Raw genomic sequence first — 86,407 nt, forward strand, 5'->3', positions numbered from 1 at the left:
TCAGTTTTGAAAACTGCTCTGCGGAGCTGGGTTTGCAAAAAAGACGCCTTGTCTAAACCTGCTCTGCTGACGGAGCCGGATATTCACGACCTGGCCGTGGCGACAAAAGCAGGCATGGTGCCTCCGCCATGTCCGGAGGGCGTACGGGAATGGGGAAATCTGCGGGAGTTAACGAAAGGCTGGATTGTGCAGCAAGAACCGGACGCTATTCCGGAGCCGTTGCAGAACCACGACTTCGAATATCTTGCGACTCTGATTGCCCCGGCATGTTCAGATGCGCAATCGTGTCATGAAGACGAAAAACTCGTCTTTGCTCGGGAGCATCTCGGACGCTGCCTCTGAACGTCAGAACGCCCTGCAGGAAGCCTGCAGGGCGTTCTTCATTTTTCGGCGAAACCGTTCGGATCAGCCGCGGCTGCCCTTGTGGTCGCCATCACGCATCTGGCCTGTCGGCTCCTGAACATGGGCCTCAAGGAACCACAGATGCTTGTCGAGGCCGCGGGACACTTCCGTGAAGATATCGGCCGTGTCGTCATCGCCTGCTTCGTCCGTCGTCTTGATGGACTCACGCACGTTGTTCGCCACGGTCGCATAGCGATCGATCAGCGCTGCGAGGTGGTCCGCAACGCGATAGATGTTGTTCGGATAAGGCGTGCAGGCACTGTTTTTGGAAACGTCCTGCACGGTTCCGAGTGCTGTTCCACCAAGCTGTACGGCACGTTCTGCAACGGTGTCGGAATAACCGTCAATGCTTGTGCGGAAGCCATCAAGCATTTCATGGACGCCGATAAACTGCGGGCCCTTGAGGTTCCAGTGAGCCTGCTTGGTGATCAGCGCCAGATCGATCAGGTCCGACAGGCGGGCGTTCAGCGTTTCGATGGAAACATTCTTGGTGTTGTCTGCAGTGTTGTTCTGCGTCACGTGACGGTCTGTTCTGGAAACCATGAGAATACTCCTGAGCATTGGCTCACGGCCCGTTTCAGGGGGCCGTCAGAGCCGCTGAGATGTCTTGGCACTCCGCTTGATGCGGGGCTGTCAGTGTCCCAAACGTGTTATCCTTAGGGAGGTTCCGTTGAAGGTGTTCCCATTTCTGACCTGATGGTTTTCTGTTTTGGAACAGGCCCTCATCCCCGGCTTTTTCCAAGGTTTGCCAAGGCCTGTTTCAGGCATCTGGTGCGGTGATGACATAAATCTTTCATCCGGTGTCGTTCCTGTTCCGGTTGTTCTTCCCTGACAGGAGGGCTAATGCACTGATGTGGTGGCTTCGGTCGCCGGATAATGCCCGTTTTTCAAGTCAGAGCTTCTCACGCATGACCCTTGCCACAGCCACGCCGTCCGAAGAGGCCCGCGACACGGCCGGTGCTTCCAGAAGTGGAAGCCGCCGCAGCGGTCCTGATACCGCCTTCCATTTTCTGGTGGCGGCATCGGCGCTGCTGGTTCTCGTGGTGCTGGGCGGCCTTGTGGTCCTCATGGGCATTGGGGGAAGTCAGGCGTTTCGGACGTTTGGTCTGGGCTTTGCCTTCAGTGATGTCTGGAATCCGGTTGCGGATCTCTATGGTGCCTGGGCACCGTTGTTCGGAACGATTGTCAGTACGCTGATCGGTGTGGCGATTGCACTGCCGCTGGCCTTTGGCACGGCATTCTGGCTGACGGCGATGGCGCCGCCCCGGATTGCCGCCATCGTGGGGACTGCGGTTCAGCTTCTGGCTGCCGTGCCGTCGATCATTTTTGGTATGTGGGGCTTTTTCACGATCGTCCCCTTCATGGCGCGGACGGTCCAGCCTTTCCTGACCCATCATTTCAAGCATGTTCCGGGCATCAGATTCATCATTCATGGTGCGCCGTTCGGAACGGGCCTGATGACGGCCGGTCTGGTTCTGGCTGTCATGATTGCGCCTTTCATGACGGCAGTGATGCGCGATGTTTTTGCCGCGATGCCCAACATGTTGCGTGAAAGCGCCTATGGCCTTGGGGCCACGCGCTGGGACGTGATGTGGAAGGTTGTGGTGCCATGGTCCCGCTCTGGTATGATCGGTGCGATCGTGCTGGGCATGGGGCGCGCGCTGGGCGAGACCATGGCTGTAACCTTCGTAATTGGAAACGTGACGGCTGTAGGCTGGTCGCTGTTTGCGCCGCGTAGCACGGTCGCGTCCCTGATCGCCCTTCAGTTCCCGGAAAGTCCGGCTGGATCTCTTCGGCTTTCGGCGCTTCTGGCGCTGGGCTTCATCCTGATGCTGCTGTCATTCGCCAGTCTGGCGCTGGCGCGGATGCTGCGGGGGAATACGAAATGAGCGATACCGTCGTCTCCACAAACGGCTGGAAGCCCAACCCTCGTGCGGCCCGTCGTCGGAGCGCCGATCATGTGGCGACCGCTTTCGGGATGGTCATGGCGGGCATCCTTGTGCTGGTGCTGGCGTCCATTCTGTGGACCCTTCTGTCCCGTGGTCTTGCCGGACTGTCTGCCGCCGCGATCATGAAACCGATGGGGCCGCCGGGCTCGTCTTCCGGTCTGGCGAATGCCATCGTGGGCAGTCTGATCCAGACGTTTCTGGCCCTGCTGCTCGCGACGCCGCTCGGGCTCGGATGCGGGATCTATCTTTCGGAATATGGGACGGACACCAATAAATTCGCATCCTGCGTCCGGTTCGTCTCAGACGTGCTGATGTCGGTGCCGTCCATTCTGGTTGGTCTGTTCGTCTATCAGGTCATGGTTGCCCCGTTCGGACATTTCTCTGCGCTGGCCGGTTCCGTTGCTCTGGCCATTCTGGCTGTTCCGATCATTGTTCGCACGACCGAGGATATGCTGCGCCTTGTTCCGACCGCCATGCGCGAGGCGGGTGCGGCTCTGGGGGCAACGCGCTGGAGGGTCACGCTCTCGCTATGCCTGCGTTCCGCCAAGACGGGTGTGCTGACGGGTATTCTTCTGGCGTTGGCCCGCGTAAGCGGTGAGACAGCCCCGCTGCTGTTTACGTCGCTGGGCAACCAGAACTGGTCTTTCAGCCTCACCCGTCCGATGGCGAGCCTGCCGGTGACGATCTACCAGTATGCCGGTGCGTCCTATGAAGACTGGGTGCAGCTTGCCTGGGCCGGTGCGCTTCTGGTGACGATGGGTGTGCTGGCCATCAATATTGCCGTCCGCGTATCGGCGCGACGCGGATGACCCCGGGAACACTGCGGGGGATGACACAGGATTCCATGATGACCAAGACTGATCCGCAGGCGGCGAAGAGCCCTGAAGTGGCGCTGGCTGTCCGCAACCTGAATTTCTATTACGGCGAAAACCACGCCCTGCATGACATTTCGGTGGATTTTCAGGCCCGTCGGGTAACGGCCATGATCGGGCCGAGCGGCTGTGGTAAATCCACTCTGTTGCGGATTTTCAACCGCATGTATGACCTGTATCCCGGCCAGCGCGCGACCGGCGAAGTAATGTTCGACGGGCGCAATATTCTGGATCACGATCTGGACCTGAATATCCTGCGCGCGCGCGTGGGCATGGTGTTCCAGAAGCCGACGCCGTTTCCGATGTCGATCTATGACAATATCGCATTCGGCGTGCGTCTGCATGAAAAGCTGAATAAGGCGGACATGGATGCGCGCGTTCAGGACGTCCTGACGCGTGTGGCGCTGTGGAACGAAGTCCGGGACCGTCTGAACGCTCCTGCTTCCGGTCTTTCCGGCGGTCAGCAGCAGCGTCTGTGCATTGCGCGTTCCATTGCGACGCGGCCTGAAGTCCTGCTGCTTGACGAACCGACTTCGGCGCTCGACCCGATTTCCACAGCGCGTATCGAAGAACTGCTTGACGAGCTTAAGGAAGAATTCACGATTGCGATCGTGACCCACAACATGCAGCAGGCTGCACGCTGTGCGGATCAGGTGGCGTTCTTCTACATGGGGCGTCTGATCGAAGTGGACAGCGCGGACCGGATGTTCACCAATCCGAAGCAGCAGCAGACCCAGGACTACATCACCGGCAGGTTTGGATAACGCGTCATGGCTGACAGATCCCACATCGTCAAAAGCTACGAACAGGAGCTGGGTCAGCTCCGCTCCATGATGGCGCAGATGGGCGGCATCGTGGAAAATCAGGTTGCTCTCGCGCTGTCCGCCATTGCGGACCGTAACGAGGAAGCCGCCGATGCGGCGGCGCGTCAGGACCCGGAAGTGGACCAGCTCGAACGTGAGGTCGAAGGTCTTTCCATCCGTCTTCTTGCGCTGCGAAGCCCGATGGCGGGCGATCTTCGTGAGATCGTGGCGGCTCTGAAAATTACGGGCGATCTGGAGCGGATTGGCGATTATGCGTCTTCCATCGCGCGCCGTTCGCTGCGGATCCGGATGCCGGAAAACCAGATTTCGCTCTCGGGGCTGCGCAGCATGGGACGCCTCGTACAGGAAAACCTGCGCCGTTCGATTGATGCGATCACGCAGCAGGATTCCAACCGGGCCATGGAAGTCTGGCACTCGGACCGTGCGGTGGATGAATATTACACAGCCCTGTTCCGTGAGCTCGTGACCTACATGATGGAAGATGCGCGCAATATCCGCGCCTGCACGGAACTGCTGTTCATCGCCAAGAACCTTGAGCGGATCGGCGATCATGCGACCAATATCGCCGAACGCGTTTTCTACGCCGTGACGGGCGATAATCTGCCGTCCCTGCGCCCGCGCGGTGGCCCGGCTTCCGCCCTGACGGTGACGGAAACGATGCAGGAGCCGGACGTTCGGTGAAGAGCCCATCCCCCGCACGTGCCAAGGGGCTCGTTCTTCTCGTCGAGGACGATCCTGCCCTGCTGCTGATGACCTGCTACAATCTCGAACAGCGCGGCTATCGCGTCGAGACGGCGGAAGACGGAGAAGCGGCGCTTCTGGCACTTGAGACGTCCCGCCCTGACGCGGTTGTTCTGGACTGGATGCTTCCGGGCCTGTCCGGACTGGATGTGTGCCGTCGCATCCGGGCCAATCCTGCGCTGCGGGACGTGCCGGTGCTGCTACTGACGGCGCGTTCGGCCGAGCAGGATGCGATCCGTGGGCTGGACACGGGTGCGGACGATTATCTAATGAAGCCGTGCAGTGTCGATACGCTTGATGCGCGTCTGCGCGCTCTGCTGCGGCGGCACCAGTCTTCTTATGACCGTCTGTCCTTCGCCGATATCACGCTCGACCCCGAAACGCACCGCGTGGAGCGTGGCGGGCGGATGCTGTCTCTGGGGCCGACGGAATATCGCCTGCTGGACCTGCTGATCCGCAATCCGCGCAAGGTGTTCTCCCGCGAGGATCTGCTGCGCCGGATCTGGGGGCAGAACATTCATGTCGAGATCCGGACGATCGACGTTCATATCCGGCGTCTGCGCAAGGCCATCAACGGGCCGGGCGAGATGGATCTGGTGCGGACCGTGCGTGCGGCTGGTTATGCGCTGGATGACGGCCCGACGACGGACGGCGCCTGACGAGTGTCGTCGGGAGCACTTTCCGGAGCGCTGCCGGGAGGGGGACTTCCGCCTGTAGCGGACACGCTGCCTTTGCAGGTGGGCATGGTTCTCGTCTGTGTGGCGCTCGCGGGATGGGTGCTGGCGGTCTGGCTCCTGCTGCGGCAGCCGCGCGTTCCGACGTCGCCTCCTGACGATTATCTGAAACCTGTCTCTCCGGCCGATCTGCCGGTCGATCCGTTGCCCGCGTGTGCCGTGGTTCTGGATGGGCTGGGGGCGATCGTGCAGGTCAATGAAGAGGCGGCGTCCCAGTTCGGGGAAACGGTGGGCGCGATCCTGCGTCATCCGGCGGCTCGTTCGGCCCTGTCTGCGGCGCTGCGCGTTCCGGCACCATCCGGGATAGGGGAGAGTAGCAGCCGGAGTGACCTGCCGCCTGTCTGCTCGACGACCTTCACGCTTGATGTCCCGGTTCCGCGAACGCTTCATCTGATGCTGCGCCGTCTGCCGGGCGGCAAGGGGCAGGACAAGCGAGTTCTGGTCGTGCTGAACGATCATAGTGAGGCGCGGGCTGCGGACCGGATGCGGACGGACTTTGTGGCGCATGCCAGCCACGAACTGCGTACGCCGCTGGCGTCGCTGAGCGGATTCATCGACGCATTGCAGGGCGCGGCCGGGGAAAATCCGGTCATGCGACAGCAGTTTCTCGATATCATGCGTCAGCAATCCGAGCGGTTGAAGCGGCTGATCGACCGCCTTCTGTATCTGTCGCGCGTTCAGGCGCACGAGCATCAGCGCCCGCGCGATCTGGTGGATGTGGCGGATCTGATGGCGGTTGTGCTCGGGGAGGTCGCGCCGCGTTTCGAGCGGGAAGGACGCACGCTGACTCTCGAAATCGAAGACGACCTCATGGTGCGGGCCGACGAGGACGAAATGGTCCAGGTGCTGCTCAACCTGATCGAAAATGCCCTGCGCTATGGTGCAAAGGAAGACGAGCCCCTGACCATCACATTGTCGGCCCGGCGTGCTGTCATTCCCGATGATCGGTGGCCTGCGGATGGGGGCGTCATTCTCGGGATCGAGGACAATGGCTGTGGGATGGAGGCCCATCATCTGCCGCGCCTGACCGAGCGTTTTTATCGTGTCGGTGCGCCCACCGATGGAGCCGGGCAGGGGACGGGCCTGGGTCTGTCCATCGTGCGGCATATTCTGGACCGGCATGGTGGGCGTCTGCGGATTGCGAGCGCGCCGGGCAAGGGTACGACCTGTCTGGTCTGGCTGCCCGCTGCGGGGGCGACACTTGCGGTTTCGCTGGTGGAATGACAGTTTCTTTCTGAAACAATCAGAAGGTATTGTGACTGTGACAGTTTTCCGCAGTTTTCGCCGGGCCGGTCTGGCCGCTCTGCTGACGGGCAGCATGTTCACGCCGCTTCATGCGGCGGATGTTCCCGACACTATTCCCGCCTGGCTGAGCGACATCAATGGCGCGCAGGCGATGGCCTGGGTGAAGGATCAGAACGATCGTACCCTGCGCCTTCTGGGGCATGGTCCGCTTTACCAGAGCCTGTATGCGACGTCCCTGAAACTGCTTCAGACGCATGACCGTCTCGCCTCTCCCATCCAGATCGACGGGATGATCTATAATTTCTGGCGGGATGACCGACATCTGCGGGGTGTCCTGCGCCGGACGACGCCGGATTCCTATGCGACCGATCATCCGGAATGGACTGTCGCGCTGGATCTGGATGCGCTGGCGGCGAAGGAAAAGCGTAACTGGGTCTATGGCGGGGTGGACTGCCTGCACAGCCAGCAGAATCTCTGCCTGCTTCATCTTTCCGACGGTGGCGAGGATGCCAAGACCGTGCGGGAATTCGATTTGCGGACTGGAAAATTCGTCGAGGGCGGCTTCAATCTTCCGCATGCCAAGCAGGATTCGAGCTGGCTGGACCGTGACACGCTTCTGGTCAGCTATCCCTGGACGTCTGCAGATGTGACGGAATCGTCCTACCCGTACATCGTGAAGCTTCTCAAGCGCGGCCAGTCTCTCGATCAGGCGCAGACGGTCTTCACCGGCAGCCGGAAGGACGTCGAAGTCGGGCCGGAAGTGCTGCATGACGGCGCAGGACACCAGGTCACGCTGATCCGCGAAGGGCTGGATGCGTTTTCGTCGAAGCTGTTCCTGTATCGGGGCGGTCAGGTGACGCAGGTCGCCATTCCCCTGAAGGCGGATGTTGCCGGGCTGTTCAATGGTCGTCTGGTGGTTCAGCTCAAGGAAGACTGGAAGGTTGGGGCGCAGTCCTTCCCGCAGGGCAGCGTGGTGCTGGTCGATCCGGCTGCGGCAACGGTCGCGCCCCAGCTTCTGGTGGCACCGACGGGTCGTCAGATGATCGAGGGGGCGTCCACGAGTCATGGTCATCTGATCGTCACGCTCTATGACAATGTGCGGGGCAAGATTTCGATCTATACGCCCACAGGCGCGGCCTTCACGCACCGGGATCTGCCTCTGCCGGAGAATATGTCGGTCGATCTGGCCAGCGTCGATGAAGACAGTCCGGTGGCTTATGCGGTTTCGAGCGGTTTCCTGAGCCCGACCACGCTGTGGGAGATCAACAGCGATACGGCATCGGTCCAGAAACTCCATACGCTGCCAGCGCAGTTCGACGCCTCGAAGATGGCAGTGGAGCAGCAGGAGGTTCGCTCGAAAGACGGCACCAGCATCCCGTATTTCATCGTCCATCCCCGGGACATGGCGCTGGATGGAACCAACCCGACACTGCTTTATGCTTATGGCGGGTTTGAAGTGCCGCTTTTCCCGTTCTATTCAGCCGGGATCGGTAATAACTGGCTGGCGCGCGGCGGGGTTTATGTTCTGGCGAATATCCGCGGCGGTGGAGAATTTGGACCGGCCTGGCACGATGCGGGTCTGAAGACCAATCGCCAGCGGATTTATGACGACTTTGCTGCCGTGGCGAAGGACCTGATGGACCGCAAAGTGACGTCGCCGCAGCATCTGGCGATTCAGGGCGGTTCCAATGGCGGTCTGCTGATGGGCGTGGAGTTCACGCAGCATCCGGATTTTTGGAAGGCCGTCGATATTGAAGTGCCGCTGCTGGATATGATGAACTACGAACACATGTCCGCTGGGGCGTCGTGGGTCGGGGAATATGGAACGGTCTCCATCCCCGAACAGAAGGCGTTCCTGCGCGGAATTTCGCCGCTTCAGAACCTCAGGCCCGATGTGAAATATCCCGTACCGTTCATTGAGACGACGACCAAGGATGATCGCGTCGGCCCGGTTCATGCACGGCGTTTCGCCTGGCGGATGAGCGAACTCAAACTGCCCTATTATTACTGGGAGCAGGTTGCGGGTGGTCATGGTTTCGGGGCCAGCCAGAAGGAAATCGCCCAGACGCAGGCACTCAGCTATGCGTATCTGTGGTCCGAACTGGGGCAGGCGAAATAAGGCTTCGCATCATGCGGACATAAAAAAGGGCGCTCAACAGAGCGCCCTTTTTTAATGCCAAAAGCCGGAGGAACGGAATCAGCCGTGGCGGCGGCTGCGATCCAGCAGGCACCAGCCCCCGATCAGCACGGCGCCGATCAGCGGGATGGCGCCGATCGTGATCGTACCGTCCGGGTAGTCGAAGGCCATCATGACCAAGACGAAGCCCAGAAAACCCAGCGTCGCCCATGTCGTATAAGGAGCGCCGGGCATGTTGAAGCCCGTTGGCATGATATCCCCGCGATTGATCGCGGCCCGCAGACGAAGCTGGCACAGTAGGATAAAGCCCCATGTGCTGATGATGCCCAGCGCCGAGAAGTTCAGGACGATTTCAAAGACGCGGGACGGGATGAGGTAGTTCAGTATCACACCCACCAGATATACGGCCAGTGTGGTGAGAATGCCGACATAGGGCACGGAGCTTTTGTTCAGCTTGCTCAGGGCACGGGGGCCGGAGCCACCGAGAGACAGGGCGCGCAGCACCCGTCCCGTGGAGTACAGGCCGGAATTGAGGCTGGAAAGCGCGGCCGTTAGCACCACGATGTTCATGATGGTGCCGATGCCCGGAATGCCAAGCGCCTGAAAGAACGTCACGAACGGGCTGGTGCCAGCATGATATTCGGTCCAGGGCAGCAGGCAGACTAGCAGAATGACCGAGCCGACATAGAACAGGGCAATGCGCCAGATCACACTGTTGACGGCGCGCGGAAGGATTTCACGGGCATCCTCGCATTCGCCTGCGGCGGTGCCCAGCAGTTCGATGCCGGAATAGGCGAACACCACTCCCTGAAGCAGCATGAGGGCCGAAAACAGTCCATGCGGGAAGATACCGCCGTTTTCGGTAATCAGGTGAAAGCCTGTCGTGTGGCCGGCCACAGGCATGCGCGTGCCGAGAATGAGGGCGCCTGCAATCAGGAAAAGCGTTAGTGCTACGACTTTGATGAGGGAGAACCAGAACTCCATCTCGCCGAAGTAGCGCACACCGATCATGTTCATGGTGCCGACGATCGTCAGTGCTACAAGAGCGAAAACCCATTGCGGAATCGGCAGGAAAACCGCCCAGTAATGCATATAGAGGGCAACGGCCGTGATATCGACGATGCCGGTCATCGCCCAGTTCAGGAAGGATAGCCAGCCCGCCATATAGGCCGCGCGCTCACCGAGGAATTCGCGCGCATAGGTCACGAAGCTGCCGCTGGTCGGCCGATACATGACCAGCTCGCCCAGTGCGCGCAGGATCAGGAACGAAAAAACGCCGCAGACTGCGTAGATGATGGCAAGAGAGGGGCCAGCCATCTGAAGGCGTGAGCCTGCTCCAAGGAACAGCCCTGTACCAATGGCACCCCCGATAGCGATCATCTGGACATGACGGCGTCCGAGATCCTTGTGATAGCCTTCCTCGCTGATGGCCCCTGTGTGATGGGTCGGGGTGTGATCGGGAGCCGGGCTTGTCGTCATCTGCGCGTCCTGAGAAGTCGTCTGGAAGGGTGTTCGGTGAAGCTGAAAGGGCGTGACGAGAGGCGGAGGCCGGGTGGGCCTACGCTTCATGCGCGGCAGCTATGTGTCTCATGCATGGAAACATAGGCGAAAGTCGCCACATTGCCAACGCGGATTGATTGTATGGGTGAAACTGGGCTGCTGACTGTGCCTTCAATGCCCCGGCGGAACGGCCATGCAGGCCATTCCCTGTCCGGAAAGAGTTGAGCAGGCTTCGGCGGCTCCAATGCGGCTGATCCCTGTCAGGCGCGCGCGCCAGATAGTGGTGCCATGACTTGGTGTAGGGTGGACTTCGATTCGAGCAGACTGAAGCGGTGTGAAAGCTGCCTGCCGTGCCATGGTCGCGGCGAATTTCGCCTGTCCGATACTGCCAAAGGCCCCTACCTGAACGGCCCAGGACCCATAGCTTCCTGGCCGGTGATAGCCCACGACCACTGTGGTCGATTCCGTAGGTTGAACCGGAAGCGTATGCGGCGTCTGCATGACGGGAGGCGCAGGGAGAGGACGGGACGCGACCGTGGCAGAGGGCGGAGGGAGCTGAGAGGCCCCAACAGGCTGGATGGCACAGGGGACGTTCGGATCGTAGGCGTCGTCCGGATTGCAGGGCACGGCACTGGGAGCGGCGATCGGTTCTGCAATCGGTGTCTGGGCCGCAGCGCTCGTGACATGTCGGCTTGCCCAGACCTGCTCGACACTGCGCGAGGCCGTCATGACAGGCGCAGGAGTGCTCCGGACCGCTGGCAGTCCGGCATAGGAGGCTCCGGACTGGGAGGCGTTCAACTGATCGGCGCTGGCATAGGCGGCCAAGGGGCCTGTCATGGCAATCTGCGTACCCAGATGAGGTGTGATGTTTGCAACGTAATTGACGGTTTCGTTAGGCAACTGGCGTCCCTCGGAAAGGTACTCCTCAAGTCGCTGCGGCCCTGCATTGTAGGCCGCAAGAAAGGCCGGGGCTCCGTATTTTCGGGCGAGAATGCTGATATAGCCGGTGCCGGCCATGATGTTGTCATGGGGTTCGTAAGGGTCCGACCTCAAACCATAGCGCGAGCGCATGTCGGCGTAGGTCTGAGGCATGAGCTGCATCAGTCCCATGGCCCCGGAATGGGAGGTGATGGGCCGTCCGTCCAGAAACTGGTGGCCTCCCGATTCCTGATGGATGACGGCCCGGATCCAGTCCTGCGGAATCGAGAAGCGGCTGGCGGCCTGTAGGATGTAAGGCCGCCAGGGATCTCCGGCCGGTCCCGGTGCGCGGTAGGCCCCGCTTGAAGAATAATAGCGGTTATAAGGAGAACGCTGGGACGCGCAGCCTGCAAGGGCCGTGAGGCTCAGGATCATGGTTCCCGTCTGAAGGAAGACTTGCCTTTTCCTGAGCATCATAAACCCACTGTTAATCTTTTACGCAGATGATGAGCACTGTCCGAAAGAGAAGGCAGGCAAACGGTGACGACGGAGACTCCGGAAAACGAAACCCCGGTCAAGAAGGGGGGTAAGCGCAAGATCATCATCCTTGCAGTGCTCGCATGCCTGCTTCTGACGGGTGGTGGAGCCTTTGCATGGAAGCATTTTCATCACGCGGCAACCCCGGCCGCCAAGACTGCTGCCCAGCCTGTGAAATGGACGACCATTACCATCCCGACCATTCTCTCCAATCTCGACTCCGGATCTGATCGGACACGATATGTCCGGATCGGCGCGCGGCTGGAGGTTGAAGACGGGAAGAATGCCGAAAATGTCGCCGCCCTGATGCCTCAGATTCAGGATGCTTTCCAGACCTGCCTGCATGGGATGCAGCCCTCGGAGCTTTCCGGAAGCGGCATTTACCGCCTGCGGGAAACTATGCTGGCCCAGATCACCAATATCGTGGCGCCTCTTCGGGTCAGAGATCTCTTTTTCGTAGAGGTGCTGGTTCAGTGAACGACGACCGACAGGCGGACACCACGTTTGCAGATCAGGATGCCGGGATACCCGCTGCGGCTTTCCCGCTTGCCGGAAACGGATTTTCTGCTTTTGAACAAGGCAACGATCAGGTTCTCAGCCAAGCCGAAATCGACAGCTTTTTTGACAAGGATTCGGCAGTCAGCGGCCCTTCGCACAGCAGCGGAATCGAACGTGTTGTCAGTACGTCTGGCATATCGTCCGAGCGCCTGCCCATGCTCGAAGTTGTTTTTGACCGTTTCACGCGGATCCTGACCACCAGCCTGCGGAATTTCACAAGCGACAATGTTGAAGCGTCCATGGACCGGCTGGGTTCCCAACGTTTTGGAGACTATCTCGAAAATGTTCCGGGGCAGGCCATGTTCGCAGTCTTCAAGGCAGAAGAATGGGACAACTACGGTATCATCGTACTGAGCTCTTCTCTGATCTACAGCATTGTCGATGCACTGCTCGGCGGCCATGTCCGAAACGATGGTCCGGCGATCGCCCGACAGACGGGCCGACATCACACAGCCATTGAACGCGCCCTGATCGAGCCTATGGTCAGAATTATTCTTGATGATCTGGAAACAAGTTTCAGCCCGCTCTGTGCGGTCAATTTTCATTTCGAGCGTCTCGAAATGAACTCACGTTTCGCAATGATCTGCCGGGCCGGGAACGGTGTGATTACCGCACGGTTCGGCATTGATATGGAAGGGCGCGGCGGGGACGTGGACGTTGTTCTGCCGCACGCCACACTCGAGCCGGTTCGGGACATTCTGCTTCAGCAGTTCATGGGGGAGAAATTCGGCCATGACGGGATGTGGGAGAGCCATCTGGCGCAGGAGCTCTGGCAAACGGATCTGACCCTTGATGCCGTTCTGGAGGAGCAAACCGTGGGTCTGAAAGAAATCATGAAGCTCGCCCCGGGAGATCAACTGGTTCTCCGCCGAAAACCTGACGCTCCCGTCACTCTGCGGTGTGGCGAACATGTTCTTTTTAAGGGGCGTGTCGGGCGAAAGCAGGGACAGGTGGCTGTCAAGATTGAAGAAGTCCTTAACCAGAAACCCGGTACTGATCGTGCCGCATCCTATAGCTGATCGGAGCATATTTCATGGACAGATTTCAGCTTGGGATCGAAATTGCCCTTTCAGTGCTGCTTCTGGTGACTATTTTTTACAGCCTTTATCTGGGGCGGGCCCTGTCCGTGCTGCGGCGTGACCGGGGCCAGCTCGACGCCCTGATTTCCAGCCTTCAGTCCAGCAGTGCTCAGGCTCAGTCCGGCATTGATCATCTGCGCCAGACCACGGAACTCGTAGGTCGTGCTCTGGGCAAGACGGTTGAGTCCGGCAAGAGCCTGAAACGGGACCTGGCTATGCTCTGTGACCGCTCGGAAACTCTTGCCCAGCAGTTGGAATCCCTGCTGCCCGCCGGGCGTGTCGCAGCTAAAGCCGCGCCTCGTGTTGAAGAAATGCCTGAGGAAACGTCGTTTCGTTCAGCGCTCCGTCTGAAGCCGGAGGAGGTGCGGACGATGAAGCCCAGTGGCAGCAAGAGTGCGGCCGAGCGTGAGCTTCTGCGCGCTCTGCGTCAGAAGCAGGGATAACCAGGGCATGTTTTTCCGTATTCTGCATCTCGCCTGCGGCCTGATGATTGTTCTTCTCGGGGTTAAGGTTTACGCGATTGCGGGCGATCTGATGGGCGATACAGACACCCCGTCGTCCGCCCTGGCCACTGTCGCCATGGCTCAACCTCAACCTGTTGTGCCTGTAGGGACGCCTCCTCAGGTTCAGCCTCCCAAGCCTGCTGAAACCGTTCCTTCTGCCACTGTGGCTTCTCCGAAAACCGATGATCTGTGTGCCAAAGGGGGATGCAAGGGGCCTGCACCCGCAGATGTGCCTTCTTTGGTCCAGCCAGCTGATCCTGCTCTTGCTGAGCAACTTGCTTCACGGGAGAAAGAACTGGATCGCAGGGATGCGGCTCTGAATGACCGTCAACGTCTTGTTGATGCTGCTGAGGAAGAACTCCAGCGCCGCATGACTGCGCTGGAAAATTCCCGAACTGCGCTTGAAAGCAGCGAGCAACATACGGACCAGTTGCGGAACGATGACGCGGATCGGCTCGTCAAAATCTATCAGACGATGAGGCCGGAAGATGCTGCTGCGATCTTCAACATTCTTGATTTACGCGTTGGTGTGGCGCTCCTCAACAGGATGAACCCTCGCAAGGCTTCAGCCATCATGGAAGCAATGTCGCCTCAGCGCGCCATTCTGGCGACGCAGCTCTTGGCAAATTCCCACGCACGACCTGTCTCCCGGATGGGTGGCAACGGATGAAAAGGGCGATCTTGGCCGCAGTTCTGGGTTTTTCTTCCTTTGGAGGAGAAGTCGCCGCGCAGACCAGAACGTCCAGTGTAAAATCCGGACCAGAGAAAGGCCATGTCAGTCCTGCAACAGATGAGAAGCTGTTGCCTGCTGGATGGTCGTTTCTGAACGATCCTGCACCGCTTTTCCCGCACCCGGAAAAAGCGATGCAGGAGAAACGGATTTCGGCCGATTCTGCTCCGCTATCCGAACCTCGGCCTCAAGTTGTGAATGCGCCTCCCGTAGCGTCCATGCAGATTCCCGACGCGACCGGGCTCTGGCTGCCGCTTGGAGAACTGACGCCTGTCGCAGCCTTTCGGAACGGCCAGAATATCGTCCTTGTGGCGGCCGGACGGCATGCTCTTGATACGGCAGGCCTGTCTGGCGTCGGGCCTTTCACGTCCGTCTCCAGCAGACTTCTCCCTGATGTAACGGTTATCACCATCGGAGTGTCTGATGATCGTGATCCGGTTTTGCGTCCTGTGGGGGCGGGGTGGACGGTTTCGATCGCTTCTGACGTAAAGCCTCAGGCTGATATGCTGCTGGGGCAGGACGGAAACGCATTGACGTTCACATCGCCTGTTCAGGATGGGTTGCCACAGGTCGTGGCACTGGATGATCCGGCTTCGGGTCGGAGGCTGCTGCTGGGAATGACGCGATCGGGACGTATCGAACAGCCCATGCGCCGTCAGGGAAGCGGCTTTGCAGTTCGAAGCAGTCTGATGGGTGTGGTGGTTGCGGCTGATTCTGACGAGATCGAATTGCGTCAGGCGGCAGGAAAGCTGGTTCTGGATACGATGGGGCCGGGCAGTTTTCCTTTGATGGCGTCCAACCGGCTTCAACCCTATGGCTCCTCCCTGAGTGGCGTCAGTCTGGGATCCGGAGCACCAGAAGAACTGCGCGAGGCGCTTAGAAGGAGTGTGAATGCTGCCGCTCTGGCTTCGTCGGCTGACCGGTTTGAGGCTCGTATGCGGGTTGCTCAGGCGGCAGCGCGCGCGGGGAATGGACCGCTTCTGGGTGAAGTCATGCAGGTGGCATTACAGGACTGGCCTGAAGGCGCGGAAAAACCTGAGGCGCGCCGGTTGCAACAGATTTCGGCCGTGCTTAACCAGCGCGAAGTTTCATCCTATCTGACTGAAGATGGAGGGAGTACTCCTGAGGATCAGCTCTGGCGCGGGATGATGCGCATGCTTATGCCGCCTACCAGTCGGGCTGGGCAGACTGCATCAGGGACGCTGGAAAGCGACCATAGCCATACGGCAGACCTGATTGCGACTGGCTTGCCTGTTCTTCAGGCATATGCGGCCCCTTTGCGAGACCGTCTCATGCCGTCTGCCGCCCAGTGGGTGGCGCGATATGGCAATGAAAACGCGACGAAAATTCTTGAGCAGTTTCCAGATGATCCGCAGGTGGCTCTCGCGAAAGCGCTTCTGGCGGCTCGCCGGAATGCACCGGATGCAGAAGAGAGGCTGAAGGCGCTGTCACATGAAACGTCGCCGCTGGTCTGGCCGGTGGCGCGAGAAGCGCTGCTTCGACAGGCATTAGACAGAAAAACCCTGCCGTCGCAGGCTGTGGCCGATCAGGTTGATGGCATTCTGCCGGCACTTCGGATCGCGGGTCGGGAAAAGAATGCCCGGCTTTTGCAGATTGAGGCTCTGATGAACGGTGGCAATCTCGCAGGTGCTGCGGCAGCGATTCAGGAATGGGACCGCCTCTATCCTGACGATATGGCTGAAGTGGAGCTCCAGAAGACGGATATCATCCGCCGTATGGCGCAGGCTGCCCCTTCAGGCGGGAGGCAGAATATGGATGAAGTCGTTTTTCTGAAGGATGCGCTGAACGGAGCTTCAGAGAACGTTCCCTTACTGCGGGATATTCTCGATGGTTTGGCGCGTCGTTATGAGGCCATGGGGCTGCCGGATCAGGAACGGGATGCTCTGAGGAAGCTTGCGGATCTCCAAAGTGGGGCGCAGGGCATGGCCGTCCGGATCCGGCTAGCCAAGCTGGAGCTGGATATGGGAGATGCCAAGGCAGCGCGGCAGGATCTCTCGGCGTTTGCCGAAGGCTCTCCTGATGCGGCGCTGGCTCTGCCGGGAGGGAGCAGCAGTCAGTCCGTGGAGGTTGCGCTTTTGCGTGCGCAGATTGCGCTGGCCGATCATCGTTCGGATGAAGCAGCGGGCGAGCTTGCCACCATTCGGGATCCGCGGGCCTGGACGCTGCGGGCCCAGATGGCTGAAAAAGCGGGGGAGTGGCCCCGGGCGGTGGAGGCCCTGACGCCTATGCTGGACGCGCTGCCGGGAGCTGGCGAGGCGGCGAAGGTGCCGCTTTCTCCTGACCAGCAGGCTCTCATTCTTCGGATTGGCGGCGATGCGTCCAGAGCGCAGGATCAGCAGACGCTCAGAAATCTTCAGACCCGGTTTGGTCCGTCGATGAAAGGGACAGCCTCTGAAGGTGTTTTCAGTCTGTTGACGGGGAGCAAGGATGGCGCCGCGCCGCCACCCGTCTCGGCTGGTGGTTAATGCCCTTTCGAGGGAGGGCTGACAGGACGATGTCCTTCGAGAAAAACTCTGATGCCGTAAGCCATGAATTCCTCGAGCTTTTCTTTTGAACGGCTTGGTTTGCAATGTGTGAGGCGTCCCAGTGTCGGGCCGCCGAGTGTCATGCCGAAAAGGAGGTCCGAGGCTTCCGTGATGTCGGGAATGTCCAGTCTGCCTGCTTCGGACTGAATGGTCATCCAGTTCTGAATGGGAAGAACGCGCCCCGAGAGCTGAAACAGATCTGCGACCAGTTGCCGGACAGCGGGATTACGGCTCGTTTCCGTAATGACGGAGCGCAGCAGGCTCAGACGCTCATCACAGAACATGCAGGCAGCAATACTGGTCATGAGGCCCAGAAGCTGTTTTTCCATGGAGTCCGTTGGAACGGGTGTGTAGTTTATGGGAGCGAACAGCCGCTCGAGGATCAGCGTTTCGAACAGGACCTGTTTGGAGTCGAAAAACTGGTAGAGAGTTTTTTTGGACATTCCCGAGCAGGACGCGATGCTGTCCATCGACGTGGCGTGATAGCCATGGGTGATCAGGACCGAACTGGCGGCGTCGAGAATCCGGTTGCGTCTTTCCGCTTCGTCGAGCTGCGCTGGGCGGCCACAGCAGGACTGTTTCCGGTCTTCGGACTGGCTGCTCGACTGACTGGGCAAGATGAACTCCGATATTATTTCACAGACCGAATTGACGTCTGTCAAAGAAACCCGCTAGTTTCCGTCCTCGCGGGAAACTAGCGGGTTTCTGTATCACAGGATAGCGGCCGTATCATGCCTTCTTTTCAGAAAATGTCTTTGAATTGTTCTGCTGCCCTGTCTCCGGTCGGTTCGTGGGGTGGGAGGGGCAGTTTTCTGGTGCCGCTTCTGGCGCTCCCGCTGCTGGTGGCAGGGTGTCAGAAAAAAACGCCTCCTCCCCAGATGCCGCCCCAGCCTGTCGATGTGGTCACGCTCAAGACCCAGCCGGTTACGCTTGAGACGTCCCTGCCGGGACGGACGGATGCTTACGAACAGGCGCAGATCCGTCCGCAGGTGAATGGTGTCATTGTCTCGCGTGATTTCGAGCAGGGTGCGGACGTCAAGGCCGGGCAGCAGCTTTTCCAGATCTATATCGCGCCGTATCAGGCCGCTTACGATCAGGCAAAGGCGCAGCTGCTGAACGCACAGGCCGTGTCGGCGCGGGCAGACGGGCAGCTCAAGCGCTATCGTCCGCTGGTGGCGGCTCATGCCGTGAGTTCGCAGGACTATGATAATACGCTGGCAACGGCGCGTGAGGCCGAAGCACAGGTGGCACAGGCGAAAGCAGCGCTGGAAGCAGCAGCCGTCAACCTGAATTACACCCATGTTCGTGCGCCCATCAGTGGGCGTATTGGTCGTACGCTTTATACGGCGGGTGCGCTTCTGACGGCCGGGCAGACCCAGCCGGTTGCGGTTGTGACACGGCTCGATCCGATTTACGTGGACGTCAATCTGGCCGCCACCGACATGTTGCGCCTGAAGCGTGAACTGGCGGATGGGCAGCTGGAGCGGAATGGCACGGATGCGGCGGTCGGTCTGCGGCTGGAAGACAACACCGAATATCCAGTGCGTGGAAAGCTCCAGCTTTCCGAAGTCACGGTGGATCCGGCGACTGGAACGCTCGTCATGCGTGCCGTTTTCCCGAACCCCGATCATCTGCTTCTGCCGGGCATGTTCGTGAATGCCCATATTCAGGAAGGCATTGATCCGCACGGTATGCTGGTGCCGCAGGTTGCGGTGGCACGGGATGCCAAGGGCAATCCTTATGTCATGGTCGTGGACGGCGAGAACAAGGTCAGCCAGCGTTCCATTCAGGTCCTGCGGACGGTCGGCGAGTCCTGGCTCGTTTCGGACGGTCTGAAGGCAGGCGAGAAGGTGATTGTGAGCGGCCTGCAGAAAGTGCAGCCGGGTGCAAAGGTGGCACCGCATGAAGCGCCTTCTGCACCGCCTGCGGGAAAGGCGGAGTAACCCCGCATGTCATTGTCCCGCTTCTTCATTGACCGGCCCATCTTTGCGTGGGTAATCGGTCTGATCATCATGCTCGTCGGTGGTGTCGCGATCACGCGCATGCCGATTGCGCAGTATCCGAACATTGCCCCCCCCCAGATTGCCATTTCGGTCATGTATCCGGGTGCATCTGCCGAGACGGTGAACAACACGGTTGTCCGCCCGATCCTTCAGCAGATGTATGGTCTGGATCATCTCGAATACCTGTCGGCCTCGTCTTATGCGAGCGGACAGATGGAGATTGACCTGACGTTCGAGCAGGGGACGAACCCTGACATCGCGCAGGTTCAGGTCCAGAACAAGCTTCAGCTGGCCCAGCCGCGTCTGCCGGCGGAAGTGACGGCACAGGGTCTGAGCATCACGAAGGCGACCAAGAACTTCATGATGGTCGTGGCCTTCATTTCCGAAGATGGCAGCATGTCCGGGCAGGACATCTCGGATTATGTCGCGTCCAATATTTCCGATCCGCTGTCGCGTGTTTCGGGGGTGGGCGATCATACGCTGTTTGGTTCCGAATATGCGATGCGCGTCTGGCTGGACCCGTCGAAGCTCTACAATTTCGGCCTGACGGTCGGCGATGTCCAGTCCGCCATTCAGGCGCAGAACATCCAGGTTTCTTCGGGTGAACTTGGCGGTCTTCCGGCCAAGAAGGGCATCGGATTCGATGCCACGATCATTGGTCCGACCCGTCTGAGCACGCCTGACCAATTCAAGGAAATCCTGCTCAAGGTGCAGCAGGATGGCAGTCAGGTGCGTCTGAAGGACGTGGCGCGGGTCGAGCTTGGGGCGCAGAGCTATGCTCTGGGATCGTCTTACAACAACCATCCGGCCGCCGCGATGGCACTCAAGCTTGCGCCAGGGGCGAACCAGCTCAAGACTGAGGCTGCCGTTCGGGCACGTCTGGGTGAACTGAGCCGTTATTTCCCGCAGGGTCTGAAGCTCGTCTATCCGCTGGATACCGAGCCGTTCATCACGCTCTCTATCCATGAAGTGGTCGAGACGCTGATCGAGGCGATTGTCCTCGTGTTCATCGTGATGCTGATCTTCCTGCAGAACTTCCGCGCCACGCTGATCCCGACGATTGCCGTGCCGGTCGTTCTTCTGGGAACGTTCGGGCTGATGTCCATCGTGGGCTACAGCATCAACACGCTGACCATGCTGGCCATGGTGCTGGCGGTCGGTCTGCTGGTCGATGACGCGATCGTGGTGGTCGAGAACGTCGAACGTGTGATGACGGACAAGGGGCTGTCACCGAAGGAAGCGGCCCGTGTCTCCATGGACGAGATTTCGGGCGCGCTTGTGGGCATCGTGCTGGTGCTGACGGCGGTGTTCCTTCCGATGGCGGCCTTTGGCGGTTCCACGGGTGTGATCTATCGTCAGTTCTCCATCACGATCGTCGCGGCCATGTGGCTGTCGGTTCTGGTGGCAATGGTCATGACGCCGGCCCTCTGTGCGTCCATGCTCAAGCCGACCCACAAAGGGCATGATCGTGGGCCCGCAGCCTGGTTCAACCGGACGTTCGATCGCATGACGAACGGTTATATCGGCGGCGTGAAATGGCTGATCCGCGTGCCGGTGGTCAGTATGATCGGGTTCGTTCTTCTGACGGCGCTCGTCGGGTTCCTGTTCATGCGCGTGCCGGGCGGGTTCCTGCCGGACGAGGATCAGGGAATCATCTTCGGGCAGGTCACAATGCGCAACGGGGCGACCGAAGCACAGACGGCGGCCGTCAACCGCAAGATTACCGACTACGTTCTCAAGACCTACGGTCCGTATGTTGAATCCGTCTTCACCATGACGGGCTTCAGCTTCGCGGGGCAGGGGCAGAGTGCGGGTGCGTTCTTCATCCGTATGAAACCCTGGGACCAGCGTCCGGGCACTGCGCACACCACCATGACCGTGTCGCGCGAGATCATGATGCATTTCTGGATGGATCCGGAAGCGCAGATCTTTGCCGTCAATCCGCCTGCTGTGATGGAACTGGGCAATGCGACCGGTTTTGATCTGGAGCTGGAAGACACCGGGCATCTGGGTCATGAAGCGCTGCTGGCCGCGCGAAACCAGATCCTGAGCGAAGCAGCGAAAAATCCGCTTCTGATGGCTGTTCGCCCGCTGGGTATGGAGGATGCGCCGCAGTTCAAGCTTGATATCGACCGTGAGCGCGCCAACGCTTTCGGCCTGACGAATGCGGATATCAACACGACGATTGAAGGGGCGTTTGGCTCCATCTACGTCAACCAGTTCATGCGCAATGACCGCGTCAAGCAGGTCTATATTCAGGGCGAGCCCTGGGCGCGCATGACGCCGGAGGATCTGAACCGCTGGTATGTCCGCAATGCGACGGGAACGATGGTGCCGTTCAATGCCTTTGCTTCGGGGGTCTGGGTTAACGGTCCGCAGAAGGTCGAGGACTATAACGGTCTGAACTCCTACGAAATCCAGGGACAGCCGGCCGTGGGCGCAAGCTCGGGTCAGGCGATGACGGAAATGGAGAAACTTCTGGCCAAACTGCCGCGCGGCATCGGTTATGAGTGGACGGGTCTGTCGTTCGAGCAGCTTGCTTCGGGTGGATCGACCGGGCCGCTTTATGCTCTGGCCGTTGTGGTCATCATGTTCTGTCTGGCGGCGCTTTATGAGAGCTGGGCCATTCCGTTCGCGGTGCTGCTCGTGCTTCCGCTCGGCGTGCTGGGTGCCATTGCGGCAACGCTGGGACGCGGGTTGGCCAACGACGTCTATTTCCAGGTCGGGCTGCTCACGACGGTGGGTCTGTCGGTGAAGAACGCGATCCTGATTGTGGAATTCGCCAAAGCCTTCTTTGAAAGTGGCGAAAGTCTGGAAGATTCGGTTTTGGAAGCCGGACGCGAGCGTCTGCGTCCGATCCTCATGACGTCCATCGCCTTTGTCTGCGGTGTGTTTCCGCTGGCGATCGCGACCGGGGCCGGATCGGCGGCGCGTGTGGCGATCGGCACCTGTGTCGTGGGTGGCATGCTCTCGGCAACGCTGCTGGCGGTCTATTTCGTCCCGGTCTTCTTCGTGGTGGTGCTGCGTCTGTTCCGGGTCAGCCGGATCAAGGACCGGAAAGACCCGTACGCCCATCTGGACAACAAGGCGGCACCTGTCGCCGAAGGGGAGCACGGCGCATGAAGGCCCGTCTCGGACTGACTTCCGGATTTGCCGGGATGCTGATGCTCTCGGCCTGTAACATGGCGCCGGTTTACCACCGGCCCACGCAGGCCATCCAGAACAGTTATCCCGCGGATACGGCATCGAAGAACACACCTGCGGCTCAGGCTGCCTCCAATCTCGGGTGGGAGGATTTCTTCACCGACCCGCGGTTGAAGGCGCTCGTGGCGCTGGCGTTGAAAAACAACCGTGACATCGCAGCGCAGCTTGATGCTGTGGGCGTTGCGCGCGGCCAGTACGAGATCCAGAATGCCTCGCTGTTTCCGATCATCTCGGCCGGCGGGCAGGGGATGTTCATGGCGCCATCTGACACGGCAGGTTTCTCGTTTGCGCCTGGCGTTGGCGAGCATATCTCGACCCTGCGTCTGTATCAGACGTCGATCGGGTTCTCGTCTTATGAAATCGATCTTTGGGGTCGCATCCGCAACCTGACGCGTCAGCAGAAGGAAACGGTGCTGAACAACGTCGAGAACGCGCGGAACGTTCTCATCACGACGGTCTCGCAGATCGGGACGACCTACATCCAGTGGTTGGCTGATCGCGAGCAGCTTCGGGTAACGCGTGCCACGCTGGCGTCCGAGCGCGATACGCTGCGGCTGACACAGCTTTCCTATGACAATGGCGAAACGGATGCGCTGACGCTGGCGCAGGTCAAGACACAGGTCGAGCAGGCTTCCGCCTACGAGGCGCAATATACGCGCGCTCTGGCGGATGACGAGCATGCGCTTCAGCTTCTCGTCGGCTCGCCGCTGCCCTCGACCTTGCCGGAACCGGCGCCTTTCGGATCGCAGACCATGATCACGGATCTGCCGGAGGGCCTGCCTTCGGATCTGCTGGAGCAGCGGCCGGACGTCCGTGCGGCAGAGCATACCCTGCTGGGGGCCAATGCCAATGTGGGTGCAGCGCGCGCGGCGTTCTTCCCCCGCTTTACGCTGACGGCTTCGGAAGGCACCAGTTCGCTTCAGTTCCGCAAGCTGTTCACGCCGGGTGCCGAAACCTGGAGCATCTCCCCGTCCATCAGCATTCCGCTGCTGACATGGGGGCAGAGCGAAGGGAACCTGATGATGGCCAAGGCGCAGTCCCGTCAGAATGCAGCGCAGTATGAAAAAACCGTACAGTCGGCGTTCCGGGAAGTTTCGGATGCGTTGACGGCACGGGAAACCTATACGACCCAGCAGCGCCACATGGACGAGCTGGTGGCGCAGTCGCAGCAGGCATTCGATCTGGCCAACATGCGCTACAAGGCCGGTATCGACAGCTATCTGACCACCCTGACGCAGCAGCGCACCCTTTATCAGGCGCAGCAGAACGACATCATGGTCAAGGCCGCGCGGTTCCAGAATATTGTGACATTGTATCGCGCGCTCGGTGGTGGGTGGAGCCAGAAGACGGTTTCGCCTAAGGTGCCCGCACAAACGCACTGACCGGAGAGCATCATGCGCAGGTTGATTGTCCCAGTACTGGCCGTTCTTGCCGTGTCAGGCGTGGCCCTTGGTACGGCCGTGGCGCAGGATGCGGATGACGGTCCTAAAAAGCCGAGCATGCACGACCTGTATCACAACTCGTCGCTGCCCAAGAGCCATGCCGATTTCAGCCGGTATCGGTATCGCCCGCCGGGGGACAAGGTGATCGAGCAGCCGGATGCCTTCCGGCTGCTGTTCCAGACGAAGGACGGTCAGCCGGACGGTTATGCCGAACGGCGGGGAACGTCGGTCTTTTATTACGACCGCTACGGCAAGCTGCGTCAGATCCAGCCTCTGCCGGAGGATGAACCGGTCGACTGAATGCTGTCTTGATAAGAGCCGCTCTGAAAATTCAGGGCGGCTTTTTTTCATTCAGGAGTGCGGACCGGATGCCGCCCCGGCAGAAATTTCGGGTTTCCAGAGTCGGTACCCGTTTGCTGCCAGCACGACAAAACCGGCATAGAGCAGGGCTGTCGGATAAAGGCCGCGGCTGATGAACAGGGCGACATAGGCGCTGTCTACCACGATCCATAACAGCCAGGTTTCACGATAGCGCATGGTGTCCCAGTACTGGGCGAGAATGCTGTAGGCTGTGAGGGTGGCGTCCATGATGGGCGTGGGATCGTTGGTGAAGCGGGCAAGGACGAACGCCCAGACAGCACTTCCCGCCGCACCGCAGAGTAGCCCTTTCAGAAGCGTGGGGCGTGTCGGGCGGCGGACGTGGATGCGGCCATCCGGTTTCGCCATCTGGCGCCAGTGCTGCCAGCCGTAGACGACATACAGACAGAATGCGATCTGAAGCCCGGCATCGGCGTACAGCCTAGCGTGAAGGAAAATCCAGGAATACAGCCCTGCCGCGGCCAGAGACACGGGCCAGCAGATCATGCTGCGCTGCGATGTCAGCCAGACGGCCAGCGCGCTGAGGACGGCGCCCAGAATTTCGATCAGGGACATGGCGCCGTCTGGAGAAGATGCGTCAGCTTGTACAGGAACTGCTGGCCTGTGGGGGACGAGAACCAGTGGGCGTGGCCCAGAAGATAGTCCGTATAGGCGGCTTTTACCCCGGCTCTGTCGTGAACGAGTGTTTCGTAATACGCGACTTCGGACAGGGCATATTCGACGTGAACGAGCGGCAGGAAAAGCGGCACCAGGCGGCGCTCTTCTGCCGAAAGGGCGTAGCGTGTCCGATAGCCTGACAGGAAGGCTTCGAGGCAGTCGGGACTGACAGGACAGTTGTTTTCGGGATCGAGCCACGCGATGGCGGTACGCTCGATGGCGACAGCGAGATCGTAGGCGGCACAGGTGCGGTCCGACATGCCAAAATCAAGAATGCCGCAGACCTGCGCTTCCGGTCCGGTGCCGGTCCAAAACAGGTTTGAGGGGTGCCAGTCGCCATGACCCCAGCGGGGCTGGATTGTGCCGAGATGCGGTTTCAGCTTTTCATGAAAGGGCAGGAGGGCCTGCGGGAGATCGTCGCGCCAGCGGTGGTGTGTCAGGGCTTCGGCAAGCCCGGCCTGATGGGGGAGCCAGCGGTCCAGCCCGGTCATGAGGTCGGGGGATGTGATGACCTCGAAGGTGGAGAGAAGCGGGCGGCGGGAAGGGCGCGCAGGGGCGTCGAAGCTTCTGGAAGCCGCGTGAAGCTGGCCCAGACGCTGCCCGCCGGAAAAGGCGTGTCGGGCGTTGTGGAACGGTTCCCAGGATTGCACGGTCTCGTACAGATCATGGCCGGGCATAATGGAAAAGACTTCGTAGGCCGATCCGTTGAGATCGAGTGCGGCATCCCCGCTTTTGGTGCGCCATGTCTGGCCGACCGGCACGCCCTGTTCAGCCAGATGTGTGATGAAGCGGTGTTCTTCCGCAAGGGCTGTTGCATCGCGCAGGCAATGGTCGTGGCGTTTGAGGAAAACGCGGCTTCCATCCTCCAGCAAAACAACGCCGGTGGAGGAAAAGGGGCGTCGTCCGTGCCAAATGACCTGTCTTGCGGGTGAAGGAAGCGGAAAACGGGACAGGACATCGCGGGCTTCGGCGTCCGACAGGGCGGGCCAGTCCCGTCTGCTTTCGGGACCATTGACGCCGAACTGTCCGGAAGCCTCCGCCATGCTCAGAACCCCGTCGAAGCGGTGAACAGGGCCGCAAACCCGCCACCGATGAAGTAGCTCGGGGCACTTCCGGCAATGGTGGTACCATACACGCCGGTCGTGTCTTTCGCATTCATGGTCGGGCTTGCCACGCCGGAAAGATAGTGTTCGTTCGTGATGTTGATGAAGTTCATCCGCAGGGTCGGTTGATGCAGATGGATATGGTCCGAAAAGCGGTAGCCGATGGCGAGATCGCCGGTCGTGTGATCCGAGACGCGCTCGTCATTCATGAAGGTTGCGTACTGGTGGCCGGTGTAATGCACGGTGGCGACACCGAAGATATGCCCGTCATCGTAGCTCAGCCCGGCCGCGGCCTGAAGCGTCGGGCTGCGCACGGCGATGCGGCCACGAGTGCGCAGCAGGTCGCCGCCCGACATTAGGTCGTTGTCGATCGTGGCATGCAGGTACTCGCCCGAGACATAGGGGCTGAAATGATGCCAGGGGCGCAGACCGATTTCCACGTCCACGCCGCGTGATGTCTGGCCACCCGCATTCATCGTCGTACTGACGACGGAGCCGTTCTGGACAGCCTGTGTGGAGATCTGGCGGTTGGTGAAGTTGTAGTTGAACAGCGTCAGGCTGCCGATGATCCAGCGTCCCGTGCGGCGGTATCCCAGCTCTTCGGAAATGGAATATTCGTTGCGGACATCGGCCGATCCGGTTCCGTACATTTCGCCCGAAGAGGGGTCATAGGTGTTGTACAGCGCGCTCTGGTCCGGGGCGCGGAAATTGGTCGTGGCGTTGAAGAAGATCTGGTTTTCCGCGTCAATGCGCCAGCGCACGCCGAGGCGGGGCAGGGGCTCCATGCTGTTGGAGCCGACATGGTATTGCGGGCCTGGCATGCTGTTCGTGCCATCGCGGCTCATCATGACGGCCTTGAACCCGAGGTCTATGGCCAGATGGTCATGCAGCAGAGACATGTGGTCGCCGATGAACAGCGCGTTGGTCTGGGAAATGGTGTGAAAGCTGCCGCCCAGAAGGCGTTCGCCGTTGGACAGGCGGATCACGTCGCGGCCGTTTTGCGCCCAGATGTCCGGGGCATAGCCATTGGTCTGAACGGCCGTGAAGGGCTGTTGCTCGTTGTCGTCACCGTAATCGTACCAGTATCCGAGGACGAAATCGTTCCAGCCGGTTTTGTAGTGCAGCGCGCTGGTAAAGCCCGAGCGGTAGCTGCGCTGGGTGTAATCTGCGCGGACTACGCCCACGCCGTCCTGTGCGCCGGGAAGGTTCAGCGTGTCCGACAGGGCCTGTGTGCCCTGATAAAGTCCTGTTTCGGACAGGGTGCTTCCGCCCGGCCAGTTGCCATAGGCAAGCTGCGCGTAGGGTGTGACGTCCAGCGTCAGATGATCGGTCAGGGTCAGATGAACCGGCGCGCCGCCGTAAAGCGTGCGCTCTCCGTCCCGCCACAGGCGCCAGTAATTCGCGCCGTTTTCCGGATTGCTGCTGTCATAATGGGCCAGCAGGTTGTTCTGGCCTTTGATCCCGTCCGATTTCCATGTGTCCATCGTGGGTTCGGGATACCAGCTTGTGATGGTTGTGTTGAAAGTGCCGATAAGGCTGGCGCGGTTGCCTTGTCCCCATTCCTTGAGAAATTTGAAATCGACATGCTGCTTTTCGTCGCGTCCCGGTCCGCGCCAGTTGTCGGTCGCGCCGTGGGAGTAGGAGACGAAGCCACGGATGCCGGTATGGGCGATGTCGCCGGTGTCGAGGCGGATGAATTCGCGGTTGGTGTTGTAGGATCCGTAAGACACGCTGGCGTCTCCACCTGCTTTTTTGGCGGGGTCGCGGAAGGTCAGGTTCATCAGGCCCCCGGCGGCGTTCAGGACCGGGCTGTCCAGATCGGCCGAGCCCTGCGACAGGGCGATTTCCTGATAGTTCTCACTGTCTGCGAACTGGCTAGGCGTGCCGGAATAGGCGGCGACGTCGTTCAGCGGCATGCCTTCGAGCACATAACCGATGGCGCTGTTATCGAGTCCGCGTACAGTGATGTCGGTATTGGGAGAAAATCCCATCGGGTCGGACGATGACACATTGGCGCCGGGCAGCATGGATGCGAGCTGAAAGGCCGTGGCCATCGGGGCCTGTTTGGAAATGAAATCCTGACTGACCGTACTGACGGATTTCACGCCGTCCTGCAGATGGATCAGGCCGCCTCCCGGCTGGTTTCCGGGGGCGCTGTCCGCAAGCCGGTGAACGACAATATGTTCGGCTGGTGCCGGGCGCGGTGCAGTCGCGGCTGAAGGGGCGGGTGCTGTGTGATGCGTTGGCGGTTTGCTCGTATCGGCCGCGTGGGCGACGGACAGGCAGACCGTGGTGCCGATCAGGGCGGGCAGGATGCGATGATACCGCAGGCGAGACGTAGCAGAGTCTCCGGGGTGTCCGTGGGCCATGATGGAAAACGCCTCGCCTGCAAGCAATGGAAGTTCAGCGCTGGCAGGAAGGGTTCAAGCTGCTGGCTGGCGGGTTCGTGAAAATGCGTCCGGCAGGCAGCGACCACCATCCCTCCGCCAGTGTGAACTGGATCAGGTTCAATGGGTCACTGCGCCCTATGACGGACAAGCGTCATGCCAGCAGAATCTCAGCCCCTTGTCGGGGCTCCCCACGGTGAAACGTCAGCAATCCTCCGGGGACGGAAAATTGTCAATATGAGCAGATTCTGTCAGGGCCGTGCAGGGGAAGTGTTGCAAACAATTTCGAGAGTATTCTTCATTCTTTATTAATAACGACATGTATAGTTTTCAAAAAACATCACGCCAGTGCCTGAACGGGGCGTGAGACCTGAGGTCAATAAAGGCGATCATGCTCAACTGGATTGAAAAAACGGCCTATGTCCGGCAGAAAATCAAGGTGCTGTTTGCGCTTCTTGTTCTGATCGCCGTAGTACATTTTGCTGCCGAACAGCTTTGCGATCGTCTGTTTGTTCATTACCAGCATGAACAGATGCTGTCGCAGTGCATGGGGCTGCTGTTTCAGGTCGCACTGACACTTCTGATCGCCCGGTTCGCCATTCATGTGATTGCCGTACCGTTCGAGCAGATTACGGCGGCAACGGAGAAGGTCGCGGCTGGTGCTCTCAACATCACCATTCCGTGCCTTCATCACCATGACTGTGCGGGGCGGCTGGCACGCTCTCTCCAGTTGTTCCGGGAGAACAGTCAGAAGCAGTTGGCCCTTCAGGAAAATTCGGCGGAAGAAGCGCGCGATGCGGCGCAGATCCAGAAGGAACTGTCCGGCCGCAGCGAGCGGATTCGCCGTGTGCAGGATGAGACGATCGGAACCATTTGTGCCGGGCTGGAGATTGTGAAGGAAGGTGATCTGACCTTCATGTTCGGCGACAGTTTTCAGGACCGGTTCGAGGAATTCCGGCAGAATTTCAACACGCTCATCCAGATCTATCGGACGGCGATCGCCAAGATTTCCGATGCGACTTCCGTCATCGCTAACGGAACCGTCGAAATAGCCTCCGCTTCAACAGAACTGAGTGGACGGACGGAACGTCAGGCCATTACCCTGGCTCAGTCTGCCGCCTCCATTAACAGCATTACCCAGACGGTCGGCAAAACGGCGCGTTCTGCGGTGAGGGCGCGTGAAACGGCTCTTGAAACGCGGGGGCAGACCGTCGTGGTTTCGGAGATCATGCATTCGGCCAACCGGGCTATGGGCGAAATCCGGACGTCGTCACGACAGGTCGAGAGCATTCTGGGCCTGATTGAGGAAATCGCGTTCCAGACCAATCTTCTGTCGCTGAATGCCGGGATCGAAGCAGCCCGCGCGGGAGAGGCCGGTCAGGGTTTTGACGTTGTGGCCAAGGAAATCCGGGCGCTTGCGCAGCGCTCGGCCAAATCGGCGCAGGATATCCGCAACATCATCACGTCTTCGGGCCGACAGGTGGAAGAGGGTGTCCAGCTTGTCGGGGATGCGGACCGCTCGATGAAGGTTATCAGTGAGCATGTGGACGGCATCACGTTGCTGCTTGAAGACATTTCCCGCTCCACGACGGGTGAGGCCGAGAGTCTTGAGACGATCAACAAGGCCATCAACGAAATGGACCAGATGACCCAGCGCAATGCCGCGATGGTGGAAGAGGTCAATGTGGCCTGCCGGAATCTAAGCAACGAGGCGAAGGATCTTTTCGCCGAACTGTCCAAATTCCGTTTCAGCCCGTCACAATCTGCAAGCAGGAGACCGGGGTCCATACCCCGTGAACTGGCTCCGGCGGGTTTCTGAGGCTTTTCAGGAAAGTGAAAGACGCATTTTCCTGACATGTCTCGACATCGGAGCCGATATTCCCGACACTGACGCCCATGGTTGTCAGTCCGCTCTTTCTTTCTGCGCTGAATGACGGGGCCTGCCCATGATGGGCGGGGCCTTCCGATCTCTGGGGCGGCGGAATTACCGCGTCTGGGCCATGGGGGCACTGGTTTCGAATATCGGAACCTGGATGCAGATGACGACGCAGGACTGGCTGGTCCTGACGGAACTGACACGGCATGACGCAACGGCAGTCGGGATTGTCACGGCGCTTCAGCTTGCGCCGCCCCTTCTGCTGATTTTCTGGACCGGAAAAATCGCCGACAGGGTGGAGAAACATCGCTTCCTGCTTCTGACACAGGCTGCTCTCGGTACACTGGCCATCGCGCTCGGGGCTTTGGTGGTGACGGGGATGGTCCGGTTGTGGGAGGTGGATCTGTTCGCCTTTCTGAGCGGTTGTGTGGCGGCGTTTGACAGTCCGGTCCGGCAGATTTTTGCCGGTGAACTCGTGGGCGAGGAAGACTTGCCGAATGCGGTGGCGCTCAATTCCGTGTCTTACAATGCAGGCCGCATGATCGGACCTGCGGTCGCCGGATTCTGTATTGCGGAACTCGGTTCGGGATGGTCCTTCATCCTGAACGGGTTTTCGTTCTATGGCGTGCTGATGTCGCTCCTGTCTCTGCGGACGCAGGATCTGCACCGTCTTTCGGCCCGAAAGCCGGAAAGCGCGCATCAGGAAAAGCAGGATCTGCTGTCGGGGGTGCGGTATGTCTGGAAGCGCGATGATTTGCGGACCATCCTGTTCATGCTGTTTCTGCTCGGTGCCTTCGGACTGAATTTCCCGATTTATATTTCGACCATGGCTGTCAGTGTCTTTCACGTCGGGGCGCATGGTTACGGGGTGCTTAATTCAGCCATGGCGGTGGGGACGATTACGGGCGCGCTGTTCGCTGCCAGCCGTAAAACCATGAAGTTCTCGGCGCTGCCGCAGGGGGCGATTGTGTTCAGTCTGGCCTGTCTGCTGGGGGCGCTTGCGCCGGGATACTGGGCGTTTGCGGTCACGCTGGTCATGGCGGGGATGTCGACTCTGACATTTACGGCGGTGAGTAACAGCTACATGCAGCTTGCGACCGATCCGGGCATGCGCGGACGCGTGGTGTCGATCCGTTTTGCAGTCTTTGCGGGCTCCTCACCGCTGGGCGCGCCGCTGGTGGGGATGGTGGCCAATTCGCTGGGGCCGCGCTGGGCGCTGGGTGTGGGGTCTTTGTCGGGGATTCTGGCGGCAGGGGTGGCGCTGCTTTATCTGCACCGTACGCAGACGGATAAGGAAACGGTGTCCTGATGAGGCGCTGGGTTGTAAGCGGGTTGACGTTTGGTGCGGTTCTCCCGGGTCTGTTTCTGCTCTGGATGGGCTTCGTGGCGTTTCGGGGGCTTTCAGCCGTGCCGAAGCAGTCTGAAATGGCGGTTATTTTCGGGACGGCGGTGACTGCGAAAGGCAAGCCCCGCCCAGCGTTGCAGGAACGGTTGCAGGAAGGACTGCGGCTCTGGCGTGCTGGGCTTGTGCGGACTGTCATGGTGAGTGGTGCGATCGAGAGCGGCAATCGTCGCGACGAAGCCCGGATCATGGCGGACTGGTTGATGGTGCGGGGTGTGCCGGAAGCCGCCATCATTGTGGATTCGCACGGGAACAATACCTGGCTGACGGCCCTGCATGTCGCGCGCCTGCATCCACAGAGGGCGGTCGTGGTCACGCAGTGGTTTCACATTCTGCGGGCAGAATGGGCGCTGGGCCGGGCAGGCGTGTCGCCGGTGTCGGGGGCAGCCCCGTCACGGTTCCGGCTGGCGGAGCTTTGGTATCTGTTTCGGGATTCCGTGGCGCTTCCGGTTTATGTGCTGACGAAAGCGCCGCCCGGCTGACTCAGTAGGGAACGCCGATCTGTTCGATGGCTGTGGCGAGAGAAGGTGCCAGAGGCATCATGGGGGCCAGTGTGGACTGATAAGCGTGATACAGGTCGCCCTTGCCCTTGTAGATCGTTTCGGTGGGTTCGCCTTCGGGGCTGACTTCGTTGAACCAGCTTCCGAAATCCCGGTCGATCAGGGTTGTGTCGATATAGTCCCAGATCGTGCGGTACCAGTGCTCGTAATGGGGGTTTCCGGTCCGCTTGTAGAGGTTGACGGCGGCTGTCAGCGCTTCGGCCTGAGCCCAGTGGATGCGACTGCGGTTGTGGGGAGCGTGCTCCCAGTTGATTGTGTAGAGCATTCCTGGTCGTCCATCGGCGTTCCAGCCGGTTTTCATGCCCGTTTCGAACAGCGCCTGCGCGTCATGCAGCATCCATTCCGGGGCCTTCAGTCCATGACGGAGCAGGGCGGCTTCGAGCTTTAAGGTCAGATGCGCCCATTCCACGAAATGCCCCGGCGTCATGCCATAGGGGCGCAGGTCGTCATTGGGTTTGTTGCTGTGATAATCGCGCATGAGGGTCCAGTCGCGATCGAAATGCTCCGGCATGGCGAAACCCTGCCCGGCGGCCAGTTCGTGCACGAAGCGGGTGACGATGCGCCGGGCGCGGTGCAGCCATTTCACATCTCCGGTGACGTCCGCCAAGGCCATGAAGGCTTCGGTGGAGTGCATGTTGCTGTTTGCGCCTCGATAGTTTTCTTCATCCGACCAGTTCGGCGCGAAGCTCTCGAGCATGACGCCTTCGCTTTCGCTCCAGAAATGGGTGTCGATCTGATGGGTGGCGTCTTTGAGCAGTTCGCCTGCGCCTTCCGCCCCGATCAGGACGGCGGAAGAGGCGGCAAGGGCAACGAACGCATGGAGGTAAGCCTGTTTGCGGTCATTGTCCTTGTCCGCGAAATGCTGCCAGCCGCCATGGGCGTCATCGCGGAAATGCGTGCGCAGGGCGTGAATGCCGTGTGTGACCAGCGGTGCGCTTCCGGGCAGGCCCTGAAGTTCGGCCAGGGCATAGGCATGGACGCAGCGTGCGGTCAGGGTGGCTTCGGGTTTGGCATTTTCGGGGAGGGTGCCTTCCAGATCCAGTCCCGCGAAGCCTCCGTCCACGCATCCACCTTTGCTGAAGTCCAGAAGGCGACGGCCCTGCATTTCCAGCCAGGCCCGGTGCGAGGGGCGGCGGATCCAGCTGTCGCGGCTGAGCAGGGTAGGCGAAAGGCGATCGGTCATGGGGCACTCCGGGCAGATCGGCGGATTTGGGCATCAGGACGTTTCAGACGGGCCGGGGTTCCAAAGTGGCGAACACGCAGACATGAACCTCACGAAGATGCGCATCGATGCGGATGTGGCTTGCGTCGCGCGATGGCTTTGCCGATACATGAGTGTATGACTGAGCGTTCTTCGATCATTGTCGCCCCCAGCCTTCTGGCTGCTGACTTTTCCCGCCTCGGGGAAGAGATTGCCTCCATTGCGCGTGCGCCGTGGCTCCATCTCGATGTGATGGACGGGCATTTCGTGCCGAACATCTCGTTCGGCCCTCCGGTGATTGCGGCATTGCGCAAGCATACGGATGCGAAATTCGACGTGCATCTGATGATTGATCCGGTCGATCCATATCTGGAAGCGACGGCAAAAGCCGGTGCCGACCATATTACGGTCCATGTCGAGAACGCGCCCCATCTGCACCGCTCGCTTCAGACCATCCGCGCGTTAGGCTGTCGTCCGGGTGTGGCGATCTGTCCGGCGACGCCTGCCGTGGCGTTGTCGGAAGTTATGGATCTGGTGGACATTATCCTCGTCATGACCGTCAATCCGGGTTTTGGCGGACAGAGCTTCCTCGATAGCCAGCTTGCCAAAATCAGAACGCTGGCGGAGATGATCCGCAAGAGCGGTCGTGAGATCATTCTTGCCGTGGATGGCGGCATCGACCCGCAGACGGCGCCGCGCGTTGTCGAAGCCGGTGCGACCATGCTCGTCGCAGGATCGGCGATTTTTGGAAAAGAAGACCGGGACGCGGCGATCCGGGCGCTTGAAGGACCGTTCGTGGAACAGACGCCCGGATGACAGGCAGTCCCTGGCTTCGCGGTCTGCGTCTCTCTCTTGCCCGTCTGCCGTTTGGCGCGCCTGCCCCCGAAGGGCCGGTGCATGTGTTCCGTGATCCCTGGAAAGGGGATGCGGAGCAGGGGGCGCGCCTGATTGGCGGGAAGTTCCGTTTCGACCGGCACGATTATGTCCTGCCCAGCGGCAACTGGGAGCGGGGCCCCTGGCCCGAACCAGCGCGGGAATGGCTGCATGGGTTCGGCTGGCTGCGGGACCTGAGGACGCTCGGGAGCGACAGGGCACGCCTGACTGCGCGCGGACTCGTTAGTGACTGGCTGGCGCACCCGCCGACAGATCCTCTGGTCCGTGATGCCTGTGTGACGGGATCGCGTCTGGCGTCGTGGCTGTCGAACCATGAGTTCTGTCTGGCATCCGCTGATCCGCGACTTCAGCAGCGTCTGATGGAGCGGATGCTGGTGGAGGGGCGCACCATTGCGGCCCTTCTGCCGCTGCCGCCGCAGGGTGCGCGGGGGTTGATGGCCTTCCGTGGGCTTTTGGCTGCTGCGATGGCAATGCCGGAGCAGACCGGATTCATGTCGCGCTTTCTGCGCTATCTTCCGGCGGAGTTGGAGCGCCTTGTTCTCGCGGATGGGACCGTGATTGAGCGTAGTCCTGAGGCGCAGTTTCTGGTGGCGCGTGAGTTGGCGGAAATGTCCGTCATGTTTCGCACGGCCCATGCGAGTGTGCCGCCGTTCATCGACCGTGCCTTGGACAAGGTCTGTCCTGTTCTGCGGGCCATGCGGCACGGGGATGGAGGGCTTGCGGTCTTTAATGGGGCGAACGAACGGCACAGCGCGGCGGTGGAGGATGTTCTCGCGCAGGGATCGCGCCAGAAGCTGATCGCGCCTGCCATGCCGCAGGGTCGCTTCACGCGGCTGGCGCTCGGGAAATCGCTGCTGATTGTCGATAGCGGACCGCCCGCCCAGGCAGGGTTCGATACAACCGCTCACGCTGGAACGCTGTCTTTTGAATTCTCGCATCAGCGGCACCGTCTGTTCGTCAATTGCGGCAGTGCCGTGATCGGGGCGTGGCGTGAAGCCATGCGGAGCAGTGCGGCCCATACGGTTCTCGTCGCGGATGGTCTGTCGTCGGCGGATTTCGGACCTGATGGCGGCATGACGCGCCGTCCGGTCACTGTCTCCTGCGACCATCAGACAGATGGAAACGCGCACTGGCTGGACCTGTCGCATGACGGTTATCACGCGCCTCTGGGGGCGAAATGGACGCGGCGTCTGTATTTCGGTGCTGATGGCGAGGATCTGCGCGGGCAGGAACTGATCGACGGCGAACGCAACATTGATTTCGCCATCCGTTTTCATATCCACCCGGATGTGACGGTGACGCAGGATGACGAGGACATCATTCTTCAGGTCGGCGGGACGATCTGGCGTTTCAGGCAGCGTGATGGCGTCGTGCGTCTGGAAAACGACGTGTATCTGGGGCGTGGAAAACGCGAAATCTGCCGCCAGATCATCATCACGCCGCAGCCGGTTGCCGAGGTCGCTGCCCTGTCTGAGGGCGAAAGTGCCCCCGAGCCTGAAAAGCCCGCAGCGCAGAAGCCCGTCAAACGGACCCATCAGAGCGTGACATGGCTGCTCGAACGTATTCCGGAATAAGCCGTCTCGTGTTCAGGATGCCGACGTGAAGATCCTCGAAATCACGAATGTGGATTTTGCACTCAGGCAGTTTCTGCTGCCGCTGATGCGAGAACTGCGCGAGGCCGGGCATGATGTTCAGGGAGCCTGCGCCGAAGGTGCCCATCTCAAGGCCGTGCGGGCCGAGGGCTTTACGGTGCATGGCGTTCCGATGGCGCGATCGCTGTCGCCGGTTGCCCAGTATCGCGCTTTTCTTGCGTTATTGCGCCTGATCCGGCGTGAAAAGCCGGATCTGGTGCATGGCCATATGCCCATTAGCGGTATTCTGGCACGGTTTGCCGGCCGACTCTGTGGAGTACGGATCGTGGCCTATACCTGCCACGGCTTTCTGTTCAACCAGCCGGGATCATGGCGCCGTCGGATGCTGTCCCTGATACTGGAATGGGCAGCGGGTCGCATGACGGATCTGTATATGACCGTTTCGCGCGAGGAAGCGCGGGATGCGCGTCGGCTGCATCTGAACCGCAACCCTATTGCCATCGGCAACGGCCGGGACCCGGAACGCTTTCATCCCGATCCGGCCGTCCGGGCCAAGATACGCGAGGAACTTAGGGTTCCGCAGGATCGACCGGTGGTTATCGTGGTGTCGCGTCTGGTGCGGCACAAGGGGCATCCCGAGTTGCTGCGGGCGATGGAAGATGTTCCCGATGCCGAACTCTGGGTCGTTGGCGAGCGCCTGCCTTCGGATCACGGGGCGGATCTGACGGCACCGTTCGAACGTGCAGGGGAGCGTCTGGGGCCGCGTCTGCGGATGCTTGGATATCGGGAGGATGTGGCCGAGCTTCTGATGGCAGCGGATATTTTCGCGTTGCCCAGCCATTTTGAAGGTCTGCCCATGTCGGTCATCGAAGCGATGCTGACGGGGCTGCCGGTCGTGGCGACGGATGTTCGCGGGCCGAGAGAGCAGATCGTGGATGGGGCAACCGGATTTCTGGTGCAACCGGGTCTTTCTGCTCCGCTTGCCCGCGCCCTGCGTCTTCTGGTGCAGGACGCGGCGTTGAGAGAGTCCATGGGTAATGCCGCAAGACGGCTGGCGCTGGAGACTTATGACGAGCGTCGTATTCTCCGGCATGTCGTGGCCCTGATGGAACAGACGGCGTCCGGGCATACTCTGGACGGTCAGAGAGCCTGAGACTATTTTGTTTTCCTAATTCTCTTCGATGAATACTTGAAAATCATCTTTTCAAATCACGATCAGATATTGGTATTACTATCAGTACTAAAATACTCCGGTTATGATGACTTCGATTCTCCCGTAAACTTGTCTTTTGTTTTTATGTTGTTTTCATGAGACTGTGATCACACGCGTTGATTGAAGGCAAAGGTATTCCCATGAAGGTCGGTCTATTTGTTCCCTGTTATGTGGACATGTTTCATCCCGAAACAGGAATTGCGACTCTGGAACTGCTGGAGCGTTTCGGACTGTCCGTTGAATATCCTGTCGATCAGACATGCTGTGGGCAGCCCATGACCAATACCGGCTGTGAGCGCGAGGCCGCCAAGACGGAAGAACTGTTCGTCCGCAATTTCGGGAAATACGACTATATCGTCACGCCGTCTGGAAGCTGCACCAATCAGGTGCGCAACAACATGACGGCCATCGAACAGACCGATGCCGTCAAACATGTCCGCAGTCGCACCTATGAACTGGTTGAGTTCCTGCACGACGTTCTCAAGGTCGATGCATTCCCCTGGGCCGAGTTTCCGCATCGTGTTGCCCTGCACAACAACTGCAACACGCTGCGGAACCTGCGGATCGCCAGCATGAGCGAGCGGCGGGAAGAGCCCTTTTCCAAGCCGAAGGCGCTGCTGGGAATGGTCAAGGGCATTGAATTCGCCGATCTGACGCGCCCTGACGAATGCTGCGGTTTTGGCGGGACGTTCTCGGTGTTCGAGGAAGGTGTGTCGGCCAAAATGGGGCAGGACAAGGTCACGGACCAGCTCAAATCCGGGGCGGAATATGTCACGTCGTCTGATAGCTCCTGCATGATGCATCAGGAAGGCTGCGCGCGGCGGATGGGTGCCAACCTCAAATATATCCACATCGCCCAGATCCTGAACGGAGCACGCGCATGACCGCCGAACTGCATGAAGAGCTGACGGACCCGCATGGCGAGCAGCTTGATCACGGCGCCGCTTCGTCCCGGCCTCTGAAGTCCCGGATTTCGGAACCCCAGCCGCGGGGTGCGAAAATCCGTGGCAACCGGCCCGTTGACCAGTCCGAAGCCGCGAACCGCTTCATGGCCGCGACCGAACATGAGGCCATGCATGACGCGCGTCTGTGGGATCTGCGCCAGAAACGCGACAAGGAAATGCATGGGATTGAGGAATGGGAAGAGCTCCGTAACCTCGCCTCTGGCATCAAGGAACACACGCTTTCAAAGCTCGATTACTATCTCGAACTGTTCGAGAAAAACGCGACGGCCAACGGGATCAAGGTTCACTGGGCGAAGGACGGGGCCGAGCATAACGCCATTGTTCTGGAAATCCTGCGGAGCAGGGGCGTCGAACGGCTGATCAAGAGCAAGTCCATGCTAACGGAAGAATGTGGCTTCCGGGAGTTCATGGCCCACAATAACGTCGAGGTTATCGAGACGGATCTGGGCGAACGCATCCAGCAGTTGGATGATGAAGCGCCCAGCCATGTCGTCGTTCCGGCCGTGCACAAGCTGCGCACCGATGTCGCCAGTGTTTTTGCCAAAACGATCGGCTCCGACCCTGACAATGCCGATGCACACTACCTGACGGAATGTCAGCGCGAGGCCACGCGCCCGCTGATCCTCTCGGCGCAGGCAGGGATGACGGGCGGTAATTTCGTGGTGGCGGAAACGGGAACGTTCGTTGTCTGCACCAATGAGGGCAACGCGGATCTGTCCGCCAATACGCCGCCGCTGCATATCGCGTCCATCGGGATCGAGAAGCTCATTCCCGGCCTGAACGAGTTGCCGGTCTTTATCCGGCTGCTGTCGCGGAGCGCTCTGGGGTCCCCAATTACGCAGTATACGTCGCATTTTCGCGGGCCGCGTGAGGGTGGCGAAATGCACGTCGTGCTCGTGGATAACGGGCGTTCCGAGCGGCTGGGGATGGAGAAGTTCTGGCCGGGGCTGAAATGCATTCGCTGCGGTGCCTGCATGAACACCTGCCCGGTTTTCCGGCGCAGCGGTGGTCTGAGCTATGGCGCGACCTATGCCGGGCCGATCGGACTGATTATCGATCCGACCTTCAACGTTCATAAATACCGCAACCTGCCATACTCCTCGACGATGAACGGGAGCTGCACCAATGTCTGTCCGGTGAAGATCAATATTCACGAACAGATTGCGGACTGGCGCAAGACGCTGGCGGGCGAGGGGGAAATCTCTCCGGTCAAGAAGGTCATGATGAAGGCGGCGGGCGAGGTTCTGGCATCGCCTGTGGTCTATCGCGCGAGCCTGCCTCTGGGGCGGAGTGCGTTGCGGCACCTGCCGCATTTCATGCTCTACAACAAGCTCAATACCTGGGGCCGCAAGCGCGACATTCCCGAAACGCCCAAACAGACGTTCAATGAATGGTACCGCCGAAACCGGAAGTCGCAGGGCGAGGGAGAAAACTCATGAGCGGCTCACGCGACGCCATTCTGGGCGCAATCCGGAACAATCATATTCAGGGCGAACGTCCCCGGCCTGTCGTGCCGCTGTTCGATCAGGCAGCCCCAGCCGATCTGAAGGCTCTGTTCCAGAAGTCTCTGGAGCGCATGGGCGGGAAAATGCTGATCACCGATGCGGCTGACCCGATGGCGCCCGTGCGGCAGGCCATCGTCAAGCCGGGGCCTGTCGTGTCCTGTGTGCCGGAGTTTGAGGGGGATATGAAAATCACGCCCCAGACCAAGCCCACGGATATCGCGCCGGTCGAATATGCTGTTCTGCGCGCTGCGTTTGGCGTGGCGGAGACCGGGTCGCTGTGTTTTACGGAAAAGCAGCTTCATGTGAACACGACGGGCTTTCTGCCGCAGCATCTGATCGTCCTGCTGGACCCCGCCCAGATCGTTTACAATCTGCACAATGCCTATCAGCGTCCGGAATGGTTGCAAGCCCATTATGCCGTGTTCCAGAGCGGCCCGTCAGCGACGGCGGATATCGAGGGTGTGCTGGTGCATGGTGCCCAGGGCGTGCGGTCTCTGAGCGTTCTGCTTCAGCCCTGATAAAACGGCGGGCTGCTTACAGCCAGCCGTTCGCGCGGGCGATGCGGCCGGCTTCTATGCGGTTCCGGGCGTCCAGCTTCTGGACGATTTCCGAGAAATAATTGCGGACTGTTCCTGAGGACAGGGACAGTTCTTCCGCAATTTCACGGTTCGTGCGTCCGGCTTCGGCCAGCCGAAGCATGGTGCGTTCGCGTTCGGAAAGCGGATCGGGCAGGGCGTCCCAGACGGCTTCGGCCAGATCGGGTGCGATCGCCCGCCCCCCTGCGGCAACTTTGCGGATGGCGGCGGCAAGCTGCGTGATGGGGGCGTCCTTGAGCATGTAACCGCGCACTCCCGCCTGAAGCGCGCGGCGCAGATAGCCGGAGCGTCCAAAGGTCGTCACGATCATGACGCGGCTGGGGAGATTTTCCTGAAGGATTTTCTCGGCAAGTTCGATGCCCGTGACATGGGGCATTTCGATGTCGGTCAGGACCACGTCCGGGCGGTGCTCGCGGATCAGGTCGAGCGCCTCGCGTCCGTCCGTAGCGCGTCCGACGATCTGGATATCGTCTTCAAGATGCAGCAGGGCCTCGAAGGCATCGAGGAGCATGGTCTGGTCTTCGGCAAGGATGAGGCGGATCATGGCAGGGTCGTCGCAGTCAGTGTGAAACCCCGGGGGCGGGGAGAGATGGTCAGGGTGCCGCCCGAGGCGGCCAATCTGGCGCGCATGCCGCGCAGACCGTTGCCTTCGATGATGGTCCGGGCGGGTTGCGCGGCTTGAAGCGGACCGTCGTCTTCGAGGGTGAAGGTGTGGATATGTCCGCTGGCGTCGTACAGGAAAGTCAGGGTGCAGGTTCGGGCGTCAGAGTGGCGGATGACGTTCGTAACGGCTTCGCGCAGGGCGAGGGCGAGCACACTGTTTGGTGGGGCGTCGGCAGGAGGCTCGCGGCCTTCGAGAACGAGCGTGATGCCTGTCGTGTGCAGGGCTTTGCGGGCCCGTTCCAGTTCGCGCAGGAGAGACGCCCCGTTCATGCCGGACACAGCCTCGCGGACTTCGCGCAGGGACGTGCGGGCGATCTGGCTGATTTCGTTGATTTCCTGCCGAGCGCGGTGCGGATCGGCCGTGAACAGACGCTCGGAGAGTTCGGCCTTGACCGAAATGACGGTCAGGGAATGGCCCAGAAGATCATGCAGGTCACGGGCGATGCGTTCGCGCTCGGCGGTTGTGGCGAGCGCACGGATTTCGTTCTGGGCTTCGCGCAGTTCGAAATTACGGATGCCGAGCTGCCACTGCACGAGCGTGCCCATATAGGTGATGATGCTGAAAAAGGCGCCGGGAATGACTTCAAGCGTGGTTTTGTGCCGGAAATGGCCGGAAATGATGAGCACGACCTGCAACAGGATGACCATCGTGATGGACTGTCGCCTTTCGGGCAGGCGCGCGCACATTCCGGCGGCGAAAATACAGTAGACTTCCCAGTCGCCGTGCGTCCATGCGCAGGCATGGCCGATCAGATCGGTAAGGATGATTTCGCCATAGCCGTAATAGCGGTCTTTGCGGTAGGGCGCGAAATAGACCAGCAGGAACAGCAGCATGGCCGCTGCCGAAAACAGAACGCCCGGCAGCGTGGGGCGGTGATAGCCCAGCAGCCAAGGAACTGGATAAAACAGCAGGTAGCTCAGATAGGCCACCAGATAGTGGTTGAAGTGCGGCCAAGGCGTTTTGCGATCCGCCAGATGGCGGGAGAGGGAATCTGCGGCCATCAGGTGAGGGTAATGGAGGCCGGTTCGGCAGGCAGGAACAGGCCGGACCGCCACAGTCGTACCGCGCTGCCAACCCATATGGCGAGGGCCGTGCCGAAACCTGCGACTTCCAGATGGTGCGGTTCGGGCAGAAGCATGGAAAGGCCCGAAATCAGGACGATGGCGCCGCCCATGAACACATGCACCGGTTCTTGCAGGGCGCGGCCCAGCGGGACGTAGGACAGGCCGATGATGGCTCCGAGCATCGGATAGAACAGGTCCAGCCGGTGATGGGAATGGGTCCATGATGCGGCGGCAAAAATCCCTACGAAACGTAAGATTTTGATACGGCGCGTCAGTTTCGGGTCAACGGAGATTTCGGGGCGTCGGAGGATGAGGTCGCGGCGGGCGAACCCAAGAATAAGAAGGACGGTCGGAATGGCGATGAGTGCGACGGTCAAGGCTGTGGGCAGTTTGCCCGCCTGTGCGCCGCGTGTGGCCCAGACGGCGGCGAAGGCCAGACCTGCGCAGTCAGTCAGCAGGCCACGCCAGTTTTTGCGTTCCGTCATCATCCGCGCTGCGTCTCCGTTGGGGGCAACCTGCGGCGAGGATGCCCGTTCCGGCGAAGAAAAAACAGGGTGCAGTGTCAGGAGTCGCGGATGACATCGGTCATGACGGATGTCAGACCGGACGGAGCAGGATGTGCTTCTTCTTGCCGGACGACACTTTCAGAACACCGTCGCGCAGGTCGTCGAGCGTGAAGGTCTGGTTCTCGTCCGAAACTACCACGTCGTTGACGCGACCGCCACCGCCGCGGATCAGGCGGCGGGCTTCTCCGCCACTTGCGGCCAGTCCGGCCTCCTGAAAGACGCGGAATGCGGGCAGACCTTCGGCGATCAGGGTGGCGGGCAGGTCGATTTCCGGCAGGGCAGCTTGTGTGGAACCCTGTTCGAACACGCGGCGTGCCGTTTCGGCGGCGTCTTCGGCAGCGGCGCGACCGTGGCAGATGGCGGTGGCTTCGGTGGCGAGGATCTTCTTGGCCTCGTTGATGTCCGCGCCTTCGAGCGCGCCCAGACGTTCGCATTCCTCGACGGGAAGATCCGTGAAGAGCTTGAGGAAACGACCGACATCGGCGTCTTCCGTGTTGCGCCAGAACTGCCAGTATTCGAATGCGGGCAGACGCTCGGCCCGGACCCATGTCGCGCCGTTGGCGGACTTGCCCATCTTCGCACCCGAGGACGTGGTGACGAGCGGCGTGGTCAGACCGAAGATCTGTTTCCCGTCCGTCCGGCGGGCCAGATCAATGCCGGAGACGATGTTGCCCCACTGGTCCGAACCGCCCATCTGGAGAACGGCGCCGTGGCGGCGGTTCAGCTCGCGGAAATCGTAGGATTGAAGGATGGAGTAGTTGAACTCCAGGAATGTCAGGCCTTGTTCCCGCTCCAGACGTTGCTTCACGCTGTCGAAAGCGAGCATGCGGCTGATGGAGAAATGCGCGCCGACATCCTGTAGCAAATCGATGTAGGAGAGCTTGTCCAGCCAGTCCGCGTTGTTCGCGAGAATGGCGCCGCTGGACGGGTCTTCATCGCTGAAGGTGATGAACTGGCGCAGGGATTTCTCGATCCCGGCGATGTTGTGCGCGATCGTTTCGTTCGTAATCAGAGACCGGGCCTCGTCACGGAAAGACGGATCGCCGATTTTGGCCGTACCGCCACCCATCAGGGCGATCGGGCGATGGCCGTGTTTCTGGAGCAGGCGCAGCGCCATGATGGAGAGCGCATTGCCGACATGCAGAGAGTCTGCTGTCGGATCGAAACCCACATAGGCGGTGATCGGTCCGGCCAGCAGGGCCTCGTCGAGGGCGTCGAGGTCGGTGCACTGGAAGATCAGGCCGCGGGCCTGGGCTTCGAGGAGGAACGGACTCTTTGGCATGGGTCGATCTTGCTACGCTGCTACTGAAAAGAAGGGACACGGACCCTAGCATGACCGGCGCGGGAGCGGAAATTTCGGCGTTTGACAGGGATTTGTGGAGCCGGAATCAAAAAGGCTCTCCGCGAAGGAGAGCCTTTTTGAAGGTGTCTGTCGGGATGTTTGTCCCGGATCAGTCTGCGGCCAGAGCCAGTGCCTTGCGGCCACGCATCGTATTGACGTGGTCTTCCAGAGCCTCGCCGACGCGGTCGGCCTGTTTGGCAAAGATGTGGTCGGCGTCGTCGAAGATACGGTAGTCGACGGTCACATTCTTCTGGGTGTTCAGCTTGTCTACCAGCTTGCGGATGCCAGGCTCGGGAGCCATTTCGTCCTTGCCGCCAGCGATCATGAGGCCGCCGCACGGGCAGGGGGCCAGAAAGCCGAAATCGTAGTCGTTGGCCGGGGGGGCCACGCTGATCCAGCCGCTGATTTCAGGGCGACGCATCAGAAGCTGCATGCCGACGAACGCGCCGAAGGAATAGCCCGAAATCCATAATTCGCTGGAGTTCGGATTGACCATCTGCATCCAGTCAAGGGCTGCGGCCGCATCGGAAATTTCGCCAATACCGCCGTCATAACGGCCCTGGGAGCGGCCGACACCACGCGAATTGTAGCGCATGACCGAGAAGCCCATTTTCTCGAAGCTGCGATACATCGTGTAGGTGATGCGGTTGTTCATGGTGCCGCCGTGGAGCGGATGGGGGTGCAGCACCAGGGCGAGCGGAGCGTTGGGTTCGCTGGAGTGGTGGTAACGACCCTCAAGCCGGCCGTCTGGGCCGGCGAACATCACTTCAGGCATAATACTCTCGCGCTGTGTCAGGCAGGATTGGAACTCTGCCGTCCGGTGGTGCTGTGTATACCGATTCGCAAAAGCCGATTTCCACCAAAATCGACATGCCATTGCGATTTCCGCCTGTTTGCCCAATCTGGAAAACATGATGACTGCGCTGAAAACCGTTCCCGCGACGACCTATCTGGACGCCAATGCCACCGAGCCGCTCCGCCCTTGTGCGCGGGACGCTGCGCTGGAGGGGATGATGCTGTCTGGAAACCCGTCTTCGGTTCATGCTGAAGGGCGCGAGGCCCGCCGCTTTCTTGAAGACGCCCGCAGCCGGATGGCAGCGGGTTTCGGGCGGATTTCCGGCGCTTGCGTGTTCACGTCCGGCGCGACGGAAGCCGATGCGATGGCGGTTCACGCTTTCGGGCAGGGGTGTCGGATTTTTGTTGGGGCTACGGAACATGATGCTGTTCTCAAGGCTGCGCCGGACGCTGAGATTCTGCCCGTAAACAAGGATGGAATTTTGGATGTGGAACACCTTCGCGCACGGCTGCGGGAGAGTGGTCCGGCACTGGTCTGTGTGATGTCCACCAATAACGAGACGGGGGTGCTCTCGCCGCTGGAGGATGTGCTGGCGGTGTGTCGCGACTCGGGTGCGCATCTGCATGTGGATGCTGTGCAGAGCGCGGGACGGGTGCCGTTCGCGCTGGGTGGGTGCAGTGTTGCGGTTTCGGGGCACAAGATGGGTGGCCCGAAAGGGGCGGGCGCGTTGCTGCTTGCGGAAGATGAGCCCATGGATGCGCTTGTGGCGGGCGGCGGTCAGGAGCGCGGTCGCCGGGGCGGAACGCAGGCGCTTCCGGCCATTCTGGGTATGGCGGCGGCGTTTGATGCGGCGCGTGCGCAGGACTGGGGTTCGGTGCAGCGTCTTCGGGACAGGGTCGAAGCTGTGGCGAAAACTGTTGGCGCGCGGGTTGCCGGGGAAGCGGTGGCGCGGCTGCCGAATACGAGCTGTCTGATTCTGGACGGTGTGGCGGCGCAGGTGCAGCTTATGACGCTGGATCTGGCAGGATTCTGCGTCTCTGCGGGGTCGGCCTGCTCGTCGGGGAAAGTGTCGTCTTCGCACGTGTTGCGGGCGATGGGGGAGGCGGAAGGTGCGTCGCAGGCCATCCGTGTTTCACTTCCCTGGAATGTGCAGGAAGCTCAGGTTGAGGCGTTTTGTGAGGCGTATGAGGCGATGGCGCGCCGTTTAAGGAAATGATCGGGAAACGGGCATGATCTATCTCGATTATCTTTCGACAACGCCATGCGATTCGGCGGTTGTGAAGGCCATGCTGCCGTGGTTCGGGGAAGATTTCGGCAACCCGCACAGTGTGCATGGGCCCGGGCGGAAGGCGGCGGAGGTCGTGGAGCGGGCGCGGGAGAGCGTGGCGCGGCTTTTGGGCGCGGAAGCGCGGGAGATCGTGTTTACGTCCGGTGCGACGGAATCGAACAACCTCGCCATAAAGGGGGCGGCGCGGCATCTGATGCGGCTGGGCGATCCGCGACGGCGGATCATCACGGTCGCAACGGAGCATAAATGCGTTCTGGAATCGGTGCGGGCGCTGGCGGCTGAAGGCTTTGAGGCGGTTGTGCTCGGCGTGGATTCCGACGGGCGGGTTGATCCTGAGGCTCTGCGAGAGGCGCTGAAGGTGCCGACACTGCTCGTGAGCATCATGGCCGCGAACAACGAGACCGGCGTGTTGCAGGATATTCCGCAGCTTGCGGCGCTGGTGAAGGCGGCGGGCGCGCTGATGCATGTCGATCTGGCGCAGATGGCCGGGAAAATGCCGGTGTCGTTGCGCGATGTGGATCTGGCGTCCGTGTCCGCGCACAAGATGTACGGACCGAAAGGGATCGGGGCTCTGTATGTCCGGCGTCGTCCGCGTGTCCGGCTGGAGCCGCTTTTTTCCGGGGGCGGGCAGGAGCGCGGGTTCCGCTCCGGAACGCTGCCGACACCGCTGGTTGTCGGGTTTGGAGCGGCTGTAGAGCTGGCTGCGGCGAGCATGGCTGAAGAAGCTGTGCGGCAGGCGGTGCTGCGGGATGATCTGTGGGCGCAGCTTCAGGGCGGCCTGCCGGGGATTGTCCTGAACGGGCGCACCGTGCCGCGTTTGGCGGGGGCGCTGAATATCTGTCTGCCTGAGGGACTCCGGGCGCTCGACGTATTGGAAGCCTGTCCGGATGTCGCCGCTTCGACCGGATCGGCCTGTACGGCAGCGGAGATTGCGCCTTCCTATGTGCTGACGGCGATGGGACTTTCTGCGCAGAAGGCGTCGCAATGCTTGCGCCTGTCGGTCGGACGCTCTACCTCCAAGGCCGATATTGACCGTGCGGCCGAACTTCTGATCGCAGCCGCACGGACGTGCCAACCCAACTGAAACCGGAAAAACGGACGACCTATGCCCAAGATGACCTTTATCGAGCGTGATGGAACCCGTCGTGACGTGGACGCGCCTGTCGGACTGTCGGTGCTGGAAATCGCGCACAAGCATGACATCGATCTTGAAGGCGCCTGCGAAGGATCGCTGGCTTGCGCGACGTGCCATGTGGTCGTCGATCCGGACTGGGCTGCCAAGCTGAGCCAGCCGACCGATGACGAGGAAGACATGCTCGATCTGGCGTTCGGTCTGGAAAAGACATCCCGTCTGGGCTGTCAGATCGTCATGACGGATGCGCTGGATGGCCTGACCGTCCGCCTTCCGAAGGCGGGCTGAGCACCATGCGGATCCTCGTTGCCATGTCGGGAGGCGTGGACAGTTCCGTAGTGGCCGCGCTGCTCAAACGGCAGGGCCACGAGGTGATTGGCGCGACGCTTCAGCTCTATGACCACGGACAGGCTGCCAAGCCGGGTGCGTGCTGTGCGGGGCGTGACATCATGGATGCGCGCGCCGTGGCGGACCGTCTGGGCTTTCCGCACTATGTCATTGATGCGGAAACGCGCTTTCGTGACAGTGTGGTCGAGAGCTTCGCGGATGCCTATGCGCGTGGCGAGACGCCTGTTCCCTGCGTGGCCTGCAATCAGGGCGTGAAGTTCACGGATCTTCTGGGCATGGCGCGGGACCTGGGCTGCGAGGCCATGGCGACCGGGCATTACGTCCGCCGTGTCGACGGGCCGGACGGGGCGGAAATGCACCGTCCCGTCGATGCCGAGCGGGACCAGACCTGGTTCCTGTTCGCCACGACCAAAGACCAGCTTGACTATCTGCGCTTTCCGCTGGGCGAAATGCCGGACAAGGCGCATGTGCGTGCGCTGGCCGAGGAGCTGGGCCTGTCGATTGCGGCCAAGCCCGACAGTCAGGACATCTGCTTCGTCCCAACCGGGTCTTATGCCGAACTGGTCGAGAAGCTGCGCCCGGAAGTGCGAGGCGAGGGCGAGATCGTGGACGAGGACGGCAGGGTTCTGGGTCGTCACGAAGGCGTGGCGCGCTATACGGTCGGGCAGAGCAAGCGTCTGGGCGACATCCATACCGCAACCGGCGAGCGCCAGATGGTGACGCGCATTGATGTGCCCAAGCGGCGCATCGTGGTCGGGCCGCGCGTGCAGCTTTCGGAAGCTGACAGCCGCCGGACGGTGCGTCTGCGGGACATGAACTGGCTGATCGACGCGCCTGTTGAGGGTGTGCGCTGCGGGGTGCAGATCCGTGCGCGGGAGAAGCTGCGCGAGGCTGTCGTAAAGCCTTTGGAGAATGGTGGTGCACTGGTGGAACTGAACGAGGCCGCGATGCCCGCGCCCGGTCAGGCCTGTGTGCTGTATGATGGAAGCCGCGTGCTGGGCGGCGGCTTCATTACTGCGGGAGAAGCCTGATGGCGGGAATGCTGCTTCTGGGATCGCGTCGGTATTCGTCGTGGTCCCTGCGGGGCTGGCTGGCGGTGCGACTGGCGGGGCTGGACGTGACGGAAGAAGTGATCGCGCTCAAGGGCGGTGGCCGGACGACCGAGATTCATGTCCGCTCGCCCAACCGGATGGTGCCGTATCTTCAGCATGACGGGGCAGATGTCTGGGAAAGTCTGGCGATCTGCGAATACTGTGCGGAAATCGCACCGGCCTTGTGGCCGGAAGCCCGGATTGTGCGGGCTCATGCCCGCAGTATCAGCGCGCAGATGCATGCCGGTTTCCGTCCGATCCGCCAGAACTGCTCCATGGATGTCGAGCGTGTTCCCGCACCTCTGCCGGAAATCAGCGAGGAACTGGCGGCCGATGTTGCGCTGCTGAGCCGCACACTTAAAGACGCACTTCTGCGCTCGGGGCAGCCGACGACGTTCCTGTTCGGGGACCGGATGACGGTGGCGGACTGCATGTATGCGCCGATCGCCATTCGGATTCACACGTTTGAACTGGCAGTTGATCCGATCGTGAAGATCTGGGTGCGGACGATGCTTGATCAGCCGCTGATGCGGGAATGGTACGCGCTGGCGGAGGCCGAACCGGCGGAGTGGCGGCTGCTTTACTGAGGCTTAGTGGTGGACGAAGCCCATGCCGGTCTGGAGGGCGGTTCTGAAAACCTCTCCCCAGACGCTGCCGTTACCGCCCATGCCACCACCGCCGTGCCCGCGATCACTTTTGACTGTGTAACCGGGGTCATCGTCGTCATTGGCGGCTGATGCCATGTCGGCCGGTGCGTGTGAGGCGCAGGCTGCGAGCAGAATGAAAACGGTTACGGTGCAGACCTTTTTCACGAAATCCGTTTCCTCCGGTTGCTGTTCCGCCAAAGAATGCGTGCTGCCGTAACGTCTGTCATGTCAGGAACGGTAAGGAAGCGTAAGCGTGCCGTCTTTCAAAAGAAACTTCCGGGTGCTCCGCGTAGTTAAGCAGGATGGATCTGTCCGCTGCTGGTCTGTCATGACGTAAGTGGTTGCGGGATCAGAGATCGGGAAGGGGCAATGCGGTCATGAATTCTCTGGGGCTGTTTGCTCTGCTGCTGGCCGTGGCAACGCTGCTGGGAATCATCAATTACCGGACCCTGAAACTTCCACTAGCCATCGGAATCCTGCTGTTTTCGATGCTGATTTCTTTGGTCGTCATGCTCCTGAACCCGCTATTTCCGGGTTATGACCTCCAGCAGGTTCCTCAGAGTCTTCTGGGCACGATCAACCTGCCCCGGACATTGTTGGATGGGGCTCTGTCTTTCCTGCTGTTTGCCGGCGCGATGCAGGTCGATCTGGGAATGATCGTCTCTCGCGGTAAGGCGGTCGCGGCGCTGGCGATCGTAGGAACGTCGCTGGCCGTAGCGCTAATGGCCGTTCCAGTGTGGTTCATTTTTCCCGTATTCGGGCTTGCCGTCCCCTTCAGCTGGTGCGTTCTGCTGGGAGCGATGCTGGCGCCGACCGACCCGGTCTCGGTTGTGGGCATGTTGCGGCGTCTGGGGCTGCCGCCTTCGCTTCAGGCGACATTCGCGGGCGAAAGCCTGTTCAATGACGGCGTAGGGGTTGTCATTTACGGAACGATGATCGGGATGGCCACGGGAGATATCGCGTCCGTCTCGGCCAGTGATTTCATCGTGCGTTTTCTGGTTGAAGCCGTGGGAGGCGGATTGTTCGGCGCATTCACCGGCTGGCTGGCGCTGTTGCTGCTTCGCGGCGTGGAGGATGCACAGATTGATCTTCTGGGCTCTCTGGCGCTGGCAGCAGGTACTTACAGTCTTGCGAACGGGCTGCATATGTCCGGGCCGATCGCGGTTGTGGTGGCCGGCATGAGTCTGGCCAGTAAGGCGGGGCATCGCGCTATTACTCCGCAATCCCGCGCGGAAATGGTAGGGTTCTGGAACCTGATCGACGAGATCCTGAACGCTCTGCTGTTCCTTCTGATCGGCTTTGAATTGCTGGAAATCAGGCCCCATCTGGCGCCGTTCCTGATGATGGTGGTGGCCATTCCGCTCTCGGTTTTGGTTCGCGGGGCGAGCGTTTTCCTGTGCACCATCCCCGTGCAGCTCCAACCCGGAGAGCGGGGGCGTGCGCTGGGCCTCCTGACATGGGGCGGGCTGCGGGGCGGTATTTCTGTTGCGCTTGCGCTGGGGCTACCGGCGGGGGAACTGCGCGATACGCTTCTGCCCGTGTGCTACGGGGTCGTGGTGTTCACGATCATCGTTCAGGGCTTGAGCATGGGGCGGGTGGCGCGCTGGCTTTATCCCGAGAAGCCTTCCGCAGTTGAAGTGCCTCCGGCCTGATGGGGGTGGGTATTTCCGTAAAAGGTGTTCGGCAGGGTCTGTGGGTTCCGAAAGAGGGCTGTGATAGGTTCGGAAAACAGAGAATTCTGCTGGAGCATTTTACAGATGATACGTTTGAAGCATGTCACGATGGCCGCAGCTTTTGGGGCGGCGCTCCTTGCGCCGCATCTGGCGTCCGCGACGCCGCTGCCGGGTCAGACGGCCTGCTGGCAGTCGAATGTGGGCGAAGACCCACGCCCGGAAATCAGCTGTCAGACCCTGTCACCAGAGTTCCTGCGCAAGCTGGAACATGCAACCCCGGCTCAGGTCGTCAAGCTGTTCGCAGTGCCGGGGAAAGACGGCAAACCGACCTATTTCGAAGGTGTGGGCAAGATCCCGGGTTTCTATAACGGTTATGTGGAACTGGTTTACACCAAAGGCCATGTGACGAATGTGAGCGCGGTGACGACCGAGTTCCAGAAAAATGGCATGGCGGGTGATGAAATGGATTTCCGCTGGGATTCCGTGAAGGGCGAATGCTCGGATTTCCCCGGCTCCACCCATCGTTGCAACGCGGCCGAATAAAGTCTGAGTGTCAGTAATCGGTCCCTTCCCGCTTAAGGGTTGGCGGGGAGGGCGAGCAGGCTGATGGGCGGCAAGACATGAAGCGTCGTCTTGCCGAAATACCGCATGGCGGACTGAACTTCCCACCCGGTGCCACCCGCATGATAGGTGCCTGGCTCCCAGTGCCAGTAATAGAATGCGGGTGAGGCCGTGCCTTGCGCATAGGTCATATCGGTTCCGGCTGACAGTCCGGATGCCCAGACACGATTGTGAGCGGTTTCTTCCAGCGGAAGACCTGCAAGGGCGAGCGACAGGTCGGGCAGGCGCCAGCGCATTGTCCATCCCGCAAACAGCAGAAGTCCCGTCAGGGCACAGATCTGGAGGCGTGTTTCTCTCTTTGGGGCGTCGGAAAATCTCTTGAGCTTCTCCGATAAAATCGTGCTCAGACCTGCGGAAAGCAGCAAAACCAGAAGGACTGAAAGGTCCAGCCGGAACGCTTCATGGCGCTGGCAGCATAGAAAACCAAACGCGTAGAAGGCGGCGGCGATCGTCAGATACATCGTGCCTGCAAGTGCAATGGCAGGCGCTATGAGGGTCCGTAAAGCAGGGCGGATGCCGCAGGTCATGAAGAGTGTTGTAAAGGCGCCGGTCAGGATGATTTTCAGTACCAGTCCGCTGGCCATGGCCTGTTTTGTAAACCCACCCCCTGAACTCATTTCGTTCGGCTGAAGGGCGATCAGAGTCTTCAGGAACGGACCAAAGGCTGCGGCAAGACTGGCTTTGATATGTCCGTGTGTGGGCGTGAATGGAAATCCACCCCCGCCCATTCTGTGGTTGAGAAGCATCTCGGCAGAAACGCAAAGTCCAACCGCTGTGGGCAAAAGCAGCCATCTGGCGCGGCCAAATGCGGCGGTACGGCGATTATGTAGAAGCCCAAACCCACGCATTCCCAACCAGAGCATTCCGAAAAATACTCCCGCTTCGCTTGATGTCAGTGCAAGAGACAGCAGCAGGGCTTCCGCCCGAGCAGAAAGGATCTGACTGATCTTCAGAAGGGTCAGTCCGCAGGCGGCGGCAAGGACGGGAAGATGGGCGACGGTGCCCATCGGCCAGTAGAAAAAATCTGCGGACGGATGACCGAGCATGAAAATGGCGGCAACGGATACTACAATCAGCAGTCGCGCCGAGACAGGGGCATGACTTTGGCGCAGGAAGGGTACGAATGCGACCGCAGCGCAAAACAGCCATGTCAGGGCCAGAAAGATCCAGGCCAGCGGCTTCTGTGCGGCATTGGCGACTGTTCCGTAGACAAAGATGATAATTTCGGAAAACGGACGCGGGCTCCAGTGGAGCAGTCTGTCTGACAGGGATGCCAGACCATGCTCCCGGATATTGGCAAAATAATCGTATTCGTCTCCCTGCCAGACAGAAGCCGGGAGTATGGCGGTCTGTAAGGCGATGACAAGGAGCATCACGCACAGGACGACGCCATAGGCTGTCCCCATGATGGTGGGTTCAGCGGAGCGCAAGGCTGATGATCGGGGAGGCGTCATGAGGGAGTCAGCGACAGACGTGGCAGTGTTCTGGCGTGATGCTGCGAAGATAAGTCGCAAAGTCACGGAAAACGGGGGCTCGCGGGTCCGATGCGCGCCATGTCAGACCGATCGTGCGGCGCGCTTCGGGTTCGGGAAGGGGGCGAACGGTGATGAGATCTTCCAAGTCCACCCGGTTGCGCAGTGCGAGCTGGGGGATGAGGGAGAACCCTTCGCCCGCTCCGATCATGTACCACAGCATTTCAAGGCTGGTGGCCAGACGCTGCTCGCCCTCGCGCGGAATGGTCGGGCAGATGGACAGGGCCTGATCGCGCAGGCAGTGTCCGTCCTCCAGAAGCAGCAGGTCCGGGCGGCCAAGCTGACTGAGGGAAAGTTTCGGTTTCTGCGCCAGTTCATGCGTGCTCGGAAACACGGCAAGAAAAGATTCCTCAAAGATCGGTGCACTTTCCAGAGCCTCTGAGGGCGCGGGCAGGGCCATCAGGGCGACGTCCAGTTCGCTGTTGCGCAGGGCATGGACCAGAGTGTCCGTCATGCTTTCGCGCAGGCGCAGGCTGAGTGCTGGATAATGCTCGCGCAGACGGGGTAGAAGGCCCGGAATGTAATACGGTCCGAGCGTGGGAATGACGCCGAGCCGGAGTGCGCCTTCCATCGGGCCAGTCTGGGCGCGGGCGACTTCGAGCAGGTTACGCGCCGCCGCGAGAACCTCCCGCCCTAAAGCGAGCAGACGCTCGCCATCAGGAGTCGGCGCCACATGACGCCGGGAACGCTCGAAAAGTGTGACGTCCAGAAGCTGTTCGAGTTTGCGGACCTGTTCGGACAGTCCGGCCTGACTGACGCCGCAGCGTTCGGCCGCGCGGGAGAAGTTGCGCAGGTCATCGACCGCCACCACATATTCGATATCGCGCAGGGACAGGCCGGAAAGGGGAACATAGCTCATGTCCCATAAATAGGACCGAATAACGTTATGGGGAAGTGCGGTTCTGCCTGTTAAAGAAAAATAACGTCGGAAGAGGCTGTTTCCTGCGGGCAGGGTTCATATCATGATCGGGAGTCTTGATATCTTCATCTCATAAGTTCGGTTTTAGCGATCAGTCATATTGACAGGAACTGTTTCCTGTCCCTCTCTTTCTATGTGACACAGAGTCCGCAACACAACACCAACCCAAGGTCAGGAGACAGTCTGATGGTACGCATCAACTCCCCGCTGAAGCCCTTCTCTACCGATGCTTTCCGCAACGGTGAGTTCCTCACGGTCACGGACTCCGACGTTCGCGGCAAGTGGTCCGTTTTCTTCTTCTATCCGGCCGACTTCACGTTCGTCTGCCCGACGGAACTCGAAGACCTCGCCGACAACCAGGCCGCTTTCGACAAGCTGGGCGTGGAAATCTTCTCCGTCTCCACGGACAAGCATTTCACGCACAAGGCCTGGCACGACACGTCCCCGGCCATCGGCAAGATCAAGTACACGATGCTGGGCGACCCGACGGGCGCGATTGCACGCAACTTTGATGTGCTGATCGAAGAAGTCGGAATGGCCGATCGCGGCACGTTCCTGATCGATCCGGAAGGCAAGATCCAGTACATCGAGATCACTGCTGGTGGCGTCGGCCGTAGCGCGACCGAACTGCTGGAGAAGATTCAGGCTGCGCAGTATGTCGCCAGCCATCCGGGCGAAGTCTGCCCGGCCAAGTGGAAGGAAGGCGGCGAAACGCTGAAGCCGTCTCTCGACCTCGTCGGCAAGATCTGATCCTTCCCGGATCTGATCAGGGTGGGGCTTTCGGGCTCCACCCGCTTCCGTCTCCTGAGGGAGGCGGCTGCGCCGGACAGTCTTTCGGTTCCAAATATTCAGTCCCGTAATCCGGAGAAAAAAGATGCTTCAGGACGACCTGAAAACCCAGATGCGCGCCTATATGGAGTACCTGCGTGATGCGGTCGTGCTTGAGGCGACCCTCGGCGCGGATGCCCGTTCGGCAGAAGTGCGTGGCCTGCTGGAAGATATTGCCAGCCTGTCCCCCAAGGTGACGTTTTCGGACAAGGGGCAGGGTTCCCGTACGCCGTCATTCGTCATCCGCCGTCCGGATACGGATATTCAGGTCTGCTTTGCGGGTCTGCCGATGGGGCATGAGTTTACGTCTCTGGTTCTGGCGCTGCTTCAGGTCAGCGGCCATCCGCCGAAGATCGAGGCGGATGTGGTCGAACAGATCCGCGCGCTGGACGGGGAGTTCCATTTCGAGACGTATTTCTCCCAGTCCTGCCAGAACTGCCCGGACGTGGTGCAGGCGCTCAATGCCATGAGCGTGCTGAATCCGAAGATCCATCATACTGCTATTGATGGCGCGGATTTTCAGGAAGAAGTGGAGCGCCTCGGCATCCGCTCGGTCCCGCAGGTTTATCTGAACGGCGAGCCTTTTGCGTCTGGCCGGATGGAAGTAGCGGATATTCTGGCCAAGCTGGATACGGCTTCGGTCGCCCGTTCGGCGGAAAAGCTGAACGACATGGCGCCGTTCGATGTGCTGGTGCTTGGCGCCGGGCCTGCTGGTGATGCGGCGGCGATCTATTCCGCTCGTAAAGGCCTGCGGACCGGCCTTGTGGCGGAACGCTTTGGCGGTCAGGTCATGGATACGGCCGGGATCGAGAACTTCATTTCCGTGCAGGAAACGGAAGGTCCGAAACTCTCGGCAGCACTTGAAGCCCATGTGCGTCAGTATGACGTCCAGATCATTGCTTCGCAGCTTGCAGCCAAGTTGATTCCGGCTGAGGACGTCGGCGGTCTGCACCAGATCGTTCTGGAAAGCGGCGCGACGCTCCGTTCGAAGACGATCATCATTGCGACCGGTGCGCGCTGGCGGCATCTGGGTGTGCCTGGCGAGGACGAGTATCGCACGAAGGGCGTGGCCTATTGCCCGCATTGCGATGGTCCGTTCTACAAGGGACGTCCGGTTGTGGTAGCTGGTGGCGGCAATAGCGGTGTGGAAGCGGCAATTGACCTTGCGGGCATTGTCTCGCATGTCACGCTCTTGCAGCGCGGCGCGCATCTGAAAGCCGATAAGGTGTTGCAGGACAAGCTGCTGAGCCTGTCGAATGTCACAGTCCTGACCAATGCCCTGACCACCAAGATCGAAGGTGACGGTAAGGAAGTTACCAGTCTGACCTATAGCGACGGCGATGGCGGTCTGCATCACGTCAAGACGGATGGCGTGTTCATTCAGATCGGCCTGCTGCCCAACTCCGAGTGGCTGAAGGGCGCACTGAAACTCAGCCCGTATGGCGAGATCGTTATCAACGACCACTGCGCGACCTCCGTCCCCGGCGTGTTCGCGGCAGGAGATGTGACGACGGTGCCGTACAAGCAGATCGTCATTGCCATGGGTGAGGGAGCCAAGGCGTCCTTGTCCGCATTTGATTACCTGATCCGTCTGCCTGTGGCTGCAAAAGCCGGATAAGGAAAAGGGGATTGGGGATTGGGGATTTTCAGGGCGGGGTGTAGATTTTGATTATGCATCCTTACCTGATCCCCCTTCTCACTTTCGCGGCTGCGGCTGCCGTTTTCACGATTACGCCGGGCCTCGATACCGCCATGACGCTGCGAACCGCTACAACCTCGGGTTGGAAGGCCGGTCTGGCCGCAGTCGTGGGGATCTGTCTTGGACTTGGGATCTGGGGGCTTGCGGCAGCATTTGGCCTGACGGCCCTGCTGGCCGCGTCAGAAACGGCGTTTACGGTCGTCAAATGGGCCGGTGCGCTGTATCTGGCGTGGCTTGGGATCGGGCTGATCCTGCATCCCCGGACGTCCCTTGGAACAGCGGAGGCAGTGCCGGTACAGGCCGATGCCCGGGCGGCCTTCCGGCGCGGTCTGCTGACGAATCTGCTCAATCCCAAAGTCGGCATTTTCTACATGACGTTCATGCCGCAGTTCATTCCGCCGCATGTGAACGTAAAGGAGTTTTCGCTCCTTCTGACGGCCATTCAGGCGCTGCTGTCGTTTGCGTGGTTGGCGCTGCTCGTTGTGCTGACGGTGCCTCTCGGACGGTTTTTGTCGAGTGCGACGGTCGTGCGCCGCATGGACCGGCTGACGGGCAGTATTTTTCTGGCGTTTAGCCTCAAACTGGCGCTGAGTCGCAGAGCCTGATCGATGACCAAGACCTATCTTTTCATGATCTGCTTCGTCGTGGGAGCAACCTTTGCCGTCGTGTCTTACGGTATTGCCCATCACTGAGATGGCGGGGCCGAAGCCCCGCCATTTTTTTTAGGCTGAAGCCATTCCCCGCAGAACGTAAGGCAGGATGCCCCCGTTGCGGTAATAGTCCGCCTCATCGACCGTATCGACACGGCACAGCAACGGGACATCCTGCGTGCTGCCATCCTGACGGGTGATCGTCATGGTCAGGGTCTGGCGCGGCGTCAGGGTTTCGATGCCGTGAATGGCGATCGTCTCCGTTCCATCCAGACCCAGCGTTTTGCGCGTCGTGCCCGGCTCGAAGGTCAGGGGTAGGACGCCCATACCCACGAGATTGGAACGGTGGATGCGTTCGAAGCTCTCGGCAATGACGGCCTTGATGCCCAGCAGGCGCGTACCTTTCGCAGCCCAGTCCCGCGACGAGCCCATCCCGTATTCCTTGCCCCCGAACACCACGAGCGGCACGTTATCCTGCGCGTAGCGGCTGGCGGCATCATAGATGGACATCTGCGCGCCATCCGGCTGATGCAGCGTGACGCCACCTTCGGTTCCCGGTGCCATCTCGTTGCGGATGCGGATATTGGCGAAGGTTCCCCGGACCATGACGCGGTCATTGCCGCGACGGGAGCCGTAGGAATTGAAGTCCTTCACCGCAACCTGATGCTCCTGAAGATACACGCCCGCAGGAGAAGAGGTCGCAATCGCACCGGCCGGCGAGATGTGGTCGGTCGTGATGTTGTCGCCCAGCAGTGCCAGAATCCGCGCGCCGGAAATGTCTTTCGTGGGCGCGGGTTCGGCGGTCAGACCGTCGAAATAGGGCGGGTTCTGCACATAGGTCGAGCCGGGCTGCCAGTCATAGGTGGCTGAGGTTCCGGCAGAGGCCAGAGCCTGCCATTCCTTGGTGCCTTCCGTGATGCGGCTGTACCGCTCGACAAACGCTTCGCGCGTGACGGCAGAGCCGACGAGTTCTGCGATTTCGTGGTTGGTCGGCCAGATATCGCGCAGATGGACTGGCGTGCCGTCGGGCGCGTGTCCCAGAACAGCCGTCGTGATGTCCTCGCGCATCGTTCCCAGCAGCGCATAGGCGACGACAAGCGGCGGGCTTGCGAGATAATTGGCGCGCACGTTCGGCGAAATCCGGCCCTCGAAGTTCCGGTTGCCGGACAGGACGGAAGTTGCGACCAGACGATTGCCTTCGATCGCGTCTACCAGTTCTTTCGCCAGCGGGCCGGAATTGCCGATGCAGGTCGTGCAACCATATCCGACCGTCTCAAAACCCAGCGCGTCCAGATCGGCGCTCAGATTGGCGCGATCCAGATAGTCTGTCACGACCTGCGAGCCCGGGGCGAGAGACGTTTTGACCCAGGGTTTCGGCATCAGGCCGAGTGCGCGGGCCTTGCGGGCCACCAATCCGGCCGCGACCAGAACGGCGGGGTTGGACGTGTTGGTGCAGGACGTGATGGCGGCAATGACGATGGAGCCGTGCCCGATCGCATAATCTGTTCCAGCAACGGGGGCAGTCTTGTGAGTGTCGGCAGGTTTGACACCGAGCGCTTCCGTTAGGGCTTTTTCGAAAGCCGGGGTGGCAGCGGAAAGTTCGATCCGGTCCTGCGGGCGCTTGGGGCCGGAAATGCAGGGCGTGACTGTGCCCAGATCCAGCGTCAGAACGTCCGAAAAGACTGGCTCCGGCGTGGAGGCATCGCGGAACATGCCCTGCGCGCGCAGCCATGCTTCTGTCAGGGCAATGCGATGCTCGTCACGGCCGGTCTGGCGCAGATAGTCGAGCGCCAGCGCATCGACCGGGAAGAAGCCGCAGGTCGCGCCATATTCCGGCGCCATGTTTGCGATGGTCGCACGGTCCGCGACCGGCAGATGGTCAAGCGCCGGGCCAAAGAACTCCACGAACTTGCCGACCACGCCCTTGGCGCGCAGCATCTGCGTGACCGTCAGCACCAGATCGGTCGCGGTCGTGCCTTCCGGCAGACGTCCGTCCATCCGAAAGCCCACGACATCGGGAATGAGCATGGAAATCGGCTGGCCGAGCATGGCGGCTTCGGCTTCGATCCCGCCAACGCCCCAGCCCAGAACGCCAAGCCCGTTGACCATGGTCGTGTGGGAATCCGTGCCATACAGCGTGTCGGGATAGGCGTAGGTGACGTCGCCAACCGTTCCCGTCCAGACCACCTGCGACAGATATTCCAGATTGACCTGATGGCAGATGCCCGCTCCCGGCGGGACGACGCGGAACTGGTCGAACGCTTCCTGACCCCAGCGCAGGAACGCATAACGTTCGCCATTGCGCTCGAATTCCAGCGAAACGTTCTGCTGAAGCGCATCCTTGCGTCCGGCCACGTCCACCATGACGGAGTGGTCAATGACCAGATCGACGGGGACGAGCGGATTGACCTTCTGCGGATCACCGCCGAGCGAGACGATGCCGTCGCGCATGGCGGCCAGATCGACCACGGCCGGAACGCCGGTGAAATCCTGCATCAATATGCGCGCGGGCTTGAACGGGACTTCCGCGGTGGAGTGTGCAGCTTTCGTCCAGTCGACAATCGCCTGTGCATCTTCAACGCGATAGGTCGTGCCATCCGTAAAGCGCAGGACGTTTTCGAGCAGAACCTTCAGGCTGACGGGCAGGCGCGAAATATCGCCGAGTTTTTCAGCGGCGACGGGCAGAGAAAAATAGCGATAGGAGCGCCCCTCAATCGAGAGGTCGCGCTGGCAGTCCAGAAGGTCGTGTCCAACCTGTTTCATGATGGGAATGGTCCTTGGAGGGCTGTCAGGGAATTAGTTGATGGCGCGCAGAAGGGCCTGCGTGACGTCCTGTGTGGTGGCGTTGCCGCCGAGATCGCGGGTGCGGAGGCCTTCGACCTGAAGGATCTGCTTCATCGCACCGTCAAGCCGTTCAGAGAGGTCCAGCCGTCCGACATGGGCGAGCATCATGCTGCCCGCCATCATCAGCGCCAGCGGATTGGCGATGCCCTGTCCGGCGATATCGGGCGCGGAGCCATGCACGGCTTCGAAGATACCCATTTTTTCGCCGATATTCGCACCCGGTGCCATGCCCAAGCCGCCTACGAGACCCGCCGTCAGATCGGACAGGATGTCGCCGAACAGATTGGTCGTGACGATGACGTCGTAATTTTCCGGACGGATGACAAGCTCCATCGCGCAGGCGTCGACGATGCGTTCTTCCAGTGCCACGCGGCCTTCATATTCCGCGGCAATCTTGCGGCCCTCATGCAGGAACAGGCCGCTCAGGATTTTCAGGATGTTCGCCTTGTGGACGAGCGTGACTTTCTTGCGGTTGTTTTTGATGGCGTATTCAAAGGCGAAGCGGACGATCCGGTTGCATTCGGCACGGGTATTGAACCCGGCGCCATAAGCTACGGCTTCTGGGTCTCCGTCCACGGCCATGTAATGCTCCATCGCGGCATACAGGCCTTCAATGTTCTCGCGGATCACGACCAGATCGACGTTTTCATACCGTCCGCCGGGCACGATCGTCTGGGTTGGGCGGACATTGGCGTACAGGTCGAACGCCTGCCGCAGCGTGACGTTGATGGAGCGGAAGCCCTTGCCGACGGGGGTGGTCAGCGGACCTTTTAACACAAGTCCAGTACGGCGGATGCTGTCGAGTGTAGCTTCGGGAAGGGCGGTTCCGTGCTGCTCGAACGCGCCGACGCCTGCGCTTTGGTGGTCCCAGAGGAAGGGGGCGTCGAGGGTGTCCATGACGGTCGTGACCGACTGCATGATTTCCGGGCCAATTCCGTCACCGGCGATGAGTGTGGCGGGAATGGTCTTGGTCATGGCGCGTTCCTGTCCGATCAAGGGATGTGTGTCTGTGACGCGGCGGACCTTAAAGAAGTTCCGTGTCTGAACCAATGTTTGCGGAGGGGTTTCATCATACTTTAAAGGTATGGAATGATTGAACTCAGACATCTCCATGCCGTCATCGCCATTGCCGAGGAGCGCAACCTCACCCGGGCTGCCGAAAGGCTGGGCATTCAGCAACCCCCATTAACCCGGCTCCTTAAAGGCGTGGAGCAGGAACTGGGGGTGCAACTCTTCGAGCGTCATGCAAAGGGCATGCGGCTAACGTCCGCAGGACGGAGCATGCTCAAAGGGGCGTATGATGTCATCGCGCGTATGGATGAGACCGTCGAAGATGTCCGTCGGATCGTGCGGGGGGAGACGGGAGAACTGTCGATCGGGTTTACCAACTCCGCCCTGTGTCATCCCAGCCTGCCGGATATGCTGGGACAGTTCCGCGAAACCTGGCCGGACGTTGGCCTGACGCTGACGGAGGGCAATTCCAGCCAGCTTCTGGGAGGCTTGCGGGAGGATACGGTGGATGTTGCTTTTGTGCGGACGTCCATTCCCGATGTGTCGGATGTTGTGGTCGAATTGATCGTGGAAGAACCTATGGTGGTGGCGGTTCCTCGAACGCACCGTCTGGCGAAAGACGCTCCGGCTTCAGGTCTAAAACTGACAGACCTCGAGAATGAGGACTTCATTCTGTACCAGAGCCAATACAATAACGGCCTGTACAAAACGATCGTGGATGCCTGTCTGGGAGCGGGTTTTACACCACGGGTCCATCAGAAAGGTCCGCAGCTTTTGGCAGCTTTGAATCTGGTGGCTGGAGGACTTGGGATTTCCCTCGTCCCGCAGTCCATGCAGCAACATCATGCCGAGCAGGTGGTCTATATTCCACTGTCATCCCGCACGGCCCTGACGGCACCGCTTTATCTGGTTTTTCGTTCTGTTCGCATGACGGGCGCCAAGCTTTATTTCATCCATCAGGCCCGGCGCATCAGGCAGACTTATGTGGATGGAAGATCTGATCAACCTCGTCTGCCAGTCGGGCAATGCCTGAATGGTCACGCCGCGGGTAATGGGGCGAGATAAAGATCGAGACGTTGCCCGGAATAACTATTGGACAGGTCTATGTCTTGGTTTGGAGCGGCGGGAAAAGGTTTGCCATCCAGACGACTTTCTATAATCCGCGCGGCGTAGGTTGGGCCGGGTGTCAGAATTCCCTGTCGGCCTCCATGAGCATGGATGCAGCAACTCATGAGCCCTTCGCTGATTTTGAGTTCTGTAAGGCGGCCTGTTCCTGTCCAGGAGAGGATTTCTTCCTGCCCACGGGATAGCGTCAAGCGGCCATTCGTAACAGTCAGGATGACCTTTCCGATTGGGGTGTGGATCGGGCCAAGTGTGACGTCTGCGCCTGTATTATGCAGTTCCCAGCCCGCCCAGGGGTTGATGTCCATAACGTCTGCAACACCCAGCATGGGCAGCATTGCGCCCCAGGAATAGAACAGGTCCGTATCCGGTTGGTCGTTGGCCTCGCCGGTTGTGGCCGAGTAGTTTTCTGCGGCGATTCTGCGGTCCGTCCATGACTGGTTGAACAGCGCCATGCTGCGCTCGGCGAGCAGGGATGCTTCGGCGACAAAACCGTAGCGCCGCAAACCATGCCACACAAAATAATTCACATTTGGCCAGATACGGCCCCGCCAGTAGACGTTATCTGCAAAAGCAGGATCATCCCGGCTGACATTCGGGATCATGTAGGGTCCATCGAAGCGGGTCGGATCAGAGAAATGTCCGATCAGGGACTGTGCCTGTTCCGGCGTGGCGGCACCGCAGATCAGCGGGAAGAAGCTTGTGGGTCCGACACTGTGGACGAACCCACCATGACGTTGGCGATTGGCGAAAATGCTGCGTTCATGATCCCATAGATGTTCCCGGATTTTGCTACGCGTGTCGTTCGCCAGTGCATTGAAAGTCTGTGCGTCTTCAGTGCGCCCCAGTTCCCGCGCAATATGCGCCAGACACTCCGCATCAAGCGCCAGAGAGCAGTTGAGTCCGACATCGAGCAATGACAGCGTGCGTGTTTCGGGGCTGTAGAGTGCTTCATCATGGGTTGGGGAATTGTCCATCCCCGTCTCATTGCGGGCTCCGAAATGAGTGCCTTTGTACAAGGCTTCTCCGACATCGGATGTTCCGCATGAGACAAGCCCTATTCCATCCGGGTCGCGCTCGCGGCGCCACCAGGTGTGGTTGCGGGATAAAGCCTCATAATGGCATTCGAGAAATGATTTTTCGCGATGGCGCAAATAAATCATCCACGTCATGAAGGCGCCATTCGGAGCCTGAGTACGATCCACCCATGTGTCGTTCGATGTGGCGAGACAGGCGAAATTACCCTGCGGTGTTGCGCTTGCCGTGGCCACCGCCATGTTTTCGCGCGCAGTCTGCCCATCAAGGAGGGCGGCCATCAGCGCGGAATAGGTTTGATCGTTGTACCAGACCGCGAATGTCCCCAGATTCCAGATCCGGCTGAAAGTGGTATAGGGGCGACGATTGATGCCGTCATACAGGGTGTTCCAGCTCATGACATCCCGAACGGCATCCAAGGCTCCGGCGTGCCGACCGGTCTGGGTGGGAAGTGCAGACTCTTTCTCGGGAGCGCATTCAAGCGTGGCGCGGGCTTTCGCGATTGCCAGTTCCTCGCTATCCGCCACGGCTGCGGCGAAGCGTCCTTTGCGCATCATTTCCAGATTGAAGCGCAATGTGATGACGGGGGCAGATGTTCCCCTGCTGGATGTCTGGAAATAGCCGTGATCGTTGAAATCTTGTGCTGCGGCCTCCAGCGTTTCATGAGCCGTGACCTGAATGGGGGCCGTGTCGCTCATCAGGGCAACGTACCGATAACCTAACTGGATAACAGCAGCCTCGCCGTTATAGGTCACGGTGGCGCCGCATTCGGCAGAGAGGCAGAGGTTTACCCAGTAACGCAGGCCCCATTCCGCCAGAACTTTCCCCTCCCATGTCCCCAGCAGGCAATAGGGATCATCTTTCTCATAACGGAATGCGATTTCCGTCCCGCCATGCCGGGTTTCGAACTCCACCAGTCTTCCGTCCATGTCATGCCGACCGAACAGCAGATCCATGCCCGGTGGGAGAAGGGTCGTGCTGCGCTGGCTGGTGGAATAGAGCAGGGGCGTGACATGAACGCCGAGCGGCAGGAACGTCATTGCCGCCGGGCGGTCGGACCAGGTGTTCCACGCGCGGGGAGGGGGCATTGTGCTCTCAACAATCATGACGGATCCAGTTTGCTGCAATTGTCGGGGCGATGTCCGGGTTTCTTTGCGCCACTGCGTCGGTTGGCGTCGTCAAGGATATGTGCCAGTCGTGTTTCGTCCAGTTCAAGGCCGAATGACCAGCAGAGTGTGTCGTAAATTCCGAGAAAGGAGCGACTACATGGGGCAAGCCGGTTTTTGGTTTCGATGATGCTTTGGCCGGTCACATCAGCAAGCCATGCGACCAGTTCTTTCTGCACGCCGGGGATCTCCAGCGCTTGGCCGGGTGGGGTGTGCAGGTCCAGCCATCGTGCTGGTGTTGCGTCGCCTACGATATACAGTGAGTCTGACAGACGGATATCGCGGGAGGATGATCCGATGTCTATGCTGATTGTTCCGGCGGGGACGGTCCAGTCTTCGCGTACGGTATCGAAATAGGCGAGATCTCGGCGGTCCAGCGTCATGGTCACGACGCGGCTTTCTCCCGGTTCCAGTGAAACGGTCGTAAATCCTTTCAGGGCCCGGAGAGGATGATGGGGCAAGGCCCTGTTGGCTGCGGTTGGGTTCCGTCCGAGATAAAGCTGGCAGATTTCCCGGCCTGTCCGGGTGCCGGTGTTGGACAGCGTAAACTGAATTGCGACGCCTTCTGCGTTATTTGCTAGTTTCAGGGCGGCGTAAGTGAAGGATGTGTAGGACAACCCGTGGCCGAACGGGAAAAGCGGCTCTATCCGGCGGATATCGAAAAACCGGTATCCGACGAAAATGCCTTCCCGATACAGGTGTTTCCCCTGCTCGCCGGGGTACCCCAGAAATGCTGGGCAGTCTTCCGGTCGTACCGGCCATGTAATGGATGTCTTGCCGGAAGGGTTGGTATGTCCGAACAGGATATCGGCTACGGCCTGTCCAAATCCTGCCCCCGCATAGCCCGCTGAGAGGATGGCCTGCACGTTGTCGGCCCATGGCAGAACGACAGCATCCGGATGCGTGAGAACCACTACAATCCTGTTATGGAGCTTCGCCAGTTCAGCGATCAGGGTGTTATGCGCCTGACAGAGATCCAGATTGGGCCGGTCGGCATTTTCGCCACTGACGCTGGGCGGGGTGGAAGCGAAAACGATGACGGTTTCAGCGCTGCGTGCGGCGGCAAGGGCTGCATCCTGACGGTGTGGGTCATGCGTGCCATTCACGCTCCAGCCGGGTTCCCAATGAATGGATACGCCTTCAGGGGCAGTCGCTTGCAGGCATTCCAACGGAATGTCGCATCGGATGGGCCGGACGGCGGTGCTGCCCGCGCCCTGAATTTCGGGGGAGACCGCGCCTGTGCCGATGACCAGCAGGCGATTGCCCGGTTTCGGCGTGAGGGGGAGGAGATTGTTCTGGTTTCTGAGCAGGACGCAGGCGCGGGAAGTAGCTTTGCGCGCCAGATCGTGATGGGCGGCGAAATCCGGGTGCGAAACCGGCAGTCTGCGCTGGGCGTCTGCGCTACGGAGCGTCAGGGCCGCGATATGGATGCAGGCCTCGTCCAGCACCGCGACCGGCACGTTCCCGCCTGAGACGGCGTTTTCAAGACGCCGTCTGCGGGCGACATTGAACGGCATGTCCAGATCGTTTCCAGCTTTTACTGCGGCGGGGAGATCCTGAATCCCGTGCCAGTCGGACATGATCATACCGTCATAGTGCCACCGACCACGCAGGATATCGCGCAGGAGCCACGGGTTCTGTGATGTCTGCACCCCGTTGAGCCGGTTGTAGGACGTCATGACTGTCCACGGGTTACTCCGGGCGATCGCCCGCTCGAACCCCAGCAGATACAGTTCATGCAACGCGCGGGGCTCGACGACGGAATCCATGCTGATGCGCTCGGTTTCGGAGTTGTTGCACGCAAAATGCTTGAGCGAGGCTCCCACGCCCTTGTCCTGCAGTCCCTGAATGACTCCTGCAGCCATTTCTCCCGTCAGGATCGGGTCTTCGCTGAAATATTCAAATCCCCGACCGGCCAGTGGGGAGCGGCGCAGGTTGATCCCCGGTCCAAGCAGGATCTGTGCGCCCGCAGCCCGGCATTCGATTGCCAGTGCGGTTCCGACCTCATGAGCTAATGTGATGTCCCAGCTATTGGCCAGAACTGAGAGGACGGGAAAGCATGTCGCCGGGATGCTCTTGCCGAGAAGGACGTTGTCATCCCGGTTTTCTGGATCATCCGTAGTCTCTACGGCATCAAGGAAAGCTCCGAGATCGGTATTTTGTGTGTCTGTGGAGATCTGGTCCGGCACGACGTGCAGGCCGTTGGAGCCATCGACCATCAGCAGGGAAGGGAGCCCCAGCCGGGGTACGCCGGTCGTGCGCCACAGGCCATTTCCGCAGATGAGATCAAGCTTCTCCGTAAGCGTCATCTGCGCAACGACTACGGTTGCTTCTGTCCGGAAAGCGTTTGTCATGTCAGAGGCTCTGTGGCTCGACCGGGGCTTCCGGCTGGAGAGTGCGTGTCATCTCGGCTTCCGATGGGTAAAGCAGAATGATCAGCACCGAGAGCAGGGCGATGCAGGCGGGAACGCCCAGAAAGCCGAATGTAATGAAGGCAAGGGCGGTCTGTGTCTGGGTGGCGGCATGGGGAACATAGCCACCCCAGTCCAGGATTGCGGCGGATAGTGAGCCGCCGATGGCCCATGCGACCTTTCCCGCAAAGCTGTTGATCGAATAGGCCATGCCGGATGCCCGAATGCCTGTCACAGCCGTACCGTAGTCAATGGAATCCGCGATCATGGCGTAGAATACCGGCAGGGTCATGCCTTGAAAAAAGCAGATTACGCCAAAGGCGGCGACCAGATAGACGGCATTGTTCGGGCCATAGGCAAACAGCGCCAGACCCACGGCGGACAGGATATAGGGCAGAACAATCGTCAGCTTCTGTCCCACGCAGCGTGCAAGCCAGGGCGAGCCCATTACTCCCAGAACCTTGCTGGCCCCCATCATCGAGATGAGCGCCCCCCCGAAATACTGCGGGCGATGCAGGACTTCCGTCGCGTAGTAGAGCGACAGGCCGTAGAACGCTGTCAGATTGATGTAGAACAGGCTCAGCACGATCGTAACGATCACCCAGGCCCGGTTGCGAAACAGGGACCCGAGCAGAACCCGGACGGGGTTGTCATTTGCTTCGAGATCATAACGTTCCTGACAGGCAAAGAAGGGAATGAGCGCCAGTCCGCTGCCCACAGCGCCTGCGACGGCCATCGCCAGCGGGTATCCAAGTTTCTCGTTACCGCCACCGAAGACATGCACCATGGGCAGAATGGACGACCCGACCAGAAAGGTCGCAAGCGTTGCGCCCATCATGCGAAAGGTGGACAGGGACAGGCGGTCTTCCCGGTTGCGCGTCATGACATTCGGCAGAAGACCGTAAGGCACGATGACGAGCGAAAAGAGGACGCCCATTGCGAGATAGGTGGCGTAAGCCCAAGCGAGGCGTCCGCCCGGTTCCAGCGGGAGTGGCAGGAAGCAGCAGAAGGTCAGGAAGCCGAGCGGTAGGGAAAACCATTTCAGGTAGGGCCGGACGCGCCCCCCGAACAGGATGCGATGGTCGATCAGATATCCGATGACCGGGTCCACCACACTGTCGATCACACGCGCCAGAAGCATCAGCAGAGCGACAGCAGACGCGGAAATACCGTAAACATTGGTGTAGTAATAGATGAGATAGGTTCCGGTAATACCGAACAGGGCATTACCAGCCAGATCGCCGAAGCCGAAGCTCATCCGCTCCCACAGGGCAGGGCGCTGGTTGTTCGTCGTGCCGTTCATGCCGCTATCCGGTTAGTGTCGTGGCTGTCTTTCTTTTATCCCGGAAAGGCAGTTTTGGGGGAATGTCCGATCCGGACAAGGTTTTGTCAGAAGTCTGCTTTTACGCCACCGAAGAACTGGCGGGGTGCGCCCACGACCAGCGACTGGTAGTCACCTGAAAGTGGGTTTCCGCCGTCATCACCGGTCATGATCAGGTAGCGCGATCCTGTCAGGTTGGTGACGTTAAACGATGCCGTCAGATTTTCCAGGCGTCCTATGCGGCCGAAATTGTAGCGTGCTCCAAAATTGACCAGCCAATAGGACGGGAGCGACGTGTCGTTCGTGTAGCTGAACGGACGGCTGCTGGTGTAGAGGGCATCGATGTTGAAACTGGCCTTCCTGTAGGTGTACTCCGCCGTCGCTTTGTACATCAGGTCCGGATAGTTCACGACATGTTTGCCTTTGGTGGCATAGGTCGTGTCCTGCTGGGTGATGTTGTTGTCGTATGTCGAGTGGTTGTAGCTGATCGAGTTAAAAATCGAGAGACCACGCAACGGGCGCAGGGTCAGACCGGCATCCACGCCGTTCATGGTCACACCGCCGAGGTTTAGAACCGTGGTCTGAGGGTTGGTCTGACTGCCCTGAACCAGTGCGCCCAGGCGGTTTGAGAAGTTCACACGATAGGCGCTGACCGAGAAATCCACACGCCGCTGCGTGAAGCGGTAGCCGACCGAATAGGCCCAGCTGGTCTCGGGTTTGACGGAGCTGCGTGACAGGTCGAAGGCCTCTTGCGAGACGGCAAACGGCGATGCCGAAAGGTGATAGCCGCTTTGCGGATAGGCGCGCATGTTCTTGGCGATATCGAAATACAGCTCATGATGCGTCAGGAAATGCCAGTCTCCGCTGAAATGCGGCAGGAACGCCCCGAATGTCGTCAGACCCACGCCACCTGCAAGAGCATTGGTGCCGGTATAGGGTTCGTAATTCCCTGTCTGTCCGACATGAGTGGTGCTCAGCATGGATTTGAACCCTGCATGGAGCGAAAGGTCTTTGATCGGGCGCCAGGTGTCCTCGATATAGGTCTGCATCGTGTTGGTGTTGTAGGTCTGGCCCCAGAGCTTGGCGAAAGGGTCGGACCATTTGCGGAAGGGATTGGGTGTCAGGGTCTGTCCTTCAGCAAGAAGCGGGTCGTTATAGGCGAACATGTTCGAGATATATTTGTTGTTCTCGTACCAGATGCCGCCATGAATTTCGTGTTTGCCGATATCATATGTCATGCTCGACGTCAGACCAAAGCGCTGGATATCAGGCTGTTTGACGATTTCGGAGAGGGGGGCACCGTTTGCGGAAGCCATCCACGGATCGGACCATTGTGTATCGGCCTTCTGGTTGTGGCCGTACACGACAGAATCCCAGCGCAGGCGATCTGCCAGTTTCAGATGGAAATTCAGCCCTCCCAGCAGATCGCGTGACGTCGTTGTTCCCGCATAATAGGAGACATCCTTCGGGTCGCTGGTTTTGTCTTCACCGTGCGAATAAATTCCCTGTGCGGCTTCATAGGCCAAACGATAGTTCGGGTAATAGTTGGAGACGCCATAGCCCAGCTTTTGGACTGTCTCCAGCGTTTCGGACTGGTAGTTGAACTGCTTGACATCCGCCCAGTCGAACAGGAGCGAGACGCTGCTTTCATTATGGATCGGTTGCACCAGCTTCAAATTGGCCTGCTGGAAGAACTGGGTACCGTAGCCTTTCCACAGTTTGGTGTCGTTTCGCATGTAGGACAAATAGAACTTGGTCCCGGTGGGGTTCAGCTTGCCGCTGTCGATACGGATGAAGGCATGTGTGGTGGCGTTGCTTCCGCCGGTCGCGGCCAGCGTGCCGCCGAACTTGTCCTTGGGGTCCGAGGACGAAATTATGATCGCACCGCCGAGCACGTTGGTGCTGGGCATGTCCACGGCGCCCGCGCCCTGTGACATCTCCATATGACCAACATTCTCGGATGACAGCGCGGCAACGGCGTTCAGACCGTTATAGTTGCGATAGACGGATTCACCGAGCGGAATACCGTCCAGTGAAAAGCCGATCTGGTTTTGCGAGAACCCGTGGATGTAGAGTTTGACGCCGCCCGTATCGACGCCTTGCGCATCGTCAGATTGGAACAGCACGCCCGGTACATTCTGCAACGCCTTCATAACGGATGTTCCGGCCACGGCGTTTGTAAAAACGTGCTGTGAAATAACGGTCTGTGCACCGTGAGAGACATGTCGCCCTTGGACCTGCATAAGCTCCGCTTGCGCAGGGCGGCTCAGGGTGTGGCGTACGGCAGGTGTCTGGGATGCAGAAACCGTATGAAGTGGATGTGTCTTTCCTCTGCGGACATGTTGTGGTTTTTCCGCCGTCCATCCGCATGAAGGAATAACGGCTAGCACTGTCGAAAGCAGGGCCATGTGGCGCAACGCGAGTTTGTTCTGGTGGACGATACACATTGAGATCAATCCTTGCCCTCACACGGGTCTGAAGGGGCGGGAATTGGGACGGCTGGAGAAAAGCTACGTTGCGATTGTATAACGTGTAATGGAAAATTAGATTATGTAAAAAACGTGTAAAATACTGTTTTATAGCCCCTTTTTCTTCGTGCTGTATGCATCGTTGATCATGGCGGGCATCGTACAGAATTTTTTACGGCTGGGATGGTTGGCCGAAGCATTCAGGATATCATGTGGCGTTGGACTGCGTGATAGGGACGGTCGAGAAAGTTGAAGCGACCGATTACCCGAAAATGCTGCTGACGGTGTTTGTGGGTACGCCGCTAGGTCGTGATTGGTGACATAAGCGATGCAGTACGGCTTTCAGTCTGCAGGTAAAAAAGAAGGGGGAGGGAAACACCTGATTGGGCACACGAAAGGCAGCATGAACGCCATACTTCACAACATACTGGTGCAAACGGCTGTTTTTTGGGCTTTTGTTCTGCTCAATGAGTCGCCGTAAACCCAATGTCTACGCGGTGGCCCGGGTTATGACGCCAACTTGTTCGGGGATACTTGAACAAATAAGGGCAGAAAACCCTGTATCCCCAGCCAAAATTCCGGAACAAAGCTGCCAAATACGCAAAGCGCTGCCAAAGATCGCGCAACCGCATAGGGAGCATGTTCGGACGCATCAAAGACTTGCGCCCCGCTACGACAGGTGCTGGATAGCCTTCTTCTCAGCCATTGCACTTGCTGTTACCTCATTTTTTAGCTCTGATTAGTGAGGCGTGGCCCTTAGACATGTATGATTGTAGGGAGTGCAAACGCATTTAGTAAATTCTCAATTGAATAAATAATATTAAAAATATTCACGCGAAAGTGGCACTATGAAAGAAGAAGAACAATAACTAATCCCCACATGGTCAATAACGTATTGCTTACAGCATAAGGAACAGTATACCCTAACATAGGGACATTGCTCTTCGCAACGTCAGCAACCATTGCCACAGATGCAGTACTTGTTCTAGCGCCTCCACAACAACCGAGGTTTATAGCTGGATCAAATCGGAAAATATATTTTCCTATTAATGGAGCAAGAATCATTGGTAACGCACTAGAAAAAATTCCCCACAAAAACACACTTAACCCTGCATCTTGCAGGCCTTTAATAAAGGTAGGACCAGCTGAAATCCCAACTACAGCAATAAAAATATTAAGGCTTACAGTATTCATAAACCATACAGTAGCATTTGGTATATTGCCAATTTTAGGCGTGACGCTACGAAGCCAACCTAAGACAAGACCTGCAATCAGGGCTCCTCCAGAAGCAGAAACCGTAATAGGAATACCAGCCATCGGGAGCACAACAGATCCAATCAGCCCGCCAATAAATATCCCGCCTCCAACCATAACCATGCTGGTTACGTCTGTTGGTCGATCCGCATATCCAAACTCACTGATTAATTTGTCGACATTTCTACGGCTTCCGGTGATATTTATAATATCCCCTCGAAATATAGCAGTTTCTGAAAGCAAAGGAATCTCTACGTTCATAGATCCTCGATGAATATTATTTATGTAAATACCGTGCGATGAATTGGACTCGGCCAAATTCCCCAAACGTTGCCCATTGATTTTTTTACTTGTAATTACAACATTCACTGTTTCTATGGGAATATTTATTAACTCGCGATCTGAAATCTCTTCAGCGTGATTGGACCAATATACCAAAGCATCATGCGCTCCAGATACCGCAACGCAATCGCCTACCGACAATGTAGTACTTTCATCAAAAGGAATTATTTTCCCATTACGTCGAATATTTTCCAAAAACATTCTATCTTGTGTTGATTTTTCTGCATCAAAAACACTTTTACCAGCAAATTTTCCTAATGTTTTCAAGCGATATGCACGAATAATATGCTCGTGCCATCCTGTTTCAGAATTACCATTCACAGGTTTAATATTCATTTCACGTTCATATCTCTGGCATTCCTCTTCTAGATTGATTCTAAGGAGCTTGGGCCCTAAAAATGCCAGTATCCAGCCTGTACCAACAGTTCCAAATAAGTATGTTACAGCATATGCAACAGGGATAGCATTTAACTGTTCTTGAACCTGCTCAGGAGAGAGCGAGCTACGATTAATCGCATCCGTCGCGAGACCTATTGATGCCGAAATTGTTTGGGAGCCTGCGAGCAAACCTTCTGCCATACCAGGTCCGTACCCAGAAAAAATTGCTGCGATATAAACACAAGCGAGACATAGCGAGGCTATAACAACTGCGAATAATGCCTGCGGAAGACCGTTATTCGCAATTCCTCTAACAAATTGTGGACCCACACCAAAGCCCACAGCGAAAAGAAACATAATGAAAAATACTGATTTCACTTGAGGCGAGATAATAATCCCTAATTGTCCAATCAGAACTCCTACAAGTAGCGTTCCTGTTACAGCTCCAAGGCTAAAGCCACCGATTTTTCGGGAACCAATCCAAAAACCAATCGCCAAAGCTAGAAATATTGCTAACTCTGGTGATGCGCGTAGCGTTTCCGCAATCCAATGAAAAATCATTAAAATATATCCTTAATCACAAATCCGCTCTCTTAATATAGAAGACTAAATAGATCCCGTTTTCAGCAGCTTCAAACCTAAGTTTTTATTAAATCCATGAATTTCCTTCACGTCTAGTTTTCTCATAAATTCGATAATTTCTTTGGTAATGACTTGCCCGGGTACCATGATCGGGAAGCCAGGAGGATACGGAATAACGAAATTAGCAGAAACCAAAACAGGGCCTGATTCCAGTCTTGTTTCAATTTCAGTACTATTCAGATCGATATACTCACATTTCAACTCATTATAAGCGTCATAAAATGCGCGACGAATATCACCATGGAGCGTGTCAGATTGTGGGTTGCTACGATAACAATCGTCAAATTTACTAAAATTCGGCAAATGCGGTAAATCGAATATTAATTCATCCACAGATTTTTGAAAATTGATTTGGTACTCTTTGCCAAATTTCTGTGATTTATTATCCAAATCCATTGAAATTTCATTCAGAACTCCTAAAAGAAGAGCAATATCACTTCTATTATTATTTATATTTGATTGCAAAAGAACACTATTTCTTGAAGTTTTATTAAGCTGTATATTGAATTTATCAGCAAGTATATTTTTGAATGTAGTACCATCAAATCCCGCATGTCCACATGATAACGTCATACGGCTAGGATCAATAATAAATTCATCATTTTTGATTGCGTCTATAGCTTTAATCCAGCTCACACTGGGGTCATTATAATCCGAAATTCCGGATTCCCTGAATTTTTCAGGGATCATTTCAGAATTATTTAAAACCCTAAAATACTTTGATATTAGGGGATGATTGTTTATTTGCTTTCGGATTTCAAGAGAAACTCTCATTGCGTTGGCAACGAGACCATATCCTTCTAGCTGCATCTGGCGTCTAGCAACATCCAGAGAAGCTATAATCTGTAGATTTGGACTGGTTGATGCGTGAGTAAAAATAGCCTCATGAAACTGTGACTCAACATGTTCAAATTTAATATCCTTCACCAAAACAATCGATCCTTGGCGCAAGGCTGACATAGATTTATGAATGGAATTAGTTTGATATACACGAATCTTTACAAGCCGTGGATCAGGTATCAGACGATTTTCAAGTAGAGCTTCATCACTTGGATTTTCTCCAAGGGTTTTTTGTTGCTCTTCCCAGGCTATCAATGCCTCAGGCTGACTTAATGCTTGGCTGAGGGCATCTGCCGCGCCCATAGCCGTACGTTGACGAAGCAGCGGTGACCAATGAGCGAAACCAAACCAAGCTTCATCCCATAGAAAAATCAAATCTGGCTTAATGGCCAAACATTCTTCCATAACGCGTCGCACGTCATAGACGTGGCCATCAAATGTACAATTGGTTAAATCGACCATTTTAACACGATCTATTTCACCTTGGGATTTCAGTTTTAATAGGCTTTGTTTTATTGTTTTAATAGGTACGCCCCCGTACATAGAATACTCTACAAGAGGGAATGCCTCCACGTAGTAGGGTTGGGCACCAGCTAAAACACACCCATAATGGTGTGATTTGTGACAATTTCGGTCTAGTATGACGATATCCCCAGGCACCAAAAGAGCTTGAAGAACCATTTTATTGCTTGTTGAAGTACCATTCGTTACAAAAAATGCATGATCGGCTCCGAAGGCCTTTGCCGCCATGTCCTGAGCATCTTTGATATTGCCTGTAGGTTCTAACAGACTATCTAAACCGCCAGTTGTAGCAGAGCTTTCGGCAAGAAATAAATTTGGACCATAGAAATCACCCATATCACTGATCCAATTGGAAGTAAATATGGATTTCCCTCGCGCAATAGGAAGTGCGTGGAAGGTTGCTATTGGCCTTTCGGCATATTTTTTTAAGTTATCAAAAAATGGAGTCTTATATCGATTATTTATCGATTCTATAATCGATAAATGAATTTCTAAAGGTTCTTCCATTTGATAGAATATCCGGTCAAAAATAAGGCTTTCTTTTTTTCCAGAAAAACTTTCTATATTCTGGTCACTTAATAGAAAAATATCAAGTTCAGGCCTTATTTTATTTATAGCCTGTGCCAATCCAATAGAGAGATAATCGCTCTTATCTAAAGATTGAAAATCAATCACCCCTTCAAAGATTTTTAGAAAAGAGTCTTTTTCATCATAACCGTTTTCGAATCCATCATATAAAACCACCGATTCAATATCAGAATTTAATATAATACATTTTAATGCATCTACGGCACTACCAACTACTACTGTTTCATAAACGAATTCGTCTTCAGAGCGCCTAACACCTCGCGCTTCCTCTTTAATATGCTGCCAACGTGAACGAGCATGCGGCACAATGCTCAAAACTTCAAAATATGGTTTCGTTTTTATGCGCGATATTGCTTGAGGTAACCTATTAAAAGGATCGTCTTCATAATTTTCGATATCCCAAACTGAGATATCACGGTGAAATTTTTTTGAAATAATATTGCTGGCGATACATTGAGAAAGGCGCAAAAATCCTTTAGAATCGTTTTCTCTTAAGTAATAATCGAGACGGTTTAATAGAATAGATCCAGGGTAGGCGAAATATAAATCTATTTCTCCAAGCTCTTTTAACGCATTGGCTAGATTATCTTTTATAAATGCTTCCTGTGTCCTCTCCCATTTTCTAGCTTGATAAAGCACGGACATCCAGAGATCTGAACGCAGTTCGGGAGTAGCTAACACCCCTCCAATTATTGAATGGGAATTATGATGCTCAGACATTTCAATAGTCATGAATATATTCCTTTTTCAACCCAACGTTGAATCGACCCTAAAAGTTCCATCCAAATGATACAAACAAATTGATAAGACCGAAGAAACATTCATTGATGCATGATTCGAAAATGGATGATTAATAGAACAATATGGCAGAATGAATCATTGCTCAGGGTATATTTATCGGTAAAAACAGTTAAATACTATTGGTATAATAATATTAATTGATATTTTATGAAATGTTTTTCGATTATTTTCTGCGCTCATACATAATTGCTGCATATTTTTCTTATAAATATTAAGAAATAAAAATTATTTGAGATCAGTATTATAATAGATAAATTCCCCTTCGCATAAAAGCGAACGTAGTTCGACGACGTCATGAAAATTGTTGTCGCGTAAGTGAGTTATTATCATGGTAAAGTTGATACCGACCGATATCTGGATAATGCGTAGAAAAAATAATCCTGAACGTGTTTCATAAAAAATTACTGTAAATGGAAACATATATTTGTCAATTGGATCTATAATTTTCTAAATTTATATGTAATGCTATTTCTTTGAAGTGTTAATTATATCTTTGGCTTTGTGAATATCTTATATAAAATGTTGAAAAATTATACCCTTCGTCTATACGAAGCATAGAATATGTAAATTACACTGAAATACTTATCCTGAAATTTCTAAACCAATTTCGTGCTGGTTTGCATTGATTTTTGAACAGGATTGGGTTTATTTTTTTATTAGAAGCCTAGGCTCAGGACCTATTAATTTATTGAACTGAGCGAGAGGTTGTGATTCACAGGCTTACCGATGGAGGGTAGGCCTGTGAGTGAGGTATTTTTGTTGTCTGAGCGCCATCTGATCGAAAACATGTTCGCAAAGCTGAAAGACTGGCGACGTGTTGCGACCCGATATGACCGCTGCGCTCATACATTCATGTCCGCAATCCACATCGCAGCAAGCGTCATCTTCTACCTCAAAGAATGAGTCCTGAGCCTAGATGACATTGATAAAAGATCTAATCCAGAGCTTTGCGGCTGCGATATGGAGAAAGCTCATGAATGACAAAGCGGTCTTGTCATAGCGGCTTGAGATGCGGCGCATCTGCCTGAGGGGGTTGAACATCCGCTCGATGCGGTTCCACTCCCTGTAACGCCACCAATCTGTTCTCTGTGGAGCACTGCGGCCTTTGCGTGATGGAATAACCGGCAGAATACCACGCTGCAGCAGATCCTGGCGGAAACAAGCACTGTCATAGCCCCGATTAGCCAGCATGACTTTGAGGTTTGGAACCGGCAGCTTCATCAGGGCATTTATGGCTTTGTAGTCCGAGACCTGACCTCCGGTCAGGATAAAGCCGAGAGGGCGTCCCTGATTGTTACATCGGACATGGATTTTGCTCGTAAAGCCGCCGCGTGATCGACCAAAACCCTCCGAATGAGCCCCCCCCCCTTTTGCGCCCGTAGCCTGTGAGTGGGCGGGGCCTACGGTGCTGTCGACCATATGTTGCCAGTTATCGATCAGCCCCAGATCTACCAGCGTCTGTAAAAGAGCCTCCCAGACACCCTGTTCAGCCCAACGCCGGAACCGAACATAGGCCGAGTTCCACTTGCCATAGCGCTCATGTATGTCCCGCCACGAACAACCCGTGCGCAGGACGTGCAGCATGCCGTTGAGAAATAGACGGTTATCTCCGGATGGTCGTGCCCAACGGCCACGTTCAGTCGGCATAAGCGGACCAATCAGCGCCCATTCCCGATCCGTCAGATCTCCTCGGGCCATCCCCGCTCCACCTTATCGCTTTCGTTAAAGACAATAGTGAATCAGATCTCACGCAGATCGTGTAGATCTTTCGTCAACGTGACCTACGTAAAGCATAGATGCACAAAAAAATGTATCAGAATCAATAGGGTTTTCACACACTCAATTTGTATAAACGGTTAAACCATACTATGCTCAAACGGATAAAACGCTAGGTAAATATCGAGGAAACGTTATGAAGTGGTTTTTTGCTATAACAGAAAAGACTTTAGCGAATGATCCAGATCATGGATTTATCGATTGTATTCGAGTTGCGGTTCGTTCTGCGCGCGAGAACACAAACCTTGTGCCTCATATGGTCTTCGATGGAAACCCTTGTGAATTTACTGAAGAAATGAGAAAGGAAGGTGTAAAGGTTATTTTCCATAGAATTCATTTTTACGAAAAATTAAAATTAGCCCAAGAAAAGCAAAAACCAGAATGGCCGAACTATATGGATACAGCTGCTGGGGCGTTTATGAGACTGGACCTAGCTTTACTAGAACATGATGAAAAATTCGTTTTATATACGGATTGCGATGTTATGTTTCTTAAAAATCCAAGCCTTGAATTTTGCAAACCTGAAATATTTGCTGCCTGCGGCCAGTTTGGTCAGCAGGACTATTACACAGATATGAATTCTGGGGTTATGATTTTAAACCTAGAAAGAATACGCAATGATCTCCCGGCGATGGTTGAATTTCTCTGCGATAATTTCAATCATATTTCTGGATATGATCAGGAGCTTTTGAGAATATTTTATAACAGCCAATGGAGTCCACTATCCGCTAAATTTAACTGGAAGCCGTACTGGGGAACTAATGCAGATGCCAGAATCGTGCATTTCCACGGCCCCAAAGCTCCTGCGAGCCGAAATTTGTTAAACGATCATCACTATCGGGAGCACGACCCCGTTTTCCATACATGGAGACATTGGTTTTTTCAGAATGTTGCCGGTTATGGAGTTTATGTACCTGTCTGGGAAGATTTCTTGCAAAAATCTCGTAACGCATATGACGGTTCTGTTGAAAGTTGTGCCTCGTTCAACCTTGCACGCGAATAATTACAATGCTCATGACTTATAGTCAGAAGGTGACGGTTGCAGGAAAATATATAGCTGATAAAAAGACGGTCCTGCTTCTATCATAGCATGTTAACACCGCCGCCAGTCCTTGAGGTAATCAGACATGACCTCAATGCGGGTGTGGTGTTTATAGTTTCGCTTGTCGTATTTTACTGGTTTTCCGCGGGATATTCTTCCCGGAATGCGGGAGCTGATCCCTTTTTCCGCTAGAGTATCCCAGTATCAGTCAACATAATAACCTCGGTCCGCCAGTGTCCACTGTGTCATCAGCAGGCTGTCCAGCAGAGCAGAGACTGCGGTGTAATCATTAACCTATCCGGCTGTCATGAAGAAGCTCAGCGGTCGCCCGTTCTGATCCGTGACCGCATGTAGTTTGGTATTCATACTGCCTTTGGTGCGATCGATTAGACGCCCTGGATTCTTTTTAATCGCAGGCTTGAAGTTTTACAGTGTGCCTTGAGATAGATTGTATCAATCTAATGGTTAGAGGCGTTTGAGAAAAAACGGTTGCAGACGCTCGATCTGGCCACTGGATTGGAACAGGTCCTGCTGGACAAGGATGTAGGTCAGAAGTGGCCAGAGTCTCCTAAAAGGTATCAACCGCCTTGTTCTGCGAGGATGTTTCTTGCGATGAAGACATGTCCAGACTGATGCACTCGAAAAGCTAAGAGATAAGTCCATACCTCGCACATGCATGGGTTTTGGCAAGATTTTTGTCGAGGGTCTCCAGGTTGCTGAAAACCCTAACAGACGTTTATTTTTGATAATTTATATATGGTGCGAGCTGCGGGATTCGAACCTGCTCCTCAACATTTTTGGGGTGTTGGGAGGCTCTCAATTTCAGCAGAAAACTGCGGATATGATGCTCTTCTCAGTGAACATTATGGAGAACAAGTTTGGAGAAAAACTGAAGCCAGTCAAGGGTTCTATTGTGGCGGCCATATTGAATGTTGGGGTGCGGGACAATCCGTCATGTCGGGTGCTGAACATCGCAACTTCTTGAGCACATTAAAAATACGCTGCAGCGTAACATCAATGCTGAGACGGCGTATTTTCCGACCATAGAATTGACAAGGGGACAATACGCCCTCCCAAGAGCTCTTTTCGTTCTTCTGGCTACAAATCTCAGCTATCGATACCGGAACTGGGTTACTTGTCATATCTCTATCGACCGGAAGTTTTAGTCGATCAGGAAAGGCAAATATTCGATGATGCAATTCTTATAAGACTTTTCAATCTCTCCATCTAAAAATAAGGAAAAGGCATGTTCATTCATAAGTCTTCGAATCGTCCACTGGAAGTGCCTCTAGACGAAGCGCTTCCGCTTCGCTCAGCCGTCCCTGATTCTGATACAGTCCCGCCAAGTTGCTGAGGGTCGTCGCGATATCGGGATGACCTGCGGGCAGCGCCTGACGCCGGATCTTGAGGGCTTCGAGGTAGAGCGGTTCGGCTTCGTTCAGTTGCCTTTGAGTTTGATACACTCCCGCCAGATTGTTGAGGGTCGTCGCGATATCGGGATGACCTGCGGGCAGCGATTGACGCCGGATCTTGAGGGCTTCGAGGTAGAGCGGTTCGGCTTCGTTTAGCTGCCCCCGAGCCTGATACACTCCCGCCAAGTTGTTGAGGGGCGTCGCCATAGTGGGATGTCCTGGGGGTAGCGCCTGACAGTAGATCTGGAGTGCTTCGAGAAAGAGAGGTTCGGCCTCACTCAGTCGCCCTTGAGCCTGATATAGTCCTGCCAGATTGCTGAGGCTAATCGCAATATTGGGGTGTCTTGGGGCTAGCGCCTGGCGCAGGGTCTGGAGTGCTTCGAGAAAGAGAGGTTCGGCCTCATTCAGTCGCCCCTGAGCCTGATACAGGCTCGCCAGATTATTGAGGCTCAACGCGATGTCGGGATGTCCTGCGGGCAGCGCCTGGCGGTAGATCTGGAGTGCTTCGAGAAAGAGGGGTTCGGCCTCACTCAGCCGTCCCTGAGCCTGATACAGCGTCGCCAGACTGTTGAGGCTAATCGCAATATTAGGGTGTTCTGCGGGCAAGGCCTGACGGTAGATCTGGAGTGCTTCGAGAAAGAGGGGTTCGGCCTCGCTCAGCCGTCCTTGAGCCTGATACAGTGTCGCCAGACTGCTGAGGCTCATTGCAATATTAGGGTGTCCTGCGGGCAAGGCCTGGCGGTAGATCTGGAGTGCTTCGAGAAAAAGCGGTTCGGCGTCGCTCAGCCGTCCCTGATTCAGATACAGAGTTGCCAGATTGTTGAGGCTCGACGCGATATCGGGATGACCTGCGGGCTGCGCTTGGCGCCGGATCTTGAGGGCTTCGAGTAAAAGCGGTTCGGCCTCATTCAGCCGTCCCTGATCCTGATACAGTCTCGCCAGATTGTTGATGTCTGATGGCGATTTTTGATGATGCGCCGCCTTCCAATCGACGATATTTTCTACCCAACTCACACCAATCGTTAAAAAACTAAGATCAATAAATCTGCGAGTGACAGAAGATGTGTTTTCCGGGAGTATCTCGGCGCTTGCAAAGTTTGCTTTCCAGAGTTCGCTCAGCGCGGCAATAGCGGGAGTGGGGACGGCAAGGCCAGCGCCGAGCCAGATCAATGCGTCCCGCAAAAGTAATGGCTCGGACTGCGTGAGCGAAGCGATGGTCGAAATTACACCCAGCTTTGCCACAAGACCCTCACTGTCTTGTAGGGCTTGCAACTGAAAAATATGCTCGGCTAAAGCAGGGATATCCGCGCGAGGTGAGACATAGGCAATCATATCACGGCGAGCCGTCTCGGCAGACTCCGCTGGATTGAGGAGAGCCTCACGCAAGATGGCATGCATCAGTGCCATGCGCCCATCATCATTCAGGCAGTATAGCGCAAGACGCGACAGAAGTGGCGCCAAAATAAAGTCCGGAAGTCGAGAATGTCCTGTTCCGGAAATATATAGATCCGACGAACCGGCAAGAAGCTCAGCGAGCTCATGATGTTGCAATCCCCGTCGTGACACTGCCATAAAACGTGCGGCCCGGCTGGCAAGCATAGGGTGGAGTGGATCGCGGAAATCTTCTGTATCCATCACGCTGAGAACATGTGCAAACAATGTGCCTGCATCCGTAAAAGTCAGGAGGTCAGTGGCCTTGGCTGCGAGCGTCTCAAAGCGGGCGTGCAAGCGCAGTTCTTCTAGAACCAGCCGCAGATAGAGCGGCGTAGCGCAGGCCGGAGTTGATGCGAGCAGGGGGATCAGTTCGGGCGGAAGTTTCTTGCGGTAGATCTCTAAAAATGCCGCGATTGCCTGTTCACGCAAGGCAATATCGAGTGCCGGAAGCTCAATGAGTTCTGCCTTGGGGACCAAAACCTCCGGTGTGGCCGTCGCAATCAGCACTACATCTTGTGGCAGACGGAGAGCGGACAAGCGGGCGATGGATTCTGCCGCTCCTGTGAGTTGGTTCAGAGCGTCGAGTAACAGGACAAGCGGTTTGCCAAGGCCGCGCACGGCTTCGGACAGCAATATTGGCAGATTGTCCCAACGTTCGTCGTCCGTTGTTGGAACAGGTGACACAAGGTGACCGGTTCCCTGAAGAAAGGCGATCAGGCGATCATGCCAGGCGCTAAGAGTGAGAAATCCATCAGCACCGATATAATGCGCAAAGACCTTGGCGTCGTCTTGGGCGGTGAACCGGGAAGCTAAATGGGCAAGAAAGGCGCTTTTGCCTCTGCCAGACGGAGCCGAAATGACGATGGGAGCGGCATTCAACTGCGTGCGTGCAGCATGCCACGCATCAAGTACGCTCTGCTCGACTTCAGGAAGTGGGACATAGGCGTGCAATCGAGACTGAGCGTAGCGGGCATGTGAAGCCGTCATTAGTGCTTCGGGAGCAGGCGCCACATTAGCCGGGAAATACCGGTCGAGTTGCTCCATCAAGAAGTCCATGACGGCATCACCGAACTGCGAAATGCTGTGGTAGCCATCCAGGCCAATAAATGGGGTTGCGCGCAGTGTGTCCTTGAGAAGGGTGAGATGATCGCCAGCTGGATCGTAGAATTCGAGGTCATCTTTTCCCTTGCCCGCCGCTGCAGCAATGCTCCGAGTTAGATCCGGTGCGCGTAAGTAGAACCTGCCGCGAGATGTACCTTCTGCCACTCCGGGATCCATGAAAGCCACGCGCATTTCGAGTTCGGTAACGCTGATGCCCTCATCCAGTGCTTTTTGGATGCGTGCGGCATACGGAGAGTCGGAATGGGTCTCCCAGTATTGTTCAAGATCAGCATGAGTTGGGATCCACCCATACCGCTCGCCCAAAAACCCGATAAAGAACGGTGGGGGTTGGATCTTGCGACAGCGCTCGATCTCATCGAGGCAAATCTCGACGGTACGCCCGTTCTTTGCGTCTTCTTCTGTGACACCCCAACGTAGATCGATCTCGGTGAAACTTACCAAGCGATCAAGGCATGCAGCACGAAACACAGGAAAGATATGTGTCAGCAGATAGTCCCGTTCCTGATCCATGTCGCGGAAGGTCGAGGATAAAAACACGCGAAACTCACGCGAGACCGGACCAGGTGACGACATATTAGGCAAACTCCATGGGATCTACGGTCAACCTTATGCAGATCTCAGCTCAAGATTGGAATAATGCGGACGGGAAGAGGAGAGCGTTGGAAAAATTTTCTTTTCCTAATGGCGTCAAAGATATACCGATTGATATTATAATATTAGAAATAATCGCAATAGGAAGCGCCTACATTCAATTTTTGGGAGTTCCCGGATCGCCATCCATTCGGAGCAAAGATAAGATCTGTCTTTGTGGTCATCTGTCTCTGAGTATAATAGCCATTATTATTCAATTGCATTGAATCTTGTGAGATCCAACATGCCGCAACAGGAACTTCCCGCACCTCATACCCCGCACACGCAGCCAAAATATGGACTGCCCGTTACGGTGGGAGTGACGGGACATCGCGATTTGAAGGATCCAGACGTCGTTCGAGCCGAGCTGCAGCAGCAGTTCGCAATGATTCAGAATAGATTACCGTCTTCGCCACTTTATGCAATTTCGGCCCTTGCTGAAGGTGCCGACAGAATTTTTGCCCAAGTCGCGATTGAAATGAATTGGGAGTTGCACGTTGTCCTGCCGATGCGGCCAGACCTATATCGCGATGATTTCGCAACTGAGGCTTCCAAAAAAGAATTCGACACACTGTGCCGGTCTGCAAAAACATGGGTGGTGATGCCGACCGTCGTTCCAGGGACGGAAGATCGGATTACTGAAGCGGGTCTTTATCGTAATCTCCAATATGCAAGCGCTGGAATCTATCTTGCACAGCGTAGCCATATCCTCTTTGCCCTTTGGGATGGACAGCCAGCGGTAGGGCTCGGCGGCACGGCACAGATTGTCAGTTTCCGTCGTGAAGGTGCCCTCTCATTAGATACGCTCCACAATAAAGAGGAGGCGTTGACACCAGAAATTCTCAATCTGCTCTATTCTTCTAACCCTCTCGAGGAGCGTGAGACCGGGCTGGTCGCAATCATTTACTGTGCACGTGAGACGCAACGTGGCGAAGCGCCTGTGGTCTCCGGAAAACAGATTATGGAGATCGAATGGACTGACGGCGCTCGGCGGGCAGACAGCTTCTATAACTTGCTTCGTGGCCATGAGGATCACGACGATTCAAATAAGGCAGGAATGACGGCACAGGCGTTGCGTCTATTGCGGCGGAATAATTCGAAAGAAGAGCGAATGCGCATGGGGCCGATCCTGAACGATCTTAATAAAATCAATCAAGACATTGAAAAGCGCGTCACCGTAAATCCAAACCTTTTCGATAAGGATTGGGGATATAACGACGTGAAAGAGATGTTCCGGACACAAAATCTCAATACGAAGGTCATATTAGACAATATCGTCTCAGAAAAAATGCAGAAAAGCCGTTTTGGTCTTGGCTTTGTTTTTATTGTGATCGGTGTTTTTGTCCTCATCAGCAGCCGCTCTCCCGGCGACCCTGAAGGGTGGCTTTTGATTTCAACGACCTTATCACTCATCCTCCTTGCTTGTCTTATAGTACTCACGAAGAAGACGCCCTGGCTCAAGGATAGGGACAACGCCATTCAGTTGCGTGCCATCGTTCAGGGCCTGGTGGTTCAGGATTTTTGGAATATCGCTGGTATCCGCGACGGCGTATTCCAGCACTATATGCGATATGAAGGGCCAATTGTTCGTTCAACGCGGTTCTTTCTTCAGGGAACGGGCTTTGCCAAATCCTATTGGAATCATTCGGGTGCTGCCGGTATTAGTGCTTCTCAGGCGAGCGTGGTTATCGACTACGTCACAAAAAATTGGATAGACGGTCAGATAAACTATTATGATAATACCGTCAGAAGGAAAGAAAAACGAAAAAGACTACTATCTTTTTTCGGAAAATTTCTTTTTTCTACAGGAGTTTTATTTCTCATTATTACGGAAATTCGGCTATATGGTCTTATCGACTTCGGGAATATAATCCCTCACGCTGAAATCATCATGCACCTGATTGAGCACGGCTCAGAGACTCTTGTCGCCCTCGGAGCGGTCGCTTTGACCTATCTCGAGTTTGTAGGAGATGAGGAAGATGCCGAAACCTATGAGAGAGCAAAAGAAATCTTCACATCAGCAAAGGCTGAAATTATCCGCAATCTTCCCAGCGCTCCTGAAGACGGATCTTTGTGGGCGTTTCGGGCGCACAATCTCCGAACGGCAATTTATTGCCTTGGGGTCGATATTCTGAACAGCGATACTGCCCGTTGGGTCGAGCGCTCTCTCAAACAGAAGATCGATCTGATGAAAGGTTAGGGCAAACCTCTCTCCTGTCCCAGCAGAGCGAGTACGCTGTCATCGGTTAATAGCTACTACGGGGAAGGCGCCGGAGAGAGCCTTTGAGAGTTTGGCAGCGGATGGGGCACCATCTCCCCTCGGCTTCGATCCTGCTCCAGCGCTTTGAGTGCTGCTGGCAAGTCACCTCTCCGTTTATGCGCTGTGATGGAGGCTTTGGTCGCCTTTGATACTGAAGCGGGTGGTTGCCAGACATCGCGCAGTTGCTCCAGCCGCTGCTCTGCCGCGTGTCGTACGGGTTGATGGTCCGCATACCAGTCCAGGATGATTTTACGCCGCTTTTGTTCTGCTTCCCGTGCGTATTCCTTCAGAAGGTCCCGACAGCTGTCCTTATCGACCAAGACGGCCAGCATGTCATGACGTGCATGAAGAACAGCACGTTTTGCCTGCTCCCGCTCATCAGGAACAGGCAGCTCCAGTACAGCTGGTGGGTGCGTCGTTAAGCCAAGACGGTAGAGAATATATTCGAAGAGATAGCGCAGGATTTCCCCCAGATTAGCTGCGGCCTGCCGTAGTCGTTCTTCATCTTGTGAGAGGCGTTTTCTCTGGAAGACCTGCCATCTCAGGGCGCGTGCCTCATTCAGGCGTTCTCGGGCTGCTACAAATTCTTGGCCTGCTGCATTCAGTTTGCGCCGTAACGTGGCGATATCTTGCATCAAAAGATCGGCCTGCTCGTCGACCGATAGAAACCTCTTGTCTTCCAGCGGATGCTTTTTCTTCAAGATTGCCTGAGAAGCTCTGAAGTCTTTCTGCCACGCCTCGAGATAACGACGGAAGCCGTCGGACAAACGATCCGGCTCAGCCCAAGACAAGATTTTAGGCTCAGGACTCATTCTTTAAGATAGAAGATGAAGCTTGCTGCGATGTAGATTGCGGACATGAATGTATGAGCGC

66 protein-coding genes, 2 pseudogenes and 1 riboswitch (1 of these 69 running past the window's edge) are annotated in these 86,407 nt (G+C 57.6%); of the genes and pseudogenes, 40 read left to right on the forward strand and 28 right to left on the reverse strand.

The window, feature by feature from the left end; genetic code table 11:
* Positions 1-342 carry the 3' portion of a hypothetical protein gene (locus JK213_RS04915; RefSeq protein WP_211571287.1) on the forward strand. Its footprint begins 18 nt before the window's first position, so only the last 342 of its 360 coding nucleotides appear in the window; its start codon lies off the left edge, out of view; it ends in the stop codon at positions 340-342.
* 63 nt (positions 343-405) lie between these two features.
* Here JK213_RS04915 and dps read toward each other — a convergent pair whose 3' ends face one another.
* The gene (gene dps, locus JK213_RS04920; RefSeq protein ID WP_194261251.1) at positions 406-945 is read right to left on the reverse strand and encodes a DNA starvation/stationary phase protection protein Dps; all 540 of its coding nucleotides are present in this window, start codon (positions 943-945) and stop codon (positions 406-408) included.
* Between the two features lie 365 nt (positions 946-1,310).
* On the opposite strand from dps, the gene pstC reads away from it, so the two are divergent.
* The 7 genes from pstC to JK213_RS04955 are packed head-to-tail and all read left to right on the forward strand — an operon-like array spanning position 1,311 to position 8,886.
* Positions 1,311-2,291, forward strand: a complete 981-nt coding sequence (pstC, locus tag JK213_RS04925; RefSeq protein ID WP_194261252.1) for a phosphate ABC transporter permease subunit PstC — start codon at positions 1,311-1,313, stop codon at positions 2,289-2,291.
* The gene (pstA, locus tag JK213_RS04930; protein WP_194261253.1) at positions 2,288-3,160 is read left to right on the forward strand and encodes a phosphate ABC transporter permease PstA; all 873 of its coding nucleotides are present in this window, start codon (positions 2,288-2,290) and stop codon (positions 3,158-3,160) included. The genes pstC and pstA overlap by 4 nt, the downstream gene beginning before the upstream one ends.
* Positions 3,161-3,180: 20 nt before the next feature.
* On the forward strand, positions 3,181-3,987 hold the full coding sequence (pstB, locus tag JK213_RS04935; RefSeq protein WP_373319088.1) for a phosphate ABC transporter ATP-binding protein PstB: 807 nt from the start codon (positions 3,181-3,183) through the stop codon (positions 3,985-3,987).
* A gap of 6 nt (positions 3,988-3,993) precedes the next feature.
* The gene (gene phoU / locus JK213_RS04940) at positions 3,994-4,728 is read left to right on the forward strand and encodes a phosphate signaling complex protein PhoU (RefSeq protein WP_194261254.1); all 735 of its coding nucleotides are present in this window, start codon (positions 3,994-3,996) and stop codon (positions 4,726-4,728) included.
* Entirely contained in the window at positions 4,725-5,447 is a 723-nt protein-coding gene (locus tag JK213_RS04945) for a response regulator (RefSeq protein ID WP_099285662.1), read from the forward strand. The genes phoU and JK213_RS04945 overlap by 4 nt, the downstream gene beginning before the upstream one ends.
* A gap of 3 nt (positions 5,448-5,450) precedes the next feature.
* Positions 5,451-6,746 carry an ATP-binding protein gene (locus JK213_RS04950; RefSeq protein WP_322783014.1) on the forward strand — a complete coding sequence of 432 codons (1,296 nt, stop codon included), beginning with the start codon at positions 5,451-5,453 and terminating at the stop codon, positions 6,744-6,746.
* 31 nt (positions 6,747-6,777) lie between these two features.
* Positions 6,778-8,886, forward strand: coding sequence for a prolyl oligopeptidase family serine peptidase (locus tag JK213_RS04955; protein ID WP_322783015.1), 2,109 nt, complete (start codon positions 6,778-6,780; stop codon positions 8,884-8,886).
* 78 nt (positions 8,887-8,964) lie between these two features.
* Here JK213_RS04955 and JK213_RS04960 read toward each other — a convergent pair whose 3' ends face one another.
* Together JK213_RS04960 and JK213_RS04965 are read right to left on the reverse strand one after the other, a co-directional pair.
* Entirely contained in the window at positions 8,965-10,383 is a 1,419-nt protein-coding gene (locus JK213_RS04960) for an amino acid permease (RefSeq protein WP_194261255.1), read from the reverse strand.
* A 192-nt stretch (positions 10,384-10,575) separates the two neighbouring features.
* Positions 10,576-11,799 carry a transglycosylase SLT domain-containing protein gene (locus tag JK213_RS04965; protein WP_194261256.1) on the reverse strand — a complete coding sequence of 408 codons (1,224 nt, stop codon included), beginning with the start codon at positions 11,797-11,799 and terminating at the stop codon, positions 10,576-10,578.
* A 63-nt stretch (positions 11,800-11,862) separates the two neighbouring features.
* On the opposite strand from JK213_RS04965, the gene JK213_RS04970 reads away from it, so the two are divergent.
* From JK213_RS04970 to JK213_RS04990, 5 genes are read left to right on the forward strand one after another with little or no spacing between them, the layout of a single operon-like run.
* On the forward strand, positions 11,863-12,336 hold the full coding sequence (locus JK213_RS04970; protein WP_194261257.1) for a flagellar basal body-associated FliL family protein: 474 nt from the start codon (positions 11,863-11,865) through the stop codon (positions 12,334-12,336).
* On the forward strand, positions 12,333-13,436 hold the full coding sequence (gene fliM, locus JK213_RS04975) for a flagellar motor switch protein FliM (protein ID WP_194261258.1): 1,104 nt from the start codon (positions 12,333-12,335) through the stop codon (positions 13,434-13,436). The genes JK213_RS04970 and fliM overlap by 4 nt, the downstream gene beginning before the upstream one ends.
* 14 nt (positions 13,437-13,450) lie before the next feature.
* Positions 13,451-13,939, forward strand: a complete 489-nt coding sequence (locus JK213_RS04980; protein ID WP_194261259.1) for a DUF6468 domain-containing protein — start codon at positions 13,451-13,453, stop codon at positions 13,937-13,939.
* 7 nt (positions 13,940-13,946) lie between these two features.
* Positions 13,947-14,669, forward strand: a complete 723-nt coding sequence (locus tag JK213_RS04985; RefSeq protein ID WP_194261260.1) for a MotE family protein — start codon at positions 13,947-13,949, stop codon at positions 14,667-14,669.
* The gene (locus JK213_RS04990) at positions 14,666-17,215 is read left to right on the forward strand and encodes a lipopolysaccharide assembly protein LapB (protein WP_194261261.1); all 2,550 of its coding nucleotides are present in this window, start codon (positions 14,666-14,668) and stop codon (positions 17,213-17,215) included. The genes JK213_RS04985 and JK213_RS04990 overlap by 4 nt, the downstream gene beginning before the upstream one ends.
* On the opposite strand, the gene JK213_RS04995 is transcribed toward JK213_RS04990, so the two are convergent.
* Entirely contained in the window at positions 17,212-17,892 is a 681-nt protein-coding gene (locus JK213_RS04995) for a TetR/AcrR family transcriptional regulator (protein ID WP_228125307.1), read from the reverse strand. The two genes, JK213_RS04990 and JK213_RS04995, sit on opposite strands and share 4 nt — an antisense overlap.
* Before the next feature lie 114 nt (positions 17,893-18,006).
* Between JK213_RS04995 and JK213_RS05000 the strand changes: the two genes are divergently transcribed.
* From JK213_RS05000 to JK213_RS05015, 4 genes are read left to right on the forward strand one after another with little or no spacing between them, the layout of a single operon-like run.
* Positions 18,007-19,218 carry an efflux RND transporter periplasmic adaptor subunit gene (locus JK213_RS05000; protein WP_194261263.1) on the forward strand — a complete coding sequence of 404 codons (1,212 nt, stop codon included), beginning with the start codon at positions 18,007-18,009 and terminating at the stop codon, positions 19,216-19,218.
* A gap of 6 nt (positions 19,219-19,224) precedes the next feature.
* On the forward strand, positions 19,225-22,401 hold the full coding sequence (locus tag JK213_RS05005) for an efflux RND transporter permease subunit (protein WP_283091824.1): 3,177 nt from the start codon (positions 19,225-19,227) through the stop codon (positions 22,399-22,401).
* Entirely contained in the window at positions 22,398-23,864 is a 1,467-nt protein-coding gene (locus JK213_RS05010; protein WP_062108097.1) for an efflux transporter outer membrane subunit, read from the forward strand. Before JK213_RS05005 ends, JK213_RS05010 begins: the two co-directional genes overlap by 4 nt.
* Positions 23,865-23,876: 12 nt before the next feature.
* Positions 23,877-24,224, forward strand: coding sequence for a hypothetical protein (locus tag JK213_RS05015; RefSeq protein ID WP_194261264.1), 348 nt, complete (start codon positions 23,877-23,879; stop codon positions 24,222-24,224).
* Positions 24,225-24,275: 51 nt separating this feature from the next.
* On the opposite strand, the gene pnuC is transcribed toward JK213_RS05015, so the two are convergent.
* From pnuC to JK213_RS05030, 3 genes are read right to left on the reverse strand one after another with little or no spacing between them, the layout of a single operon-like run.
* Positions 24,276-24,857 (reverse strand): nicotinamide riboside transporter PnuC, encoded by a 582-nt coding sequence (pnuC, locus tag JK213_RS05020; RefSeq protein WP_194261265.1) that lies wholly within the window; start codon positions 24,855-24,857, stop codon positions 24,276-24,278.
* On the reverse strand, positions 24,848-26,002 hold the full coding sequence (locus tag JK213_RS05025; RefSeq protein ID WP_194261266.1) for a phosphotransferase enzyme family protein: 1,155 nt from the start codon (positions 26,000-26,002) through the stop codon (positions 24,848-24,850). Before JK213_RS05025 ends, pnuC begins: the two co-directional genes overlap by 10 nt.
* Before the next feature lie 2 nt (positions 26,003-26,004).
* Positions 26,005-28,431, reverse strand: a complete 2,427-nt coding sequence (locus JK213_RS05030) for a TonB-dependent receptor (RefSeq protein WP_194261267.1) — start codon at positions 28,429-28,431, stop codon at positions 26,005-26,007.
* A gap of 92 nt (positions 28,432-28,523) precedes the next feature.
* A riboswitch (TPP riboswitch) is annotated at positions 28,524-28,653 on the reverse strand.
* Between the two features lie 187 nt (positions 28,654-28,840).
* Here JK213_RS05030 and JK213_RS05035 point away from each other — a divergent pair.
* The 3 genes from JK213_RS05035 to JK213_RS05045 all read left to right on the forward strand — a co-directional run bounded on the left by JK213_RS05035 (position 28,841) and on the right by JK213_RS05045 (position 32,209).
* Positions 28,841-30,268 (forward strand): methyl-accepting chemotaxis protein, encoded by a 1,428-nt coding sequence (locus tag JK213_RS05035; RefSeq protein ID WP_194261268.1) that lies wholly within the window; start codon positions 28,841-28,843, stop codon positions 30,266-30,268.
* Between the two features lie 127 nt (positions 30,269-30,395).
* Positions 30,396-31,634, forward strand: coding sequence for an MFS transporter (locus JK213_RS05040; RefSeq protein WP_194261269.1), 1,239 nt, complete (start codon positions 30,396-30,398; stop codon positions 31,632-31,634).
* Entirely contained in the window at positions 31,634-32,209 is a 576-nt protein-coding gene (locus JK213_RS05045) for a YdcF family protein (protein WP_194261270.1), read from the forward strand. The genes JK213_RS05040 and JK213_RS05045 overlap by 1 nt, the downstream gene beginning before the upstream one ends.
* Before the next feature lies 1 nt (position 32,210).
* Here JK213_RS05045 and JK213_RS05050 read toward each other — a convergent pair whose 3' ends face one another.
* Positions 32,211-33,470, reverse strand: coding sequence for an AGE family epimerase/isomerase (locus tag JK213_RS05050; RefSeq protein ID WP_194261271.1), 1,260 nt, complete (start codon positions 33,468-33,470; stop codon positions 32,211-32,213).
* 156 nt (positions 33,471-33,626) lie between these two features.
* Between JK213_RS05050 and rpe the strand changes: the two genes are divergently transcribed.
* The 6 genes from rpe to JK213_RS05080 all read left to right on the forward strand — a co-directional run bounded on the left by rpe (position 33,627) and on the right by JK213_RS05080 (position 40,175).
* Positions 33,627-34,304 carry a ribulose-phosphate 3-epimerase gene (gene rpe / locus JK213_RS05055; RefSeq protein WP_194261272.1) on the forward strand — a complete coding sequence of 226 codons (678 nt, stop codon included), beginning with the start codon at positions 33,627-33,629 and terminating at the stop codon, positions 34,302-34,304.
* Entirely contained in the window at positions 34,301-35,956 is a 1,656-nt protein-coding gene (locus JK213_RS05060; RefSeq protein WP_194261273.1) for a heparinase II/III family protein, read from the forward strand. Before rpe ends, JK213_RS05060 begins: the two co-directional genes overlap by 4 nt.
* A gap of 25 nt (positions 35,957-35,981) precedes the next feature.
* Positions 35,982-37,127: a glycosyltransferase family 4 protein gene (locus JK213_RS05065; RefSeq protein WP_194261274.1), complete on the forward strand. Its 1,146-nt coding sequence runs from the start codon at positions 35,982-35,984 to the stop codon at positions 37,125-37,127.
* A 200-nt stretch (positions 37,128-37,327) separates the two neighbouring features.
* Complete coding sequence (locus JK213_RS05070; protein ID WP_099285848.1) at positions 37,328-38,071, forward strand: (Fe-S)-binding protein; 744 nt, start codon at positions 37,328-37,330, stop codon at positions 38,069-38,071.
* A complete protein-coding gene (locus JK213_RS05075) occupies positions 38,068-39,591 on the forward strand; it encodes a lactate utilization protein B (protein WP_194261275.1) in 1,524 nt (507 codons plus the stop codon). Before JK213_RS05070 ends, JK213_RS05075 begins: the two co-directional genes overlap by 4 nt.
* On the forward strand, positions 39,588-40,175 hold the full coding sequence (locus tag JK213_RS05080; RefSeq protein ID WP_194261276.1) for an LUD domain-containing protein: 588 nt from the start codon (positions 39,588-39,590) through the stop codon (positions 40,173-40,175). Before JK213_RS05075 ends, JK213_RS05080 begins: the two co-directional genes overlap by 4 nt.
* Before the next feature lie 16 nt (positions 40,176-40,191).
* Here JK213_RS05080 and JK213_RS05085 read toward each other — a convergent pair whose 3' ends face one another.
* The 5 genes from JK213_RS05085 to JK213_RS05105 all read right to left on the reverse strand — a co-directional run bounded on the left by JK213_RS05085 (position 40,192) and on the right by JK213_RS05105 (position 44,664).
* A complete protein-coding gene (locus JK213_RS05085) occupies positions 40,192-40,797 on the reverse strand; it encodes a response regulator transcription factor (RefSeq protein WP_062028613.1) in 606 nt (201 codons plus the stop codon).
* Positions 40,794-41,918 (reverse strand): sensor histidine kinase, encoded by a 1,125-nt coding sequence (locus JK213_RS05090; protein WP_194261277.1) that lies wholly within the window; start codon positions 41,916-41,918, stop codon positions 40,794-40,796. Before JK213_RS05090 ends, JK213_RS05085 begins: the two co-directional genes overlap by 4 nt.
* A complete protein-coding gene (locus JK213_RS05095) occupies positions 41,918-42,469 on the reverse strand; it encodes a hypothetical protein (protein ID WP_194261278.1) in 552 nt (183 codons plus the stop codon). The genes JK213_RS05090 and JK213_RS05095 overlap by 1 nt, the downstream gene beginning before the upstream one ends.
* Positions 42,470-42,578: 109 nt before the next feature.
* Positions 42,579-43,829 (reverse strand): tyrosine--tRNA ligase, encoded by a 1,251-nt coding sequence (gene tyrS / locus JK213_RS05100; protein WP_194261279.1) that lies wholly within the window; start codon positions 43,827-43,829, stop codon positions 42,579-42,581.
* Between the two features lie 169 nt (positions 43,830-43,998).
* A complete protein-coding gene (locus tag JK213_RS05105; protein WP_194261353.1) occupies positions 43,999-44,664 on the reverse strand; it encodes an alpha/beta hydrolase in 666 nt (221 codons plus the stop codon).
* A 136-nt stretch (positions 44,665-44,800) separates the two neighbouring features.
* Between JK213_RS05105 and JK213_RS05110 the strand changes: the two genes are divergently transcribed.
* The 5 genes from JK213_RS05110 to JK213_RS05130 are packed head-to-tail and all read left to right on the forward strand — an operon-like array spanning position 44,801 to position 49,131.
* Positions 44,801-45,901 (forward strand): cysteine desulfurase family protein, encoded by a 1,101-nt coding sequence (locus JK213_RS05110; RefSeq protein ID WP_228125308.1) that lies wholly within the window; start codon positions 44,801-44,803, stop codon positions 45,899-45,901.
* 13 nt (positions 45,902-45,914) lie between these two features.
* On the forward strand, positions 45,915-47,057 hold the full coding sequence (locus JK213_RS05115) for a cysteine desulfurase family protein (RefSeq protein ID WP_194261280.1): 1,143 nt from the start codon (positions 45,915-45,917) through the stop codon (positions 47,055-47,057).
* A gap of 21 nt (positions 47,058-47,078) precedes the next feature.
* Positions 47,079-47,393, forward strand: coding sequence for a ferredoxin family 2Fe-2S iron-sulfur cluster binding protein (locus JK213_RS05120; RefSeq protein WP_194261281.1), 315 nt, complete (start codon positions 47,079-47,081; stop codon positions 47,391-47,393).
* A 5-nt stretch (positions 47,394-47,398) separates the two neighbouring features.
* The gene (mnmA, locus tag JK213_RS05125; RefSeq protein WP_194261282.1) at positions 47,399-48,484 is read left to right on the forward strand and encodes a tRNA 2-thiouridine(34) synthase MnmA; all 1,086 of its coding nucleotides are present in this window, start codon (positions 47,399-47,401) and stop codon (positions 48,482-48,484) included.
* Positions 48,484-49,131: a glutathione S-transferase family protein gene (locus tag JK213_RS05130; RefSeq protein WP_194261283.1), complete on the forward strand. Its 648-nt coding sequence runs from the start codon at positions 48,484-48,486 to the stop codon at positions 49,129-49,131. The genes mnmA and JK213_RS05130 overlap by 1 nt, the downstream gene beginning before the upstream one ends.
* Before the next feature lie 3 nt (positions 49,132-49,134).
* Here the strand turns inward: JK213_RS05130 and JK213_RS05135 are convergent, their stop codons facing one another.
* Positions 49,135-49,356, reverse strand: a complete 222-nt coding sequence (locus JK213_RS05135; RefSeq protein ID WP_194261284.1) for a hypothetical protein — start codon at positions 49,354-49,356, stop codon at positions 49,135-49,137.
* 212 nt (positions 49,357-49,568) lie between these two features.
* Here JK213_RS05135 and JK213_RS05140 point away from each other — a divergent pair, with 212 nt between their 5' ends.
* Entirely contained in the window at positions 49,569-50,843 is a 1,275-nt protein-coding gene (locus tag JK213_RS05140) for a sodium:proton antiporter (protein ID WP_194261285.1), read from the forward strand.
* A gap of 105 nt (positions 50,844-50,948) precedes the next feature.
* Entirely contained in the window at positions 50,949-51,407 is a 459-nt protein-coding gene (locus tag JK213_RS05145; protein WP_194261286.1) for a hypothetical protein, read from the forward strand.
* 32 nt (positions 51,408-51,439) lie between these two features.
* On the opposite strand, the gene JK213_RS05150 is transcribed toward JK213_RS05145, so the two are convergent.
* Positions 51,440-52,939: a hypothetical protein gene (locus JK213_RS05150; protein WP_211571288.1), complete on the reverse strand. Its 1,500-nt coding sequence runs from the start codon at positions 52,937-52,939 to the stop codon at positions 51,440-51,442.
* A gap of 7 nt (positions 52,940-52,946) precedes the next feature.
* Positions 52,947-53,876, reverse strand: a complete 930-nt coding sequence (locus JK213_RS05155; protein WP_194261288.1) for a hydrogen peroxide-inducible genes activator — start codon at positions 53,874-53,876, stop codon at positions 52,947-52,949.
* Between the two features lie 246 nt (positions 53,877-54,122).
* Here JK213_RS05155 and ahpC point away from each other — a divergent pair, with 246 nt between their 5' ends.
* The 3 genes from ahpC (at position 54,123) to JK213_RS05170 (ending at position 57,068) form a co-directional block, all read left to right on the forward strand.
* A complete protein-coding gene (gene ahpC / locus JK213_RS05160; protein ID WP_194261289.1) occupies positions 54,123-54,686 on the forward strand; it encodes an alkyl hydroperoxide reductase subunit C in 564 nt (187 codons plus the stop codon).
* Between the two features lie 124 nt (positions 54,687-54,810).
* Positions 54,811-56,382 carry an alkyl hydroperoxide reductase subunit F gene (ahpF, locus tag JK213_RS05165; protein WP_194261290.1) on the forward strand — a complete coding sequence of 524 codons (1,572 nt, stop codon included), beginning with the start codon at positions 54,811-54,813 and terminating at the stop codon, positions 56,380-56,382.
* Positions 56,383-56,435: 53 nt separating this feature from the next.
* Complete coding sequence (locus JK213_RS05170) at positions 56,436-57,068, forward strand: LysE family translocator (RefSeq protein ID WP_194261291.1); 633 nt, start codon at positions 56,436-56,438, stop codon at positions 57,066-57,068.
* A gap of 117 nt (positions 57,069-57,185) precedes the next feature.
* On the opposite strand, the gene acnA is transcribed toward JK213_RS05170, so the two are convergent.
* Positions 57,186-59,876 (reverse strand): aconitate hydratase AcnA, encoded by a 2,691-nt coding sequence (gene acnA, locus JK213_RS05175; protein ID WP_194261292.1) that lies wholly within the window; start codon positions 59,874-59,876, stop codon positions 57,186-57,188.
* Positions 59,877-59,909: 33 nt separating this feature from the next.
* Positions 59,910-60,932, reverse strand: a complete 1,023-nt coding sequence (locus tag JK213_RS05180; protein ID WP_194261293.1) for an isocitrate/isopropylmalate dehydrogenase family protein — start codon at positions 60,930-60,932, stop codon at positions 59,910-59,912.
* A 114-nt stretch (positions 60,933-61,046) separates the two neighbouring features.
* Between JK213_RS05180 and JK213_RS05185 the strand changes: the two genes are divergently transcribed.
* Complete coding sequence (locus JK213_RS05185) at positions 61,047-62,033, forward strand: LysR family transcriptional regulator (RefSeq protein ID WP_228125309.1); 987 nt, start codon at positions 61,047-61,049, stop codon at positions 62,031-62,033.
* On the opposite strand, the gene JK213_RS05190 is transcribed toward JK213_RS05185, so the two are convergent.
* The 6 genes from JK213_RS05190 to JK213_RS05215 form a co-directional block, all read right to left on the reverse strand.
* Positions 62,006-64,231 (reverse strand): MGH1-like glycoside hydrolase domain-containing protein, encoded by a 2,226-nt coding sequence (locus JK213_RS05190; RefSeq protein ID WP_194261294.1) that lies wholly within the window; start codon positions 64,229-64,231, stop codon positions 62,006-62,008. The two genes, JK213_RS05185 and JK213_RS05190, sit on opposite strands and share 28 nt — an antisense overlap.
* Complete coding sequence (locus tag JK213_RS05195) at positions 64,228-66,645, reverse strand: beta-glucosidase (protein WP_194261295.1); 2,418 nt, start codon at positions 66,643-66,645, stop codon at positions 64,228-64,230. The genes JK213_RS05190 and JK213_RS05195 overlap by 4 nt, the downstream gene beginning before the upstream one ends.
* Before the next feature lies 1 nt (position 66,646).
* Positions 66,647-68,005 (reverse strand): MFS transporter, encoded by a 1,359-nt coding sequence (locus JK213_RS05200; protein ID WP_194261296.1) that lies wholly within the window; start codon positions 68,003-68,005, stop codon positions 66,647-66,649.
* Positions 68,006-68,091: 86 nt separating this feature from the next.
* The gene (locus JK213_RS05205; protein WP_211571289.1) at positions 68,092-70,470 is read right to left on the reverse strand and encodes a TonB-dependent receptor domain-containing protein; all 2,379 of its coding nucleotides are present in this window, start codon (positions 70,468-70,470) and stop codon (positions 68,092-68,094) included.
* An 867-nt stretch (positions 70,471-71,337) separates the two neighbouring features.
* Positions 71,338-73,026 (reverse strand): aspartate-alanine antiporter, encoded by a 1,689-nt coding sequence (aspT, locus tag JK213_RS05210; RefSeq protein WP_194261298.1) that lies wholly within the window; start codon positions 73,024-73,026, stop codon positions 71,338-71,340.
* A gap of 45 nt (positions 73,027-73,071) precedes the next feature.
* The gene (locus JK213_RS05215; protein ID WP_211571290.1) at positions 73,072-75,789 is read right to left on the reverse strand and encodes a beta-eliminating lyase-related protein; all 2,718 of its coding nucleotides are present in this window, start codon (positions 75,787-75,789) and stop codon (positions 73,072-73,074) included.
* 837 nt (positions 75,790-76,626) lie between these two features.
* Between JK213_RS05215 and JK213_RS05220 the strand changes: the two are divergent.
* Positions 76,627-76,761: pseudogene (locus JK213_RS05220) on the forward strand (transposase); the annotation flags it as partial.
* 9 nt (positions 76,762-76,770) lie between these two features.
* Here JK213_RS05220 and JK213_RS05225 read toward each other — a convergent pair.
* Positions 76,771-77,556 (reverse strand): IS5 family transposase, encoded by a 786-nt coding sequence (locus tag JK213_RS05225; RefSeq protein ID WP_211571291.1) that lies wholly within the window; start codon positions 77,554-77,556, stop codon positions 76,771-76,773.
* Between the two features lie 214 nt (positions 77,557-77,770).
* Between JK213_RS05225 and JK213_RS05230 the strand changes: the two genes are divergently transcribed.
* Positions 77,771-78,637, forward strand: coding sequence for a hypothetical protein (locus tag JK213_RS05230; protein WP_194261299.1), 867 nt, complete (start codon positions 77,771-77,773; stop codon positions 78,635-78,637).
* Positions 78,638-78,659: 22 nt separating this feature from the next.
* Here the strand turns inward: JK213_RS05230 and JK213_RS15825 are convergent.
* Positions 78,660-79,134, reverse strand: a pseudogene (locus tag JK213_RS15825) (IS5 family transposase); the annotation flags it as partial.
* Positions 79,135-79,926: 792 nt separating this feature from the next.
* Positions 79,927-83,217 carry a tetratricopeptide repeat protein gene (locus JK213_RS05235; protein ID WP_211571292.1) on the reverse strand — a complete coding sequence of 1,097 codons (3,291 nt, stop codon included), beginning with the start codon at positions 83,215-83,217 and terminating at the stop codon, positions 79,927-79,929.
* Between the two features lie 301 nt (positions 83,218-83,518).
* On the opposite strand from JK213_RS05235, the gene JK213_RS05240 reads away from it, so the two are divergent.
* Complete coding sequence (locus JK213_RS05240; protein WP_194261302.1) at positions 83,519-85,474, forward strand: hypothetical protein; 1,956 nt, start codon at positions 83,519-83,521, stop codon at positions 85,472-85,474.
* A 56-nt stretch (positions 85,475-85,530) separates the two neighbouring features.
* Here the strand turns inward: JK213_RS05240 and JK213_RS05245 are convergent, their stop codons facing one another.
* Positions 85,531-86,301: a hypothetical protein gene (locus JK213_RS05245; RefSeq protein WP_194261303.1), complete on the reverse strand. Its 771-nt coding sequence runs from the start codon at positions 86,299-86,301 to the stop codon at positions 85,531-85,533.
* Positions 86,302-86,407: the final 106 nt, after the last annotated feature.

This window comes from Gluconobacter sp. Dm-44 (assembly GCF_018256175.1).
In the GTDB taxonomy this organism is placed as follows: domain Bacteria; phylum Pseudomonadota; class Alphaproteobacteria; order Acetobacterales; family Acetobacteraceae; genus Gluconobacter; species Gluconobacter cadivus.

Bases quoted from the DNA above. Each gene is read 5' to 3' on its own strand.
- dps (WP_194261251.1), bottom strand. From the start codon at position 945: ATGGTTTCCAGAACAGACCGTCACGTGACGCAGAACAACACTGCAGAC.
- pstC (WP_194261252.1), top strand. From the start codon at position 1,311: ATGACCCTTGCCACAGCCACGCCGTCCGAAGAGGCCCGCGACACGGCC.
- pstA (WP_194261253.1), top strand. From the start codon at position 2,288: ATGAGCGATACCGTCGTCTCCACAAACGGCTGGAAGCCCAACCCTCGT.
- pstB (WP_373319088.1), top strand. From the start codon at position 3,181: ATGACACAGGATTCCATGATGACCAAGACTGATCCGCAGGCGGCGAAG.
- phoU (WP_194261254.1), top strand. From the start codon at position 3,994: ATGGCTGACAGATCCCACATCGTCAAAAGCTACGAACAGGAGCTGGGT.
- JK213_RS04960 (WP_194261255.1), bottom strand. From the start codon at position 10,383: ATGACGACAAGCCCGGCTCCCGATCACACCCCGACCCATCACACAGGG.
- JK213_RS04965 (WP_194261256.1), bottom strand. From the start codon at position 11,799: ATGATGCTCAGGAAAAGGCAAGTCTTCCTTCAGACGGGAACCATGATC.
- JK213_RS04980 (WP_194261259.1), top strand. From the start codon at position 13,451: ATGGACAGATTTCAGCTTGGGATCGAAATTGCCCTTTCAGTGCTGCTT.
- JK213_RS04985 (WP_194261260.1), top strand. From the start codon at position 13,947: ATGTTTTTCCGTATTCTGCATCTCGCCTGCGGCCTGATGATTGTTCTT.
- JK213_RS04990 (WP_194261261.1), top strand. From the start codon at position 14,666: ATGAAAAGGGCGATCTTGGCCGCAGTTCTGGGTTTTTCTTCCTTTGGA.
- JK213_RS05000 (WP_194261263.1), top strand. From the start codon at position 18,007: ATGCCTTCTTTTCAGAAAATGTCTTTGAATTGTTCTGCTGCCCTGTCT.
- JK213_RS05005 (WP_283091824.1), top strand. From the start codon at position 19,225: ATGTCATTGTCCCGCTTCTTCATTGACCGGCCCATCTTTGCGTGGGTA.
- JK213_RS05010 (WP_062108097.1), top strand. From the start codon at position 22,398: ATGAAGGCCCGTCTCGGACTGACTTCCGGATTTGCCGGGATGCTGATG.
- JK213_RS05015 (WP_194261264.1), top strand. From the start codon at position 23,877: ATGCGCAGGTTGATTGTCCCAGTACTGGCCGTTCTTGCCGTGTCAGGC.
- pnuC (WP_194261265.1), bottom strand. From the start codon at position 24,857: ATGTCCCTGATCGAAATTCTGGGCGCCGTCCTCAGCGCGCTGGCCGTC.
- JK213_RS05025 (WP_194261266.1), bottom strand. From the start codon at position 26,002: ATGGCGGAGGCTTCCGGACAGTTCGGCGTCAATGGTCCCGAAAGCAGA.
- JK213_RS05030 (WP_194261267.1), bottom strand. From the start codon at position 28,431: ATGGCCCACGGACACCCCGGAGACTCTGCTACGTCTCGCCTGCGGTAT.
- JK213_RS05035 (WP_194261268.1), top strand. From the start codon at position 28,841: ATGCTCAACTGGATTGAAAAAACGGCCTATGTCCGGCAGAAAATCAAG.
- JK213_RS05040 (WP_194261269.1), top strand. From the start codon at position 30,396: ATGATGGGCGGGGCCTTCCGATCTCTGGGGCGGCGGAATTACCGCGTC.
- JK213_RS05045 (WP_194261270.1), top strand. From the start codon at position 31,634: ATGAGGCGCTGGGTTGTAAGCGGGTTGACGTTTGGTGCGGTTCTCCCG.
- JK213_RS05050 (WP_194261271.1), bottom strand. From the start codon at position 33,470: ATGACCGATCGCCTTTCGCCTACCCTGCTCAGCCGCGACAGCTGGATC.
- rpe (WP_194261272.1), top strand. From the start codon at position 33,627: ATGACTGAGCGTTCTTCGATCATTGTCGCCCCCAGCCTTCTGGCTGCT.
- JK213_RS05060 (WP_194261273.1), top strand. From the start codon at position 34,301: ATGACAGGCAGTCCCTGGCTTCGCGGTCTGCGTCTCTCTCTTGCCCGT.
- JK213_RS05070 (WP_099285848.1), top strand. From the start codon at position 37,328: ATGAAGGTCGGTCTATTTGTTCCCTGTTATGTGGACATGTTTCATCCC.
- JK213_RS05075 (WP_194261275.1), top strand. From the start codon at position 38,068: ATGACCGCCGAACTGCATGAAGAGCTGACGGACCCGCATGGCGAGCAG.
- JK213_RS05080 (WP_194261276.1), top strand. From the start codon at position 39,588: ATGAGCGGCTCACGCGACGCCATTCTGGGCGCAATCCGGAACAATCAT.
- JK213_RS05085 (WP_062028613.1), bottom strand. From the start codon at position 40,797: ATGATCCGCCTCATCCTTGCCGAAGACCAGACCATGCTCCTCGATGCC.
- JK213_RS05090 (WP_194261277.1), bottom strand. From the start codon at position 41,918: ATGGCCGCAGATTCCCTCTCCCGCCATCTGGCGGATCGCAAAACGCCT.
- JK213_RS05095 (WP_194261278.1), bottom strand. From the start codon at position 42,469: ATGATGACGGAACGCAAAAACTGGCGTGGCCTGCTGACTGACTGCGCA.
- tyrS (WP_194261279.1), bottom strand. From the start codon at position 43,829: ATGCCAAAGAGTCCGTTCCTCCTCGAAGCCCAGGCCCGCGGCCTGATC.
- JK213_RS05105 (WP_194261353.1), bottom strand. From the start codon at position 44,664: ATGCCTGAAGTGATGTTCGCCGGCCCAGACGGCCGGCTTGAGGGTCGT.
- JK213_RS05110 (WP_228125308.1), top strand. From the start codon at position 44,801: ATGATGACTGCGCTGAAAACCGTTCCCGCGACGACCTATCTGGACGCC.
- JK213_RS05115 (WP_194261280.1), top strand. From the start codon at position 45,915: ATGATCTATCTCGATTATCTTTCGACAACGCCATGCGATTCGGCGGTT.
- JK213_RS05120 (WP_194261281.1), top strand. From the start codon at position 47,079: ATGCCCAAGATGACCTTTATCGAGCGTGATGGAACCCGTCGTGACGTG.
- mnmA (WP_194261282.1), top strand. From the start codon at position 47,399: ATGCGGATCCTCGTTGCCATGTCGGGAGGCGTGGACAGTTCCGTAGTG.
- JK213_RS05130 (WP_194261283.1), top strand. From the start codon at position 48,484: ATGGCGGGAATGCTGCTTCTGGGATCGCGTCGGTATTCGTCGTGGTCC.
- JK213_RS05140 (WP_194261285.1), top strand. From the start codon at position 49,569: ATGAATTCTCTGGGGCTGTTTGCTCTGCTGCTGGCCGTGGCAACGCTG.
- JK213_RS05145 (WP_194261286.1), top strand. From the start codon at position 50,949: ATGATACGTTTGAAGCATGTCACGATGGCCGCAGCTTTTGGGGCGGCG.
- JK213_RS05150 (WP_211571288.1), bottom strand. From the start codon at position 52,939: ATGACGCCTCCCCGATCATCAGCCTTGCGCTCCGCTGAACCCACCATC.
- JK213_RS05155 (WP_194261288.1), bottom strand. From the start codon at position 53,876: ATGAGCTATGTTCCCCTTTCCGGCCTGTCCCTGCGCGATATCGAATAT.
- ahpC (WP_194261289.1), top strand. From the start codon at position 54,123: ATGGTACGCATCAACTCCCCGCTGAAGCCCTTCTCTACCGATGCTTTC.
- ahpF (WP_194261290.1), top strand. From the start codon at position 54,811: ATGCTTCAGGACGACCTGAAAACCCAGATGCGCGCCTATATGGAGTAC.
- JK213_RS05170 (WP_194261291.1), top strand. From the start codon at position 56,436: ATGCATCCTTACCTGATCCCCCTTCTCACTTTCGCGGCTGCGGCTGCC.
- acnA (WP_194261292.1), bottom strand. From the start codon at position 59,876: ATGAAACAGGTTGGACACGACCTTCTGGACTGCCAGCGCGACCTCTCG.
- JK213_RS05180 (WP_194261293.1), bottom strand. From the start codon at position 60,932: ATGACCAAGACCATTCCCGCCACACTCATCGCCGGTGACGGAATTGGC.
- JK213_RS05185 (WP_228125309.1), top strand. From the start codon at position 61,047: ATGATTGAACTCAGACATCTCCATGCCGTCATCGCCATTGCCGAGGAG.
- JK213_RS05190 (WP_194261294.1), bottom strand. From the start codon at position 64,231: ATGATTGTTGAGAGCACAATGCCCCCTCCCCGCGCGTGGAACACCTGG.
- JK213_RS05195 (WP_194261295.1), bottom strand. From the start codon at position 66,645: ATGACAAACGCTTTCCGGACAGAAGCAACCGTAGTCGTTGCGCAGATG.
- JK213_RS05200 (WP_194261296.1), bottom strand. From the start codon at position 68,005: ATGAACGGCACGACGAACAACCAGCGCCCTGCCCTGTGGGAGCGGATG.
- JK213_RS05205 (WP_211571289.1), bottom strand. From the start codon at position 70,470: ATGTGTATCGTCCACCAGAACAAACTCGCGTTGCGCCACATGGCCCTG.
- aspT (WP_194261298.1), bottom strand. From the start codon at position 73,026: ATGATTTTTCATTGGATTGCGGAAACGCTACGCGCATCACCAGAGTTA.
- JK213_RS05215 (WP_211571290.1), bottom strand. From the start codon at position 75,789: ATGACTATTGAAATGTCTGAGCATCATAATTCCCATTCAATAATTGGA.
- JK213_RS05225 (WP_211571291.1), bottom strand. From the start codon at position 77,556: ATGGCCCGAGGAGATCTGACGGATCGGGAATGGGCGCTGATTGGTCCG.
- JK213_RS05230 (WP_194261299.1), top strand. From the start codon at position 77,771: ATGAAGTGGTTTTTTGCTATAACAGAAAAGACTTTAGCGAATGATCCA.
- JK213_RS05235 (WP_211571292.1), bottom strand. From the start codon at position 83,217: ATGTCGTCACCTGGTCCGGTCTCGCGTGAGTTTCGCGTGTTTTTATCC.
- JK213_RS05240 (WP_194261302.1), top strand. From the start codon at position 83,519: ATGCCGCAACAGGAACTTCCCGCACCTCATACCCCGCACACGCAGCCA.